This window comes from Aeromicrobium sp. Leaf272 (assembly GCF_001422865.1).
Classification (GTDB): domain Bacteria; phylum Actinomycetota; class Actinomycetes; order Propionibacteriales; family Nocardioidaceae; genus Aeromicrobium.
In genome coordinates, this window is sequence record NZ_LMMY01000014.1 from 84,941 (window position 1) to 173,783 (window position 88,843).

Genomic DNA, 88,843 nt, shown 5'->3' on the forward strand with positions numbered 1-88,843 from the left:
TCGCCCCCGCCCGACCCGAGCTGCTGTTCAACCAGCTCACCGGCGGCTCGAACACCACGATCTCGACCTACACGCCCATCCGGGTGGCCGCGGCGGTGGCCCGCAAGTCCCTGCTCGACGCCGCCGCGATCCTGCTCGGTGCCCAGGTCAGCAGCCTCACCACCAAGGGCGGCGCGATCTTCGACTCGCTCGGCTCGTCCGTCACGTACGGCCAGGCCGCGGCGAAGGCCGCCTCGCCGACCACCAAGGAGGTGGAGGTCGACCTCGACGACGCCCCCAAGCGGTCCGTCGTCGGCACGCCGCAGCGACGCATCGACGCCGTGGACGCCGTGACCGGTCGCAAGAAGTTCGCGATGGACCTCGACGTCCCCGACGCCCTGCCCGCCATGGTGTGCCGGGCACCCGACCTGAACGGCAAGCCGAAGAGCGTGCGCAACGCCGCGGAGGTGAAGGCCATGCCCGGCGTCACCCACGTGGGCGTGGTGCCGACCGGCGTGGCCGTCCGTGCCAGGACCTTCGGCCAGTGCATCGACGCCGTCCGCGCCCTCGACGTCGAGTGGAGCGAGGGCACGGTGCCGGGCAAGAAGGCCGACGACATCCTGGCCGAGCTCAAGGCCGCCGAGCTGCCGCTCGCCGTGCCGGCCCTCGGGGCGACGACGGTCGAGGGCAGCTTCACGTTCCACTTCCGCAGCGGGTCCGCGCTCGAGCCGAACTGCGCGATCGCCGACGTCCGCAAGGACTCCGCCGAGATCTGGAGCGGCCTCAAGTCGCCCATCGACGCGCAGTCCAAGATCGCCAAGATCCTCGGTCTGCCGCAGGGCAAGGTGAAGGTCAACGTCGTCACCGGCGGTGGCTCGTTCGGCCGCAAGCTGTTCAGCGACGGTGCCATCGAGGCCGCGGAGGTCTCCAAGGCCTTCGGCGTGCCGGTCAAGCTCATGTGGCACCGCGCCGACGAGCCGCGGCAGGGTCGGGTGCACCCGATGTCGACGTCGCGCGTGCGGGCGACGGTGCTGGGCGAGAGCATCGCGACCTTCGAGCAGCGCCACACGTCGGTCACCTGCGACTTCACCCACGGCCTCGGTGAACGCCTCACCGCGGAGGTCGCGGCCCTGCCGACCGGCCTGGCGAACCTGGGGTTCTCGGAGACGATCTTCCTGCTCACGCAGGAGATCCCGTACAACTTCGGCGTCACCACGCAGCTGCTGAACGAGACCAACTACGACTTCACCCGGTTCAACACCAGCTCCGTGCGCAACATCTACTCGCCCGACGTGCGGGTGGCGAACGAGCTGATCGTCGACCAGCTGGCGAACCGGCTGAAGAAGGACCCGGTCGCGTTCCGGCGTCAGTACACCAAGAGCGGCGTCGTCCGACGGGTGCTCGACCGTGCCGCCGAGCTGGGGGAGTGGGGCAAGTCGATGCCGGCCGGCACGGCCCAGGGTGTCGCGATCCACAAGGAGTACAAGGGCGCGACCGCCGTGGTGGTCGAGCTCGACTGCCGGCCCCAGACGGTGAACCGGAAGGTGCGCGACGCGGTCACCGGACCCCGGGTCACCAAGGCGACGATCGTCGTCGACTGCGGCCTGGCCATCAACCCGCTCGGCATCGAGGCCCAGATGATGGGTGGCTTCAGTGACGGCATGTCACAGGTCCTCACCTACGGCAACCACCTCGTCGACGGGCACTTCCTGGAGGCCAGCTGGGACAACTCGGCCTACACCCGTCAGTGGAACACCCCGCTCGAGTTCGTCTGCGAGGTCATGGAGTCCGACAGCACGGAGCCGGGTGGCATCGGGGAGGCCGGCGTCGCAGCGTCTGCGGCTGCGGTGGCGTGCGCCTACGCCCGGGCCACCGGGGAGATGCCCACCGAGTTCCCGATCAACTTCCGCGACCCGCTCCACTTCGAGCCCAAGTCCTTCGTCCCACCCGTCCCCGCGTCGCCGACCAACGGCCTCGACTTCGTCTCCTGAGGAGCCCTTCATGCCCAGCTACAGCTTTCAGCTCAACGGCGAGAAGGTCACCGTCGAGGTCGAGAAGGGCGTGCGCCTGCTCTGGGTGCTGCGCGACGTCCTCGGCGTCACGGGACCGAAGTACGGCTGCGGGATCAACGTCTGCAAGGCCTGCACCTCGCACCTCAACGGCAAGGCGTTCAACCCCTGCGCCGTGCCGGTCGACAAGCTCTCGGCCTCGGACGAGGTGACCACGATCGAGGGACTCGCCGACACGACGCCCGGTGACGACCTGCACCCGATGCAGCAGGCGTGGGTCGAGCGCGACGTCGCGCAGTGCGGCTACTGCCAGCCCGGTCAGATCATGGCGGCCGTCGCGCTGGTCGAGAAGGTGAAGCGCGAGGGCCGCGCCGTCACCGACGACGACCTCGACGCGATCCGCAACGTCTGCCGCTGCGGCACGTACACGCGCATCCGCGAGGCCGTGCGCGCCGGCGAGAAGCTGATGCGGTAGCCGTGGCCGTCGCGGACGACGTCCTCGCGAGCGCGGCTCGCTGGGCGCACGAGTCACCCGTGGCCCTCGCCACGGTGGTGGGCACGTCGGGGTCGGCTCCTCGACTCCCCGGTGCGGCCATGGTGGTCTCGGTCGACGGGGAGGTCGCCGGGTCGGTCTCCAGCGGGTGCGTGGAGGCCGCCGTGTTCGACCTCGCCGAGAACACCCTGGCCACGGGTGCGCCCAGCCTGCGCACCTTCGGCTTCGCCGCCGACGAGGTGTTCGACGTCGGGCTCACGTGCGGCGGACGGATCGAGGTGTTCGTGCAGCGGCTCGACGTGGCCGCCGACCTGGAGAAGCTCGCGAAGCGCGCCGCCGCCGGGACCGCCTCGGCCCTGGTGACCGTGCTGGAGCATCCGGACCCCGAAGCCGTGGGCACGCGGATCGTGGTGCTCCCCGACGTGGTCCCCGACGGCACCACGCTGGGTCCTGACCTCGAGCGGACGCTCGTGGACCGGGCGCGGGCGATGCTGTCGACGGGTGCCACCGGCCAGGTGCACTGCGGTGCGGACGGCTCGCTGCTCGAGACCGGTGTCCGAGCGTTCGTGCAGGTGTGGGCACCCGCCCCGCGTCTGCTGATCTTCGGAGCCGTGGACTTCGCCGGCGCCCTCGCCGGTGCCGGCCGCTTCCTGGGCTACGAGGTCACGGTCTGCGACGCGCGGCCCGTGTTCACCACGGCCGAGCGCTTCCCGCAGGCGCACCGGGTGGTCGTCGACTGGCCCCACCGCTACCTCGAGCAGGAGGCGGCGGCGGGTCGCGTCGATGCGCGGACGGCGGTCTGCGTGCTGACTCATGACGCGCGGTTCGACGTGCCCGTCCTGCGGCAGGCACTGCGCCTGCCCCGCGTCGGGTACGTGGGGGCGATGGGCTCGCGACGCACGCACCACGAGCGGATGGGGCGGCTGCGCGAAGAAGGCGTCACGGAGACGGAGCTGGCGCGACTGCGCTCGCCCCTCGGACTCGACCTCGGTGCCCAGACGCCTGAGGAGACGGCGCTCAGCATCGCAGCGGAGCTGGTGGCCGTGCGTCGGGGCGGCAGCGGTCGCCGGCTCGGCCAGATGGACGGGCCGATCCACGCCGATGCCAGCGTTCCAAGCCCGTCCGGACCGGTATCGGTAGGTCGGCCCTGAGCGTGCGCACGACGCGCTGAACCCTCGATTCGTCCGTACTGTCGAGACATGGTGACGACGAATGACACGAGGTCGGTGACGACTCACGGCGGGGAGCGCTGGCTGGCGTTCACGGTCCTGGCGGCGGCGATCCTCGAGGTGGTGGCACCCGTGGTCACGATCAACGGGCCGGGCAGCTCGCCCGGAGCCGGGTCGGGCCCGGAGCTGCTGATCACCCCGGTCGGCTGGGCGTTCTCGATCTGGGGCGTGATCTACACCCTCGCGATCGCACAGTCCGTCGCCGTGCTGGTGAGAGGTGCGCACGCGGTTCCACGACGTCTGCAGGTCGATCTCACGGTGCTGTACCTCGGTGGAGCGGTGTGGATCGTGCTGGCGGGACTCGACAGCAGCCTGGCGACCGCCGGTGCGCTGCTCGTGATGTTCGTGGCCGCGATCGATGCCGTGCTCACCACCGCGCGCTCGACGTTCGAGCCGGGGTGGTTCTCCGTGCTCACGCGTGCGTCCGTGGGTCTCTACGCCGGCTGGGTCACCGCCGCGTTCTTCCTCAACGTCTCGACGGCGATGGTCGACGCCGGGCTCGTCGAGGCGGACGAGCTGCCCTGGCAGCTGGCCGTGCTGGCCGTCGCCGCCGTGGTGCTGCTCGCCGTGCTCGTGCGGACCGGTGGCATCGTGGCGTACGCCGCGGCCGGTACCTGGGCCATGGTCGGGATCGCCGTCACCGGCAACGCCGACGGCACCACGGGAGTGCTCGTGGCCGCGTTGGTCGCGGCCGCAGTGATCGTCGTCGTGACGGCCGCCCTGGTCGCTCGACGGCCCGCTGACGCCTGAGTCCTGGAGGTCAGGCCGGGAGGAAGACCTCCGCGAGCCGGCGCCGCACGTCATGCTGGTCGATCGGGGCACCGGCGTCGCTCGTCAGCGCCGCGGAGAGCCGCCTCGGCCACGCCACCCGTACGTCGCGCGTGACGAAGTCGCCCCCGATCAGGGGCCAGTCGGCGTCGACGAAGCACAGGGCCGCGTGGACGGGAACCTGGTCGCCGACGACATCTCGGACGAGGCCGGCCTGCTTCAGCACGCTGTCGACCAGACGGGTGCAGTTGCGGCTCCCCACGTAGAGCTTCTCCACGCGAGGACGGATCACGCCCCCTTCCACGCTGAGCCGGGGTCGCCCGGTGTAGCGCTTCGCGTCGATCACCCAGACCCCCGCTGCGGTGACGGCGAGGTGGTCGATGTTCGCGCGGGACTCGGGGACCTGGCGATCGTGGAGCGCGAGCACGCCGCGGTCGACGAGGTCGTCGAGCATCCTGCCCACCCGCTCCTCGCCCACGGCGCCCCTGGACCAGGCCGCGGTGCTCTGGGGCTCGCTCGACAGTGCGACCGCCAGGCCACCGAGCCGGCCCCACCGCTCGCGCAGTCGCTTCTCGTGGTTGGACCGGCGGCGTTCGTGCTCACGACGTGCGGACGCACCGGCCGATCCGGATGCGACGTCGGACGGTTCGACGTCCTGAGCAGCTGGTGGGGCCGCAGCCTCCGCCGCGGCCGGCGGCTGCGCCGGTCCGGACGCCCAGCAGTCGATGCAGCGCACGGTCCTGCTGGACCGTTCGTAGATCGCTGGTTCGCGCGCCGGCAGGTGTGCGTCGCACAGTCTGCAGGTCCCTGCGTAGCGCAGGCGCATGCGCTTGTCGGTGTCGCTGGTCGACGCACGGTGCCTGCCCGCGACGATGTCACCTGATGCCATGAGCCACTCCCATCGCTCGGCATGGACGAGCACGGTACGACGGGTCGCGGTCGGGCCGCAGGCGTTCGCGCGATGCGACCGGGAATAGTGGGGGAGGGTCGGACCTTGAAGTAGATGAACGTTGAACTACATTGGCCTCGAATCGGAAGGCGGCCGCCATGACGACCCACTCCCACGGCGCGAGCACGGCGTCGAGCACCTCTTCGAGCACCGGGGCGACCCATGACGTCGTCTTCGGGCTCGACACCTTCGGCGACATCCCCCAGGGCGCGGACGGTGAGCTGCTCTCGCACGCCGACGCGATCCGTCAGGTGGTCGACGAGGCGGTGCTGGCCGACCAGGTGGGCGTCGACGTGATCGCCCTCGGTGAGCACCACCGGTCCGACTTCGCGATCTCCAGCCCGGAGACCGTGCTGGCCGGCATCGCCACGCGAACGGAGCGCATCAAGCTCGCCTCGGGCGTCACCGTGCTGTCGTCGGACGACCCGGTTCGGGTGTTCCAGCGCTTCGCCACCCTCGACGCACTGTCGAACGGTCGGGCACAGGTCATCCTCGGTCGAGGCTCGTTCACCGAGTCGTTCCCGCTGTTCGGCTACGACCTGGCCGACTACGACACGCTCTTCGAGGAGAAGATCGAGCTCTTCGCCGAGCTGCTGAAGGAAGAGCCCGTCACCTGGAGCGGCAGCACGCGCGCCGCCCTCGCGGACGCCGACGTCTACCCCAAGACCGACTCCGGACGTCTCGACACCTGGGTCGGGGTCGGTGGGTCGCCGCAGTCCGTGGTCCGCACCGCGAAGTACGGCCTGCCGCTCATGATCGCGATCATCGGCGGACCGGCCGACCGCTTCGCCCCCTACCTGGACCTGTACCGCCGGGCTGCCGAGAAGTTCGGAACCACGGCGCACCCGGTCGGGATGCACTCGCCGGGCTTCGTGGCCGACACGGACGCGGCCGCCGCGAAGATCGCCTGGCCGCACTTCAAGGCGTCGCGCGACCGCATCGGCCGCGACCGCGGCTGGCCGCCGGTCACACCGCGCGACTACGAGCGCGAGATCGAGCACGGCTCCCTCTACCTGGGCTCCCCGGAGACGGTCGCGACCAAGATGGCGGCCGCGATCAGGACGCTGGGGGTCGGTCGCTTCGACATGATCTACACGACCGGCTCCACGCCGGCGGCCGACCGGCTGCGCTCGGTCGAGCTCTACGGCACCGAGGTCATCCCGCGTGTCCGCGAGCTGCTCGCTGCCGACGCCGTGGTTCCGGCGGGGGTGCAGGCGTGACCACCGTCGGCATCCTGGGCGCCGGCAAGGTCGGCACGGTGCTGGCAAGGCTCGCCGTCGCGGCCGGTCACGACGTCCTCGTCGCGGGGTCGGGTCCTGCCGAGGACATCGAGCTGACGGTCGACGTGCTCGCGCCCGGCGCCGTGGCCACGACCGCCGCCGACGCCGCGGCCAGGGCCGACCTCGTGGTCCTCGCCCTGCCGCTCGGCAAGTACCGGTCCATCCCGGTGGCCGCGCTCGTCGGCAAGGTCGTGGTCGACGCCATGAACTACTGGTGGGAGGTCGACGGCGTGCGCGACGACCTGACCGACCCCCGCACGTCCACGAGCGAGATCGTGCAGGCGTTCCTCGCCGGTGCCGACGTCGTCAAGGCGTTCAACCACATGGGCTACCACGACCTCGAGGACGGCGCCCTGCCCGCAGGTGCGCCCGGACGTCGAGCCATCGCGGTCGCCGGCGACTCCGCCGACGCCGTCTCCCGTGTGGCCGCACTGGTCGACGACCTGGGCTTCGACCCTGTCGTCATCGGCGGACTGGCCGACGGAGTCCGGCTGGAGCCGGGCACCGAGCCGTTCGGCGCGAACGTCGGGGCCGACGAGCTGCGGACGATGGTGGCGCGCTTCGCGGAATCCACCCGCGGCCGCGAGGTCGTGGCCGCCCGCACCTGACGTTCGGGTCGGTTCAGGCGGGGTCGTCGGGCAGCTCGGCGTACCGCTTCTTCACGTCGTTGTACCAGCCGAGCGACTTGCGGGGCCGGCGCCAGCGACCCTTCATGTCGTCACGGGCGGGCTGGTGGGCGGCGTCCCCCGCCTTCTCGCGCTCCTTCAGGTGCGCGTCCTGGGCGACGATCACCTCGTCGGCGGTCTCCCCGGAGTGCACGAGGTCGCACGGTCCGCCGAGGTCCTGGCACGTCATGCTCTTCATGGGTCCATCCTTTCGCAGCACCTCCCGCCGGGGAAGTGGGTCGTCGTGTCACACGCTCGGTCCGGCGTGCGTCATGGTGGTGACGATCCGGACGACGAAAGTGTGACGACGTGCCCTCCGACGACATCCTCACCGCCGCCTTCGAGGCCGAACGCCCGCGGCTGCTGCGGCTGGCTGCGCGCATCCTCTCCGACCACGACGCCGCGCAGGACGTGGTCCAGCACGCGTGGCTGCGTCTGCACGGCACGGAGCAGCCGATCGACAACCTGCCGGGATGGCTGACCACGGTCACGTCACGCCTCTGCCTCGACCGGCTCCGAGCGCGCACGCCGATCCCCGTGGAGGACGTTGATCCGGGCGGCACGGTGGCCGACCCGGTCGACGAGGTGGTGCTCGCCGACACCGTCGGGATCGCGCTGCAGGTGGTGCTCGACCGGCTCACCCCGGCCGAGCGGGTGTCGTTCGTGCTGCACGACAGCTTCGCCTTCGACTTCGCGACGATCGCCGCCATGCTCGACACGACCCCGGCCGCGGCGCGCAAGCTCGCCTCGCGGGCACGGGCGAAGGTGAGCGCGCCCGTGCCCGAGGACCGGCTCGCCGCCTGGGAGGTGGTCGACGCGTTCATGGCGGCGGCGAAGGAGGGAGACCTCGAGCGGCTGCTCGAGCTGCTCGCCCCGGGCGTGGTCGTGGAGGGCGACGCCGCGGCCGTGGCCCTGGGCACGCCGAGCCGGCTCGACGGTGCCGGCGACGTCGCGGGCTTCTTCCGGGGTGGGGCGCACGCCGCCTTCCCGGTCTTCGTCGGAGACCGTCCCGGCGCTGCATGGATCCACCGCGGCGAGGCGAAGGTCGCCTTCGACTTCACGATCGAGGACGGGCGAGTGCGCGGCATCGTGTTCCGGGCTGACGCCGGGGTCCTGGCGATGGTGCGACGACGTGCCGCAGGGGACCCGGTCTGAACGAAGGTCTTGGCAGGACGGCCGAGAACTGGTACACACGTACTGGTCTGTTACTGGTACGGACGCACCAGTTATCCGGAGGTCCCCATGGTCACTCGTTCCCGGTCACTGCTCGTCGCCGCCACCACCGCGCTCGTGCTGGGAGCGCTCGGCGCGCCGGCGAACGCCGCGGAGGCAGAGCCCGAGACCACGAAGGTGCGGGTGACCACGAGCACCGGCGCGTCGCTCGCGGCGGCGGTCAGCGGCGCTGCGCCCCTGCAGGCGCGACCGACGGTCGTCGAGTTCACGCCCTACGGCGAGCGCGGGGCCAGCTTCAGCGTGGGGGAGGAGTACAACTTCCTCACCGTCCAGATCCGCGGCACGGGTGACAGCGGCGGTGGGTTCGACGTCCTCGGGCCGAAGACGCAGCGCGACGTGCGCGACACCCTCGCGTGGGCATGCTCCCAGCCCTGGAGCGACGGCCGTCTCGCCGTGGTCGGGTTCTCGGCCAGCGCGATCACCTACTTCAACTCCCAGCACCAGGAGCTGCCGTGCGTGAAGGCCGCCGTCATGCGGTCGGGCACGTTCGAGCTGTACCGCGACCTGCTGGTCCCCGGCGGCGTCCCCAACTCGGTCCCCGGACTCGCCGTGCTCTCGGCCATCGGCGGCCTCGCGCTCGTCCAGGCCGACCAGCGTCTCTCCCGCGACCCGCTGTCCGGCACCGAGACCGTGCTCGGGCTGCTCGGCTCCGGACTCAGTGCGGGACTGCTCAACCCCACGCTGAACACCTACTGGAAGGAGCGCGGGTTCCGCGGCGACGCGAACGAGGTGCCCACGCTCCTCATCGACGGCGTCTTCGACGTCGAGCCGCGCGGCGACTACCAGGCGTTCCAGCAGCTGCAGGCGCAGGGCACGCCGGCGCAGCTGCTCGTGGTCGGTGCCCACGACGGCGCCCCACGCGGGACCGATCACGGTGCCGCGCAGATCGACAAGTGGCTCGACCGATGGGTGCTCGGCGTCCAGAACGGCGTGGAGGACGAGCCGGCGGTGCAGATGCTCGTGGCCGACGGCGGTCGTGAGCAGTTCCTGGACGGACAGTTCCTCCGCTACGACGGGTCGTCGTGGCCGCTGCCAGGAACGTCGTGGACGCCGCTCTCCCTGTCCGCGAAGCGAGCCGGGACGAGCGCCTCGCCCAAGGACGGCAGCCTGACGATCGAGCCCGACGCGACGACGAGTCGGCAGTCGTACGCCGCCTTCACGTCGCTCCCGACGCAGGTCGATCCGCACACCATCTCCACGCTGGGCGCACCGCTCAACCAGCTCACCACGTGGATCCCGTTCCTGACCGACATGAAGCTGACGAACCTGACCGGGCTCACCTTCACGTCGGCCCCGCTGAAGGAGTCGGTGACGGCCATCGGTCCGGGCACGCTCGACGTCCGACTCTCCACCAGCGGCGTCTCCACGCCGATCTGGGCCGTGGTCTCCGACGTCTGGCCCGACGGCACGACCCACCCCATGACCGTCGGACGGCTCAACTCGGCGTTCCCGGGCGTCGTCGAGGAGAAGTCGCTCTACTCCGACGGGAACCTGGTGCAGCCCTACGGCGACTACAGCAACCCGAGGCTCGCGCTCCCCGGCGCCGCCCGCGACTACCACGTGGAGCTGTGGCCGATCGCCAACCGCTTCAAGGCAGGGCACCGCATCCAGGTCTCCCTCGTGGGGCAGTCGGCGCTGTCGCTCCCATCGATCCCCGCCCTCAACACCGTCACGATCGGGAAGGGGTCGGGCTCTCGACTCATGCTGCCGACCGTGCCGGAGTCGGACCTGGCGGCCGCCCTGCGGTAGCGGGTCGCCCGCGCCACGACACAGGATTCTGCGTTCCCGCGCGAAGGCCGGTTCGATGCTGCGTCCGCGACGGGATCCCGTCACGAACGCAGCATCGTTCGGCGTCTCGCGCGCGAAGGTAGAATCGTGCGTCCGGTGGGTGGGACGGGGGCGCCACCCACCGAGCGGCGTCAGGGGGTGCGCAGCACCTTCTCCATCGGGCGACCCTTCGCCAGCTCGTCCACGAGCTTGTCGAGGTAGCGCACCCGCAGCATGAGCGGGTCCTCGATCTCGGCGATCTTCACGCCGCAGATCGAGCCCGTGATCAGCGAGGCGTTCGGGTGCAGCGAAGCCTGGTCGAAGAACTCCTTGAACGTCGTCCCCGACGCGAGGTGCTGGGCGATCGCGTCGTCGTCGAAGCCGGTGAGCCACGTGACCACCTCGTGGAGCTCGGCCACGGTGCGGCCCTTCTTCTCCACCTTCGTCACGTAGTGCGGGTACACCGAGCCGAACGGCATCGACGCGATCTTGTGTGCCATGCCCGCAGCGTAGACCGCGGTGGGGACGGGTGAGCCGACACGACGACGCCGCCGCCCACGTGGGGCGACGGCGTCGTGTCGAGGAACGGTCAGGCGGCCGCGGGCACGTCCACGCGCTCGGGCTCGGTCGCCTTCGGCTTGCGGTCCGGCAGGGCGAAGTGGCAGATCTTCTTCGCGACGCTGAACAGCTGCTTGTGCAGCGGCCCTGTGTTGTACTCGATGCCGTAGCGCTCGCAGATCTCCTGGACCTCGACCGAGATGGCGCGGTAGCGGCGCGCCGGGATGTCGGGGAACAGGTGGTGCTCGATCTGGTGCGACAGGTTGCCCGACAGCATGTGGAGCAGGTCGCCGCCGCTGATGTTGGCCGAGCCGAGCAGCTGACGGTAGTACCAGTGCCCGCGCGACTCGTCCTCGCACTCCTCCTCGGTGAAGGTGGCGACGCCGGCCGGGAAGTGACCGCAGAAGATGATGTTGAAGGCCCACACGTTGCGGATGAGGTTGGCGGTGACGTTGCCGGCGAAGGTCAGCGGGAACAGCGGACCGGTGAGCGCGGGGAAGACCAGGTAGTCCTTCAGGGCCTGCTTCTTCACCTTCTTCATGATCGCGGAGTGCATGTGCGCGTTCTCCTCGATCTTGCGCTTGCCCTTGACGATGTTCTCGACCTCGAGGTCGTGCATCGCCACGCCCCACTCGAAGAACAGCATGAGCAGCACGGCGTAGACCGGGTTGCCGAGGTAGTACGGGTGCCACGGCTGGTCCTCGTCCATGCGCAGGATGCCGTAGCCGATGTCACGGTCCTTGCCGAGGATGTTGGTGAACGTGTGGTGGATGTAGTTGTGGCTGTACTTCCACTGCTCGCCGGGGCACACGTTGTCCCAGTCGTAGATGCGCGAGCTGAGGTTCGGGTCGCCCATCCAGTCGTACTGGCCGTGCATGACGTTGTGGCCGATCTCCATGTTCTCGAGGATCTTGGANNNTCAGCGCGGCGACGGCGAGCGGCCAGGCCGGGGGCACGTAGAAGAGGGCGCGACCGGCGACCTCCAGCTGCTGCTGGCGCTTGACGACGTTGCGGATGTAGGTCGCGTCCTCCTCGCCGAGGTCGGCGAGGATGCGCTGGCGCAGGGCGTCCATCTCGTTGCCGAAGTCCTCGAGCTGCTCGGGGGTGAGGTTCGGGACCTTGGGGGCGGAGGCGCGGGTGCTGGACTTCTTCAGGCGGGGGACGAACGGGATCGTGGTCATGGCGGTTCCTTTCGACGAGGTCGTGGAGGCGGGTCGTGAGGTCAGAGGTCGACGGCGCAGCTGCCGACGGGCGCGGACACGCAGATGCGGACGTCCTCGTCGGGCAGCGACGACGTCTCGCCGGTGAGGATGTTGCGGACGGTGCCCTCGGTCTTGCGCGAGACGCACGAGAAGCAGATGCCCATGCGGCAGCCGAACTCCGGCGTCAGGCCGGCGGCCTCCGCCTGCTCGAGCAGGCTCGAGCCGTCGTTCGCGGCGGTGGAGCCGGCGACGTTGAACGCCACGGTGCCCTCGGCGTCCTCCTCGCGGGCGAACGCCGGCGGCTTGAAGAACTCCAGCCGCAGGCGCGGCGAGTCGCCGTAGGCTTCCTGGACGAGCTCGACGAGCCCGGCCGGGCCACACACCCACGTGTCGAGGTCGGTGAAGTCGCCGACCATGAGCCGCAGCTCCTCGGGGTCGAACAGGTGGGGCCCGTAGCGCAGGTGCACCGTGACGCCGTTGTCGTTGGCGGCGATCTCGGCGAGCTCCTCGGCGAAGATCTGGTCCTCGGGGGAGCGGGCGTAGTGCACGAACGTGACCTTGCGCTGCGCGTGGTGGTCGTACCCGTCGCGCAGGAGCGTCCGCACGTGCGACATGACCGGGGTGATGCCGGAGCCGCCCGAGATCATCACGAGGTGGTTGTTGGTCGGCGTCGCGGCGCTCTCGTGCATCGTGAAGTCGCCCTCGGCCTGGCTGAGGTGGAGGATCAGGCCGGGCTGGGCCTCGCGCACGAGGTGCTTGGAGACGACGCCCTCCTCGTGGGCGCGCACGGTGATCGTGAACTGCTCGCCGGGGAGCGACGCGGCCGAGGAGATGGAGAAGCAGCGGGTCGTGCGACGGCCGTCGATCTCGAGTCCGACCTGCACGTACTGGCCGGAGCGGTGACCGCGCCACGTGCTCGTCGGCTCGAGCGTGAGCGTGGCGACCGGGTGCTCGCCGTCCGTCTCGCGCTTCACGTCCACGACCTGGGCACGCACGTCGGTCGCGGCCCACATGGGGTTGACCTGGCGCAGGTAGTGGTCGACGCCGTGCGGAGACGTCAGGGACGCGAGCAGGCGCGAGCCGAGCACGCGCTGGGCGAGCGGAGGGAGGCCGGGCGTGGCGGTCGCCGTCATGGTCGGTCCTTCGCAGTTCGGGGTCGGGGCGAGGTGCGTTAGTGGACACCTGTCCACCAACTGTCGGTATGTGACACTCCGAATGTCAACGTGTTGCCCCTGTGACGGCAGGCACGTCGCGTGTTTGCGCAGGTCAGGCGGGGGCAACGGTGGTCACGTGTCCACCGACACAGGTACGCTCGGCCGCATGGAGGACCAGCCCGACGCCCTGCCCACGCGCACCGAGCGCAAGGAGCGCACCCGTCGCGCCATCCTCGACGCGGCCCTCGTGCTCACCGAGCAGAGCTCTCTCTCGGCCCTGTCGTTGCGGCACGTGGCCCGCGAGGTGGGCATCGCCCCCACGGCGTTCTACCGGCACTTCGTCTCGGCCGAGGACCTCGGCCTGGCCCTCGTCGACGAGTCGTTCTCGTCGTTGCGGCGCATGATCCGCGACGTGCGCAGCGCGGCGCCGTCGGTCGGGGGCGTGATCGGCCAGTCCGTCGACGTTCTCGTCGAGCGTGTCCGGTCCGACCCGGCGCACTTCGGCTTCATCAGCCGTGAACGAGTGGGGGGCGTGCCCGGGGTGCGCGCCGCCATCCGGCACGAGCTCGACCTGTTCGAGGCCGAGATCGCCACCGACTTCGCCAGGTTGCCCGGCGCCGTGCACTGGTCGAACGACGACCTGCGCACCTCGGCGGACCTCATCGTCACGGCGATGGTCGCGGCGGCCGAACGGCTCCTGCAGGGTCCACGGACCGCCGCCTTCGACCGCGAGGTCGCCCGGATGACGACCACGCAGCTGCGGATGCTGTCGATCGGCGCCATCCACTGGCGTTCCCGCCCCGAGGACCGGGGCGGAAGCGCTCAGATCCGGGCGACGGGCGGGTCGGAGAACTCGCCGGTGTAGTAGTCGTCGGGCTGGGTGAACGGCAGCGCCTTGCACTTGGGGGCCGGGCTGACCGTCTGCCGCGTGCCCGTGACGTCGGTGATCTCGAACGACGACCCCGTGAGGTCCTTCTGGGACTCGACGTGGCTCCACGAGGCCTTGAACAGGTCGATGCCCACGAAGTCCACCCCGACGGAGCCGGTCTCCTCGGTCTCGGCCACGTCGTACTCCAGGTCTCGCACGTTCGCCTTCTCGTCGAGCACGTCCTGCACGGGGTCGCCGCCGTCGGTCTGCTCGACCTCGTCGTCGAACTCGACGTCGACGTCGCCCTTCTTGAGGTTCCCGTCCTTGTCGCGGGGGAACATCTCGTCGATCCGGGGGCCCAGCTCGTCACGCAGCTCCGGGTGCTGGTCGAAGTCGAGGATCATCTCGGTGACGGTGGCCTTGCCCTCCTTGCTCTTCGTCTCGTAGGCGCCGCTGAGCCCGAACCCGTAGGGCAGGGCGACGGACAGGTCGATGCCGGCGCGGTTGATGCTGTCGAGGGCCTGGTCGTCGAGGGTGACGATGAGCTTGCCGAGCTTGCCGTCCGGCCCCCAGGTGACCGACGTCGAGGAGCTGCCCGCCCACTCGGCCCCGAGGGCGTCGCCGCCCTTCGCCCCGCCGCGGTCCTCCTGCTCGCCGTCCTTGCCGCCCTTCTTGTCCTTCGTCGCCTTGCCGCCCGCCTTCACGCCGATGAGGAAGCCGCCGAGGTCGGTGGACTTGTACGACGCCGTGAAGCTGCCGTCGGCCCAGTCGCGCTGCTCGACCTGGACCTCGCCGGTGTAGTCACCGGAGATGCCGGGCGTGATGCCTCCCGAGCCCTTGCCCTTGGACGTGGAGATGGGGAAGCTGACGCCGCCGGAGACCTTCACCTTGGATGACCGCACCGACGACGTCGCGAGGTCGTGGTGCTCCGGCTCGGTCTCCTGCAGCTCCTTCTTGCGCTCCATGAGCTTCTGCGCCTGCTGCACGTGGTACGGGTTCGGTGGGCACTGCCCGGGTCGGGGACAGATGGTGCTGGTCTGCATCAGGCCCTGGACGTTCGCGTCGATGGTCCGGTACTGCTGGTACCAGTCGAGCCACTCCTGGGCCTTCTCCATGTCGTGGAACTCGTAGGTCTGTCCCTTCTCGTACCCGGTGACACCGCCGACGCTGAAGTCGATGCCCTTGCCGCTGCCGGAGACCTCGCCGCCGACCTCGGTGCCCTCCAGCAGGTGCACCCGGACCCTTCCGTCGCCGAGGTCCTCGACGAGCATGCCGTCCGAGCTGCCGAACTTCACGAACAGGATGCGGACCTCGGAGCGGTCGACCTCGCTGTTGGAGGACGTCACGCACGGCGGCTCGATCCGGTCGTACGTGTCTCCCACGCAGGTGCCGAGTGCTCCGGCGGTCTTGGCGCGTGCCGCGCCCTCCGTCGCCGTGCGGTAGGCGTCCCACTCGGTCTGGCAGTCCTCGGGCACGTAGAGGTTGCGGCAGCCGACCTGCACGAGCGTGGGGTGCTCGCCGTCGATGGGTCCGCTCGACGGCTGCGCGTCCTTGCAGCGCGGGTCGGAGGGGTCCTCCGGGTTGAGGATCGGGGTGTCGGGATCGACCGGGTCGTCACCACCCGGCTGGTCGCCGCCCTCGCCCGGCTGCTCACCGTCCCCGCCCGGCTGCTCGCCGTCGGCGCAGGCCGCGCCGCCCCCGGCCGCCGCGAGGACCTTCGCGATGGCGCACCGGACCGTGGTGGTCACCTGGGGTGCCTTGGCGTGCACCGCGGTGACGCCCGCACCCACCAGCACCGCGGCGAGCACGACGACGCCGACGACCTCGAGGGTCCCCTGCCCGCGCGGTGCGCGCGGGGGAGGTGCGGTGGCCCGCTGGAGGAAGGCTGGCAGGACATGGCGGCGAGGGCCCGAGATCGACACACCTGGAACCTAGGTCCCGTCCCGGCCCGTCACGGAGGGCCCGCGGTCCCGCATCGGTCCTGGATCCACCCGGGCTCCGCGTCGTGTCGAGGGCCCAGGGGCCCGGCCGGCGGCGTCGCGCATCCCCCTCGGCGAGCACGGGATCCGTGACGATCCGGTGACATCGCCACGAGATCCTGGTCAGGCGCCCCCCGAGAGGGAGATGATCAGCAGGTGACCCATCCGCTTGATCCCCTCACGTCCGACGAGTTCCGCGCGACCACGGCCCTGCTCTCCGCCGAGCACGGCGTGGGGGAGGGATGGCGCTACTGCTCGATCGAAGGACTCCAGCCGGCCAAGGCCGACCTCGACATCTACGCCGCCGACGGCACCGTCCCCGCCCGGGTCGTGGAGGTGCTCTGCCTCGAGCAGGCCACCAACCGGACCTTCCGCGGCCGGGTCGACCTCTCCGCCGACGCCGTGCTGAGCTTCGAGCACGTGCCGGGTGTGCAGGCCAACTTCACCGTGGACGAGTGGGAGGAGGCCGACGCCGCCCTGCGCGCCCACCCCGACGTGATCGCGGCGCTGGCGAAGCGGGGCATCACCGACCTCTCGCTGGTCTTCATGGACACCTGGACCTACGGCGACGCCGTGATGCCCGAGCAGTGGAAGGACCGGCGCATCGGCTGGTCCGACACCTGGGTGAGGGCCGCCGAGGGCGCCAACCCCTACGCCGGTCCCGTGAACGGCCTGCACTGCGTGATCGACATCAACACGATGGAGCTCCTGGCGATCGAGGACACGCACACCGTGTCGCGGCCCGACGTGATGGGCGAGTACGTGCCTCGCCACGTGCCCGACCGGCTGAAGGGCCACCGGCCGCCGCGCAAGCCGCTCGAGATCACCCAGCCCGAGGGCATCGGCTTCGAGGTCGACGGGCACGAGCTGCGGTGGCAGAACTGGACCATGCGGGTCGGGTTCAACCACCGCGAGGGCATGACCATCAACGCCGTCACCTACGACGACGCCGGCCGCACGCGCCAGGTGGCCCACCAGCTGAGCTTCGCCGAGATGGTCGTCCCCTACCGCGACCCGAGCGTCGACCACTACCGGCGCACCGCCTTCGACATCGGCGAGTGGGGACTGGGCTTCATGACCCAGTCGCTCGAGCTCGGCTGCGACTGCCTGGGCGAGATCCGCTACCTCGACGCCGTCATGCACGACAGCGCGGGCGAGCCGTACACGATCACGAACGCGATCTGCCTGCACGAGGAGGACAGTGCGATCGGCTGGAAGCACGTCGACCACGACTCCGGCGCCGAGGTCCGCCGCCAGCGCCGGTTCGTGGTCTCGTTCCACGTGACCGTCGCCAACTACGAGTACATCGTCTACTGGCGGTTCTACGAGGACGGCAACATCGAGTGCGAGGTGCGCGCCACCGGCATCATGGTCGTCACGCACGTGGAGGAGGGTCAGGCCCACCCGCACGGCACCCTGGTCGACGAGCGGACGTACGCGCCGTACCACCAGCACTTCCTCGTCGCGCGGCTCGACCTCGAGCCCGACGGCCGCACCAACACGGTGCAGCGCAGCGAGACGGTGATCGACCCCATCGGACCCGAGAACCCGCTGGGTCTCGGCATCCGGCAGGTCAGCACGCCGATCGACGTCGAGGGTCACGACGACTTCAGGTGGGAGAGCCAGCGGGCCTGGAAGGTCGTCAACGAGCGGTCGCTCAACGGCCTGGGCACCCCGGTCGCCTACAAGCTGGTGCCCGGCGGCGCGATCCCGTCGTTCTTCCACCCGGAGTCGCCGGTGTTCCAACGGGCCCAGGTGATCGGCCACACGGTGTGGGTGACCCCGCACGACGCCGACGAGCGCTGGCCCGCGGGCGAGTTCGTCAACCAGAGCAAGGACGACCACGGGCTGCCCGAGTGGGTGCAGCAGGGCCGCTCGACCACCGACACCGACGTGGTGCTCTGGTACGTCTTCGGCATCCACCACATCACGCGCCCCGAGGACTGGCCCGTGATGCCGGCCGACATCGTCTCCTTCTGGCTCAAGCCCGTCGGCTTCTTCGACCGCAACCCCTCGCTCGACGTGGAGCCGGCCTCGTCGAGCTCCTGCCACACCGAGGGCGACGCGTCCTCACAGGGCTCGCACTGCCACTAGTCGGCGGCTCGTCGAGGCGGGATCAGGTGGCGGTCTCCTTGACCTCGTCGTCCATCTCGGTGGCGAAGACGCGGAACTCGTCGCGGCGGGTGTGCATCGACCAGAGGGTCTCGGCGAGGACCTCCGGGTCCTTCTGCGGGTGACCCTCCTCGATCGCTCCGGGGATCACCAGCTGGGCGACGTGGATGTCCTCGGGTGCGAGCGTGTCGTGCAGCATCTGCGCGTACGCCGACTGCGCGGCGAACGAGAGCGAGGTGCCGGCGAACTTCGGCGCGGGACGCACGGCGGTGCCGCCGTTGACGAACAGCACCGTGCCCTTCCCGACGAACCGCATGTTCTGCAGCACCGAGTGCACCGCGGCCAGCGGGCCGTAGACGGAGAACTCGATCGCGCCGCGCGCGTCGTCCACGGTGGTCTCCAGCAGCGGCCGCAGGAACGACTTCTGGGGGAGTGGGCTGTACTGCAGCACCTCGATGGGGCCCTGCGTCTCGTTGGCCTGCTCCAGGGCGCGGGCGAGGGAGTCGGGGTCGCGGACGTCGGTGACCCAGCCGCGGGCGTCGATGCCCTCGGCCCGGAGATCGGCGGCGAGCGCGTCGACGCGTTCGGCGTTGCGGGCCAGCAGCGCGACGGCGTGGCCCTCCCGGCCGAAGCGACGGGCGACCGCCGCTCCCAGTCCGCGTCCTGCTCCGACGATGGCGATGGTGGTCACGTGAGGCTCCTCGAGCGTGGGGATGGGTACCCCTCCACGCTAGGACGGGTCACGTGGCACGGCAGGTCGAGCGCCGCCGGACCGTCGGGCAGGATGGTGGCGGCGAAGCGGTGGACCATCGGGAGGGCGCATGACGATCATCGGACTCGACCACGTGCAGGTCGCGATCCCCACCGGGGGCGAGGACGCGGCCCGGGGGTTCTACGGCGTGCTCCTCGGCATGACGGAGGAGACGAAGCCGCCCGTGCTCGCCGCCCGGGGCGGGTGCTGGTTCACGTCGGGCTCGGCGGTCCTGCACCTGGGGGTGGAGGAACCGTTCGCGCCGGCCCGCAAGGCGCACCCGGCCTTCCTCGTCGACGACCTCGACGCGGTCGAGGCCGTGCTGGAGGCCGCAGGTCACGCGTGCGTGCGCTCGGACGGCGAGATCCCGGGTGTCGAGCGGTTCCACTCCTTCGACCCGTTCGGCAACCGCGTCGAGCTCCAGCAAGCCTGACGACTCAGGCGGTGTAGCCCTCTCGGAAGGTCGGGTACCGCGGGATCCAGCCCGTGGCACGCAACCGCGCGTTGGAGATGCGCTTGCCGTGACCCCTAGCCGGGTCGACCGCGGCGGGCGGGTCCACGCCGAGCAGACCGGCGAGGTGGGCGGCGACGTCGCCGCGCAGGGCGGGCTCGTCGTCGGTGCCGAGGTACACCGGCGCCGGGTCGTCGACGCGGGTGAGCAGGTGCACCACGGCAGTGGCGGCGTCGTGGCGGTGGATGCGGTTGGTCCACCGGTGGAGGTCGCCGACCTCCCCGGCGAGCACCTGGTCGGCCATGCGGGCGCGCCCGGGCCCGTAGAGCCCGGAGAGACGCAGCACCGTGCCGGTGGGCAGACGCTCGGCGAAGCGCCGCTCGGCCTCGAGGAGCATCCTGCTGGGTCCGTCGCCCGGATCGGGTGGGGTGTCCTCGGTGACGACCTCGTCGGCGTCGGCGTGCACCCCGGTGGAGGACACCAGCACGGCGCGACGCGGCAGCGCCCCCTGGGCCTCCACGGCGTCGAGCGCCCGCAGCATCCCATCGACGTAGGTGGCGCGGTACGCCTCCTCGGTGCGGGGTCGGGCGGTCAGGACGACCACGAGCTGCGCGAGGTCGAGCGGAGGGAGGTCCGGCGTCCCCTGCGCCAGGTCGGCGGCGACGCCGACGATCGGTGCCGGGACCAGGTCGGCGTTGCGACGGATGCCGGCCACCCGGTGGCCGAGGGCGGCGAGCCGCAGGCCGACGTCGGCGCCGAGCCGGCCGCAGCCCACGAGCAGCGTGTCAGGGCGAGGTTCCACGGGAGCCACCTCCTAGAAGGGGGGCCAGGGGACGGCGGGCATGGGACCCGACGGGGCGGGCAGGGTGCCCTCGGACAGCAGGAGGTCGCAGCGTGCGGCGAGCGCCTCGACCTCGGCCACCTTCAGCAGGTCGTACAGGACCGCGCCGAGGCCGTCGGTCTCGTCGTCGAGCGACGCGCGCACGCGCCGGACGCCGTCGAGCTCCTGCTCGCCGAGCGGCTCCCCGAGCCAGCCCCAGAGGACCGTCCGGAGCTTGTGGTCGGCGTGGAGGGTGAGCCCGTGGTCGATCCCGTGCCGGTGTCCGTCGGCCATCTCCAGCACGTGCCCGCCCTTGCGGTCGGCATTGTTGAGCACGACGTCGAGGACGGCCATGCGCCGCAGGGCGGGGGTGTCCTCGTGGACGAGCGAGACACGCCTGTCGCGTCCGTCGTACCCGTCGAACACGTGCAGCATGCCCGGGGGCAGCGTGCCGGCCGGGACGATCGTGACCGCCTCCTGCGCGGGGTCCACGGTCTGCCAGAGCTGCACCATGCCCGGGCCGTGCGGTCCGTCGCGCAGCCAGGTGAGCGGGACGACCTGCCATCCCGTGACCTCCGAGACCAGGTGGGCGGCGACCTCGCGCTCCGCGAGCGTGCCGTCGGGGAAGTCCCACAGCGGCTGCTCGCCGGAGACCGGCTTGTAGACGACGTCGACGTCTCCGATGGTGCCCACGAAGGTGGCGTTGGACGCCGGCATCACGCGGCCGGTGAGCACCAGCTCACCGGTGAGGAGGTCGGACTCCTCGGCCCAGGGCTCGTCCACGGAGGTGGCGTCGCTCACCGGAACTCGTCGGGCAGCTCGCAGACGTGGTCGGCGGACGGGTCCATCGGCGTCTGGCACAAGGGGCACAGCGGCCGCCCGGCCGACACGACCTCGCGGGTGCGCTTGGCGAACGCCCGCGCACTGCCGACGGGGATGCGCACGACGAGGGCCTCGGGCGGATCGATCTCGACCACGCCGTCCTCGTCGGCCTCGGCCTCGACGTCGAGCACCGGGAAGGCCTCGACCACGATCTGGGCCGTGGACGGGTCCCAGCCCAGCCCCATCGCACCGGCACGGAACTGCTCCGCCACCGGCTCGTCGAGCGGCTCGTGGTCGGCCAGCCCGTCGGGCGCCACGGTCGGGACGGAGAACGGGTTGCCGTCCTCGGCCATCAGCTCGTCGAGCACCTCGTCGATGCGGTCGGCGAGGGCAGCGGACTGCTCCTTCTCGACCGCCACGCTGACGAGGTCGGCCCCGGAGCGGGCCTGGAGGAAGAACGTGCGGGAGCCGGGGGTGCCGACGGTCCCGACGACGAAGCGGTCGGGCCAGTCGAATCCGTGGACGATGGTGGCCATGCCACCACTCTAGGGTCCGACCCCAGACGTCGCTGGGTGCGGCACGACGTCAGGACCGGCCGGGCCCGGCCAGCTCGGCGGGACCGTCGTCGAGGTCCTCGGGAGCGGCGGCCGCGCTCTGCCCGCTGCCGGGCCCGGCACCCCCGCCGGGCACCGCGTCGGTCGACGTCTCCTGCTTCTTCGGGACGAGCCATCCCAGGTCACCGGCGTGCGTGTTCTGCGCCAGCACGTAGGGCCGCGACGTGGTGTAGCGCACGATCGAGATCGAGGCGGGGTCCACCTGGATGCGCTGGAACAGGTCCAGGTGCATGCCGAGCGCGTCGGCCAGCAGTGCCTTGATGAGGTCTCCGTGGCTCACGGCGGCCCACACCGCGGACGCGCCGTGCTCGGCCTCCACCTCGGCGTCGATCCGCCGCACGGCCTCGACCGCACGCGCCTGCATGGCCGGGAGGGACTCACCGCCGGGAAAGACGGCGGCGGACGGGTGGGACTGGACCGTGGACCACAACGGCTCCTTGGCCAGCTCCTTCAGCGGTCGCCCCTGCCAGTCGCCGTAGTCGCACTCGCTGATGGCGTCCTCGACGGGCGCGGCGGGGAAGCCGGACTGCCGCTCGAGGATCGCCGCACTCGTCTGACGGCACCGCTCCATGGGGCTGGAGACGACGGACGCGAGCGGGACGACGGCGAGCCTCTCGCCGGTGCGCGCCACCTGCTCGCGGCCCGTGTCGTCGAGGAGCACGCCGGGCGTGCGGCCGGCGAGCACCCCCGAGGCGTTGGCGGTGGTGCGACCGTGCCGGACGAGGACGAGGGTGGCCATGCCTCGAGCCTAGGCGCGGGGGCGCGACCCGGCCCGACGGACCGGTCGTCGGACGGTGTCGTCGGTAGGGGGCGTTAATCGCTTGGCGGCTGTGCACGCCGACCTCTACCGTGGTCCTGCACGCTCACCCGGGCGTCGCACCGACCACCTCGCACCAGGACCCTCCATGACCACGTACCGCAGCAGCCACGGCTCGTTCGGCCCCTCGGCCGTCCGGGTGCTCGGTGCTGCCGTCGTGGTGAAGGGCATGCCGTCCATCCAGCGACCCGAGAACGACGAGCTGCTCCAGGAGCGACCCGTGACCTAGGTGCCACCCGCACCCGGCACAGGGCCGCTCCACGAGTCGCACGGACTCGCCGGGGCGGCCCTTCTGCATGTCCGGACCGCTCCGTCCCCACACCCCATCCCCCTTCCATCCCCATTCCCACAGTTGAACGACACCCGAGACCACCGAGGAGGTGGCAGCACATGACGACACAGAACCGCAGGACACGGGCCAGGACCGTGTCGCTGCGCACCGAGTCCGCAGCGACGTCGGTCCTGACCACGCACGGCGTGGTCGCGGCCTTCGCGCACCCGACGCCCCGCCACGGGGTCACGGGGTGGGCGTGCGAGGACGAGGACCCCGACCTCTTCTTCCCGACCGACGACGCCCGGCTCGCCGCGGCGCAGGCGGTCTGCGCGCCGTGTGCGCTCAGGGACACCTGCCTGGGCCTCGGGACCGCACGCGCCGAGAGCGGCGTGTGGGGCGGTGTCCTCCTCGCCGAGGGGACCCCCCTGGACGCGGTCCCCACCAGGGGCAGGCCCAGGAAGACGGCCGCGGCCTGACGACGTCTGCACCACGTCGTCGGGTCGCGGCCCGCCACCTCCCCGTACCTCAGCTGGAGAGAGGGCCCGGTCGCGAGCCGGGACGTCGGACGTTCGAGTCGTCCCGGGGAGACCAGCACCACCAGCAGGACACCAGCACCTCACCACCACCGCCGAAGGAGGCGAACCACCATGACCACCACGACGAGCACCCCCGGAGCCGACGCCTCCGGATTCCCGACGACGCTCCCCGGCGCCGTCGCCGACACCCTCATGTGGGCCGACCCGCAGGACGTCGAGCCCGCAGCGCTCGAGCAGCTCCGCACGATCTCGCGGCTGCCCTGGGTGCACGGTCTGCGCGTCATGCCCGACGTGCACCTCGGCAAGGGCGCCACGGTCGGCTCCGTCGTCGCGATGCGTGACGCGGTGTCGCCGGCGGCCGTCGGCGTCGACATCGGCTGCGGCATGACCGCCGTCCGCACCGACCTGACCACCGAGGACCTCCCCGAGGACCTCCGGTCGCTCCGCCACGCGGTGGAGCGCGCGGTCCCGGTCGGGTTCCACGCCCACGACGTCGCCCCCGACGTCGACCGCCTCGGCCTCGGCCGGGGACGCACGGACGGGCGCGGGACGGCCTGGGACTGGCGCGGCTTCTGGGCGGGGTTCCGCGGGCTCCACGACGCGGTGCAGGACCGCGAGGCCAAGGCCATGAAGCAGATGGGCACGCTCGGCGGTGGCAACCACTTCATCGAGGTGACGTCCGACGACACCGGGCGCGTCTGGCTCATGCTGCACTCCGGGTCGCGCAACATCGGCAAGGAGCTGGCGGAGCGCCACATCGCGGCCGCGAAGGGTCTGGACCACAACCTGGACCTGCCCGACCGCGACCTCGCGGTGTTCCTCGCCGGCACCCCGCAGATGGACGCGTACCTGCGCGACCTGTACTGGGCGCAGGACTACGCGGCCCGCAACCGCGCGGTCATGATGGCGCTCGTCCGCGAGGTCGTCTCGACCTGGTTCGGTCGCGCCGGCCGCGAGGTCGGGTACGACCGCGAGATCTCCTGCCACCACAACTACGTGGCGCAGGAGCGGTACGACGACGTGGACCTGGTCGTCACCCGCAAGGGAGCGATCCGGGCAGGCCGCGGCGACCTGGGGCTCATCCCCGGGTCGATGGGGACGGGGTCGTACGTCGTGCGGGGGCTCGGCGACGAGCGCAGCTACTGCTCGGCCTCGCACGGGGCGGGACGCACGATGTCGCGCACCCGGGCCCGCAAGACCTTCACCATCGACGACCTGGCCCGCCAGACGTCGGGGGTGGAGTGTCGCAAGGACGCGGGGGTGCTCGACGAGATCCCCGCGGCCTACAAGGACCTCGAGTCCGTCATCGCGGCGCAGACCGACCTCGTGTCGGTCGAGGCGCGGCTCACCACGCTGCTGTGCGTGAAGGGCTGAGCCACGCCGCCGGCGGACGCGAGCGCAGGGGGCCGGCCGGCATCGGACCGGTCGGCCCCGGGGTCTCGACCCGAGCTCGCCGCGACGACCGCCGTCACCAGGTGTCGACGGTGCGTCCGGACCCGACGAGCCGTCCGTCGCGCACAGCCGCGTCGACCAGCCGCACCAGCAACCCCCGCGTCTCGGCAGGGTCGATCACGTCGTCGAGCTCGGCGTGCCGTGCGACGTTCAGGGCTCCGGAGTGGGCCTGCGCCAGCGCGGTCAGCTCGCGCACGGTGCGCTCACGCTCCGCCTCGTCCTCGATGGCCTCGAGCTCCTTGCGCATCGACAGCCGCACGGCTCCCTCGAGCCCCATGGCGCCGAGGTGGGCTCCGGGCCAGGCCACGGTCATGAGCGGCTCGTGCAGTCCTCCGCCGAGCATGGCCTGCGCGCCGAGGCCGTAGGCCCGGCGCAGGACCACGCCGATCATCGGCACCTGCAGCGACGCCCCGGCCACCAGGAGCCGCGACGTGTGGCGCACCAGACCGGTGCGCTCGGCCTCGGGGCCGACCATCATCCCGGGGGTGTCGACGAACGAGACGACCGGGAACCCGTGCGCGTCGCACAGCTGGAGGAAGCGGGCCGCCTTGTCGCCGGCGTCGGCGGTGACGGCCCCGGCGACGTGCCGCGTGTCGTTGGCCAGGACGCCGACCGTGCGCCCCTCCAGGCGGGCCAGCGCCGTGCACAGCTCGGGGGCGAAGCCCGGCCGCAGCGGCAGGACGCTGTCGTCGTCGAAGATCGTCTCGAGGATCGGCGCCAGGTCGTAGGCACGTCGCTCGCCCTCGGGCACCGCGTCCCGCAGCGGGGTCTGGTCTGCGGCGGACCAGTCCTCGCGGGGACCCAGGAAGTAGCCCAGGAGGTCGCGAGCCACCTCGGCCGCCTCGTCGTCGTCGGCCACGACGTCGACCACCCCGTTCGCCGTCATCACGTCGAGGGGGCCGACGTCGGCCGCGGCCACCTCGCCGAGGCCACCGCCGGAGATCATCGCCGGACCGCCCATCCCCAGGGATGCGCGGGACGTGGCGACCACCAGGTCGGCGCAGCCCGCCACCACGGCGTTGCCGGCGAAGCAGTTGTCGTCGACCACGGCGACGCGGGGGACCCGGCCCGACAACCTGGCCCACGCGGCGAAGGTGGTCACGTCGAGCGCGGAGACCAGGGGGATGTCGGTGTCGCCCGGCCGGCCCCCGCCGCCCGAGGCGAAGAAGACCGTCGGCAGGCCGAGCCGGGCGACGACGTCGAGGAGCCGGTCCGTCTTGGCGTGGCCGCGCATCCCCTGGGTGCCGGCCATCACGAGGTAGTCGTAGGACAGCACGGCGCAGGCTCGGCCGTCGATCGTGGCGAGACCGCCGACGATCCCGTCGGCGACGGTGCGGTCGAGCAGGTCGTCGTCGCTGCGGCGGTCGCTCTGCGCCGCCGTGACGAAGCGGCCGTACTCCACGAAGCTGCCGGGGTCGACGAGGGCGGCCACGTTCTCGCGGGCCGTGCGCCCGCCGCGCGCGTGCAGCCGCTCCACCGCCTCGGGGCGTGCCGCGTCCTCGGTGAGGGCGCGTCGGGCCAGCAGCTCCAGCAGCTCGGGTCGGATGTCCACGGCCCGATCCTGCCCCACCACGGCTCAGCCAGCGTCGAGCCGCTCGCGTGCTGCGTCGTGCAGACGCACGATCTCGCGTCGCAGGTCCGCACGCTCGACCGCGCGCTCGGTCCAGGGGACCCTCACCGGAACGGGCACGCCGTCGACCACCGCGCTCCAGTCGCCTCCGTCGGCGTCGAGCCCGGTCATGGTCGCCGACGTCGCGCGCCGGACGGCGTGGCCCTGCACGATGGTGAGGCTGTCGTCGCGGTGGTCGGCGTTCATGTGCTCGAGCACCGCCGCCACGACCTCGGGTCCGAACGCGGTCATGGGAGTTCTCCTGTTCTCGTCCCGGCAGCAGCCGCGACCCTGTCGTGGACGACGCGCAGGGCGGAGGCGTCGGCCGTGTCCGTGCGGTCCTCGTGGGTCAGCCAGTCCATCAGGGGAGCGGAGCTGGGGGCGACGCCGGACCGGACGTCGGCCACGGCCGCCGCGACCAGCCGCCCGGTCGGTGCCGTCGGCGGTGCGACCACGGTCTCCCGGACCCAGGTCTCCGCCTGCTCCAGCAGGTCGTCGTCCACCGCGGCTCGTCGACGGGCCGCGAGCACGGTGAGCGCGTGGGGGAGGGCGCCGACCGCGAGCCCCGCCCCGCCGAGCTGGTCGACCATCGTCGCGAGGTGGCGCTCCATGAGCCAGGTCGGCATGCCGCGGTGGGTCAGCATGGTGCTGAGCCAGGTCACCTGGTGCGCTGCCGTCTCGCGCGGCGCATCGGCCAGGTGGGCGATCCAGGCGGAGTCCGAGACCGAGAACTGCGCGCCGCGGCGACCGTAGCGGTCCCGGTAGTAGGGAGCTGCTCCGTACGACAGCGTCGCGGCCCGGGTCGCGGTGCGGAGCACGTCCAGGTCGGTGGCGACGTGATGGCCGCCCGTGGCGGGATTGAGCATCGTCGCGTCCGCCTTCCAGTCGGGGCCGGGCCTGGAGAGTGCCAGGGCGATCGACTGTCGGAGCTGGACCAGGAGCGCACCGAGGTCGGAGTCCCGCGGCCCCGCCAGACCGTCCGTCACGGCGGCACGCAGCGTCTGCGTGTCGCGGGACCCGACGAGGTCCGCCACTCGCTCGACGCCCACGACGGCGGCCACGAGCGCGGGATCGGTGTGTCGTCCTGCCGACGTCCGTGCGCACTGATCGAGCAGCAGCGCGACGGCGTCCTGCGCCGGGCCGGGCGCGGCGTCCTCGGGGAGGCTGGGCTCTCCACCGGTCTGGGGCGTGGTCACGGATCGATCGTGCCAAACCGGTCAGGCGTCGGGGGCGAGCGGTGCGCGAAGGGGTCCTGCGGCCAGACGCCGCATCACGTCGCGTCCGACCTCGCTCGCGGTCCGTCCGTCCCCGGGTTGCTCGTCGGTCTTGAGGAGCACGTAGATCGCGAGCCAGGCCGTGGCGCCCACGGCGAGGTCGTCGGGTTCGACCCCGTGACGTGCGGCCAGCGCCTCGCACAGTCGCTCCTGGGACTCCGCGAGCCACTCCATGACACGACCGCGGACCCGTGCGTTGGTGGCGACGAGCTCCTGGAACCGGTCGGCGTGTCGGTTGGCGCGTCGAGTGTGCTCGAGGAAGGCCGTGAGGGCGTGGCCGAGCGAGAGCTCCGGGTCCTCGTCGTCCGGACGGGCGGCCAACGCGTCGGCCATGAGACCGGGGTCGCCGAGGAACGCCGTGGCGAGCTGCTCCTTCGAGGGGAAGTAGCGGTACACGGTCGAGATGCCGACCTCGGCCTCGTGCGCGACGTCCTCCATGGTCGTGGCGTCGTAGCCGCGGTCGACGAACAGGGCCATCGCGGTCTCGGCGAGCAGTTCTCGCGTCCGTGTGGCATTCATCTCACGCAGCCCCATGGCAGGAGAATAGCCCGAACCGGGTGTTCGTGCGAAGATGGAAGAAACTTTCAGTACGAGGTTTCGGGCCCCGCCCGAGAGAGGGGCGCTCATGGCCTGGCACCTGTACCGGCTCGGTCGGTTGAGCTTCCGGCGACGGTTCCGGGTGATCGGCGTGTGGGTCACGCTGCTCGCGCTCGGCGGCGTGGGGGCCCTCACCCTCTCGGGGCCGACGTCGAACTCCTTCGAGCTGCCCAACACCGAGTCCAGTCGTGCGTTCGACCTGATCAAGGACCGCAGCCCCGACGCCTCGACCGACGGCGCGATCGCGCGGATCGTGGCGCAGGCTCCCTCGGGCGGATCGATGACCGACGCGGACGCGAAGCAGGCGTTCGCCTCCGCGCTCGAGGTCGCCCAGACCGACCACGTGGCCGCGGTGGCCGAGCCCTACACGTCGGGAACGGTCTCCCAGGACGGTCGTACCGCGTACGCCACGGTGACCTACGACCGCCAGGCCGGTGAGCTCACCGACGCCGATCGCGGTGCGCTGCAGAAGGCCGCCGAGGCGCTGGAGGGCGACGGGTACTCCACCGTGGTGGGTGGCGACGCGACGGGCGTGACCACCAGCGGCGGGCACCTCGCCGAGGCGGTCGGCATCGTGATCGCGTTCGTCGTCCTGCTCATCACCTTCGGCTCGCTCGTGGCCGCCGGCATGCCGCTGCTCACCGCGGTCGTCGGCGTCGGGATCGGACTCCTGGGCGTGACGACGCTGTCCGGCTTCGTCGAGCTGTCCTCCGTCACCCCCGCGCTGGCCAGCATGCTCGGCCTGGCCGTGGGGATCGACTACGCGCTGTTCATCATGTCGCGGTTCAAGCACGAGGTGCAGGCCGGTCGCAGCCACGAGGAGGCGGCCGCGATCGCCACCGGGACCGCCGGCTCCGCGGTGGTCTTCGCCGGCCTCACCGTCGTGATCGCGCTGACCGGTCTGTCCATCACCGGCATCTCCTTCCTCACGCAGATGGGTCTGGCGGCTGCCGTCACGGTGGCCCTCGCGGTGCTCATCGCCCTGACCCTCCTCCCGGCCCTGCTCTCGTTCGCGGGACGTCGGGTCACCTCGGGGCGGATCCCCGGTCTGAAGCAGCGCGACACCGAGAGCGACGGCGTCCGCACCAACGGCCGCCGCTGGGTCGAGCTCGTGACCCGCTTCCGCTGGCCGGCCCTCGTGCTCGGCCTGGCCGCCGCCGTCGTGCTCTCGGTGCCGGTCGCCTCCATGCAGCTGGCCCTGCCCGACGACGGCACGAAGCCGCGCAGCACCGAGGCGCGCCAGGCCTACGACCGGATCTCCGAGAGCTTCGGTGCCGGGGCGAACGGGCCGCTCACGGTCGTCGTCGACACCCAGTGGGCGTCCGACCCGACCGCCGCGGTCGACACGGCGCTCGCGGCCGTCGGCTCGGTGGAGAAGGACGTCGCCGCCGTGGTGCCTCCGCTGACGGACCCGGACGACCCGGAGGCCGTGGCGCGGTACCAGGGCATGCTCAAGCAGCTCAAGTTCGCCGTGATCACCGTCGTCCCCGAGAGCGGGCCCTCGGACCAGGCCACCAAGGACCTGGTGACCGACCTGCGCGAGAGGCTCACCGACCTGGGCGACTCCGGTGCGAAGGCCTACGTGACGGGCCAGACCGCCGCGGGCGTCGACATCGCCGACACCCTCGCCGATGCGTTCCCCACCTACCTCCTGGTGGTGGTCGGTCTCGCGTTCCTGCTGCTGGTGCTCGTGTTCCGGTCCCTGCTCGTGCCGCTCAAGGCCACGGTGGGCTTCCTCGCATCGGTCGGCATCTCGCTCGGCGTGACCGTCGCGGTCTTCCAGTGGGGCTGGCTCCAGGGCCTCATCGGCCTGGACACCGAGGCGCCCGTCGTCTTCATCCTCCCGCTGCTGCTGACGGGCATCCTGTTCGGCCTGGCGATGGACTACGAGGTCTTCCTCGTCTCCCGGATGCGCGAGGAGTACGTGCACGGACGCGAGGCGCGCGAGGCGGTCGTGGTCGGCTTCCAGCACAGTGCTCGCGTGGTGACGGCAGCGGCCCTGATCATGATCGGCGTGTTCGCCGGCTTCGTCGGCGGGTCGGACCCGATCATCAAGACCATCGGCTTCGCGCTCGCGATCGGGGTGCTCGCGGACGCGTTCCTGGTGCGGATGCTGCTGGTGCCGGCCCTCATGTCGATCGTCGGTCGGCGGATGTGGTGGCTCCCTCGCTGGTTGGACCGCAGCCTGCCGAACCTCGACATCGAGGGGGAGGGCCTCACGGCTCGGCTGCGTGCCGAGCGGGAGTCGGCGCCCCAGCGCTAGGAACGACGCTGCAGGGCCTCGCCCATCGCCTCCACCAGGGCGGTGAGGCCCTGCAGGGGACGCACCATCACGGTGAACTCGACGAGTCGCCCCTCGCCGTCCCAACGCATCAGGTCGATGCCGTGCACCTGCTTGCCGCCGACCACGGTGGTGAACTCGAGCATCGCGGAGTCCTCGCCGACGAGCTCGCGGTGGTAGGTGAGGCCCGGGCCGAGGACGAGGAGTGCCGCGGTCAGGTAGGCGGTGGTGAGCGCCTTGCCCTCCTGGGGCGTGTGCACGGCGGGGGAGCGGAACACCACGTGGTCGGCGAGCAGGTCGTCGAGCCGGTCGAGGTCCTGGGTGCGCACGATGTCGTGCCAGGCCCGGACCGGGGCGGGACGGGGGTCGGTCATGGTTCCTCCTGTGGTCGAGGTGCCGCTGTGGTCTGCCTCACCTCGGCATGACGAGGCTCGGGAGCCACGCTAGGCTGTGGCCCAGACTATGCAATGAGTTGCATAGTACGCGAGACGATCACCCGATCGATGCTCGCTCCGGACGAAACGAGGAGACCCGCCGTGGCCCTGCCCGAGATCCTGCGCCGACCCCTGGCCCTTCCTGTCGTGGCCTCCCCGATGTTCATCGTGTCGGGCCCGGAGATGGTGGTCGCCCAGTGCACCTCCGGCGTGATCGGCTCGTTCCCCGCGCTCAACGCGCGCCCGGCGTCGCTGCTGACCGACTGGCTCAGCCAGATCAACGAGCAGAACGACGCGTTCGCGGCCGCGCACCCCGACCGGCCGGTCGCGCCGTTCGCCGTGAACCAGATCGTGCACCGGTCGAACGACCGGCTCGACCACGACCTGCAGCAGTGCGTGGACCACCAGGTGCCGATCGTCATCACCTCGCTCGGCGCTCGTGAGGACGTCAACGAGGCGATCCACTCCTACGGCGGCATCGTGCTGCACGACGTCATCAACGACCGCTTCGCGCACAAGGCGATCGAGAAGGGGGCGGACGGCCTCATCGCCGTGGCCGCGGGGGCCGGTGGCCACGCCGGGACGCAGTCGCCCTTCGCGCTCGTCCGCGAGATCCGGCAGTGGTTCGACGGACCCGTGCTGCTGTCCGGCGCGATCGCCCACGGACGCTCGATCCTGGCGGCCCAGGTCGCCGGCGCCGACCTCGCCTACGTGGGCAGTGCGTTCCTGTCCACCGACGAGGCGAACGCGGCCCAGGAGTACAAGGACATGATCGTGGGCTCCTCGGCGGCCGACATCGTCTACAGCAACCTCTTCACCGGAGTCCACGGCAACTACCTGCGCGGCAGCATCGTCGCGGCGGGGCTCGACCCCGACGCGCTCCCGGAGTCCGACCCGTCGGCGATGGACTTCGGGACCGGGGGCGACGACAGCCAGCCCAAGGCCAAGGCCTGGCGCGACATCTGGGGCTCGGGCCAGGGCATCGGCGCCATCGGTCGGCGCCAGGCGGTGTCCGCGCTCGTGGAGCAGCTGCGGGCCGAGTACGACGAGGCGCTGGCGGCCCCGGTGTGGGACGGCCGGCGCGAGCTCAGCCTCACGCCCGCCTGATACGGCTCCGGGTCCGACCCGGCACCCGAGACCACCCGTCAGCCGGCGGCGGGTGGTCGCCAGCACACCGCGAGCATCGCGGCGCTGCCGGCGATCCCCACGCCGAGGACGGCCAGCCCGATCGGCCAGCCGTCGGCCACGGTGCCGACGGCGTGGTCGACCGACCACCGGCCCGGCCCGAGCGTGGCGAGCGCCGTGAGCGCCACGGCGACGAGCAGCACGTACTCGTACCCCTCCTTGATGATGAAGAAGCCGTTCCGGCGGTGCACCGTGACGAACGCCGTCGTCATGATCCCGACGCCGGCGGCCGCCGCGAAGGGGGTGGCCAGGCCGGCGAGCAGGGCGAGCCCGACGGCGATCTCCAGGTAGCTCGACACGGCGGCCTGCACGCGCGGCGGACGCAGGCCGATGCTGTCGAACCAGCCGGCGGTGCCGTCCAGCCCGCCGGGTCCGAAGCCGTGGTTCCAGCCGTGCGCGACGAAGACGGCGCCGAGGGTGGCGCGGAGCAGGGCGGAGGCGACGTCGAGGTCCATGTCCCGATGATGCCGCCCGCGAGGCTCGCTCGGCGAGTAGGGAGGTCAGCCGGCGAGGCCGGCGGCGATGGGCGCGGCGCCGCGCCCGTCCAGGACCTCGGGCTGGGCGTGGTCGAGCCGTCGGGACCGGGGATCGACGAGCCGGACGATGCCGCGGCCACGGATGGCATCGGCCAGGTTGTCGGACTCGATCGCGACGACGTGGCCGTGCCCCGTCGTGCTGCCGAGCGCCCGCAGGCCCGGTCGGTCGAGTGCGCCGATCGCCTCGACGACGGCGCGCAGGGCGGCGGCGTCTCGGACGAGGTGGAAGGTGACGGTGGCGGTGAGGGCGTCCGCGCTCGACATGATCGTGTGCTCCTGGGGTCTGATCGGGAAGGGACTCCCAAAGTAGGACAGAACTTGTTCAGTCGCACGCCGAGATGAACAAGTTCAGGACCTGTGCGTGGTGCGGCGTCATCGACCCGATGGACCCCGGTGGGAGGCGGCCTTGGGAGACTGGGGGTGTGGACGAGGCCGAGCCGGACTGGGAGCCGCACGCACGGGTGGTGGTGCCGTGGCGCCAGCAGGTCGAGCGTGGGCCACGGGCGGACCGCCTCCTGCGCGAGATCGAGGTGCGTGAGCCCCCGCGGATCGCTGGGGCGGACTACGACGCGGACCGGCCGCTCGCCTCGTCGATGGCCAACGCCCTGGCGGGCCTGCGCCAGCTCGACGGCAGCCACGGGCGTCGCCTGAGGGCGCTCAACCGGCTGCTGCTGCGCACGGAGTCGGTCGCGTCCTCCAAGATCGAGAACATCGAGGCCAGCCTGGCCGACTACGGCAAGGCCGTGCTCGGCGCGCGCTCCAGCGCCTCCGCCGTGTCGATGGCGGCTGCCACCGACGCCCTCACCGGCATCATCACGCAGGCCGAGGTGAGCGGCGTGCTGGGACAGCGGTCCATGCAGGACGCCCACGCCGTCCTGTTCCGGCGCAGCATCGACCAGCAGCACAACGCCGGTCGCTTCCGCACGGTGCAGAACTGGATCGGCGGCAGCGACTACACGCCGCGCAACGCGCTCTACGTGCCTCCGCCCCCTGCACTCGTGCCGGAGCTTCTGGAGGACCTGTTCGCGTTCGCCAACCGCGACGACGTCCCCGTGCTCGTGCAGGCCGCCGTCGCGCACGCCCAGTTCGAGTCGATCCACCCTTTCGTGGACGGCAACGGCCGCATCGGTCGCACCCTGATCCACGCTGTGCTGCGCCGCCGACGCGTCACGACGCACCTCACCGTGCCGATCGCGTCGGCGCTCGTCGCCCATCGCGAGAAGTACTTCGACGCGCTCGGCGACTACCGCGAGGGGCAGGCGCGCCCGATCATCGCGATGCTCACCGGTGCCGTCATCGTGGCGACCCACGAGAGCCGGCGCACGGCGACCGCGCTCCACGAGATCCGCCAGGACTGGGACCAGCGGCTCGGTCCGGTGCGCCGCGGCTCGCCCGTGCACCGGGTCCTCGTCTCGCTGCCGGAGTTCCCCACCGTCACCGTGACCGAGCTGGCCGAGCGGCTCGACCTCGACCTCGAGGAGAGCGCCGCCGCCGTGGACGTGCTGCGCGCCGCCGACGTCCTGGTGCCTGCGAGCAGAGGGGTGACGGACCGCGTCTCGGGCCGCGGTGCGGACCGGGTGTGGTCGGCTCGGGACATCCTCGACGAGCTCACCGACCTCAACGACCGGATCGTGGCCGTCAGCCGTCTGCGCGACCGCTGAGCCTCCGGTCGCGTGCGGCGCGCTGAGCGGTCAGGATGGACGGACGGGTGCCGCCCGGCCTCGACGGCCGGGTCCGTGGCGCATCCGGACGCACGACCCGACGACGGAGGTACGCATGAGCGAGCACCAGCCAGGCCGTGAGGTCGACGCCGACGACCCCGGAGTGCCGAACGACCCGCCCGGTCCCGACGTCCCGGAGCCCTCGGAGGGGTCGCTGGCCCCCGACGTGCCCTCCCCGCCGGAGGTCGACCAGCCCGAGGGGGTCAAGGGTGTCGACGGTGCCGATCCCGATCGGGAGGGCGACGCGGACGAGTCGGCGGACAGCGGCGACGAGGACGGCGAGACCGAGACGCCCCCGGGCGCGGGTGCCACGCACGAGGCCGACGTCGAGAAGCCGGACTGACGGACGCCCCGCCGGGGCGGGACGCCTCAGCCGTCGCTCGGCCCGGGGCGACGGCGTGCGCGCTTGACGTCGCCCCGGCGCTTCTTCGCGTCGATGCGGCGTTGCTGCGAGCCGCGGGTCGGCCGCGTGGCGCGGCGGGGGCGTGGAGGGACGATCGCGGCGGCCACGACCTGCTCCAGCCGTACGCGAGCGGCTTCGCGGTTGCGGTGCTGCGAGCGGTACTGCGACGAGGCGATCGTCAGCGTGCCGTCGACGAGGCGCGTGCGCAGCCGCTCGAGCGCCTGGGCGCGTTGGGTGGCCGACAGCGCCGAGCTGGAGGCGAGGTCCCAGCTGACCTCGACACGGGTGTCGCTGGTGTTGACGTGCTGACCACCGGGTCCCGACGAACGGCTGAACCTCCAGCGCAGCTCGTCGTCGGGTACCCGGAACCGGTCGTGACGGCCCGGGGCGTGCTCAGGCATCGTCGTCGGCGAGGACGCGGTAGAGCGCCTTGCGGGCGTCGTCGACGACCGCGATCGTCCTCTGGTGCTGTGCGGCGTCGCCCGTGCGGACGACCTGCTGCCACGCGGCCATGAAGCTGCCGAGCGACTCGCGCAGCTCGCGCGCTGCCTGCGGGCGTCCTCCTCGGACCTCCCAGGGAGTGCCGAGCCGAGTGCGGTGCTCCTCGACGTGGGCCCGTCCGGTCTCGGTCAGGCTCGCGGTCTTGCGACCGTCGACCTTCTCGATCTCGATGAGACCCTCGTCCTCCAGCTGCTGGAGCACCGGGTAGACGGAGCCGGGGCTGGGTGTCCAGCTCCCGTCGCTCCTGGCGCCGATCTCGGTGATGAGGTCGTAGCCGTGGCGTGGCTGCTCGTCCAGGAGCAGCAGCACGGCGGCGCGGACGTCGCCGCCTCGCTGGCGTCGGCCCCGGCGTCCGGGCCCGTCCGTGGACGGGTCGGCGCCGAAGGGTGGCGGGCCGCCCAGGCTCCAGTCGGGTCCGGGGCCGCGGCGACCCCGACGCCGGTCCCGCGGATCTTCACGGCGGCGGTCGGGGCTGTGGTGGTGATCGTGGTTCCTCATGGGAGCCTCCTCGGTCGTTCGATCGACGCCGGATCACGGGCCGATCGGTTGGTGATAGGTCAACGATATATCGATAACGTATCGACGTCAACCCACACCTGTCCAGCCGGACGCCGGCCGGGCACGGTCCGTCAGGGCGGGGGCGTGACGACGGAGCCGGGCTCGGGGCTCGGCGGCCGCGTGACGGCAGGGGTCGGTCAGCCGCCCGCGACGTAGGAGCTCAGCTGGTCGCGCTCGAACTCCAACTGCTCCATCCGGTGCTTCACGGCGTCGCCGATGCTCAGGACGCCCGCCAGCCGGTCGTCGACCACCACCGGCACGTGGCGCACGCGGTGCTCGGTCATGGTGGCCATGAGGGAGCCGAACGAGTCCTCGGGCGAGCACACGAGCACCTCGGTGGTCATGATCGAGGCCACGGTCGCCGACCGCGCGTCGGGCACGTGGCGCAGCTTGCGCACCACGTCGCGCTCGGAGACGATCCCGACCATCGTGGAGCCGTCCTCGCTCACCACCAGGGCGCCGACGTCGTGCGTCGCGAACGCCTCGAGCAGGTCCGAGACCGTGGCCTCGGGCGCGATCGTGTGGACGGTGGCGCTGCCCTTGGAGGACAGGACGTCGCTGACTCGCATGGTGCCTCCTGGAGACTCCACGCCAGTGTAACGCGGGTCACACCGCAGGCCGCCACCCTCGACGGCGTGCGCCGGGACCGGGCCGCCGAAGGGCGCCGGACCTCCACCGGCCGCGGAGGTCAGGGTGCGTCGGGCGAGCCCCAGGGACGCGAGAAGTCCAGGCGGCGCACGGTGCCGGCAGTGCCGCCGCCGGCGTCCTCGGCGTCATCGTCCTCGACGCCGTCGAGGTCGGTGTCCTCGGCGTCGGGGAAGTGGCCGAGGTAGGCCATGGCGGCGTCGTGCAGGCGGCCGTTCGTCGAGATCGCGTTCGCGCCCCACGGGCCGTCGGAGCCGTCCAGCGACGTGAACCGTCCACCGGCCTCGCGCACGATGACGTCGAGGGCGGCCATGTCCCACAGCTTCAGCTCGGGCTCGGCCGCGATGTCGACGGCTCCCTCGGCGACCAGCATGTGCGACCAGAAGTCGCCGTATCCGCGGGTCCGCCAGCACCGGCGCGCGAGCGCCCAGAACGCCTCGCCCTTGCCGATGTCCTCCCACGAGGGGGCCGAGCTGAACGACAGCGACGCCGACGACAGGTCGGAGACCTGCGAGCAGCGGATCTCACGGGCGTGCATGAACGACTTGCCGGTGTAGGCGCCGGCCCCCTTCGAGGCCCACCAGCGTCGGCCGAGCGCCGGCGCCGAGACGAGGCCCACCACGATCTCGCCGTCCTCCTCCAGGGCGATGAGGGTGGCCCACACCGGGACCCCGCGCACGAAGTTGGACGTGCCGTCGATCGGGTCGATGATCCACCGGCGCTCCTGGGACCCGGTCGAGCCCAGCTGCTCGCCCTGCTCCTCGCCGAGCACCACGTCACGGGTGCGCGAGGACTTCAGCATGCGACGGATGGTCTCCTCGACCGCCTGGTCGGACTCGGTCACGTAGCTCATGTCCGGCTTCGTCGACACCTCGAGGTCGATCGCGCCGAACCGGTCCATCGACAGGTTGTCGGCGGAGTCGGCCAGCACGTGCGCCAGCCGCACGTCGTCGTTCCAGGAGTGCGTCATGGTCGCAGGGTAACGGCGTGGTTCGTCGGGGTGGGGGAGGCAGGGGGTGCTGCCGCACGTCGTGCCTGCGCGCGGCGAGGTGTCGAGCGGACGCGGGGCACGTACGGTGGCCCGATGGACCCCTCGACGTCCCGGGCCGCGTCGCCCGGTCGCGCCGGCCTCGCCGTCTCCGTCGTCCTGCTGCTCCTGTGGCCGTTCGGACCGTGGCTCGGCTTCTTCGGCTTCGTCACCGGCCTCAGCCTGTTCGGGGAGTCGCCGAGCTCTGAGGAGCAGAGCCAGGGAGCGTTGCTCATGCTCGCCGGTGCGGCGATCTCGTGGGGCTTCCCGGCCCTCGTCCTCGTGCTCTCCGGTGGGCGCCGCTGGTTGCGGCGCGTCGCCGTGCTGGAGCTCGTGGCCGCCACCGTCGGCGTGGTCCTCGCGCTCTGGCTCGGGAGCTTCTGAGCCCGTTCACCAGGCCGTGGTGTCCTTCGCCGCGACGATGCGGCGGAAGGACTCGACCCGGGCCGTCGGCAGCGTCTCGGCGGCCACCGCCAGGTCGAGCGCGCACTCGGGCTCCGTGGCCGCGTGCGTGCAGCCGCGAGGGCAGTCGCGGGTCGCGTCGTCGAGGTCGGGGAACGCGCGCAGGACGTCGTCGACCTGCACGTGCGCGAGACCGAACGAGCGGAAGCCGGGGGTGTCGATGATCCAGCCACCGTCGCCGCCGTCGGTGGGCTCCAGCTCGATGGCCAGCGCCGACGTCGACGTGTGACGGCCGCGGCCGGTGACCTCGTTGACGTGGCTGGTGATGCGGCCGGTCCCGGGGACGAGGGCGTTGACCAGGGTCGACTTGCCCACCCCGCTGTGACCGATGAACACGCTCACGCGGCCGGCCAGGGCCTCGCGCAGCTCGTCGAGGCTCTCCATGCCGTCGCCCCGCTCGTCGTCGCCCGGGCCCGTGCCGCTGCGCCGCGTGACGACCGTGCGGACGTCGAGGGGCTCCAGGAGCGCCAGCATCTCGTCGGGCGACCCGAGGTCGGACTTGGTGAGGCAGACGAGCGGCTCCATGCCGGCCTCGAACGCCGCCACCAGGCAGCGGTCGATGAGGCCGGGCCGTGGCGGAGGGTCCGCCAGGGCGGTGACCACCACGAGCTGGTCGGCGTTGGCGACCACCACCCGCTCGATCGGGTCGTCGTCGTCGGCGGTGCGGCGCAGCACCGTGCGCCGGGGCAGCACCTCGACGATGCGGGCCAGCGTCCCGTCGGCGCCGCTCACGTCGCCGACGACCTTGACCTCGTCGCCGACCACCACGCCCTGCCGTCCGATGGGGCGTGACTTCATGGCGGTGACGAGACCGGCGGTCGGCGGGAGGTCGGGATCGAGCAGACGCAACGTGAAGCGGCCACGATCGATCGTGACCACACGGGCCAGGGGCGCGTCGTCGTAGTTGGGTCGGTCCTTCGTGCGAGGGCGCGTGCGGCGACGCGGTCGTTCGAACGCGGCGTGCTCGTCGTCCTGCCTCACGCGACCAGGCGCTCCCACACCGGCGCGAAGTTGGGGTAGGTCTTCACGGTCGTCGAGACGTTCTCCACGAACAGCTCCGGGACCTTGAGGGCCAGGACCACGGCGGCGTGCGCCATGCGGTGGTCGTCGTACGTCTCGAAGATCTCGCCGTGGAGGGGGCGCGGACGGATCTCGAGCCCGTCGTCGGTCTCGGAGACGTCGCCACCGAGCCGGTTCAGCTCCGTGGCCAGCGCGGCGAGCCGGTCCGTCTCGTGGCCGCGCAGGTGCGCGACCCCCCGCAGTCGCGACGGGCCGTCGGCGAGAGCGGCGAGCGCAGCCACCACGGGGGTGAGCTCGCCGACGTCGTGCAGGTCGAGGTCGACCCCGCTGATCGAGGGACCGCCGCGGAAGACCATGTCGGCGCCGTCGCGCTCCGCGGTGCCGCCGAAGGCCACGACCAGCTCGCGCCACGCGTCGCCGGCCTGCTGGGTCTGCTCGGGCCAGCCGCGGACCCGCATGGAGCCGCCGGTGGCGACCGCCGCCGCCACGAAGACCCCTGCGTTCGAGAGGTCGGGCTCGATCTCGACGTCGAGCGCGCGCACCGGACCGGGGCTCACGACCCACCGGTCGGGGGAGGAGTCGTCGATCTCGACGCCGCGTCGGCGCAGCTCCGTGACGGTCATCTCCACGTGGGGGAGCGAGGGCAGGGCAGCGCCCCGGTGCCGCAGGTCGAGGCCCTGGGTGAAGGCGGGCGCGGCCAGCAGCAGCGCGGAGACGAACTGGCTCGAGGCCGACGCGTCGACCACGAGACGCCCACCGGCCACGGCGCCGGTGCCGTGGACGACGAAGGGCAGCGAGCCGCGGTCGCCGTCGTCCACCCGGACACCCAGGTCGCGCAGCGTGGCGATCGTCTGACCCATCGGTCGCCGTCGCGCGTGCGGATCACCGTCGAACGTGACGGCGGACGAGCCGAGGGCCGCGAGCGGTGGGACGAACCGCATGACCGTCCCGGCCAGACCGCAGTCGACGGCCGTCGAGCCGGTCCGGGTGCGGTCGACCGGCGTGACGCGCCACGTCATGCCGTCCTTCTCGACGCCGGCTCCGAGGGCGCCGAGGGCCGCCGCCATGAGCTGCGTGTCGCGGGAGCCGAGCGGACGGGTGATGACCGAGGGGCCGTCGGCCAGCGCGGCCAGCACGAGCGCACGGTTGGTCAGGGACTTGGAGCCGGGGACGAGCACCTGCGCGTCGACAGGACTCTCGCGGGTGGGGGCGAGCCAGGGCAGCGGGGCGTTCATCACGCCCCACTGTAGTGAACCGGCGCGCCGGACCTGACGTCTCGGGCCGGACGTCTCGGGCCAGACGTCTCGGGCTCAGGGACGCAGGTCGTCGATGCGCTCGACGACGACGCCCTTCGCGTCGACGACCCGGTTCTTGGCGCGTGTGCCGATGAACTTCTTGTGCGGGTCGGGGTCGAGCGTGCTCATGAGCAGTCCGCCGATGAGCGAGAGGTTCTTGAGGAAGTGCACCGTCTGGTTCTGGCGCGACGCCGGGTCGGTCTCGTTCCAGAAGGGGTGCCCGACGGCCGTCGTGGGTGCCAGGGTGGAGGCCAGCACGAACGCCGACAGCCGGGGGAAGCGACCCGTGGCCAGCGCGGTGCCCGCGACCACGTGGACGGCGCCGTTGACCCGCACCAGGTTCGTGGGCGACGTCGCGAGCTGCGGCGCGGCCTTGCCGAGCGCGTCGGCCACAGGCTCGGCCTTCGGGCCCATGGCGGGGGCGTTGCGCAGCGCGTTGACACCTCCGTACACGAACATCGACGCGAGCAGGGGACGGGCGATGGTGCGCAGGACGGTCATGGCTCCCATCATGCCAACGTCGGCGAGTTCCACAACGTCAGCGCGCGAGCGGGCCCGAGCGCGCTCGAGGCGACGGACCGGTTCGATCAGATCGGCAGGAGCCAGCCAGTGGACCGGAACGTGGTGGTGTCGTTGTCGGAGCGGGGATCGTCGGGCGCGGTGGCGGTGACGGTGGCGGCGGGGCGGGCGCCGATGACCTTGAAGGGGAACGAGCCGCCTTGTCCGGCGGGCAGCGTGGCGCTGCAGCGGAGCGTGCGGAGCCGCTGGTTACGGGTGGCGTCGCACGCCCACCCGTCGCCGGGGATCCCACGGAACTTCACGGTCCGGTCGAACGACACGGTCATGGTCACGGTGCGCGCCACGGGGTTGCTGCCGCCGTCGGCGGCGATCGGGACGACCACGCGGCGCTGCAGGAGGGGGGAGTCGTTCGTGACCGTGGCGGCGCCGAGGGAGAAGTCGGTGGGCGTGACCGGCGGCGGCGCGGGCGTGACGACCGGCTGCTCGGAGACGGGCTGGTCGGGAGAGGCGGAGGCGTCCGCGGTGGCCGGGGTAGGTGCGGGCGGCGTCGTCTCGACCGGCGTCTCCGGGGTGGGCTCCGCGGAGGGCTCCGGCGTCGGCTCGGTGGTGGGCTCCGGCGTCGGCTCGGTGGTGGGCGCCGCGGTCGACTCCGGCGCCAGGGGGCTGGACGGGCTCGGCGAGGCGACCACCGCGGGCGGCGCCGAGGTGAGCAGGTCCGTCCCGCCGACGACCATGCCGGTCGTCAAGGCCCCGGTGACCACGGTGGTCGCGACCACGGCGGGCGTCCCGGCGCTGACGGCCGTCGCGGCGGCGGCCTGGGCCGGCACGAGAGCCACCCGGGCGACCTGCGAGACGATCGCCGACGTCAGCATGGTCGCCCCGGCGTAGCCGCTCGCGGCGGCGAACCCGCCGCCGGCCGCGGTGGTGCCGACGGCGAGCGACCCCCCGGCCGCCGTGCCGGCCGTCGCCCAGACGCCTCCCGCCGCGATCCCCCCGGCCCCCAGGGCGGCGGCGGCCGTCCCGGTCGCCCCGAGGTAGCCCGCGGCGGCGGGTCCGAGCAGGGCGGGCGCGAGAAGACCGCGCAGGTTCTGGTTGACCTCCACGAGCTCGAGGTGGACGCCGGTGCAGCGTCGGCACCCGTCGAGGTGCCGGTCGACCTTCGCGGTGTCGCGGGCCGACAGCGTCTGGCGCACGAAACCGCCGAGCAACGGTGTCACGGCGCGGCAGGCCTCGTCGGTGGTGGCTGCCGCGTGGCTCTCGAGGTACGCGGCCCGCAGGCCCTCCCGTGCGCGGTAGGCCAGGGCGGAGACGCTGTTGGGGCTCATGCCGAGCAGCGGTGCGACGGCCGCGGGCTTCTGCCCCTCGACCTCGAGGTGCCACAGCACCAGCTGCCACCGCTCGGGCAGCGACGCGAAGGCGCGCGCGGCGGCGTCGTTCTCGAAGGCGGCGCTCACGGCGTCGTCGAAGGGCACACCCCGGTCGAGCACGTGCTCGTCGTCGGTGGGACGGGTGCGGGTCGTGGCCCTGATGCGATCCACGTGCAGACGCCGGACCGCGGTGAGCAGGTACGCGCGGAAGGCCTCGTCGGGGCCCTTGCCGTCCTGCAGGAGGCTCAGCACCTTCAGGAAGGCCTCCGACACGAGGTCGTCGGCCTCGCCGGTGCTCAGGAGCTGGCGGGAGAGGCGGGTCGCGGCGGCCGCGTGCCGCTGGAACAGCAGACCGTAGGCCGCGGTGTCGCCGGCACGCACGGCAGCGATCAGCTGCGCGTCGCTGCGCTGCTGCGTCGTCTCGATCAGGTCGTCCATCGCTTCGGCTCCCTCGTCTGCACTCCCACGGGGTCCAACGAGGAACGTTCCTGCACGTCACGCCCGCCCGGTCGGGGCCCCGGGACCCGCGTCGAGAAAGTTCCGCCGATCACCGTCACGATCACCGCCCCCGGCCGTCCCATGGTCACCGCACACGAGAGGAGGACCGTCATGGACGACACCCAGCACGCAGCGACGTCGCTGGTCGAGGCCGTTCGCGACGGTCGGGCCGACGTCGACGCCGTTGCACACGTGGTGGGAGCGAGTGCAGCGGCGGACGGGTCCCCGCTCCACGAGGTCATCGATCTCGTGGAGCGTGCCTTCGACGGAGCCCCCCGACACGCGTCGGTGCGGGCTGCGTGCCTCGCCTGGGCGGAGCGCGCACTCGGGCGCGTGCACGACGCAGGGTGCGAGGACCCGTTGACGTCGCTGTCGACGGTGCCCCACCTGCACAGCAGGTTGGGGGACGTGTACCGCGCCGCCGCTGTCGAGGAGCAGCGCGCCGGCGACGGTCACGTCCTCGTCGTGGTCGAGCCGTCCGACGACCGACGACGCTCGTCCCTGGAGGCCTCGTTGCGGGCCGTCGAGGTCGGGCAGGTCCTGCGATCGGTCTTCCCGGGCGACGAGACCGTGGCCCGGGTCGGGTCGAGCCGCTTCGTGGTGCTGACGGCGCGCGAGCGCGCCCACGCCACGACCCTCGCGCTGGTCGGTGTGCTTCTCGGGCGCACGCCGGACGGCGGGAGTGCGCCCCGGCTGTGGGTGGAGGAGCTTCCGCCCACGGCCGGGGACCTGCCGGGCCTCCTGCAGGCCCTGGCGCGCTGACACCCGTCCGGACCCGACGCACCAGGGCTGCGTCGGGCCCGGCGGGGGTGCCGGGCCGTCACTCCGTTTCGGACACCTCCGGGGCATGGATCGGGCTCCACGTGACCCGCAACTGTCCAGAACGCGTGTCACAACGCAGAACGGGGGCCGGGAGGCTCGATCGATCCCGGTCCCACCGCACCGTCGGTGCGGCGTGGAAGGCTGGCCCCATGTGCGGCAGGTATGCGACCACCCGGACCTCGAGCGACCTCGACGACGCCTTCGCGGCCCGTCTGGCCGACGGTGCGGAGCTGCCGCCGCCCGACTGGAACGTGGCACCCACCAAGCAGGCGCCGGTGGTGATCGGCCGGGCCCGGGACGACGCCGAGGAGTCGGCGCCACCGCGGCGTGAGCTCCTGGCGGCCACCTGGGGTCTCGTGCCGAGCTGGGCCAAGGACCGCTCCATCGGCAGCCGGATGATCAACGCCCGGTCCGAGACCGTGGCCGAGAAGCCGTCGTTCCGGCGTGCCTTCGCGCGGCGGCGTGCCATCGTCCCGGCCGACGGCTACTACGAGTGGTACGCGGGCCACGGCCCGAAGGCGCCCAAGCAGCCGTTCTACATCACCTCCGGCGAGCAGGACGGCCGCCGCGAGGTGCTGGGCCTGGCCGGGCTCTACGAGTTCTGGCGGTCCTCGGCGGAGGAGCCGTGGCTCGTGACGTTCACCATCCTCACCACGAGCGCCGAGGGCGGCGACGGCATGCTCCACGACCGCGCACCGCTCCTGGTGGCGCCGGAGGTCCGCGACACGTGGCTGAGCCCGGTGGAGCGGCCGGCGGCCGAGCTGCTCGACCTGCTGGTGCCGGCCACGCCGGGACGTCTCGACGCCTGGCCCGTCACGACCCAGGTCAACAACGTCCGCAACAACGGCCCCGAGCTCGTCGAGCCCCTTCCCGCCGAGTAGGCCCTGCGCGGCGCACGGTTCGGAATACAGCCCACGGCCACGTCGTTCCACCTCACGAAGGAGGTCGACATGCTCGCGTGCCCTGAACGCACCCTCGCCAGCCCCACCACCACGGGTCCGGTCGCTCGCGGCCCCCGCTCGGACGACGGACGTCGTACGTCGGGAGTAGGCTGGAGCACGATGACGAACACCCCCGAGACCACCCCCCCGCCCACGTCGGACGCGTCCGACGCCGGGTCCGTCGACGCCACCTCGACCGTCGAGGACGGCAGCCACGACGGAGCCGTCGCCATCGACTACAGCGACGTCGACGTCGCCACGGAGACGCCGGAGCAGCGACAGGCTCGCTTCGAGGCCGAGGCCCTGCCGTTCCTGAACCAGCTCTACTCCGCTGGTCTGCGCATGACGCGCAGCCCCCAGGACGCCGAGGACCTGGTGCAGGAGACGTACGCCAAGGCGTTCAGCGCCTTCCACCAGTACAAGCCCGGCACCAACCTGAAGGCCTGGCTCTACCGGATCCTCACCAACACCTACATCAACTCGTACCGCAAGAAGCAGCGTCAGCCGCAGCAGGTCACCGACGAGATCGAGGACTGGCAGATCGCCGCCGCCGAGGCGCACTCGTCCTCGGGCCTCAAGTCGGCCGAGATGGAGGCGCTGGAGCGGCTGCCCGACAGCGACGTCAAGGATGCGCTGCAGGCGCTGCCGGAGGACTTCCGCTACGCGGTCTACCTGGCCGACGTCGAGGGGTTCCCCTACAAGGAGATCGCCGAGATCATGGGCACGCCCATCGGCACCGTCATGTCCCGTCTGCATCGCGGACGCCGTCAGCTGCGTGAGCTGCTGGCCGACTACGCCCGCGACCGCGGCATGGCCGTGAGCGGGGTGAGCGACTCATGAGCGACGACCTCACCGCCGACGGCTGCGACGGCCCTGACTGCGAGACCGCACTCGAGAGCCTCTACCTGTTCCTCGACCGCGAGATCGACAGCGCCAGCTGCGCGGAGATCCAGGCCCACATCGACGACTGCAGCGAGTGCCTCACCGAGTACGACCTCGAGCGGCTCGTGAAGTCGCTGGTGTCGCGCTCGTGCAGCGAGGTCGCGCCCGAGCCGCTGCGCGACAAGGTGCTGTTCTCGATCCGCACCGTGCAGGTGCAGATCTCCGAGTACCGCCAGACCTGACCGGTCCACCGACCGCGGCGTCGGTCCCGGCGACGTCGAAGCCCCCGTCCGGTCACCGGACGGGGGCTTCGATCGTCTGTGCGCTCCGCGAGGAGCGTCAGGTCACGCGTTGGGGCGCTTGCCGTGGTTCGCGCCCTTCTTGCGACGCGCGCGGCGCTTGCGGCCGGTCTTGCCCATGATGGTCCTCCTCAGACGTTCAGCGTCCATCGTCCCACATCGTCCCGCTCGCCTGCGAACGTGGTCCGCGGCCCGGGACCGAGGGCGACGGGTCAGGGTCGCTCAGGGTCGGGGCACTCGTTCCAGGAAGCGCGCGCGGTCCACGACGACGCGACGGACCTCGCCGTGCGCCACGAGCGTCCCGTGCCCGTCGTGGGCGGCGACCCGGAAGCGCAGGAGTCGGCCGTCCTCGTGCACCAGGTCGGCCGTGGCGGTGATCGTCGCCCCCACGGGGCTGGCGGCGATGTGCTCGACCTCGACCCTCGTGCCCACGCTCGTGCGGCCGTCGTCGAGGTCCAGGGCCGCGCACGTCGCTGCCTCCAGCCAGGCCAGGACGCGCGGCGTCGCCAGCACCGGCAGGTCACCGCTGCCGAGGGCGGCGGCCGTGTCGGCGTCGCCGACGGTGTGGGTCACGGATGCACTGCGGGTCATCGGTCCTCCAGGTCACGGGCGGGGGACCACCCAGCCTGCCCGACGTCCCCGGTTCCTGCGTCCGACCACGCCGACCAGAGGGCCGCGTAGCGCCCGCCGGCCCGCACGAGGTCGTCGTGGGGCCCCTCCTCGACCACCGCGCCGTGCTCCATCACGATCACCCGGTCGGCCGTGCGGGCCTGGCTCAACCGGTGGGCGATGACGAGCGCGGCGCGTCCGCGGGTGACGGCCTCGCCGGCCTGCTCGAGCTCACGGGCCCCGGACGACCCTGCCTCCGCCGTGGCCTCGTCGAGCACGACCACCTGCGGGTCGAGAAGCAGCACCCGGGTGAGGGCGAGCTGCTGGGCCTGGGCCGGGGTGAGGGGGTGGCCGAGGTCGCCCACCACGGTGTCCAGGCCGTGGGGGAGCGTCCGTGCCCAGGCCGCTGCCTCGGTGGCGGTGAGCGCCGCCCAGAGCGTGTCGTCGTCTGCGTGCGGGTCGGCCAGGACGAGGTTGTCGCGCAGCGTGCCGGCGAAGACGTGGACCTCCTGCGAGACGAGCGCCACGTGCCGGCGCACGACGGTCTCGGCGGCGGTGGTGATGTCGAGGGCGCCGAGTCGGACGGTGCCGCCGCTCGGGGAGAGGGTCCCGGCGGCGATCCCCCCGAGAGTGGTCTTCCCGGCGCCGGTGGCCCCGACGACGGACACGCGCTCCCCGGGCCGCACCTCCAGGTCGATCGGTGCGAGCACCGGACGGCCCTCCTCGTAGGCGTGGTGCACACCCGTGAGCCGCAACGTCGGGTCGGGGCCGACGTCCACGAGGGCGTGGTCGCGCGGCGCGATGAGGACGACGCCGGCCAGCCGGGCCAGCGCCGCTCCGCTCGCCTGCACGGCGTCGAAGACGAACAGCACCGCCCCGATGGGGTTGAACAGGCGATGGAAGAACAGCGCAGCGGCGGTGGCGTCGCCGACGCTCGCGGCACCGCTCGACACGAGGAGGTACCCGGTGCCCAGCACCAGGACCAGGCCCACGCACTCCGACCCGTTCATCCGGGCGCCGAAGCGGGTGAAGAGCCTGAACACGTCGATGGTGATCTCGACGGCGGCGGCGGAGCGGCGCTCGATCCGCTCGAGCGCGATGCGCTCCACGCCGAACGCCCGCAGCGTCGCGGCGTCGCGCACCCCGGTGATGAGCGCCTCGGCCCGCGCACCCTCGGCGGTTCGCTCGGCGCGGTAGTAGGGGATCGAGCGGGGCAGGTACCAGCGGAGCGCGAGCACGTAGCAGGGCGCGGCGGCGAGACCGGCCAGGCCGAGGCGCCAGTCGAGCGTGAACAGTCCGCCGACCGTGAAGCCGATGGCGGACAGCGAGCCGAGCAGGAGGGGGATGGCCTCGTCGAGCGCCTCGGTGAGCTTGCGGACGTCGTCACCCACACGGCTCAGCACGTCGCCGATGCCTGCCTGCTCGATCCGCTGTGACTCCAGGTGCAGGGCACGGTCCAGCACGTCCTCGCGCAGCTCGGCCAAGGCCGGCGCCACGGCCTGCGCCAGCGCCGCGGACGACAGCGTCGAGAACAGTCCGGCGACGAGACCGGCGAGCACCATCACCGTGGCGGCGACGACGATCTCGCGCAGGGTCCCGTCCTCGCGCACGGCGTCGACGATCCGGCCGATCATCAGCACGGGCACGACCCCGGCGAAGCCGGTGAGTAGGAACGATGCGATCGTCAGCGCCAGGCTCGCCCGACGGGCGCGCACGAGTCGCCACGCGACGGCCGTCGTGCTTCGTGCGTCGGCGACCGGCAGCAGGTGGACGTTCGTCGCCTCGTCCGTGCTCATCGGTCCACCGCCGCTCGGTAGGTGGGATCGCGCACGAGGTCGGCGTGGGTGCCCTCGGCCACGACGCGTCCGTCGCGCACCACCACGACGCGGTCGGCGTGCTGGAGCAGCGCGGGACTGGAGGTGATGACGAGGGTGGTGCGTCCTCGACGCAGCCGGCGCACGCCGCGGGCGATGTTCTGCTCGGTCACGGCATCCACCGCGCTCGTCGGGTCCTGCAGCACGAGGACCGGACGGTCCGTCGCGAGGGCCCGGGCCAGGGTGAGGCGCTGCCGCTGACCGCCGGACAGGCTCGAGCCGGCGGCACGCACGGCGCGGTCGAGTCCGTCGGGGTGCAGGCGGACGACGTCGTCGGCCGCCGACGCAGCCAGGGCGGGCGCGAGGTCCGCGTCGGTGCGCTCGCCGCCGGGGTCGACCGTGCTGCGCAGCGTCCCCTCGAAGACGCCGGAGTGGTGCGAGGCGACGAGCAGGTGCAAGCGTCGACCCTCGACGGACAGCTCGTGCAGGTCGACGTCGCCGAGTCGCGCCCGGCCCGACGTGAGCGTGACCTCGCCCGTGAGCACGGCCATGAGCGTGTCGGAGACGGCGGGGTCGTCGATGCTCACGGCGACCAGCTCGTCGGCCGAGGTCCGCAGGTCCACCCCCCGCAGGGGTCCCACGACGGCCGACTCGAGCACGAGGCCGGGACGGTCCTCGGACGGTCCGCGACCGCCGGGGGCGAGCACACGGGGGGTGTTCAGGAACTCCACGATGCGTCCGGCCGAGGCGCGCGACGCCGCGAACTGCGCGCTCACGTCGCCCAGGCCGCGGATCGGCTCCGCGAGGAACTGGGTCAGGCCCACGAGCGCGATGAGCTGACCGAGACCGATGGTGCCGTCGAGGGCGCGCTCGCCGGCCACGACCGCGACGACGGCCAGCAGGATCCCGCTGAGTGCGGTGGTGAGTCCGGCCAGGTAGCCCCAGGAGCGCGCGACGGCGATGGTGTCGCTGCTCGCCTGCCGGCTGGCGGACCGGTACCGGCCGAGAGCGACGTCCTCACCGCCGATGCCCTTGAGCGGGCGCAGTCCCGTCAGCACGTCGGCGGCCACGCCCGAGGCGGACGCGGTGCTCTCCTGCTGGCGGCGGGTGCGCCTGGCCACGAGGGGGGCGAGCGCCTGGATGACCAGCAGGACGCCGGGCACGCCGAGCAGGATCACCAGACCGAGCACGACGTCGACGGACAGGACGTAGACGGCCGTCGCGACGACGGCGACGAGCGACGCGAGCGCGTAGCCGAGCTGGTGCAGCACGGAGGGGACGAGCTCGGCGTCCGACGTCGCGATCGAGAGCGTCTCGCCGGCGAGCCGGTCGGTGCGCGCTCCGCGCGGGTGCAGCACGTGGGCGGAGACCTCCCCGCGCAGCAGGTGCGCCTCGGTCTGGATGCCGCGCACGATGAACCGGGCGCCGTAGCGGTAGCCGTTGCTCAGGACGAGGACGAGGGCCACCAGGACGCCGAGCGTCCAGGCCAGGTCACCCAGGGTGCCGCCGTCCACGGCCTGGTCGACGACCAGGCCGATGACGACCGGCACGAGGGTCTCGCAGAGCTGCCAGACGACGAGCAGGGAGTAGCCGGGAACGAGCTGGCGGGCCTGGCGTCGCACGCTCCGACGCAGCAGTGCGCCGGCCCCGTCGGGCGGGGTGCGGTCGTCCGGACCCGTCCCAGGGGCCTCGACCTGCGTCCTCGTGCTCGCCACGAGGTGAGGCTACCCTCACCCGCGCGGGACGCGGCGGTCCGGTCGGGTCCCGCGCCGACCTCAGACGCCGTGGGTGGTGCGGGGGTACTGCGCCGACACGTCGGTCATGACGTTGACGAGGTAGGGCACGCCCGACGCGAACGCCCGGTCGATCGCCGGACCGATCTCGGCGGGGTCGGTGACCATCTCGCCGCCACCGCCGAGCGCCGTGACGACCTGGTCGTAGCGCGTGTTCGGAGCGAGGTCCGCGGCGACGTCGTAGCCGTAGAGCATCTGCATGGGGCTCTTCTCCAGCCCCCAGGCGGAGTTGTTGCCCACGACCATGACGACCGGCAGGTCGTGACGGACGAGGGTGTCGACGTCCATGAGCGACATGCCGGCAGCGCCGTCGCCGAACAGCACGACGACCTGGCTGGAGGGCCGCGTGATGCGGGCGGCCATGGCCGCACCCATGCCCGCGCCGAGGCACCCGTACGGCCCTGGGTCGAGCCAGCCACCGGGGCGCTGCGGCTCCACGAACTTCCCGGCGAAGGACACGAAGTCACCGCCGTCGCCGATGACCACGGCGTCGTCGGCCAGGCGGGGGAGCAGCTCGCCGTAGATGCGCGCGGGGTGGATGGGGTCGCTCTGCGAGCCGAGGAGGTCGACGTCGCGTGCGGCGGCAGCGGCCACGACGTCCTGCAGCTCGGTCAGCCACGGCGTCCAGTCCGGGCGCGCACCGGGGGCGGACTGCAGGGCCGAGAGGATGCCGTCGAGGACGACGGTGAGGTCGCCCGAGGCGGAGGCGGCGAGCGTGGCGTGCGTGGACAGCTGGGCGGGGGAGTCGGCGAGGTGGACCACGCGCGCCGGGGTGGCGCCGTCCTTGCCACCGAACACGCCGTAGCCGAGGCGGAAGTCGAGCGGGGTCCCGGCGACGACCACGAGGTCGGCGCCGCTGAAGGCCGCCGACCGGGCCTTCGTGACGAGCTGGCCGTGCCCGCCGGGCAGGATGCCGCGACCCATGCCGTTGGCGATGACGGGGATGCCGGTCTCGGCGGCGAAGCGCTGAGCGGCCTCCTCGGCACCGTCGGCCCAGACGTCGGTGCCGAGCACGAGGACCGGGCGACGCGCCTCCTGCAGGAGGCGACCGGCGCGGGCGAGGTCGTCGGGGTCCGGCTCGATCCGGGCCCGCTGGAGTCCTGGCTGTGCCGTGACGGGGCCGGAGTTGAAGAACTCGTCCATGGGCACGTCCACGAAGGTGGGGCCGCGGTGCGAGGACCCGGCGCGGGTGAAGGCCTCGTGGACGGTGGGGGCGATGTCGCCGACGGTCCGGGCGGTGGAGGCCCAGGTGGAGACCGTCTCGAAGATCGGCGGGTGGTCCAGCTCCTGGAGGGTGCCCATCCCCCAGCGGGCCTCCGGTGCACGACCGCCGATCACGACCAGGGGCGAGCCGGCGAAGTGGGCCTGGGCGACCGGGCTGACGCCGTTGGTGACCCCGGGTCCAGCCGTGAGGACGGCCAGGCCCGGGGTGCGGGTGAGCTTGCCGACGGCCTCGGCGGCGAACACGGCGGTGGGCTCGTGCCGGACGTCGATGATGGGCATCGGGTCGTCGGCGGTGACCGCGGCGTCGTACATCGGGAACACGTGGGCGCCGGAGAGGGTGAACATGGCCTGGACGCCGTGGGCGCGGGCGACCTCGAGCGCGTGCACGCCCCCGTGCGCGGAGCGCACCTCGTCGGCGCTCTGGTCGTTCCCGGTCTCGGTGGGGGTCCCTGCGGTGCCGTCGTTCTGTGACATGCGGCGCACGCTACTGCACGGGGGTGTCGCCCGCCGGGCCGTCGACGGGCCGGGCCCGGGTGGTGGGTCGGTAGAGCCAGGGGCTCTCGCCGCGGATCTGGTCGAGCACGGCCAGCAGGAGGTCGGCCCGATGGGCCGGCTGCTCGGCGAACAGCTCGGCGTCGCCGCGCAGGTCGGCGCGTCCCTGCACGCCGAGGGCCAGCTGGAGGTGGAGGGCGCGCAGGAACGACGACGCGTTCTTGGCCGTCGGGGAGGGCCACTCGTCGTCGAGGTGGCCGCGGGTCCGTGGTGCCTTGATGCCGGCGCCGAGCCGGGCGAGCCACGGCTCGACGATGCCGGGGTCGAGCGCGTTGCGGTGCAGGAGGGTCATGACGGCGTAGGCGAGCCGGTCGTCCTCGCCGTGGCGCCAGCCGTAGGCGGTGGGGGTCAGCACGCGGTCGGCGATGACGTCGAGCAGGACGGTCAGCTCGAGACGGCCGAAGTGGCGGGAACGGGCGAGGGCCGCCAGCAGGTCGGCGCCGTGGGCGACCGCGTGGGCCCACCCCTGCTCGGGGATCCAGCCGCGGTGGTCGAGCTCGCGCACGTACCAGCTGGTGGCGAGGTCGCCCCACCCGAGGACGGTCGTGGCGGGGAGCAGGTGCTCGTCGTTGTCCCGCCCGATGATCTCGGCGAGCATGAGGGCGCTGTAGGACCGGCGGATGACGGAGACGTCGCCGTCGTGGCCGAGGCCGTACCGCAGCCCGGGCGCGACCCCGTCGCCCAGGCCGGCGAGCAGGCCGTCGTACACGCCGTTGGCGATCCAGGTCGTGAGGAGCGGGTAGGCGAGGTCCTCACGCAGCCGCGGATTGGGGTGACCGAGCATCTCGACGAGCTCCACCGTGGACTCGTCCAGGGAGCGGTCGAGCGGCACCTGCATGCCGGTCTTCATGACGGACTGCCAGTAGGCCTCGGACATCTCGTTCATCGTGCCAGACGTCCTGGAGCGACCGGCGGAAGGGACGGTCGGCCCGCTGCCGTCGATAGGCTGGGCGCGTGCCGACCCTCGACGACATCATCCGGTCGCAGACGACCCTGGGTCCGGACGACGTCGCGTGGATCCAGGCTCTCGTGGCGGACTGGCAGATCCTGGCCGACCTCTCCTTCGGCGACCTCGTGCTGTGGGTGCCGGACGCGGAGTCCAAGGGTCTGTGGGCGGTGGCCCAGATCCGTCCCACGACGGTGGCGACGACGCTCCTGGAGGACGTCACGGGGACGTTCGTGCCGGGGGAGCGGTCGCCGGCCGCGGCGCGGGTGCTGGCCGGGGAGGGCGCGCAGGACGACGACGCCGCGGTGGCCGACGGTGTGCACGTGCGCGTGGTCCCGGTCCGGCGCGAGGAGCGCACGATCGCGGTCCTGGCGCTGCGCAGCGGCGGTGACGCGCGGGCCACGAGCCAGCTGGAGGTCACCTACCGGGCCGCGGCCGACACCGTCGTCTCGATGATCGGGCGGGGGGAGTTCCCGACGCCCGGGGCCCGGTCGGAGCTGGCCGACGCGTGGCGGGTGGGCGACGGGTTCATCCGCACGACGGCGGACGGCACGGTGCAGTACGCGAGCCCCAACGCGCACTCGGCGTACCGTCGGCTCGGTCTGACGGGGGCCCTCCAGGGTGCGGACCTGGCGGAGGTCACGGCAGCGTGCGTGGGGCGCACGCCCACGGACCTGAGCACCGCCGCGGCCCTGGGGGGATCGTCGCCGGCCGAGGCCGAGGTCTCGGGCGCGGAGGCCACGCTCCTCCTCCGCGTGATCCCGTTGACCGCGCCCGGGACCGGTCGTGACGGCGCCGTGGTCCTGCTGCGCGACGTCACCGAGCTGCGGCTGCGGGAGAAGCAGCTCGTCTCCAAGGAGGCGACGATCCGCGAGATCCACCACCGGGTGAAGAACAACCTCCAGACGGTCGCGGCGCTGCTGCGCCTGCAGGCCCGACGCATGGACGTGCCCGAGGCGCGGGCGGCGCTCGACGAGGCCGTCCGCCGGGTGGGGTCGATCGCGTTGGTGCACGAGACGCTGAGCCAGGGCTTCGAGGAGACGGTGGCCTTCGACGACATCGCCGACCGTCTGCTGCGCTCGGTGCTCGACGTCGGCGGGCCCCAGGTCCGGGCGGAGCGCATCGGGAGCTTCGGCCTGCTGCCGGCGGAGGTCGCGACCCCGTTGGCGATGGTGCTGACCGAGCTGGTGCAGAACGCGGCGGAGCACGCCTTCCCGGGCGGCGCGGGTCGGGTGACGGTGGCGGTCAACCGGATCCGGGAACGGGTGCGGATGCGGGTGAGTGACGACGGGACCGGTCTGCCGGCCGACTTCGACCCGACGCGCAGCCTCGGCCTGTCGATCGTGTCGACGCTGGTCGAGTCCGAGCTGGGCGGCACGCTGGGCTTCGAGTCACGGCCTGGCCGCGGCGCCACGGTGACCATCAGCATCTCGCTCTGACCGACGGCCACGGGCGACGGGCGGACAGGGATGGGCCGGACCGTCCCGCGTCGGCCCCGGGAACCAGGCCAGGGGCCCGGACGCCGAGAACCCCGTACCCGACGCGGGTACGGGGTTCGGACGCGTGCTGCGTGGAACGACTTCAGGCGGTGCGGATGCGTGCCCTCGCGTTGCGACGCTTGAGGGCACGACGCTCGTCCTCGCTCATGCCTCCCCAGACGCCGTGGTCCTGACCGGACTCCAGTGCCCACTGCAGGCACTGCTCACGGACGTCGCAGCGGCGACAGACGACCTTCGCCTCCTCGATCTGCAGGATCGCGGGGCCGGTGTTGCCGATGGGGAAGAAGAGCTCGGGGTCTTCATCGAGACATGCGCTGTGGTGGCGCCAGTCCATGACGACAGCTCCTTCCCTTGTGTGAGTGCGAACGCACGAAAAAAAGCCGGCGAGACCGGCGTGCGCGTTCACTTCATCGTTTCAACAAAATCCTCTGGGCACAAGGGATTGCGCGGCGGGTCCGTGTCGGGTCAGTCACACAGGTCATACCAGTTGCCTCGCGGGCTGGACCGGGGTGCCGGACCTACCCTGGTGCCGTGACCTCGAACCCCGATCCCTCACCTGCGGACGAGCCGTCGGCGTCCTCGCCCGGCCAGCCCTCCGTCGCGCCGCGCGGCAGGGCCAGGACGCTGCTGGCGGTGGCCGGTGCCGTCGTGTCCGCGCAGGCACTCGGCCTGCTGACGATCGCCGCGCTCGAGCTGCGGTCCGTCGAGGCCGACCGGGTCGGTCTGGGTGTGAGCACGGCCGGGTTCCTGGGGGCCTTCGGCGCGCTCCTCCTGGTCGCGGTGGTGCGGATCCTGGCCGGGCAGACCTGGCCGCGGGGCTTCCTGGTCTTCTCCCAGCTGCTGTGCCTCGTGCTCTCCTTCAACTTCCGGGGGGACGCGGCGTGGATCACCCCGACCATGGCCGTCGGCGCCCTGGTCGCGCTCGGCTGCCTCGTGTCCCCACCGGTCACCCAGGCTCTCGGAGGCCACGACCCCGTGTGAGAGACTCGTCGGCGGGCATCACCTGCCGTCTCCCCGCGTCCGCGGGCCCGCCGTGCACCTACCGGTCGCGGGCCGCGTCGACGCTCGTTCCGCGAGATCCTGCCCCCTTCGAAAGAGAAGACAACCGCCATGGTCGCCCCCGACACCAGCACGCCGTTCGAGGCGTTCGATCCCGACGACCCGGTCTTCGCGCTGCACCGCGGCGGCAAGATGCAGGTGGCGTCGACCGTGCCGCTGCGCGACGCCGACGACCTGTCGTTGTCCTACACGCCCGGCGTCGCCCGGGTGTGCGAGGCGATCGCGGCCGACCCCGACATGGCCCACGACTACACCTGGGTCTCGAACACGGTGGCCGTGGTCACCGACGGCACGGCGGTGCTCGGGCTCGGTGACATCGGGCCGGCGGCGTCCATGCCCGTCATGGAGGGCAAGGCCGTGCTCTTCAAGCAGTTCGGCGGCGTCGACGCGATCCCCGTGGCGCTGGCGACCACCGACGTCGACGAGATCGTCGAGACGGTCGTGCGCCTGGCCCCGACGTTCGGCGGCATCAACCTCGAGGACATCTCGAGCCCGCGATGCTTCGAGATCGAGCGTCGCCTGATCGAGCAGCTGGACATCCCGGTCTTCCACGACGACCAGCACGGCACCGCGGTCGTGACCCTGGCCGCGCTCATCAACGCGGTCCGCCTCACCGACCGGGACATGCAGGACGTGAAGGTCGTCATCTCCGGTGCGGGAGCCGCGGGTGTGGCCATCACGCAGATCCTGCGGTCGGCCGGGGTGCACCGGATCAGCGTCGTCGACCGCCAGGGTGTCATCCACCCGGGCCGCGACGACCTGAACAGCGTCAAGCAGATGCTGGCCGAGCAGACGGCCGACTGGGCCCGCCCCGGCACGGTGGGCGACGCGCTCGAGAAGGCCGACGTGTTCATCGGCGTCTCGGGCGGCACGGTCCCCGAGGAGGACGTCGCCCGGATGGCGCCGGACGCCATCGTGTTCGCGATGGCGAACCCCAACCCCGAGGTCCACCCCGACGTCGCCCACCGGCACGCCCGGGTCGTGGCGACGGGGCGGTCGGACTTCCCGAACCAGATCAACAACGTGCTCGTCTTCCCGGGCATCTTCCGGGGCGCCCTGGCCGTCCGTGCCACGGCGATCTCCGAGGGCATGAAGCTCGCGGCCGCCCACGCCATCGCCGACCTCGTCGGTGACGACCTGAGCGAGTCCTACGTGATCCCGTCGCCGTTCGACCCGCGCGTCGCCGACGTGGTGACCCGAGCGGTCACCGAGACGGCCCGTCGCGAGGGCCTCGCCCGCCGTCCCTACTGATCCGTCCACCCGAGGAGTCGCATGTTCGCCGTCTACGCAGGTCAGATCAACCCCGAGAACCCGCTCGACGGGCTCGTGGTGGGGGAGCGTCCCGACCCCGAGGTCCCCGAGGGCTGGACGACCGTCACGGTCAAGGCCGCGTCGATCAACCACCACGACGTGTGGAGCCTGCGGGGCGTCGGCCTGCGCGAGGAGTCGCTGCCGATGATCCTCGGCTGCGACGCCGCGGGACTCGACGAGGAGGGCAACGAGGTCCTCGTGCACGCCGTCATCAGCGACCCCTCCTGGCGGGGCGACGAGACGCTCGACCCCAAGCGGTCGTTGCTGTCCGAGCGCCACCAGGGCACCTTCGCCGCGAAGGTGGCCGTGCCCGCGCGCAACGTGGTGCCGAAGCCCGCGGGTCTGTCCTTCGCCGAGGCCGCGTGCCTGCCGACGGCGTGGCTGACGGCCTACCGGATGCTGTTCACGCAGTCCGGTCTCAAGCAGGGCGACACCGTGCTCGTCCAGGGTGCCGGCGGAGGCGTGGCCACCGCCGTGATCACGCTGGCCCGCGCGGCCGGGTTCCGGGTGTTCGCCACCAGCCGTGACGAGGACAAGCGCGCCAAGGCGCTCGAGATCGGTGCGCACGAGGTGTTCGAGTCCGGTGCCCGTCTGCCCGCCAAGGTCGACGCGGTCATGGAGACGGTCGGTGCCGCCACGTGGTCGCACTCGATCAAGTCGATGCGTCCGGGCGGCACGATCGTCATCTCCGGAGCCACGTCGGGCGACGCGCCGAAGGCGGCCGAGCTGACTCGCATCTTCTTCCAGCAGATGCGCGTGCACGGCTCGACCATGGGGACGCGCGACGAGCTGCACGCCCTGGCCCAGTTCATGGACGTGACCGGCACCCGGCCGCTCATCGACAGCGAGATCCCGATGGCGGACGCGGCCCAGGGGCTGCAGCGCGTGGTCGACGGCGACGTGTTCGGCAAGATCGTCCTGACGCTCTGACCGTGGCGCCGGGGTCGGCTCAGAGCACCCCGGCGGCGAGCAGCAGGCCCGTGGCTCCCAGGAGCAGCACGAGGAACAGCACGTTGACCACGGTGAACAGGCCGAGGAAGGCGCGCGTGCCGTCGGGCCGGAGCTGCTGGTAGCGGCGCAGCGTGATCAGGCTCGCCAGCGACGCCACGATCGTGCCGACGCCGCCGATGTTCACGCCCAGCAGCAGGGCGCGCCAGTCGTCGGTGAACGGTGCGAACAGCAGCGCCGTGGGGACGTTGGAGACGAGCTGGCTGCCGGCCACGCCCCAGAGCAGGACGTGCTCCTGGAGCAGGTCCTGCAGGAAGCCGCTGGCCTGGGGCACCCGTTCGAGGTTGCCGGCGAAGACGAAGAACAGCACGAACGTGGCCAGCAGTCCGTAGTCGACCGAGCGCAGAGCCCGTGCGTCGAGGACCGCGACGACCGCCACCACGACGACGCCCGCCCAGACGGGGAGTGCCCGGACGACGATCGCGACCGCCACGACGAAGAGGACGAGGTGCACGGTGGCGGGGCGCCAGCGGACCGACGTGCGGTCGGTGACCGGGGAGATCGGGGCGTTCGGCACCAGCAGGCAGGCGATCACCACGAGGACCAGGGACACCACGAACGGCCAGACCATCACGCCGACCAGCTCGCCGACGGACAGGTGGAAGTACTGGTAGAGGAAGAGGTTCTGCGGGCTGCCGAACGGCGTGATCATCCCACCGAGGTTCGCGGCGACCGTCTGCAGGACGAACACGTAGGCCAGGTGACGATCGTCGCCGGTGGCGCGCAGGGCCAGCTGGCTGAGCGGCAGGAGGGTCAGCAGTGCCATGTCGTTCGTGATCAGCATCGAGGCGACCATCGTGAGCAGCACCAGTCCGAGGACCAGCGCGCGTCGGGTACGCAGGACGGCGACCACGCCCTGGGCCGCGGCCGTGACCAGGTGGGTGCGGTCGAGGGCACCGATGACGGTGAGGAAGCACCACAGGCAGACCAGGGTGCGGTACTCCGGGTAGTCCAGGTACTCCCGGCTCGGCGGGACGAGCACGCACGTGAGCAGCGCGAGGGCGGCCGTCGCGGTGAGGAACGGGTTGGCGGTCAGCAGCCGCCGCGTGCGCGAGGTCGCCGGCGACTCACTCATCGTCGTCGTCGGCCAGGACGTGGCGCAGGTATCGCCCGGGCGCGGCGAGGTAGGCACGCCAGTGGTGCACCAGGTCGAGGTCGTCCCACGTGGTCTCGCGCAGTCCCCACGGACCGACCTCGAGCACCCGGGCGCCGGGTAGCGAGGCGACGATCGGCGAGTGGGTCGCGCACAGCACCTGGCCCCCGCCCTCGGCGATGTCGTGGAGGGTGCGCAGCAGCGTGAGGCTGGAGGAGAACGACAACGCGGCCTCGGGCTCGTCGAGGCAGTAGAAGCCGGGGGAGTCGAAGCGCCGGCGCAGCACCGCGAGGAACGACTCGCCGTGGCTCATCGCGTGCAGGTCGTGTCCGCCCACGCCCTCCTGGTACGTGTACCAGCCGTGCATGGTCTCGGCGCGCAGGAAGAACCCCCAGCTGCCGGTGCCGACGCCGCGCTGGAGCGTCAGCTCGTTGTGCAGCGCGGACTCGCTCGGTCGGGTGCGGTGCCAGCCCTGCGTGCTCCCGCCCTCGGGGGACAAGCCGTAGGCCATGGCGACGGCCTCGACGAGCGTGGACTTGCCGGCCCCGTTCTCGCCCACGAGGAACGTGACGCCGGGCGCGAGGTCGAGCCCGTCGCGCAGCACCTGCTGCACCGCGGGGACGTCGAGGAGCCAGGGCTCGAGGGGAGGACCGTCGCCGTGACGCTCCGGCTTCACGCGCACCACGGGTGGCTGGTCGAACCTCACTGGTTCAGTCTGGCAGCCTGCACCGACGCGTCGCGCTCAGTCCTCGTCGTCGTCGAGGCGGGCCAGCCAGGTCGCCAGCCGCTCGACCGGCACCTCGAAGTCGGGGTGCTGGTCGACGAACTCGACGAGCCGGTCGGCCAGCCACGCGAAGGACACGTCCTCCTCGCCGCGGCGGGCCGCCAGCTCCTCGATGCCTCGATCGGTGAAGTACACGGGTCAGGCGAACGCGGCGTCCATGAGCTCGCGCTGCTCGACGTCGTGCCGCGCCTTCGAGCCGACCGCCGTCGTGGACGACGCCGGACGCGAGACGACCGTGAGCGAGCCGGACGCGACGGCCTCGGGGTAGTGCAGCGCCGCGTCGGGCCACGGACCCTGGTTGGCCGGCTCGTCCTGCACCCAGCGCACGGCCTTGAGGCCGCTGAACCGGGCGAGCTCGGACTTGATCTGCTCCACCGGACGCGGGTACAGCTGCTCGAGCCGCACGATCGCCGTGGTCGGGTTGTCGCCCTCGCGCTTGGCGCGCTCCTCGAACAGGTCGTGCGAGATCCGGCCCGAGCACAGCAGCACGGTGTCGACGTTCTCGGCGTCGACCGCGTCGTCGCCGATGACCGGGCGCCACTGGCCCGACGTGAACTCGTCCGGCTGCGAGGCCGCGGACTTGCGGCGCAGCAGCTGCTTGGGCGTGAACACGATGAGCGGGCGGTGCTGACCCTCGAGCGTGTGACGGCGCAGCAGGTGGAAGTACGACGCCGACGTGGACGGCTGGGCGATCGTCATCTCGTCGTTCGCGGCGAGCTGCAGGAAGCGCTCGATGCGTGCCGACGAGTGGTCGGGGCCCTGGCCCTCGTAGCCGTGCGGCAGCAGCAGCACGACACCGGACTTCTGGCCCCACTTCGTCTCGCCCGAGGAGATGTACTCGTCGATGACGGACTGCGCGCCGTTGACGAAGTCGCCGAACTGCGCCTCCCACATGGTGAGCGCCTCGGGGCGGGCCACCGAGTAGCCGTACTCGAAGCCGAGCGCGGCGTACTCGCTGAGCAGCGAGTCGTAGATGTAGAACGTCGCCTGCTCGTCGCCGACGTGGGCCAGCGGGGTCCACTCGCTCGCGTCGTTGCGGTCGATGATCGTGGCGAAGCGTGACGAGAAGGTGCCGCGGCGCGAGTCCTGGCCGGCGAGGCGCACGGGGCGTCCGTCGAGCAGCAGCGAGCCCATGGCGAGGATCTCGCCGGTGCCCCAGTCGATCGGGCCGGTCTCGATGGACTGCGCGCGTCGCTGGAGCTGGGGCAGCACCTTCGGGTGCACCGTGAAGCCGTCGGGGACCGACGTGTAGGCCGACGAGATGGCCTTCATGGTCTCCGGCGTGATCGCGGTCTCGAGCGCACCCGCCTGCTCGGGCTTCTCGGGGTAGTCGGGGGTCCGCGTGTACTCCAGCTCGCCCGAGGAAGCCTCCTTGACGTCGGCGAAGTTGCGCTCCAGCTGCGACTGGTAGTCGGCCAGGGCCGCCTCGGCCTCCTCGATCGTGATGTCGCCACGACCGACCAGCGCCTCGGTGTAGAGCTTGCGCACCGACTTCTTGGCGTTGATCGTGTCGTACATCAGCGGCTGGGTGAACGAGGGGTCGTCGCCCTCGTTGTGACCGCGACGGCGGTAGCAGACGAGGTCGATCACGACGTCCTTGTTGAACGTCTTGCGGTACTCGTAGGCGAGGTCGGCGACGCGGATGCACGCCTCCGGGTCGTCGCCGTTGACGTGGAAGATCGGCGCCTGCACCATGCGGGCGACGTCGGTGCAGTACGTGGAGGACCGCGACGACGACGGGCTGGTGGTGAAGCCGACCTGGTTGTTGACGATCAGGTGGATCGTGCCGCCGGTGCGGTAGCCGCGCAGCTGCGAGAGGTTGAGCGTCTCGGCCACGACGCCCTGGCCGGCGAACGCGGCGTCGCCGTGCACGAGCACCGGCAGCACCGGGAACTCGGCGCCACGGTTCAGGCGGTCCTGCTTGGCGCGCGTGATGCCCTCCAGCACGGGGTCGACGACCTCGAGGTGCGACGGGTTGGCTGCGACGGAGACCTTGATCGTGTCGCCGTGCTCGGAGCGGAACTCACCCTCGACGCCCAGGTGGTACTTGACGTCGCCGGAGCCCTGCACGGTGCGCGGGTCGATGTTGCCCTCGAACTCGCGGAAGACGGTGCCGGGGCTCTTGCCCGCGATGTTCACGAGGACGTTGAGGCGACCGCGGTGGGCCATGCCGATGCAGACCTCCTCGAGGCCGTCGCCGGCTGCCTCCTCGCAGATCTCGTCGAGCAGCGGGATCGTGGTCTCGCCACCCTCGAGGCTGAAGCGCTTCTGCCCGACGAACTTCGTCTGCAGGAACGTCTCGAAGGCCTCGGCCTGGTTGAGCTTGAGCAGGATGCGCAGCTGCTCCTCGCGCGGAGGCTTGGTGTGCCCGACCTCGATGCGGTCCTGGAGCCACTGGCGCTCGCCCGGGTCCTGGATGTGCATGTACTCCAGGCCGATGGAGCGGCAGTAGGAGTCGCGCAGCACGCCGAGGATCTCGCGCAGCTTCATGAACCGCTTGCCGCTGCCGCTCGCGAAGGAGCCGGTGGCGAACTCGCGGTCGAGGTCCCACAACGTGAGGCCGTGCGACGCGGTGTCGAGGTCCGGGTGGCTGCGCTGGCGGTACTCCAGCGGGTTGGTGTCGGCCATGAGGTGGCCGCGCACGCGGAACGCGTGGATGAGCTCGAGCACGCGCGCCTGGCGGTGCACCTCGTCGTCGTGGCTGACGGCGATGTCCTGGGCCCAGCGGATGGGCTCGTACGGGATGCGCAGCGCGCGGAAGATCTCGTCGTAGAAGCCCTCCTCGCCCAGCAGCATCTGGTGGAGACGGCGCAGGAACTCACCGGACTGCGCGCCCTGGATGACGCGGTGGTCGTAGGTGGACGTGAGCGTCATCATCTTGCTGACGGCCAGGTTGGCGATCGTGTGCTCGGACGCGCCCTGGAACTCCGGCGGGTAGTCCATGGAGCCGACGCCGACGATGACGCCCTGGCCCTTCATGAGCCGGGGGACGGAGTGGTTGGTGCCGATGCCGCCGGGGTTGGTGAGGCTGACGGTGGTGCCGAGGAAGTCGGAGACCTCGAGCTTGCCGTCGCGCGCCTTCTTGACCATGGCCTCGTAGGCCTGCCAGAACTGCGCGAAGGTCATGGTCTCCGCGGCCTTGATCGACGGCACGAGCAGCTGACGCTCGCCCTTGGCGTTCTTGGTGTCGATCGCCAGGCCGAAGTTGACGTGCTCGGGCTTGAGCTGGACCGGCTTGCCCTTCTCGTCGACGTCGTAGCCGGTGTTCATCTCCGGCATGGACGCGATGGCCTTGACCACGGCGTAGCCGATGAGGTGGGTGAACGAGACCTTGCCGCCGCGGGCACGCGCCAGGTGGTTGTTGATCACGACGCGGTTGTCGAAGAGCAGCTTGACGGGGACGGCCCGCACGCTCGTGGCGGTAGGGACCTCGAGGCTCGCGTCCATGTTGGCCGCGGTGCGCGCGGGCGCACCCTTGAGCGGGACGCGCTGCACCTCGCCCGGACCGGACGGGGTGGGCGCCGCGGACGCCGCAGCCTTCGGCTCGGCCTTCCTGGCGGCGGGCTGTGCCTTCTTCGCCGGCTCGGCGCTCTTGGCGGGCTCAGGCTTCTCCGCGGCGGGCTCGGCCTTCTTGGCAGCGGGCCGCGCCTTGGGGGCCGGCTCGGGCTTCTCGGCGGCGGGCTGCGCCTTCGGGGCCGGCTCGGCCTTCGCGGCGGGAGACTTCGTGGCCGTGCTGCCGTTGGCCGACGGGGCGCTGCCGTTGCTCGCGGCCAGCGCTGCTCCGTCGCCCTCCTCGAAGAACGTCACCCAGGTCTGGTCGACGGAGGAGGGGTCGGCCCGGTACTGGTCGAACATCTCCTCGACGAGCCACTGGTTCGTCCCGAAATCGGGGGTTGACGGGTCATGTGAGGACTCGGCCACGGCCTCGATCGCCTCTTCCGGTTGGTTCCCTGCGCACTGGACACGGTGCGGCTCCAGGGTAGCGCGGAGGGTCCGACGCCGAACGCCCGGTTCGACCACCGCGGAGCCGTGCTCTCACCGTGCCACGGCGACGTCGACGGCGCAGCGTTTCGCGAGCCTCGAGACGGTGCTCGGCGCAGGCTCAGGACGCCGCGACGCGGGCCTCGGCGAGCCCGTGGAAGGTGGCGAGGGCCTGCGCCTCCTCGTCGAGGGCCGAGCGGTGTCGCGGCGACAGCGACGCGTCGGTCCGCACCGTGACCTCGAGCCGACCCGCGCTCACCGAGCGGTTCCAGCTCCCGGCGAGGCGACCGTCGAGGACCAGGATCCCGACCCCGCCCAGGACGTCGTCGTAGCGGGGACCCACCTCGGCCCGCAGGTCGCCGTCGCGCGCGTGGGAGATCAGCTCGTCGAAGTTCGCGAGCAGCAGCACCGGCGGGACGTCGACGCGCTCGGACTCGAGGGCGCCGGCATCGACGTCGGTCCACAGCGAGCGACCCGCGACCTGCACCTCGTGCAGGCCCGCGTCGACGAGGGCGCGCCGCGCCTGCGTGAGCGTGAGGCTGGACCACCAGGCGAGGTCGGCGGCACCGGCCGGCCCGTGTCCGCGCACGTAGGTGGCGGCCAGCCACGCCCGGGCTGCCTGGGCGTCGAGGGAGGACGGGGTGAGGACGACGGGGTGGTAGCGGTGCTGGGTGCCGGGGTCGCGCCGACCCGCGATCTCCCCCCGCAGCTCCGCCGCCATCACGACGTGGGCCAGGACGTCGCCCCGGGCGGGCAGACCCGCGGCGGCGAGGCGGTCGGCGATGACGTCGCGGGTGCACCCCGGCGTCTCCCGGACCGCGGCGGAGACCACCTCGCTCGAGGCCACGAGGGTCGCCTCGTCGACACCCTGACGACGGACGTGCGGGACGACCTGGGCCATCACGCGGTCGCCCGCGGCGGCCACGACGAGCGGGAGGTCGTCGAGGTGCACGTGGTGCCAGGTCGTGCGCAGGGCGTGGGTCCGCACGACCCGGCCGACGTCGAGGGCGTCCAGCACCTGGGTCAGCGTGGCGCCGCACCGACGCCCGATGCTCCACGGCGCCGTGGTGTGCTCCTGCGACTGCACGGCGCCGAGGTGGCGCACGACCGCGACGGGATCGGGCAGGCCGGGTCCCACGAGTCGTTGCGACCGCAGGCGGTAGGGAGCGAGGGACTGGCGCACGAGGCCATCGTGACACCGGGCGCGGACACCACTGTCCCTCGAAGACGCTCCGACGTCCCGCGTCAGTCGCCGAGCACGGCCTTCACGGCCTCGACGACCTTGGCCCCCGCCTTCACGTTCTTGCGGCCGTCGAGGAGGGCCTTGGGCTTGTCGTCGAGGCCGCCGGCGACGACCTCGAGGTTCGCGCCGCTGGCGGCCGGGGTCACGGTGGCCAGGTACTCGTGGCCCCAGGAGAAGGCGGTCTTGCCGCTCGTGAACGCAATGGTGCGCGACGCGTCGTCGCGCGTGGTGAGGGTGTAGGAGCCGGACTCGACCGTCTCGACGAGCGCGCCGAAGGTTCGGTCCGCATCGTGCGCGGTCGTGATGGCGGTGGTCTTCGGTGCGTGCATGGGTTCCTCCCGATGGCGTCGCGGCTGCTGCCGTGGTGGTCACGACGCTAGGGCATGGGGTCCGTGCCGGTGCGCCGCACGGACCGAACCGGGGCTCCGGCACCCGCTGCGAGGCATGGCAGCATCGGGGCATGCGGACCCCCATCGAGGAGTACATGGCGCAGCTGCTCGACTCGTGTGGCAAGGACGGTGGGGCGGTGGCCGACTACGTGCCCGAGCTCGCGAACGCCGACCCCGACCGGTTCGCCGTGGCCTTCGCGACGCCCGACGGGAAGGTCTACAGCCGTGGCGACACGGACGTCGCCTTCTCGATCCAGTCGATCTCCAAGCCCTTCACGTACGCCCTGGCGATCGCCGACCGCGGTCTCGACGAGGTCCTGCGGCACATCGACGTGGAGCCGTCGGGCGACGCGTTCAACGAGATCTCGCTCGACCCGGTCTCGGGGCATCCACGCAACCCGATGATCAACGCCGGTGCGATCGCTGCGCACTCCCTGGTCGAGGGGGCCGGTCACGAGGAGCGCACGGGTCGCATCCTCGACCTCTACTCGAGCCTCGCCGGGCGCCGGCTCGACGTCGACGAGGCGGTCTTCGAGTCCGAGCTCGCCACGGCCGACCGCAACATGGCGATCGCCTACATGCTGCGGACGGTCGGCACCCTGGAGGGTGAGCCGCAAGACGTGGTGCGTGGGTACACCCGGCAGTGCTCGGCCGCGGTCACGGTCGAGGACCTGGCCCGGATGGCCGCCGTGCTGGCATCGGGTGGGCGCTCGCCGGACGGCGAGCAGCTCATCGAGCAGGCGGTCAACCGACAGGTCCTGAGCGTCATGGCCACCTGTGGCATGTACGACGCGGCAGGCGACTGGCTCACCACCGTCGGCATCCCGGCCAAGAGCGGCGTCGCGGGCGGACTCATCGGGGTGCTCCCCGGTCAGCTGGGCATCGCGGTGTTCTCGCCGCGTCTCGACGCCCACGGGAACAGCACCCGCGGCGTGAAGGTGTTCGGACGGCTGAACCAGGACATGGGCCTGCACCTCATGGATGCGGCCGAGGGTGCGCGGTCGGTCGCGCGACGCTACGTGGAGGGCGGCGTCCCGGTGCAGGAGGTGGCCGGCGACCTTCGATTCGTGGAGGCAGAGCGGGTGCTGCGGTCGTTCGAGCAGGAGCCGGGAGGAACGAACGTCGTGGTCGTCGACCTGGACCGGGTCCACCACGTCAACGACATCGCCCGACGGATGGTGCTGGAGGGCATCCGGCGTCTCCACGAGGACGGGCACCCGGTGCGGATCGTCGATCCGTCGAGGGTGCTGGGCGAGCCCGAGACCGGCGACGGGGAGATCGTGCGAGGTGAGCAGCCCCGCGGTGGCTTCGTCCCCGAGTCGTTCGAGGACGTCGCCACCGCGGTGCGCTCCTAGCGCGGGCTGCCTGGCGGCTCAGGACTCCAGTGCGGCGTCGAGGGTGATCTCCTCGACCGACGCGAGCGCCTTGCTGAGCGGGCAACCGGTCTTGGCCTCCTCGGCCGCCTCGAGGAACCCGGCCTCGTCGACTCCCTCCACCTCACCGCGGACGGTGAGCGCGATCTTCGTGATCTTGAAGCCGCCGTCGGCGTCGTCCTTCCCGAGGGAGACGTCGGCCTTGGTCTCGATGGAGTGGACGGTGCCGCCCTTCTGGCCGAGCAGTGCGGTCAGCTGCATCGTGTAGCAGGCCGAGTGCGCGGCGCCGAGGAGCTCCTCGGGGTTGGTCGCGCCGCCCCCGTCCTCGGAAGAGCGCTTCGGGAAGGACATCTCGAACGTCCCGAGGCCGGAGCTGCTGAGCTCGACCTGGCCGGAACCGTCCTCGAATCCGCCGTTCCAGGCGGTGCGTGCGGAGCGTGTGGGCATGGGTGACTCCCTTGCATCGGGTGCTGGTGCTTGCGAGGTCGACGCTACGGTCGTCGTGGCGGGACGCAAGCCGATCCGCTCCCTCGGGCGTCACTCCAGCGTGAGGTCCTTGAACCACGAGTCGGTCACGTAGTCGGTCTCCCAGCCGAGCGACAGGTAGAGCTGGTCGGCCGACGTGGGGGAGTCGTCGTCGACCTCGAGGCCGACCCGGTTGCGTCCGCGACGGGCGGCGTCGCTGATGACGGCGGCGAGCAGCGACTTGGCGACGCCGCGTCCCCGGGCGTGCCGGTTGACGCCGATGTACTCGACGTACGAGCCCTCGGGTCCGCCGTCCTTGCCGGGCAGCACGGAGCAGACCACGGTGCCGGCCGGAACCTGCTCGCCGTCCTCGTCGGTGACGTAGGCCAGCCACCACTGGTCCCAGCGGTGCCCAGGCTCCTCCCGCATGCGCTGGACGAACTCCGGGAACGACTCGCGGTAGTTGTTGAAGTGGTCCTCGAACGACGTCTCGAGCATGTGGTGCACGGTCTGCAGGTCCGCGGCGACCGGGAACCCGTTCTCGTGCTTCTCGACGGTGCGCACGAGCACGCCCTCGCGCGGCTCGAGCTCGGCGTCCTCCGGCGTGACCGGGCGCTCCATGTGCAGCCAGGTGCGGCGCTTGGTGTATCCCGCGTCGCGCAGCCAGCCCGCCTGCCGGGTGTCGCCGCCGAACGGACTCTCGTCGAGCCGGGTCTCGGTGATGCCGCGGATCCGTGCCATGAGGGTCGCGACGTCCTCGGCCCAGGCGTAGAAGAGGCGGGCGATCTCGTCGACCTCGGCGACGTCGCGGTCGAAGTAGCCCCACACGAGCGCACGCCCGGCCGCTCGGTCGTGCACCGTGATCCAGGCCCGCGGGACGTCGTCGTCACCCACGGCGACGAGCTGGCGTCGGGTCCACGACGCCTGTCCGGCGACCTCGTTCTCGATGCCCGCCGGGTCGACGTGCGCCTCGCCCGTGCCCTGGAGCTCGTCGAGGTGGCGCAGGGCGACGAGGGCCTCCACGTCTCCGTAGGTCGGGACGCGGGCGACCCATGGCGCAGGCAGCTCGGGGACGTCGGGCTCGGTGGGCGGCACGTTCTCGTCGGCTGGGCTCATCGAGACACGAGTCTCCCACTTCCGCCGTCCGGCGCGCACGGGGCCGTGGTGACGCAGGATTCTGCGTTCGTGCGCACGGCGCGTTCGACGAAGTGGTCAGGAGGGACGCAGCGCCTGCTCGACGAGCTCGACGACCGAGATCTCGACCTGGTCGTCGGGGAGAGCGGCCCGCGACTCCAACCAGCTGAGCACCTCAGCCGGATCGACGTGAGCGCCGGTCCATCGGCTCGCGTCCACGAGCGCTCGTTCGTCGACGCCGGTGGGCACGCGGCTCCAGGCGACGCCGACAGTCTCCAGCCACATCACCCAGGTCGGCGCGGCTGCATCACTGACGCACGCGCACAGCCACAGGGCCACCGGGCTCGATGGACGCAGGTACGGCGAGATCAACGGTCGGCGTGTGGCGCGAACGTCGAGCGCCGCCTCGACGTCGGGGACGAGCGGGTCCTCGGCGGGCAGGTCGAGGTCCACGGCGGAAGCGTAGCGACGGGTGGACGTGCTTCTCAGGATCCGCAGGTCGCTCGTCGGCACCGATCTGCGACGGCCTCGGAAGGCTCGCTCAGCGCCAGCCGAGCTCGGGCGCGACGTGCTTCAGGATGCTCTCCACCACGTGGGCGTTGTACTCGACGCCCAGCTGGTTGGGCACGGTGAGCAGCAGGGTGTCGGCGGCCTCGACGGCGGAGTCCTCGCGCAGTTGCTCCACGAGCTGGTCCGGCTCGGCTGCGTAGGTCTTGCCGAATCGTGCGCGGCCACCGTCGATGTAGCCGACCTGGTCGTCCCCGCCCGAGCCGCCGAAGTACGCACGGTCACGGTCGTCGACGAGGGCGAAGATGCTGCGGCTCACCGACACGCGCGGCTCGCGGTCGTGCCCCGCCTCCTTCCACGCGTCGCGGAACCGCTGGATCTGCTCGGCCTGCAGCTCGTGGAACGGCACCCCGGTGTCCTCGGTGAGGAGCGTGGAGCTCATGAGGTTCATGCCCTGCTGCGCGGTCCACTCGGCGGTCGCTCGGCTGCCGGCGCCCCACCAGATGCGGTCGCGCAGGCCGGGGGAGTGCGGCTCGGGGCGCAGGAGGCCGGGAGGGTTGGGGAACATCGGACGCGGATTCGGCTCGGCGAAGCCCTCGCCCTCCAGCACGTGGAGGAGCACCTGCGTGTGCTGGCGTGCCAGGTCGGCGTCGCTCTGGCCCTCGCTCGGCACGTAGCCGAAGTAGCGGTAGCCGTCGATCACCTGCTCCGGTGATCCGCGGCTGATGCCGAGCTGGAGCCGACCGTCGCTGATGAGGTCGGCCGCCCCCGCGGTCTCCGCCATGTACAGGGGGTTCTCGTACCGCATGTCGATGACGCCGGTGCCGATCTCGATCCGACTCGTCCGCGCGCCGACGGCGGCCAGCAGAGGGAAGGGCGACGCGAGCTGCTGGGCGAAGTGGTGCACCCGGTAGTAGGCCCCGTCGCCACCCAGGTCTTCCACTGCCTCGGCCAGCTCGATCGACTGGTGGAGCACGTCGGAGGCGCTGCGCGTGGCCGAGTGCGGCGAGTCCGACCAGTGCCCGAAGGAGAGGAAGCCGATGTTCTTCATGCCCACGTCAAGCATCGGGACCGGCCCGACATTCCCTCGTGATCGATGGTCATGGTCCGATGTCCTCGTGACCGCAGCCGACGACACCGCTCCCACCGGCCTCCTGCACCTGGTTCCCGCCTCCGACTGGACGGCCGAGCCCGACCGCCCCTACGCGCCGGCGTCGCTGGAGACCGAGGGCTTCGTGCACTGCTCGCCCGACGTGGCCACCACGCTGGCGGTCGCCACGGCGTTCTACTCCGATGCGCCGCGTCCGCTGCTGGTGCTCCACCTGGACGAGTCCCGACTGCGGGCTCCCGTCGTGCGCGAGGCGGCCGTCCCGGTGCCGCCGCCGGGCGTGGGGGACGACGTGCTCTTCCCCCACGTGCGCGGGCCGCTCGACCGCGACGCCGTGGTGCGGGTGCAGCAGGTCGTGTGGAGCGGTTCGTCCGCGGTTGACCTCGTGGAGTCCGCACCTGCGATGATGGGCGTCACGGTTCGGGGCACGGATGGGCGTGGTGTGTGAGCGAGACACGATCGGATGCACGGACGGCGGCGACGTCCATGGTCGAGCTGGTGCGCCGCGAGCTGGGTCTCAACGTCGCCTTCATCAGCGAGATCGAGGGTGACCGGCGCACGTTCCGGGCGCTCGTCTCCGACGTCGACCTGCCCATCGAGATCGGCTTCAACGAGCCGTACGAGGGCACGTACTGCGAGATGATCACGAGCGGGAAGCTCGAGGAGGTCGTCCCCGACACGTCGCGTGACCCGCTCACCGTCGATGCGTTCCACACCTCCTACCTGGGCATCGGCGCCTACGTGGGCGTGCCGATGATGCGCCGCAGCGGGGAGCTGTTCGGGACGCTCTGCGCGTTCTCGCGGAAGCCACGCCCCGACCTGTCGCCCGCCCAGGCGGAGGTCCTGCGGGCCACGGCCGTGCTCATCATGCGGCTGATCGAGGTGGAGGAGGAGGTCGACGGCAGGCTGCGCGACCTCGCCGCCACGGTCGACGAGGCGCTCGAGGCCGGGACGACGATCGACCTGCTGCCCGTCGTCGAGGTCGCCACCGGGGCGGTCGTCGGCCACGAGGCGGTCGCCCGGTTCGGCGACGGAGTGCCGTTCCGCCGTCGGCTCGCCGAGGCCCGCGAGCTGGGTCGAGGGGTCGAGCTGGAGCTGTCGGTCCTGACCCAGACCCTTGCGGCGGTGGAGGACTCCACCGTCCCCGTGGTCAGCACCTCGCTGTCGGCCGAGGCGCTCCGCGATCCGGCGTTCCAGGCCCTGATCTCGGCCATGCCGCCCTCGCGGCTCATGCTCCGCTTCGACGTCGACGAGAAGATCGACGACTACGAGGAGCTCACCCACCTGCTGCAGCCGCTCCGTCTGCTCGGGGCCCGGGTCGCGGTCGACCGCGTCGGCGACGGGTCGGCCGACCTGCGCCACATCCTGCTGCTCTCGCCCGACGTCATCCGCATCGATGCCTCCCTCGTCCAGGGCCTCTCCGAGGACTCGAGCCGACGGGTGCTGGTGGAGTCGATCGCGACGCTGGCCGCGAAGATCGAGGCCGACGCCGTCGCGCTCGGGGTGTCGTCGGACCAGGACCTCGCCTGGATGGAGGAGCTCGGCATCACCCACGTGGTGCGCGAGCTGTAGCGCTGGGCTCCTGCCGTCGCCGACGAGCGGAGAAGTTGGACGTCCGTATCCTCGAAGCGGGCTCGCACCCACGTGAGCCCGTGGGCGCCCCTGCTCTCCTTGTACGAGAGCAGGGGCGCTGCCACCGGCCGCTACCAGGGGATGAAGCGTTCGGCGCGGGGCTGACACTAGGGCCTCGGGACCCCTCTGAGTGCTTCTGTCGCGAGAATGTCACCGAGAGTTACATTTCTCACGTGGAAGACCCGCCGCAGCTCGAGAAGGCGCGCCGACGGAGCGCACGCGTCCACGAGTGGTGATACTCGCGGTATCCGACGCTGACGGCACGACAGGAGACGGCATGTCGATCCAGCACCAGATCAGGTCGCAGGCGGGGGCCCGTGCGGCCAGCACCCTGCGGTGGGGCCTCGGGCACGCCCTGCCCAGGGCTGCCATCCGTGGCTCGTCCAAGCGGGGCGACCTGCACGGTCGTCTGATCGAGGCGTCCGACGAGGCCGAGACCTTCGCGCTGTTCGACCAGATCCGCGCCGGGGGACCGCTGCACCGCGCGAGGTTCGCCTACGTCACGGCCACGCAGCCGGTGGTCAAGGAGGTGCTGACGAGTCCCGACATGCGGACCGGCATCGACTTCGGGCCGGGCGGACCGCTGGCCAAGGTCAGTGGCTGGGCCTTCCGGTCGGCGCCGCTCGGCCCGCTGACCCCGCCGTCGCTCCTGGTCACCGAGCCGCCGGACCACACCCGGTACCGCAAGCTCGTCACCCGCGTCTTCTCGGTGAAGGCCGTGCAGGGTCTGCGGGAGCGCACCCAGCAGATCGCCGACGAGCTGCTCGACGGCCTCGACCCGACCCGGCCCGTGGACCTGGTCGAGGCCTACTGCTCGCAGCTGCCGGTCACGGTGATCGCCGAGATCCTCGGTGTGCCGAGGGAGGACCAGCACCGGGTCCTGCGCTTCGGCACCGGCGCGGCGCCCTCGCTCGACCTCGGGCTGTCGTGGTCGGTCTTCCGTCGGGTCGAGTCGTCGTTGACCGAGTTCGACCGCTGGCTCGAGCAGCACATCGAGAAGGTGCGCCGAGAGCCCGGGGACGACCTGCTGAGCCAGCTGGTGACCGCGCACGACGACGGGGAGGCGCTGAGCGACGCCGAGCTCAAGTCCACCGCGGGGCTGGTGCTGGCGGCCGGCTTCGAGACGACGGTGAACCTGCTGGGGAACGGGATCCGGCTGCTGCACGACCACCCCGACCAGCTCGCCGTGCTGCGCGAGGACCCCACCGTGTGGCCGAACGCCGTCGACGAGGCCCTGCGCCACGACCCGCCGGTGCTCCTCACCGGACGCATGGCGGCGCGTGACACCGAGATCGCCGGCGAGCGAGTGCCGCGCGGCTCGATGATCACCACCCTGCTGGCCGGTGCCAACCGCGATCCCGAGGTCTTCGCCGACCCGGCGCGCTTCGACGTGACCCGTGCCAACGCGGGCGACCACGTGTCGTTCTCCTCGGGACGGCACTACTGCCTCGGAGCGGCGCTGGCCCGCATGGAGGGCGAGGTCGGCCTGCGCACGATCTTCGAGCGGTTCCCGGACCTGCGGCTCGAGCCGGGCGCCACTCGCCGACCCACCCGCATCCTGCGGGGCCACGCGACGCTCCCGGCCACGCTCGCACCGTGAGTGCGCCGAGGCTGCGGCCACGACGCACGAGTGCCCCCGGGAGGATTCGAACCTCCGCTTCCGCCTCCGGAGGGCGGCGCTCTATCCCCTGAGCTACGGGGGCCTGATGGGTGCCGCGCGAGGGCGGAACCCGATCTGGCCGAGTGCGGTGTGAGCCTACCGCACGGCCGATACCGTGGGACCCGTGCCCACCGTCCTGGTTGCCGACGACACGCAGTCGATCCGGTTCCTCATCCGGACGAACCTGGAGCTCGCCGGGTTCGACGTCGAGGAGGCGGTCGACGGTCTGGACTGCCTGGAGAAGCTGCGCGAGTCGGCCGACCGAGGGAGCCTCCCCGACGTGATCACGGTCGACGTGATGATGCCGCGGCAGGACGGTGTCAGCACGGTGCACGCCATCCGGTCGGACCCCCGGCTGCGGCACCTCGGCGTGGTGATGGTGACCACCCAGAACCACCCGGCCGACGTCCAGCGGGGTGTCAAGGCCGGCGTCGACGCCTACGTGACGAAGCCCTTCGACCCCGACTTCCTCGTGGCCACGGTCCGCGACGTCATCCGCCAGCGCGCGCAGGGCTGACCGGGCAGCACCTACGGGTCGTTCCCGCGGCGCGGCGGGGCGTCGCTGCTCGATAGGCTGGCCGGGTGACTCCCGAGCAGCTCAGCGACGTGATCGTGTCCGCCCTCTCCCGGCTCGCCGACGAGGGTCGTCTGAGCCTGCCCGACGGCGTGCCGACGCAGGTGCGCGTCGAGCGTCCGAAGGTCAAGGAGCACGGCGACTACGCCACCAACATCGCGCTGCAGCTGGGCAAGAAGGCCGGGCTGAACCCGCGCGACCTGGCCACCGACCTGGCCGCCGTCCTTGCCGAGCACGACGGCGTCAGCGCGGCCGAGGTCGCCGGGCCCGGGTTCCTCAACCTGCGGGTCGCCGCCTCCGCCCAGGGACAGGTCGCCGAGAAGGTGCTGCAGGGCGGAGCCGACTATGGCCGCAGCGACCTCTACGCCGGCCAGAAGGTGAACCTCGAGTTCGTCAGCGCCAACCCCACCGGGCCGATCCACATCGGCGGCGTGCGCTGGGCCGCCGTGGGCGACTCGCTCGGCCGACTCCTCTCCTTCGCCGGCGCCGACGTCACCCGCGAGTACTACTTCAACGACCACGGGGCACAGATCGACCGGTTCGCCCGGTCCCTCCTGGCGTCCGCCCGCGGACAGGACGCACCGGAGGACGGCTACGGCGGCCAGTACATCCACGACATCGCCGCCGACGTCGTCGCCAAGCACCCCGACGCCGCCTCGCTCCCCGACGCCGAGGCCGTCGAGCTGTTCCGCGCCGAGGGCGTCGACCAGATGTTCGCGGAGATCAAGGCGTCGCTGCACGACTTCGGCGTCGACTTCGACGTCTACTTCCACGAGAACGACCTGCACGAGTCCGGTGCCGTGGATCGCGCCATCGCTCGCCTCGACGAGCTGGGCAAGATGTACGAGCGCGACGGCGCCCGCTGGCTGCGCACGTCCGACTACGGCGACGACAAGGACCGTGTGGTCGTCAAGTCCGACGGGCAGGCCGCGTACATCTCCGGCGACCTCGCCTACTACCTCGACAAGCGCGAGCGCGGTTTCGACCGGTGCCTGATCATGCTCGGCGCCGACCACCACGGGTACGTCTCCCGGATGCTGGCCATGTGCGCGGCCTTCGGTGACGAGCCGGGCGTCAACCTCGAGCTGCTCATCGGGCAGATGGTCAACCTGCTGCGCGACGGCCAGCCGCTGCGGATGAGCAAGCGGGCCGGCACGGTGATCTCGCTCGAGGACCTGGTCGAGGCCATCGGTGTCGACGCCGCCCGGTACGCGCTGGCGCGGTACTCCACCGACTCCCAGATCGACCTCGACCTGGACCTGTGGGCGAGCACCACGAACGACAACCCCGTCTACTACGTCCAGTACGCGCACGCCCGCCTGTCGAGCATCCTGCGCAACGCCATCGACCTCGGCATCGAGCACGGGCTCGACCGGTTCGACCCGGGACTGCTCGAGCACGAGAAGGAGGGTGACCTCCTGCGGGCGCTCGCCAGCTTCCCGGAGGTCGCGGCACGCGCCGCCGAGCTGCGGGAGCCGCACCGGGTGGCTCGCTACCTCGAGCGGACCGCGGCGGCGTTCCACGCCTTCTACGCCGTCTGTCGGGTGCTGCCCCAGGGCGACGAGGACGTGAGCGACGTCCACCGCGCGCGCCTCGTCCTCGTCGACGCCACGCGCCAGGTGGTCGCCAACGGTCTGGCGCTGCTGGGCGTCTCGGCCCCGGAGCGCATGTGATGAGGTCCCACGAGGCAGGCGCCCTGCACGGACAGGCCGGCGACCGCGGACCCGCCTGGCTGCGCAAGCCCGACGACGCCGACGCGCTGGTCCCGCACCTGTGGGCCCAGAACGTGTCGAAGGTCGACGGCGTGGTCACCGTCGCGGGGGAGCCCGTCACCGACCTCGCCGAGGAGTTCGGGACCCCGCTCTACGTCATCGACGAGGACGACTTCCGGGCCCGGGCTCGGGCGTTCCGCGATGCGTTCCCCGACGCCGACGTCTACTACGCCGGCAAGGCGTTCCTCTGCGTCGCGACCGCCCGATGGGTGAACGAGGAGGGCCTCAACCTCGACGTCTGCACCGGGGGTGAGCTCGCGGTCGCGCTGCGCGCCGGCTTCCCTCCGGCCCGCATCGGCCTGCACGGCAACAACAAGTCGGTCGCCGAGCTGCGCCGTGCGCTCGAGGTGGGGGTCGGGCGGATCATCGTCGACTCGCTCGAGGAGATCGACCGTCTCCAGGCGCTGACCGCCGAGACCGGGCGCGAGGCCGCCGTCATGGTCCGCGTCACCGCCGGCGTGGAGGCCCACACCCACGAGTACATCTCCACGTCGCACGAGGACCAGAAGTTCGGCTTCTCGATCGCCGACGGTGCCGCGCTCGCCGCGGTCCGTCGTGTGCTCTCGGCGCAGCGTCCTGAGGGTGGGGGCCTGCGGCTGCTCGGCCTGCACTCGCACATCGGGTCGCAGATCTTCGTCACCGACGGCTTCGAGGTGGCCACGCGGCGGGTGCTGCGGCTGCACGCCCAGATCGCCACCGAGCTCGGCGTCACGCCGCCCGAGCTCGACCTCGGCGGGGGGTTCGGCATCGCCTACACCACCCAGGACGACCCGCGCTCGCCCGAGGACCTCGCCGGCGGCCTGCTCAAGATCGTCGATGACGAGTGCGCGGCGATGGGTCTGGAGGTCCCGCGCATCTCGATCGAGCCCGGCCGGGCCATCGCCGGCCCGTCCACGTTCACGCTCTACGAGGTCGGCACCACCAAGGAGGTCGGTCTCGACGGCGGCGCCTCGCGTCGCTACGTGGCCGTCGACGGCGGGATGAGCGACAACATCCGTCCCGCGCTGTACAGCGCCGACTACTCCTGCACCCTCGCGTCGCGTCGGTCCGCGTCGCATCCGGTGCTGAGCCGCGTCGTCGGCAAGCACTGCGAGAGCGGCGACATCGTGGTCAAGGACGAGTACCTCCCGGCCGACGTCGCTGCCGGCGACCTGCTGGCGGTGCCCGGGACCGGCGCCTACTGCCGATCGCTGGCCAGCAACTACAACCACGTGCCGCGGGCGGCCGTCGTCGCCGTCCGCGACGGCGAGGCTCGCCTCGTGCTGCGCCGCGAGACCGAGGACGACCTCTTCACGCTCGACGTCGGCTGAGCGGCTACGGCAGTCCCGCGAGCCTGAGCAGGGCGGTGAGGACCACGGCGATGCCGATGGTCGTGATCACCGACGCGCCGCGCCAGGCCGCCACGCCGGCCGTCGCGACCCCGACGGTGTCGGCGCCGGCGTGCCACCGGTCGCCGTCGGCGAGCACGCTGGTGACCACCAGGGCGGTGAGCAGGGCGGGTGCCATGAGCGCGATGACCCCCGTGAACCGCTCCGGCAGGTCCCTCCCGCCCAGCAGCACGGGTCCGACGCCCTTCACCGCGGCCGTGGCCAGGGCGAGACCGAGGATCGTCCACCACACCGTGCTCATGCCGGGTCCTGCAGGTCCGGGCCAGGGGGGCCCTGCTCCCGAGGGCCTTGATCCCGAGGGCCTTGATCCCGAGGGCCCTGATCCCGACGGCCCTGATCCCGACGGCCCTGATCCCGATGGCGCAGCCCCCACAGGGCCGCGAGCCCGGCCGCCAGCACGGGCACCCCGGGCGGGGCGAAGGGCACGAGGGCGAGGGCAAGCAGCCCGCCGACGACGGCCACGCCGAGCCGGTTCCGGTCACGCAGCTCCGGCAGCAGGATGCTGAGGAAGAACGCGGGGTAGATCGCGTCGAGCCCGAACCGCTCGAGGTCGCCGATGAGGTCGCCGCCGAACGCGCCGACCACCGTGCCGAGCTGCCAGGCCACCAGCTGGGGTGCCGTCGTCCCGAACAGCCGCCAGCGGTCGAACGTCCCGTCCCCGCGGGCGGCGACCGCCCACGACGAGTCGACGACGGCCTGGCCCTGCAGCCCGCGCCACCAGGCGCGGCCAGGCAGTGACGGTGCGAGCGCCACCCCCATGGGCAGGAACCGCGAGTTCATGAGCGTGCCTGCGGCGACCGCCGCGCCGGCCCCGCCACCGGTCGCGATCACGGCGACGGCCGCGAACTGGGCGGACCCGGCGAACACCACCAGCGACATCACGACGGCCGCAGCCAGGCTGAAGCCGGCCTCTCGGGCCACCACGCCGAACGACATCGACAGCAGGAACGAGGCGAGTCCGAACGGCACGCCGAGTCTCAGGCCCTCTCGGAAGGAGGACCGTTCGGCCGGGGTCACCGCGTCAGTCTGTCATCGGGTCGCGGCGAGCCGTCAGTCGGCGCAGATGGTCTGGGCGTAGAGCCCGGACTCCTCGTTCGACGACGCCTTGCGGCCGTCGACGTCGATGCGGCAGCGGATCGTGGCGTCGGCCGAGGTCTGGGCGCTCGCGAACACGTACGGTCCCGTTCCCTCGTAGACGCGGGTGAACACGACGTCCTCGCCGGCGGAGGTGAACGTCCGCTCCTTCTTCGCGGCGTCCACGACCGTGGCGGTGAACGGTCCGTCCGACGAGAACGTCACCCGGACGGCGACCTGGACCGCGGTGGTGGCCTCCCGGGTCCCCGTCGTGTCCTGCGCCGGGGCGGCCACGGTGGCCGGGCGGTCGGCCAGCAGCGACCGCACGTCGAGCACCGCCCAGACCAGGATCACGGCGACCACCACGATGGTCACGAGACCCACCAGGGGAATCGCCCCGAGCCCACGAAGTCGACGCTTCAGGCGGCTGGATCGAGAGGACACGCGCACAGAGTAGGCGACCGCGGGACGGCGTCGGGCCCGATCGTGCGGAGCCATCGGTGGATCCGCACCATCAGGGCCCGCATCGGTGGATCCTCAACCGCAGACAGCGGTCTGCGGTTGAGGATCCACCGATGGGGGCGGGGTGGGGGTGGGGGTGGGGTCGAGGTGGGGTGGAGCACCGGATCGGCGACAAGGGGTGCGACCGGCGGGCCGCGTCGGTCACACGAGACCGCGGTGCGGTCCGGACCCCAGGCCGGCGAGCTCGTCGTCGTGGTTGTAGACGGCGCAGCTGCGCAGGGACAGGCAGCCGCAGCCGATGCAGCCGTCGAGGTCGTCGCGCAGGCGCTGGAGGCGCTCGATCCGTCGGTCGAGGTCCTCGCGCCACCGGGCGGTGAGGCGCGCCCAGTCCCGCTTGGTGGGCGTGCGGTCGGCCGGGAGGGTCTCGAGCGCCGCACCCACCTCCGCGAGGGGGATGCCCAGCCGCTGGGAGAACTGGACGAAGGCGAGGCGGCGCAGGACCTCGCGCCGGTAGCGCCGTTGGTTGCCGCTCGTCCGCGTGGCGCTGATGAGTCCACGTGACTCGTAGAAGTGCAGAGCCGACACGGCCACGCCGGAGCGCTGCGACACCTCCTGGGGCGTGAGCTGGTCGGTCGGGCGCACAGGGTCTCCTCGATCGGCTTGACCTCAACCATACTCGAGGTTGTTGCATCAGGGCATGGCGATCGGAGCAGGGGTGGGGAGAGCGCCGACGGGGAAGCCCGTCGCGCTGTGGACGGGGCCCTTGGGCCGGACGACGGTCGGGCTCTTCGCCCTGGCGTTCCTGGTGGCCTTCGAGTCGCTGGCGGTCATCACGGTGATGCCCGAGGTGGCACGGGACCTGGACGGGCTCGGCGCGTACGCGGTCGCCTTCGCCGCGCCGATCGCCGTGAGCATCCTGTCGCGCACCGTCGCGGTGCCGTGGATCGACCGCTCCGGCCCCGGCCCGGCCCTCGCCGGGGGCGTGGCGGTCTTCGCCCTCGGGCTCCTCGCGTGCGGGACGGCGTCGACCATGACCTGGTTCCTCGTCGGACGCGCCGTCCAGGGCCTGGGAATGGGGGCGATCGGCGTCGGTCTGTACGTCGTGGTCGCGCGGGCCTACCCGGTCGACCTGCGGCCCCGGGCGCTCGCCGTCATGACGAGCGCATGGACGCTGCCGGCCGTGGTCGGACCAGCCATCGCGGGAGGGCTCGCCCACCTGCTCGGCTGGCGTGCCGTCTTCCTGATGGCCCCGGCCCTCGCGGTCGTGAGCCTCGCCGTCGCCTGGCGGCCCGTCCGGGACCTCGGTGGAGCCGTCGAGACCCCCGACCGGGCCGGTCCGGCCGCACGACGTGTCCCGGTGGCGGCCGCCGCGACGGCCGGCGGTGCGGTGCTCCTGCTCTCCGTCGCCGGCCAGCGCGCGGTCACGTGGTGGCCCTGCCTGCTCGTGGGCTCGGCGGTGCTGCTCGCGGGGGCGGTCCGGCAGCTCGTCCCGCCACGGACCTGGACCGGCGGACGGGGCCTGCCGTCGCTCATGGGTGCCAGGTCCCTGCTCGCCTCGGCCTACTTCGCCGCCGAGGTCTACGTGCCGCTCGCCCTCGTGGACCTGCACGACGTGCCGGTGGGCCTGGCAGGCGCCGTGCTGTCCGTGGCCGCCTTCACCTGGTTCGCCGGGGCGTGGGCGGTCTCGCGTCCTGAGCGTCTCGGGCCCTTCCTGGCGACCACGCAGCGTCGGGCCGCTCTCGGCGCCGGCGCCATCTGCCTGGGCATCCTGGCGGTGCCCCTCGTGCTGCTGCCGCAGGTCCCGGTCGTGCTCGTGGTCGCGGCCTGGGCCGTGGGCGGGTTCGGCATGGGTGCGGCGATGACGTCGTTCGTCACCGAGGTCCTGGCGCGGTCGGCGCCGGGGGAGCAGGCATCGAGCAGCGCGTCGCTGCAGACCAGCGACTCCGTCGCGGAGTCCACCGCGCTGGCGCTGGGGTCGGCGGTGTTCGCGTCCGTCGTGGTCCACGGCGTGGGCGCCGCCGTGCTCGCGGCCTTCGTGGTCCCGGTGGGCTGTGCGGTCGCCGCCCTCGTGGTCCTGCGTCGCGGCTTCACCTCCTGACGGGGGCCGTCCGTGCGGGGTCGGGTCTCACGGCGACCCACTGCGGCCCGGGGCGCGGTGCGGCGCCGATAGGCTGTCCGCGTGACTACCGCACCCGCCGCCGTCCGACCCCTCAAGGTCGCCCTGCTGGGCTGCGGCGTCGTCGGCTCCGAGGTCGCACGCCTGCTGACCCGCGACGGTGACGAGCTGGCCCGGCGGATCGGTGCGCCGATCGAGCTCGTCGGCATCGCCGTCCGGCGGCTCGGGCGCGACCGCGACCTCGACCTCCCGACCGACCTCTTCACGACCGACGCCCTCGCGCTCGTGTCCCGGGGCGACCTCGACGTCGTGATCGAGGTGATCGGGGGCATCGAGCCGGCCCGCGAGCTCATCCTCGCCGCACTCGAGCACGGAGCCTCCGTGGTCACGGCCAACAAGGCCCTGCTGGCCGAGGACGGGGCCCACCTGTTCGAGTCCGCCGAGAAGGCCGAGCGCGACATCGCCTTCGAGGCCGCCGTCGCCGGCGCCATCCCGATCGTCCGCCCCCTGCAGGAGTCCCTGGCCGGTGACGCCGTGGAGCGGGTGCTCGGGATCGTGAACGGCACGACCAACTTCATCCTCGACGCCATGACCACCACCGGGGCCGGCTTCTCCGAGGCGCTCGACGAGGCTCAGCGGCTCGGCTACGCCGAGGCCGACCCGACCGCCGACATCGAGGGCTTCGACGCCGCGGCGAAGGCCGCGATCATCGCCTCGCTGGCCTTCCACACCCGCGTCACCATCGGCGACGTGCACCGCGAGGGCATCACCGACGTGACCGCCGGCGACGTCCGCTCCGCCGACGAGATGGGCTGCGTGGTCAAGCTCCTGGCCATCTGCGAGAAGATCCAGACCCCCGACGGCCCGGCCGTCTCGGCGCGTGTCCACCCCGCGATGATCGCGAAGAGCCACCCGCTCGCCAGCGTGCGCGGCGCGTACAACGCCGTGTTCGTGGAGAGCGAGTCGGCCGGACGTCTGATGTTCTACGGCCCGGGGGCCGGGGGAGCGCCCACCGCGAGCGCGGTCCTGGGCGACGTCGTCTCGGTGGCGCGCAACCGCCGCCAGGGCGTGCACGGCCCGGGCGAGACCTCCCACGCCGACCTCGAGGTGCTCGACGTCGGCCGGGCGCGCACCCGCTACCACGTGTCGATCGACGTGGACGACCGCGCGGGCGTGCTCGCGTCCGTCGCCGACGCGTTCGCCGGCTTCGACGTCTCCATCAAGACGGTCCGCCAGGAGGGCCACGGGTCCGACGCACAGCTCGTCATCGTGACCCACGAGGCCGACGACGCCGCCCTGGCCGCCACGGTCGAGGCCGTGCGCGCGCTCGACATGGTGCGCGACGTCACCTCGGTCATGCGCGTGGAGGGTCTCGACCAGTGAAGGGAACACACTGATGGCACAGCCGTGGCGCGGAGTCGTCGAGGAGTACCGAGAGTGGCTCCCGGTCGACGAGCACACCCCTGTGATCACGCTGGGTGAGGGCGGGACACCGCTCGTGCACTCCACCTGGCTGTCGGCGCTCGTCAAGGGCGACGTCTGGCTCAAGGTCGAGGGGGACAACCCCACGGGGTCCTTCAAGGACCGTGGCATGACCGCCGCGATCTCGGTCGCGGTCGGTGAGGGCGCCAAGGCCGTGGTGTGCGCCTCGACCGGCAACACGTCGGCCTCCATGACGGCCTACGCCGCACGGGCGGGCCTGACCCCGATCGTGCTCGTCCCGCACGGCAAGATCGCCACCGGCAAGATGGCGCAGGCGGTGATGCACGGCGCCGAGGTCATCCAGGTCCGTGGGGGCTTCGACGAGTGCCTCCAGCTCTCGCGCGGGCTCGCCGAGGAGTACCCGGTCGCCCTCGTGAACTCGGTCAACCCGGTGCGTCTGCAGGGGCAGAAGACGGCGTCGTTCGAGATCGTCGACGTGCTCGGCGACGCCCCCGACCTGCACGTGCTCCCCGTCGGCAACGCCGGCAACATCTCCGCCTACTGGATGGGCTTCACCGAGTACGCCGACGCCGGCCTCGCCACGCGGCGCCCCCGCATGTGGGGCTTCCAGGCGGAGGGCGCCGCACCGATCGTGCGCGGTGCGGTGGTGCCCCGCCCCGAGACCGTCGCCACGGCCATCCGGATCGGCAACCCCGCGTCGTGGCACCTCGCGGAGGCGGCTCGGGACTCCTCCGGGGGTCGCATCGACGCCGTGAGCGACGAGCAGATCCTCGACGCGCAGCGCAGGCTCGGCTCGCAGGACGGCGTGTTCGTCGAGCCGGCGTCGGCCGCGGGCGTCGCCGGTCTCCTCGCCGCCGCCGAGGCGGGCGAGGTCGAGCCGGGTCTCACCATCACGGTCACGGTGACGGGCCACGGCCTGAAGGACGTCGAGACGGCGCTGTCCGGCGTCGGCTCGGTGGTCGACTCCGTGATCGACGCCGACGTGCACGACGCCGCCGCCGCTGCCGGCCTGGCCTGAGGGCGCGATGACCTCACCCTTCGTCGACCGCCCGGTGACCGTGCGCACCCCGGCGAGCAGCGCCAACCTGGGGCCGGGCTTCGACGCCCTGGGCCTGGCCCTCGACGTGCACGACGAGCTGACCGCCGAGGTGCTGCCCGGCGACGCCCTCGAGATCGTGGTCGAGGGTGAGGGTGCCGACGAGGTGAGCCGCGACGCGGGACACCTGGTCGTCCGGTCGTTCGACGCCGCGCTCGACCTCATGGGGCTGAGGCGTCCCGGCCTTCGACTCACCTGCCGGAACGTGGTCCCCCACGGACGCGGGATGGGCTCGTCGTCCGCCGCGATCGTGGGCGGCATCGTGTTGGCGAAGGCCCTCGTCGAGGGGGTCGAGGTGCTCGACGACCGGGCCACGCTGCAGCTCGCCCACGACCTCGAGGGTCACCCCGACAACGTGGCGGCCGCGCTGCTGGGCGGCCTGACGATCGCCTGGACGGAGGGGTTCGCCGCCGAGGCGCTCCGCCTCGACGTCGCGGTCCCCGTCACCCTCTTCGTGCCGGACAGCCCGGTGTCCACCGAGGCGGCTCGCGGCCTGCTGCCCGACGCCGTGCCCCACGCCGACGCCGCCGCGAACGCGGGGCGTGCGGCCCTGCTGGTGGCGGCGCTCACCCAGGCCCCGGAACGGCTCGCGGCGGCCACCGAGGACCTCCTGCACCAGCAGTACCGGGCGTCCGCGATGCCCGACTCCTACCAGCTCGTGCGGAGCCTGCGCGTCGACGGTGTGCCGGCGGTCATCTCGGGTGCCGGGCCCACCGTGCTCGCCTTCGCGCGTGGTGTCGCCCAGGCCTGCCCCGACGGCTGGCGCGTGCTCGAGGTCGAGGTCGCGGACCGAGGTGCGCACGTCGTCGACGCCCCCTGACCCGCACGGGAGCGCGTGATCGGGGCAGGACGCCGGGGACCGGCAGCGCTGCTAGAGTGACGATCGTCGGTGTGGAGTCCGCTCCCCGACACCGTTGTTCGATCACCCGCCGTCGGCGGGTGGCCGTGGTGCCCCGGTCTTCGCCGGGAGAGTGCCCGGCGCCCCTCCCACCCAGGAAGCTCTCACGTGACCGACTCCCCGAACGACCAGGCTGCGCCCGACACCTCCGGTGCCGCGGCTGAACCGACCACCAAGCCCGCCCGCCGTGCGGGCGGCGCGCTCGGCGGCAAGGTGCTCGCCGAGCTGCGCGAGATCGCGTCCGGTCTCGGCATCGCCGACGCCGCCAAGCTGCGCAAGGGCGAGCTGATCGACGCCATCAAGCAGGCCCGTGGCGAGACGGCCACCAGCGCGGTCCAGGCCGCACCGGTCGAGGCTCCCGCAGTCGAGGCGAAGGACGAGCGCGGACCGCGGACCCGGGCCGGTGCGCGCCGTGAGCCCGCGACGGAGCAGACGCCGACCGAGGAGCAGGACCGCCGTGGCCAGGACGACGCCCCTCAGGGCGGTGCCCCCCACGAACAGGGCGCTCCCCAGGACCAGGACGGCAGGAAGCGTGACGGCCAGCGGGCCCAGGGCGCCCCGAAGAAGCAGGACGCCCCGAAGAACCAGGACGGGCAGAAGACCGACGGCCAGAAGAACCAGGACGGCCCGAAGCAGGGCGGCCGCGGGCAGGGCCAGGACGACGCCCAGCGCTCCGGCGGACCGAAGAACCAGGGCGCGAAGAACCAGAACGACAAGAACCAGAACGACAAGAACCAGAACGACAAGAACCAGAACGACAAGAACCAGAGCGACAAGGGCCAGAACGACCGGGGCCAGAACGACAAGAACCAGAACGACCGGGGCCAGAACGACGTCGACGACGAGAACGGTGGTCGCCGCCGCAACCGACGCGGCCGCAACCGTGGCGGCCGAGGCGCCGACGGCGAGCCCACCTACGCCGACGACGACGTGCTGGTCCCCGCGGCCGGCATCCTCGACATCCTCGACAACTACGCCTTCGTGCGCACCACGGGCTACCTGCCCAGCGAGAACGACGTGTACGTGTCCCTGTCGATGGTGCGCAAGTGGGGTCTTCGCAAGGGCGACGCCGTCACCGGTCAGGTGCGCCAGCCCCGTGAGGGGGAGCGCAAGGAGAAGTTCAACCCCATGGTGCGGGTCGACACGGTCAACGGGATGCCCCTGGAGGACGCTCGTGGCCGGGTCGAGTTCGCCGGTCTGACCCCGGTGCACCCCGACGAACGTCTGCGCCTGGAGACCGACCCGACGCTGGTCACGACGCGGCTGGTCGACCTCTTCGCGCCGATCGGCAAGGGTCAGCGCAGCCTCGTCGTCGCGCCGCCGCGGGCCGGCCGCACCACCCTCGTGCGCGCGGCCGCCGAGGCCGTCACGACGAACAACCCCGAGTGCCACCTCATGGTGGTGCTCGTCGACGAGCGGCCCGAGGAGGTCACGCAGCTGCAGCGTGCGGTGAAGGGCGAGGTCATCGCCTCCACCTTCGACCGGCCGGCCACCGACCACACGATCGTCGCCGAGCTCGCCGTCGAGCGGGCCAAGCGTCTGGTCGAGCTCGGTCACGACGTCGTGGTGCTGCTGGACTCCATCACGCGGCTCGGTCGCGCCTACCACCAGGCGACGCCGGCTTCCGGACGGGTGACCGCGGGCGTCGACGCGTCGGCCCTGCACCCGGTCAAGGCGCTCTTCGGGGCCGCCCGCAACGCCGAGGACGGTGGATCGCTCACCATCGTCGCCACCGCCCTCGTCGGGACCGGCTCGGCCGTGGACGAGACGGTGCTCGAGGAGCTCGACGGTGCGGCCAACAGCACGCTGCGGCTCGTCGTCGACGACCGCGGGACGGTCTTCCCGGCCGTCGACGTCATCGCCTCGCGGACCCACCACGAGGAGCTGCTCCTCGACCCGCAGGAGCTCGAGATCGTCGCCGGGCTGCGTCGCGCCCTGGCCGGTCGCGAGCCGCGCGAGGCCCTCGACGCCGTGGCCGAGCGGCTCGGTGCGACCGGGAGCAACGGGGAGCTGCTGCTCCAGCTCTCGCGCACGCCGCTGGCCTGAGCACCGGTCGTCGGTCGGGCGGGCTCGCGGATGCGTCCGCGAGCCCGCTCAGGCCCGGCCGGCCAGGTGGGTCATGAGGTCCTCCAGGTGGAGGACGCCGAGGAACCCGCCCGCGGAGTCGGTGCACGCCAGCGGCCCGAACCGGGTGCTGCGCGGGCGTGCCATCGCCCGGGCGACAGCGTCGCCGAGCGGGGTGTCCACGTGCACGGCCAGCACGTCGCTGGACTGCCACCGCCCGTGGTCGTCCTTGATCAGGACCGCGTGCGGACGCCGGTGCTCGTCGACGGCGACGACGACCTCGAAGCCGACCGTCTCCGCCAGCACCGATCGGGCCGAGCCGACGTCGTCGGTCGTGTAGGCACGGCGGACCAGGTCGCGAAGGACGCCGTCCCCGGCCGGTGCCCGGTCCCGGGGCAGGGCTCGATGAGCCTGGGGCGCGGCGCTCTGCCACACCCGTCGGGCCGGGCCGACGAGCGGTCCCTGAGCCAGCGGGACGCCGAGCTCGGAGAGGGTGCGGAGCTCCGCGGCCGTGCTGACCCCCTCGGCGAGCAGCCAGGCGTCCAGCTGGGCGGCCATGGTGCCCGTCACCTCGATGGCGTCCCGCTTCTCCGCGCTGTGCTCGATCCCCTCGACCCAGGCGCGGCCGAGCCGGACGATCGAGGGACGCAAGCGGATGACGCTGCGCAGCGTGGGCTGGGCCGCCTGCTCGCCCCCGAGCGCCACGCTGGCGCCCGCCTCGCGCAGACCCTCGAGGCGGGCTGTCGGTGCGGCGCCCACGTCCTCGGGGACGGCGCGCAGGTCCAGCACCACGCCGGACAGGTCGCCGCGTGACGTCAGGACCGACATGAGCGCCGGGTCGTCGAGGTCGCCGGGGCCCCCGTCGCCCAGCCCCAGGGGGACGGTCAGGAACGTGTCGGGGGGCAACGTCGCCGCGGCCGCGAGAGCGGCGGTCATGATCGAGCACGGGTCGTCGACGACGTCCTGCGACCGGCGTGCGCCCACCGGGGAGGCCACCGTCTGGTAGCCGGCCACCACGCCGCGCGCGAGGTCGAGGATCGGACTGAAGGCGACGTCGGTATCGATCCGCTGGGGCGTCGAGACGACCCAGGGTGCGACGGACATCAGACGGGTGCGGGTGTGGTGCGGATCGAGGCCCGGACCGCCGCGACCAGCTCGGCCGGGACCTCCACCAGGCCGTGGACCGCCGCAGCGTGGTCGGCCACGCGCGCGAGGACGGCCTCGTCGGACGGCTCCTCCCACCGGGCGGTGCACCCGGGGACGACGTCCCCACAGGCGAACGACTTCATGACGACTCCCTCGTCCCGGCGTCCCTGCTGGATGGCTCCCCATCCACCGCCGTGCCGACATCGTAGGGCGGGGTGCGCCGCCTCGTCGGGCTTTCGCGGGATCAGGAGGTGTGTGCAGGATCGAGGACTCCTGCGGCGCTCGGGCCGTGAACCTAGGATGAGCGCGTGACCACTGCATACGACTTCACCGCGAACGCGATCGACGGAACCCCGCGCGAGCTCGCCGACTACCGGGGCAAGGTGCTGCTCGTCGTGAACACGGCGACCCAGTGCGGCTTCACACCACAGCTGGCCGGCCTGGAGGAGCTCTACGCGAGCTACGCCGACCGCGGCCTCGTGGTGCTGGGCTTCCCGTGCGACCAGTTCGGCGGGCAGAACCCCGACTCCGACGACGACACCGCCGCCTTCTGCGAGCGGAACTACGGGGTCAGCTTCCCGATGTTCTCGCAGGTCGAGGTCAACGGCGACGACGCGCACCCGCTCTACCAGTGGCTGCGCAGCGAGAAGAGCGGGTTCGCCGGGAACAAGATCAAGTGGAACTTCACCAAGTTCCTCATCGACACCGAGGGCAACGTGGTCAAGCGGTACGGCTCGACCACCAAGCCCGAGAAGATCGCCTCCGACATCGAGGCCCTGCTCGCCTCCTGAGCGGGTCCTCCACCCCACGCACCGGCGGGCGCGGCGCGCCGGTCACGGGCATCGGGGTGGGGAACAGACGGGGCACGATTTGGGTTGACCAGGGTGCCCCTGGCAGAATCCAGCCTTGGTCCTGGTTCACGGCCCGCGCCGCGGTCCGACCCAGTACCGACGAGAGGACATCATGAAGCGCGACATCCACCCCACGTACGTCGAGACCCAGGTCACCTGCACCTGCGGCAACTCGTTCACCACCCGCAGCACCGCCACCGAGGGATCCCTCCGTGCCGACGTGTGCTCGGCCTGCCACCCGTTCTACACGGGCAAGCAGAAGATCCTCGACACCGGCGGCCGCGTGGCCCGGTTCGAGAAGCGCTACGGCAAGAAGTAGCTCCTCCGACACGCCGACCCGATCCCTCGAGGGACGGGTCGGCGTCGTCGTCCCAGGGCCGCCGGCCCAGGGACCGGACGCGTCGTCGAGACGCCGAGGGCACGAGAGGATCGCCATGTTCGAGGCTGTCGAGGGCCTGGTCGCCGAGCACGCCGAGCTCGAGCGGCAGATGGCCGATCCCGCCCTGCACGCCGATGCCGGCCGTGCCAAGCGCGTCGGCCGGCGGTATGCCGAGCTCGGCGCCGTGGTGGGCACCTACCGCGAGTGGCAGCAGGCGGTCGAGGACCTGCAGGCCGCGCGTGAGCTCGAGCTCGACGACGAGGCGGCCGAGCTCGAGGCGACGCGTGCAGCCCTCGCCGAGCGGCTCCAGCGCCTGCTCGTCCCGCGGGATCCCGCCGACGGCAAGGACGTGATCCTGGAGGTCAAGGGCGGGGAGGGTGGCGAGGAGTCGGCACTCTTCGCCGCCGACCTGCTGCGCATGTACACCAGGTTCGCCGAGCGCAAGGGCTGGCGGGTCGAGATCATCGACGCCACGGAGTCCGCGCTCGGTGGCTACAAGTCGGTCACCGCGTCGGTCGCGGCGAAGGGCACGCCGGAGCCCGGTCAGGCACCGTACGCGCTGCTCAAGTTCGAGGGCGGGGTGCACCGCGTGCAGCGCGTCCCCGTCACCGAGTCGCAGGGACGGATCCACACGTCGGCGGCCGGGGTCCTGGTGCTGCCCGAGGCCGAGGACGTCGACGTCGAGATCCACGACGCCGACCTGCGCATCGACGTCTTCCGGTCCTCCGGCCCGGGGGG

General features: G+C 72.2%; 91 protein-coding genes and 2 tRNA genes. 43 read left to right on the forward strand and 50 right to left on the reverse strand.

Translation table 11 applies throughout. From position 1 onward, the window contains the following. The 4 genes from ASF38_RS13270 to ASF38_RS13285 form a co-directional block, all read left to right on the forward strand. Positions 1–1,970 (forward strand): molybdopterin cofactor-binding domain-containing protein (locus tag ASF38_RS13270; protein WP_235497715.1); only part of this gene is annotated, 1,970 nt, incomplete at its 5' end. 10 nt (positions 1,971–1,980) lie between these two features. Then, entirely contained in the window at positions 1,981–2,463 is a 483-nt protein-coding gene (locus ASF38_RS13275) for a (2Fe-2S)-binding protein (RefSeq protein ID WP_055966728.1), read from the forward strand. Positions 2,464–2,465: 2 nt separating this feature from the next. After that, entirely contained in the window at positions 2,466–3,632 is a 1,167-nt protein-coding gene (locus ASF38_RS13280) for an XdhC family protein (protein ID WP_235497717.1), read from the forward strand. A 48-nt stretch (positions 3,633–3,680) separates the two neighbouring features. After that, a complete protein-coding gene (locus ASF38_RS13285) occupies positions 3,681–4,460 on the forward strand; it encodes a hypothetical protein (protein WP_056576625.1) in 780 nt (259 codons plus the stop codon). A 10-nt stretch (positions 4,461–4,470) separates the two neighbouring features. Here the strand turns inward: ASF38_RS13285 and ASF38_RS13290 are convergent, their stop codons facing one another. Further along, positions 4,471–5,214, reverse strand: a complete 744-nt coding sequence (locus ASF38_RS13290; protein ID WP_235497719.1) for a nuclease-related domain-containing protein — start codon at positions 5,212–5,214, stop codon at positions 4,471–4,473. A 311-nt stretch (positions 5,215–5,525) separates the two neighbouring features. Between ASF38_RS13290 and ASF38_RS13295 the strand changes: the two genes are divergently transcribed. Further along, the gene (locus ASF38_RS13295; protein WP_082480759.1) at positions 5,526–6,647 is read left to right on the forward strand and encodes an LLM class flavin-dependent oxidoreductase; all 1,122 of its coding nucleotides are present in this window, start codon (positions 5,526–5,528) and stop codon (positions 6,645–6,647) included. Next, positions 6,644–7,315: an NADPH-dependent F420 reductase gene (locus tag ASF38_RS13300; protein WP_055966733.1), complete on the forward strand. Its 672-nt coding sequence runs from the start codon at positions 6,644–6,646 to the stop codon at positions 7,313–7,315. Before ASF38_RS13295 ends, ASF38_RS13300 begins: the two co-directional genes overlap by 4 nt. Positions 7,316–7,328: 13 nt before the next feature. On the opposite strand, the gene ASF38_RS13305 is transcribed toward ASF38_RS13300, so the two are convergent. Further along, the gene (locus ASF38_RS13305; protein WP_055966737.1) at positions 7,329–7,571 is read right to left on the reverse strand and encodes a hypothetical protein; all 243 of its coding nucleotides are present in this window, start codon (positions 7,569–7,571) and stop codon (positions 7,329–7,331) included. Positions 7,572–7,681: 110 nt separating this feature from the next. Between ASF38_RS13305 and ASF38_RS13310 the strand changes: the two genes are divergently transcribed. After that, entirely contained in the window at positions 7,682–8,527 is an 846-nt protein-coding gene (locus ASF38_RS13310) for a sigma factor (protein WP_235497722.1), read from the forward strand. Between the two features lie 87 nt (positions 8,528–8,614). Beyond that, positions 8,615–10,354 (forward strand): CocE/NonD family hydrolase, encoded by a 1,740-nt coding sequence (locus ASF38_RS13315; protein ID WP_055966741.1) that lies wholly within the window; start codon positions 8,615–8,617, stop codon positions 10,352–10,354. 170 nt (positions 10,355–10,524) lie between these two features. Here ASF38_RS13315 and ASF38_RS13320 read toward each other — a convergent pair whose 3' ends face one another. From ASF38_RS13320 to ASF38_RS13330, 3 genes are all read right to left on the reverse strand, one after another. Beyond that, positions 10,525–10,872: a DUF2200 domain-containing protein gene (locus ASF38_RS13320; protein ID WP_056553804.1), complete on the reverse strand. Its 348-nt coding sequence runs from the start codon at positions 10,870–10,872 to the stop codon at positions 10,525–10,527. Between the two features lie 89 nt (positions 10,873–10,961). Further along, on the reverse strand, positions 10,962–11,846 hold an 885-nt coding region (locus tag ASF38_RS13325; RefSeq protein WP_235497724.1), incomplete at its 5' end, for an acyl-CoA desaturase. Between the two features lie 306 nt (positions 11,847–12,152). Next, positions 12,153–13,265 carry a ferredoxin reductase gene (locus tag ASF38_RS13330; protein WP_056576628.1) on the reverse strand — a complete coding sequence of 371 codons (1,113 nt, stop codon included), beginning with the start codon at positions 13,263–13,265 and terminating at the stop codon, positions 12,153–12,155. 187 nt (positions 13,266–13,452) lie between these two features. Between ASF38_RS13330 and ASF38_RS13335 the strand changes: the two genes are divergently transcribed. After that, entirely contained in the window at positions 13,453–14,151 is a 699-nt protein-coding gene (locus tag ASF38_RS13335; RefSeq protein WP_082480760.1) for a TetR family transcriptional regulator, read from the forward strand. On the opposite strand, the gene ASF38_RS13340 is transcribed toward ASF38_RS13335, so the two are convergent. Further along, the gene (locus tag ASF38_RS13340; RefSeq protein WP_055966749.1) at positions 14,109–16,076 is read right to left on the reverse strand and encodes a hypothetical protein; all 1,968 of its coding nucleotides are present in this window, start codon (positions 16,074–16,076) and stop codon (positions 14,109–14,111) included. The genes ASF38_RS13335 and ASF38_RS13340 overlap by 43 nt on opposite strands. Before the next feature lie 213 nt (positions 16,077–16,289). Between ASF38_RS13340 and ASF38_RS13345 the strand changes: the two genes are divergently transcribed. Continuing rightward, positions 16,290–18,227: a primary-amine oxidase gene (locus ASF38_RS13345; protein ID WP_056576629.1), complete on the forward strand. Its 1,938-nt coding sequence runs from the start codon at positions 16,290–16,292 to the stop codon at positions 18,225–18,227. A gap of 22 nt (positions 18,228–18,249) precedes the next feature. Here ASF38_RS13345 and ASF38_RS13350 read toward each other — a convergent pair whose 3' ends face one another. After that, positions 18,250–18,936 carry an SDR family oxidoreductase gene (locus ASF38_RS13350; RefSeq protein ID WP_056553816.1) on the reverse strand — a complete coding sequence of 229 codons (687 nt, stop codon included), beginning with the start codon at positions 18,934–18,936 and terminating at the stop codon, positions 18,250–18,252. Between the two features lie 130 nt (positions 18,937–19,066). On the opposite strand from ASF38_RS13350, the gene ASF38_RS13355 reads away from it, so the two are divergent. Further along, a complete protein-coding gene (locus ASF38_RS13355; RefSeq protein WP_056553820.1) occupies positions 19,067–19,429 on the forward strand; it encodes a VOC family protein in 363 nt (120 codons plus the stop codon). Positions 19,430–19,433: 4 nt separating this feature from the next. On the opposite strand, the gene ASF38_RS13360 is transcribed toward ASF38_RS13355, so the two are convergent. From ASF38_RS13360 to ASF38_RS13375, 4 genes are read right to left on the reverse strand one after another with little or no spacing between them, the layout of a single operon-like run. Further along, positions 19,434–20,249, reverse strand: a complete 816-nt coding sequence (locus ASF38_RS13360; protein WP_156366926.1) for an SDR family NAD(P)-dependent oxidoreductase — start codon at positions 20,247–20,249, stop codon at positions 19,434–19,436. Between the two features lie 12 nt (positions 20,250–20,261). Next, positions 20,262–21,068 carry an SCO1664 family protein gene (locus tag ASF38_RS13365; RefSeq protein WP_255353832.1) on the reverse strand — a complete coding sequence of 269 codons (807 nt, stop codon included), beginning with the start codon at positions 21,066–21,068 and terminating at the stop codon, positions 20,262–20,264. Further along, on the reverse strand, positions 21,065–21,625 hold the full coding sequence (locus tag ASF38_RS13370) for a DUF3090 domain-containing protein (protein WP_055966760.1): 561 nt from the start codon (positions 21,623–21,625) through the stop codon (positions 21,065–21,067). The genes ASF38_RS13365 and ASF38_RS13370 overlap by 4 nt, the downstream gene beginning before the upstream one ends. Before the next feature lie 49 nt (positions 21,626–21,674). Next, positions 21,675–22,442 (reverse strand): histidine phosphatase family protein, encoded by a 768-nt coding sequence (locus ASF38_RS13375; protein ID WP_055966762.1) that lies wholly within the window; start codon positions 22,440–22,442, stop codon positions 21,675–21,677. Between the two features lie 166 nt (positions 22,443–22,608). Between ASF38_RS13375 and ASF38_RS17630 the strand changes: the two genes are divergently transcribed. The 4 genes from ASF38_RS17630 to ASF38_RS13390 all read left to right on the forward strand — a co-directional run bounded on the left by ASF38_RS17630 (position 22,609) and on the right by ASF38_RS13390 (position 24,704). After that, positions 22,609–22,749, forward strand: coding sequence for a hypothetical protein (locus ASF38_RS17630; protein WP_156364742.1), 141 nt, complete (start codon positions 22,609–22,611; stop codon positions 22,747–22,749). A 161-nt stretch (positions 22,750–22,910) separates the two neighbouring features. Further along, positions 22,911–23,270 (forward strand): WhiB family transcriptional regulator, encoded by a 360-nt coding sequence (locus ASF38_RS13380; RefSeq protein WP_055966767.1) that lies wholly within the window; start codon positions 22,911–22,913, stop codon positions 23,268–23,270. Positions 23,271–23,308: 38 nt separating this feature from the next. Then, a tRNA-Arg gene (locus ASF38_RS13385) sits at positions 23,309–23,385 on the forward strand. Positions 23,386–23,441: 56 nt separating this feature from the next. After that, positions 23,442–24,704, forward strand: a complete 1,263-nt coding sequence (locus ASF38_RS13390) for an RtcB family protein (RefSeq protein ID WP_082480761.1) — start codon at positions 23,442–23,444, stop codon at positions 24,702–24,704. 94 nt (positions 24,705–24,798) lie between these two features. Here the strand turns inward: ASF38_RS13390 and ASF38_RS13395 are convergent, their stop codons facing one another. The 4 genes from ASF38_RS13395 to ASF38_RS13410 are packed head-to-tail and all read right to left on the reverse strand — an operon-like array spanning position 24,799 to position 28,199. After that, positions 24,799–26,334, reverse strand: coding sequence for an acyl-CoA carboxylase subunit beta (locus ASF38_RS13395; RefSeq protein WP_200914531.1), 1,536 nt, complete (start codon positions 26,332–26,334; stop codon positions 24,799–24,801). Positions 26,335–26,358: 24 nt separating this feature from the next. Continuing rightward, positions 26,359–26,643 (reverse strand): DUF2470 domain-containing protein, encoded by a 285-nt coding sequence (locus ASF38_RS13400; protein ID WP_056553826.1) that lies wholly within the window; start codon positions 26,641–26,643, stop codon positions 26,359–26,361. After that, entirely contained in the window at positions 26,640–27,587 is a 948-nt protein-coding gene (locus ASF38_RS13405; protein WP_056576632.1) for a hypothetical protein, read from the reverse strand. Before ASF38_RS13405 ends, ASF38_RS13400 begins: the two co-directional genes overlap by 4 nt. Positions 27,588–27,608: 21 nt before the next feature. Next, positions 27,609–28,199, reverse strand: a complete 591-nt coding sequence (locus ASF38_RS13410; RefSeq protein WP_055966776.1) for a TetR/AcrR family transcriptional regulator — start codon at positions 28,197–28,199, stop codon at positions 27,609–27,611. Positions 28,200–28,290: 91 nt separating this feature from the next. Here ASF38_RS13410 and ASF38_RS13415 point away from each other — a divergent pair, with 91 nt between their 5' ends. Then, positions 28,291–30,525, forward strand: coding sequence for an MMPL family transporter (locus tag ASF38_RS13415; protein WP_056576635.1), 2,235 nt, complete (start codon positions 28,291–28,293; stop codon positions 30,523–30,525). On the opposite strand, the gene ASF38_RS13420 is transcribed toward ASF38_RS13415, so the two are convergent. Next, positions 30,522–30,917 (reverse strand): nuclear transport factor 2 family protein, encoded by a 396-nt coding sequence (locus ASF38_RS13420; RefSeq protein WP_056553838.1) that lies wholly within the window; start codon positions 30,915–30,917, stop codon positions 30,522–30,524. The genes ASF38_RS13415 and ASF38_RS13420 overlap by 4 nt on opposite strands. A gap of 162 nt (positions 30,918–31,079) precedes the next feature. Here ASF38_RS13420 and ASF38_RS13425 point away from each other — a divergent pair, with 162 nt between their 5' ends. Beyond that, positions 31,080–32,084 (forward strand): nitronate monooxygenase family protein, encoded by a 1,005-nt coding sequence (locus ASF38_RS13425; protein ID WP_056576638.1) that lies wholly within the window; start codon positions 31,080–31,082, stop codon positions 32,082–32,084. A gap of 38 nt (positions 32,085–32,122) precedes the next feature. On the opposite strand, the gene ASF38_RS13430 is transcribed toward ASF38_RS13425, so the two are convergent. Further along, on the reverse strand, positions 32,123–32,617 hold the full coding sequence (locus tag ASF38_RS13430) for a DoxX family protein (protein WP_056553841.1): 495 nt from the start codon (positions 32,615–32,617) through the stop codon (positions 32,123–32,125). A gap of 45 nt (positions 32,618–32,662) precedes the next feature. After that, positions 32,663–32,962: a hypothetical protein gene (locus tag ASF38_RS13435; protein ID WP_055966787.1), complete on the reverse strand. Its 300-nt coding sequence runs from the start codon at positions 32,960–32,962 to the stop codon at positions 32,663–32,665. A gap of 158 nt (positions 32,963–33,120) precedes the next feature. On the opposite strand from ASF38_RS13435, the gene ASF38_RS13440 reads away from it, so the two are divergent. Both ASF38_RS13440 and ASF38_RS13445 read left to right on the forward strand, forming a co-directional pair. Further along, positions 33,121–34,359 carry a Fic family protein gene (locus ASF38_RS13440; protein WP_235492929.1) on the forward strand — a complete coding sequence of 413 codons (1,239 nt, stop codon included), beginning with the start codon at positions 33,121–33,123 and terminating at the stop codon, positions 34,357–34,359. A gap of 115 nt (positions 34,360–34,474) precedes the next feature. After that, on the forward strand, positions 34,475–34,762 hold the full coding sequence (locus tag ASF38_RS13445; RefSeq protein ID WP_055966789.1) for a hypothetical protein: 288 nt from the start codon (positions 34,475–34,477) through the stop codon (positions 34,760–34,762). Positions 34,763–34,788: 26 nt separating this feature from the next. Here the strand turns inward: ASF38_RS13445 and arfB are convergent, their stop codons facing one another. The 4 genes from arfB to ASF38_RS13465 all read right to left on the reverse strand — a co-directional run bounded on the left by arfB (position 34,789) and on the right by ASF38_RS13465 (position 37,496). After that, entirely contained in the window at positions 34,789–35,223 is a 435-nt protein-coding gene (gene arfB, locus ASF38_RS13450) for an alternative ribosome rescue aminoacyl-tRNA hydrolase ArfB (protein WP_056553844.1), read from the reverse strand. Beyond that, positions 35,216–35,821, reverse strand: coding sequence for a PadR family transcriptional regulator (locus ASF38_RS13455; RefSeq protein WP_056576641.1), 606 nt, complete (start codon positions 35,819–35,821; stop codon positions 35,216–35,218). Before ASF38_RS13455 ends, arfB begins: the two co-directional genes overlap by 8 nt. 197 nt (positions 35,822–36,018) lie before the next feature. Further along, on the reverse strand, positions 36,019–36,450 hold the full coding sequence (locus ASF38_RS13460; RefSeq protein ID WP_056553851.1) for a CBS domain-containing protein: 432 nt from the start codon (positions 36,448–36,450) through the stop codon (positions 36,019–36,021). Positions 36,451–36,569: 119 nt separating this feature from the next. Next, the gene (locus ASF38_RS13465) at positions 36,570–37,496 is read right to left on the reverse strand and encodes an inositol monophosphatase family protein (protein WP_082480763.1); all 927 of its coding nucleotides are present in this window, start codon (positions 37,494–37,496) and stop codon (positions 36,570–36,572) included. Between the two features lie 114 nt (positions 37,497–37,610). Here ASF38_RS13465 and ASF38_RS13470 point away from each other — a divergent pair, with 114 nt between their 5' ends. Beyond that, complete coding sequence (locus ASF38_RS13470) at positions 37,611–37,937, forward strand: hypothetical protein (protein ID WP_056576643.1); 327 nt, start codon at positions 37,611–37,613, stop codon at positions 37,935–37,937. A 6-nt stretch (positions 37,938–37,943) separates the two neighbouring features. On the opposite strand, the gene rsgA is transcribed toward ASF38_RS13470, so the two are convergent. The 4 genes from rsgA to ASF38_RS13490 form a co-directional block, all read right to left on the reverse strand. Next, positions 37,944–38,996: a ribosome small subunit-dependent GTPase A gene (gene rsgA, locus ASF38_RS13475; protein WP_056577150.1), complete on the reverse strand. Its 1,053-nt coding sequence runs from the start codon at positions 38,994–38,996 to the stop codon at positions 37,944–37,946. Then, complete coding sequence (gene aroA, locus ASF38_RS17635) at positions 38,993–40,270, reverse strand: 3-phosphoshikimate 1-carboxyvinyltransferase (protein ID WP_056576646.1); 1,278 nt, start codon at positions 40,268–40,270, stop codon at positions 38,993–38,995. Before aroA ends, rsgA begins: the two co-directional genes overlap by 4 nt. Positions 40,271–40,345: 75 nt before the next feature. Next, the gene (locus ASF38_RS13485) at positions 40,346–40,831 is read right to left on the reverse strand and encodes a DoxX family protein (protein ID WP_055966807.1); all 486 of its coding nucleotides are present in this window, start codon (positions 40,829–40,831) and stop codon (positions 40,346–40,348) included. 86 nt (positions 40,832–40,917) lie between these two features. Then, positions 40,918–42,654, reverse strand: a complete 1,737-nt coding sequence (locus tag ASF38_RS13490) for a sigma-70 family RNA polymerase sigma factor (RefSeq protein WP_056576648.1) — start codon at positions 42,652–42,654, stop codon at positions 40,918–40,920. A 171-nt stretch (positions 42,655–42,825) separates the two neighbouring features. On the opposite strand from ASF38_RS13490, the gene ASF38_RS13495 reads away from it, so the two are divergent. The 4 genes from ASF38_RS13495 to rsrA all read left to right on the forward strand — a co-directional run bounded on the left by ASF38_RS13495 (position 42,826) and on the right by rsrA (position 45,601). After that, positions 42,826–43,476: a hypothetical protein gene (locus ASF38_RS13495; protein WP_056576651.1), complete on the forward strand. Its 651-nt coding sequence runs from the start codon at positions 42,826–42,828 to the stop codon at positions 43,474–43,476. A gap of 209 nt (positions 43,477–43,685) precedes the next feature. Continuing rightward, the gene (locus ASF38_RS13500) at positions 43,686–44,417 is read left to right on the forward strand and encodes an SOS response-associated peptidase (protein WP_055966815.1); all 732 of its coding nucleotides are present in this window, start codon (positions 43,686–43,688) and stop codon (positions 44,415–44,417) included. 180 nt (positions 44,418–44,597) lie between these two features. Beyond that, positions 44,598–45,317: a sigma-70 family RNA polymerase sigma factor gene (locus tag ASF38_RS13505; RefSeq protein ID WP_235497726.1), complete on the forward strand. Its 720-nt coding sequence runs from the start codon at positions 44,598–44,600 to the stop codon at positions 45,315–45,317. Further along, positions 45,314–45,601: a mycothiol system anti-sigma-R factor gene (rsrA, locus tag ASF38_RS13510; protein ID WP_055966818.1), complete on the forward strand. Its 288-nt coding sequence runs from the start codon at positions 45,314–45,316 to the stop codon at positions 45,599–45,601. Before ASF38_RS13505 ends, rsrA begins: the two co-directional genes overlap by 4 nt. Before the next feature lie 102 nt (positions 45,602–45,703). Here rsrA and ASF38_RS19800 read toward each other — a convergent pair whose 3' ends face one another. From ASF38_RS19800 to ASF38_RS13535, 6 genes are all read right to left on the reverse strand, one after another. Next, positions 45,704–45,778 (reverse strand): 50S ribosomal protein bL37, encoded by a 75-nt coding sequence (locus tag ASF38_RS19800; protein ID WP_369797015.1) that lies wholly within the window; start codon positions 45,776–45,778, stop codon positions 45,704–45,706. Between the two features lie 102 nt (positions 45,779–45,880). Beyond that, positions 45,881–46,249, reverse strand: coding sequence for a thioesterase family protein (locus ASF38_RS13515; protein WP_055966823.1), 369 nt, complete (start codon positions 46,247–46,249; stop codon positions 45,881–45,883). After that, positions 46,246–48,063: an ABC transporter ATP-binding protein gene (locus ASF38_RS13520; protein WP_056576653.1), complete on the reverse strand. Its 1,818-nt coding sequence runs from the start codon at positions 48,061–48,063 to the stop codon at positions 46,246–46,248. The genes ASF38_RS13515 and ASF38_RS13520 overlap by 4 nt, the downstream gene beginning before the upstream one ends. After that, positions 48,060–49,796 carry an ABC transporter ATP-binding protein gene (locus ASF38_RS13525; protein WP_056576657.1) on the reverse strand — a complete coding sequence of 579 codons (1,737 nt, stop codon included), beginning with the start codon at positions 49,794–49,796 and terminating at the stop codon, positions 48,060–48,062. Before ASF38_RS13525 ends, ASF38_RS13520 begins: the two co-directional genes overlap by 4 nt. Before the next feature lie 60 nt (positions 49,797–49,856). Then, positions 49,857–51,572 (reverse strand): acetolactate synthase, encoded by a 1,716-nt coding sequence (locus ASF38_RS13530; protein WP_082480799.1) that lies wholly within the window; start codon positions 51,570–51,572, stop codon positions 49,857–49,859. A 10-nt stretch (positions 51,573–51,582) separates the two neighbouring features. After that, positions 51,583–52,536, reverse strand: a complete 954-nt coding sequence (locus ASF38_RS13535; RefSeq protein WP_235492933.1) for a DUF2785 domain-containing protein — start codon at positions 52,534–52,536, stop codon at positions 51,583–51,585. 68 nt (positions 52,537–52,604) lie between these two features. On the opposite strand from ASF38_RS13535, the gene ASF38_RS13540 reads away from it, so the two are divergent. Continuing rightward, positions 52,605–54,035 (forward strand): sensor histidine kinase, encoded by a 1,431-nt coding sequence (locus ASF38_RS13540; protein ID WP_056576661.1) that lies wholly within the window; start codon positions 52,605–52,607, stop codon positions 54,033–54,035. A 142-nt stretch (positions 54,036–54,177) separates the two neighbouring features. On the opposite strand, the gene ASF38_RS13545 is transcribed toward ASF38_RS13540, so the two are convergent. Beyond that, positions 54,178–54,429, reverse strand: a complete 252-nt coding sequence (locus tag ASF38_RS13545) for a WhiB family transcriptional regulator (protein ID WP_055966837.1) — start codon at positions 54,427–54,429, stop codon at positions 54,178–54,180. A 197-nt stretch (positions 54,430–54,626) separates the two neighbouring features. On the opposite strand from ASF38_RS13545, the gene ASF38_RS13550 reads away from it, so the two are divergent. The 3 genes from ASF38_RS13550 to ASF38_RS13560 all read left to right on the forward strand — a co-directional run bounded on the left by ASF38_RS13550 (position 54,627) and on the right by ASF38_RS13560 (position 57,395). Next, complete coding sequence (locus tag ASF38_RS13550) at positions 54,627–55,076, forward strand: hypothetical protein (RefSeq protein ID WP_056553872.1); 450 nt, start codon at positions 54,627–54,629, stop codon at positions 55,074–55,076. Positions 55,077–55,205: 129 nt separating this feature from the next. Further along, entirely contained in the window at positions 55,206–56,405 is a 1,200-nt protein-coding gene (locus tag ASF38_RS13555; protein WP_055966842.1) for an NADP-dependent malic enzyme, read from the forward strand. Between the two features lie 21 nt (positions 56,406–56,426). Beyond that, positions 56,427–57,395, forward strand: coding sequence for a zinc-binding dehydrogenase (locus tag ASF38_RS13560; protein ID WP_055966847.1), 969 nt, complete (start codon positions 56,427–56,429; stop codon positions 57,393–57,395). Between the two features lie 19 nt (positions 57,396–57,414). On the opposite strand, the gene ASF38_RS13565 is transcribed toward ASF38_RS13560, so the two are convergent. The 6 genes from ASF38_RS13565 to ASF38_RS18125 form a co-directional block, all read right to left on the reverse strand. Further along, positions 57,415–58,548, reverse strand: coding sequence for an SLC13 family permease (locus ASF38_RS13565; RefSeq protein WP_056576664.1), 1,134 nt, complete (start codon positions 58,546–58,548; stop codon positions 57,415–57,417). After that, positions 58,541–59,272, reverse strand: a complete 732-nt coding sequence (locus tag ASF38_RS13570) for an AAA family ATPase (protein WP_055966853.1) — start codon at positions 59,270–59,272, stop codon at positions 58,541–58,543. Before ASF38_RS13570 ends, ASF38_RS13565 begins: the two co-directional genes overlap by 8 nt. A gap of 36 nt (positions 59,273–59,308) precedes the next feature. Further along, complete coding sequence (locus ASF38_RS18215) at positions 59,309–59,485, reverse strand: DUF6104 family protein (protein ID WP_156364744.1); 177 nt, start codon at positions 59,483–59,485, stop codon at positions 59,309–59,311. Between the two features lie 3 nt (positions 59,486–59,488). Next, positions 59,489–63,271 carry a multifunctional oxoglutarate decarboxylase/oxoglutarate dehydrogenase thiamine pyrophosphate-binding subunit/dihydrolipoyllysine-residue succinyltransferase subunit gene (locus ASF38_RS13575; RefSeq protein ID WP_056576667.1) on the reverse strand — a complete coding sequence of 1,261 codons (3,783 nt, stop codon included), beginning with the start codon at positions 63,269–63,271 and terminating at the stop codon, positions 59,489–59,491. A gap of 181 nt (positions 63,272–63,452) precedes the next feature. Continuing rightward, positions 63,453–64,514, reverse strand: a complete 1,062-nt coding sequence (locus tag ASF38_RS13580; RefSeq protein ID WP_056576670.1) for a winged helix DNA-binding domain-containing protein — start codon at positions 64,512–64,514, stop codon at positions 63,453–63,455. A 62-nt stretch (positions 64,515–64,576) separates the two neighbouring features. Next, on the reverse strand, positions 64,577–64,903 hold the full coding sequence (locus ASF38_RS18125; RefSeq protein ID WP_055966860.1) for a hypothetical protein: 327 nt from the start codon (positions 64,901–64,903) through the stop codon (positions 64,577–64,579). Positions 64,904–65,034: 131 nt separating this feature from the next. Here ASF38_RS18125 and ASF38_RS13590 point away from each other — a divergent pair, with 131 nt between their 5' ends. Further along, a complete protein-coding gene (locus ASF38_RS13590; protein WP_055966863.1) occupies positions 65,035–66,318 on the forward strand; it encodes a glutaminase in 1,284 nt (427 codons plus the stop codon). Between the two features lie 18 nt (positions 66,319–66,336). Here the strand turns inward: ASF38_RS13590 and ASF38_RS13595 are convergent, their stop codons facing one another. From ASF38_RS13595 to ASF38_RS13610, 4 genes are all read right to left on the reverse strand, one after another. Continuing rightward, a complete protein-coding gene (locus ASF38_RS13595; RefSeq protein ID WP_055966866.1) occupies positions 66,337–66,783 on the reverse strand; it encodes an OsmC family peroxiredoxin in 447 nt (148 codons plus the stop codon). Between the two features lie 90 nt (positions 66,784–66,873). Next, the gene (locus ASF38_RS13600; RefSeq protein ID WP_055966869.1) at positions 66,874–67,917 is read right to left on the reverse strand and encodes an N-acetyltransferase; all 1,044 of its coding nucleotides are present in this window, start codon (positions 67,915–67,917) and stop codon (positions 66,874–66,876) included. A gap of 96 nt (positions 67,918–68,013) precedes the next feature. Beyond that, positions 68,014–68,388 carry a hypothetical protein gene (locus tag ASF38_RS13605; protein ID WP_056576673.1) on the reverse strand — a complete coding sequence of 125 codons (375 nt, stop codon included), beginning with the start codon at positions 68,386–68,388 and terminating at the stop codon, positions 68,014–68,016. 88 nt (positions 68,389–68,476) lie between these two features. Next, positions 68,477–69,493 (reverse strand): LLM class flavin-dependent oxidoreductase, encoded by a 1,017-nt coding sequence (locus ASF38_RS13610; protein WP_055966875.1) that lies wholly within the window; start codon positions 69,491–69,493, stop codon positions 68,477–68,479. Positions 69,494–69,560: 67 nt separating this feature from the next. Between ASF38_RS13610 and ASF38_RS13615 the strand changes: the two genes are divergently transcribed. From ASF38_RS13615 to ASF38_RS13625, 3 genes are all read left to right on the forward strand, one after another. Beyond that, complete coding sequence (locus ASF38_RS13615; protein ID WP_056576677.1) at positions 69,561–69,998, forward strand: DUF952 domain-containing protein; 438 nt, start codon at positions 69,561–69,563, stop codon at positions 69,996–69,998. After that, positions 69,995–71,122 (forward strand): EAL domain-containing protein, encoded by a 1,128-nt coding sequence (locus ASF38_RS13620; RefSeq protein ID WP_255353833.1) that lies wholly within the window; start codon positions 69,995–69,997, stop codon positions 71,120–71,122. The genes ASF38_RS13615 and ASF38_RS13620 overlap by 4 nt, the downstream gene beginning before the upstream one ends. 337 nt (positions 71,123–71,459) lie before the next feature. After that, positions 71,460–72,782, forward strand: a complete 1,323-nt coding sequence (locus tag ASF38_RS13625; protein WP_056576683.1) for a cytochrome P450 — start codon at positions 71,460–71,462, stop codon at positions 72,780–72,782. A gap of 31 nt (positions 72,783–72,813) precedes the next feature. Here the strand turns inward: ASF38_RS13625 and ASF38_RS13630 are convergent. Next, positions 72,814–72,885: transfer RNA gene (locus ASF38_RS13630), tRNA-Arg, on the reverse strand. A gap of 81 nt (positions 72,886–72,966) precedes the next feature. On the opposite strand from ASF38_RS13630, the gene ASF38_RS13635 reads away from it, so the two are divergent. The 3 genes from ASF38_RS13635 to lysA all read left to right on the forward strand — a co-directional run bounded on the left by ASF38_RS13635 (position 72,967) and on the right by lysA (position 76,498). After that, the gene (locus tag ASF38_RS13635; protein ID WP_156366927.1) at positions 72,967–73,359 is read left to right on the forward strand and encodes a response regulator transcription factor; all 393 of its coding nucleotides are present in this window, start codon (positions 72,967–72,969) and stop codon (positions 73,357–73,359) included. A 65-nt stretch (positions 73,360–73,424) separates the two neighbouring features. Next, a complete protein-coding gene (argS, locus tag ASF38_RS13640) occupies positions 73,425–75,089 on the forward strand; it encodes an arginine--tRNA ligase (RefSeq protein ID WP_056576686.1) in 1,665 nt (554 codons plus the stop codon). Beyond that, on the forward strand, positions 75,086–76,498 hold the full coding sequence (gene lysA, locus ASF38_RS13645) for a diaminopimelate decarboxylase (protein ID WP_369815203.1): 1,413 nt from the start codon (positions 75,086–75,088) through the stop codon (positions 76,496–76,498). The genes argS and lysA overlap by 4 nt, the downstream gene beginning before the upstream one ends. A gap of 4 nt (positions 76,499–76,502) precedes the next feature. Here the strand turns inward: lysA and ASF38_RS13650 are convergent, their stop codons facing one another. The 4 genes from ASF38_RS13650 to soxR all read right to left on the reverse strand — a co-directional run bounded on the left by ASF38_RS13650 (position 76,503) and on the right by soxR (position 78,754). Next, on the reverse strand, positions 76,503–76,817 hold the full coding sequence (locus tag ASF38_RS13650; protein WP_056576690.1) for an AzlD domain-containing protein: 315 nt from the start codon (positions 76,815–76,817) through the stop codon (positions 76,503–76,505). Next, complete coding sequence (locus ASF38_RS13655; RefSeq protein ID WP_235497731.1) at positions 76,814–77,593, reverse strand: AzlC family ABC transporter permease; 780 nt, start codon at positions 77,591–77,593, stop codon at positions 76,814–76,816. Before ASF38_RS13655 ends, ASF38_RS13650 begins: the two co-directional genes overlap by 4 nt. A gap of 33 nt (positions 77,594–77,626) precedes the next feature. Further along, positions 77,627–78,094, reverse strand: coding sequence for a hypothetical protein (locus tag ASF38_RS13660; protein ID WP_156364747.1), 468 nt, complete (start codon positions 78,092–78,094; stop codon positions 77,627–77,629). 219 nt (positions 78,095–78,313) lie between these two features. Beyond that, positions 78,314–78,754, reverse strand: coding sequence for a redox-sensitive transcriptional activator SoxR (gene soxR, locus ASF38_RS13665; RefSeq protein ID WP_055966911.1), 441 nt, complete (start codon positions 78,752–78,754; stop codon positions 78,314–78,316). A gap of 55 nt (positions 78,755–78,809) precedes the next feature. Here soxR and ASF38_RS13670 point away from each other — a divergent pair, with 55 nt between their 5' ends. From ASF38_RS13670 to rho, 5 genes are all read left to right on the forward strand, one after another. After that, positions 78,810–80,210: an MFS transporter gene (locus ASF38_RS13670; RefSeq protein WP_082480766.1), complete on the forward strand. Its 1,401-nt coding sequence runs from the start codon at positions 78,810–78,812 to the stop codon at positions 80,208–80,210. Positions 80,211–80,291: 81 nt separating this feature from the next. Beyond that, positions 80,292–81,611 (forward strand): homoserine dehydrogenase, encoded by a 1,320-nt coding sequence (locus ASF38_RS13675; protein ID WP_055966917.1) that lies wholly within the window; start codon positions 80,292–80,294, stop codon positions 81,609–81,611. A gap of 13 nt (positions 81,612–81,624) precedes the next feature. Then, positions 81,625–82,689, forward strand: a complete 1,065-nt coding sequence (gene thrC, locus ASF38_RS13680; protein ID WP_055966919.1) for a threonine synthase — start codon at positions 81,625–81,627, stop codon at positions 82,687–82,689. A gap of 7 nt (positions 82,690–82,696) precedes the next feature. Then, positions 82,697–83,587 (forward strand): homoserine kinase, encoded by an 891-nt coding sequence (gene thrB / locus ASF38_RS13685; RefSeq protein ID WP_055966921.1) that lies wholly within the window; start codon positions 82,697–82,699, stop codon positions 83,585–83,587. Positions 83,588–83,773: 186 nt separating this feature from the next. Then, the gene (gene rho / locus ASF38_RS13690) at positions 83,774–85,711 is read left to right on the forward strand and encodes a transcription termination factor Rho (RefSeq protein ID WP_056576696.1); all 1,938 of its coding nucleotides are present in this window, start codon (positions 83,774–83,776) and stop codon (positions 85,709–85,711) included. 48 nt (positions 85,712–85,759) lie between these two features. Here the strand turns inward: rho and ASF38_RS13695 are convergent, their stop codons facing one another. Both ASF38_RS13695 and ASF38_RS13700 read right to left on the reverse strand, forming a co-directional pair. Next, positions 85,760–86,833 (reverse strand): EAL domain-containing protein, encoded by a 1,074-nt coding sequence (locus ASF38_RS13695; RefSeq protein WP_056576700.1) that lies wholly within the window; start codon positions 86,831–86,833, stop codon positions 85,760–85,762. Further along, entirely contained in the window at positions 86,833–87,018 is a 186-nt protein-coding gene (locus ASF38_RS13700) for a DUF1059 domain-containing protein (protein ID WP_055966930.1), read from the reverse strand. Before ASF38_RS13700 ends, ASF38_RS13695 begins: the two co-directional genes overlap by 1 nt. 165 nt (positions 87,019–87,183) lie before the next feature. Between ASF38_RS13700 and ASF38_RS13705 the strand changes: the two genes are divergently transcribed. The 3 genes from ASF38_RS13705 to ASF38_RS13715 form a co-directional block, all read left to right on the forward strand. Continuing rightward, the gene (locus tag ASF38_RS13705) at positions 87,184–87,666 is read left to right on the forward strand and encodes a glutathione peroxidase (RefSeq protein WP_055966935.1); all 483 of its coding nucleotides are present in this window, start codon (positions 87,184–87,186) and stop codon (positions 87,664–87,666) included. Between the two features lie 172 nt (positions 87,667–87,838). Further along, positions 87,839–88,045: a 50S ribosomal protein L31 gene (rpmE, locus tag ASF38_RS13710; RefSeq protein WP_055966938.1), complete on the forward strand. Its 207-nt coding sequence runs from the start codon at positions 87,839–87,841 to the stop codon at positions 88,043–88,045. Positions 88,046–88,160: 115 nt separating this feature from the next. After that, positions 88,161–88,843 (forward strand): PCRF domain-containing protein (locus ASF38_RS13715; RefSeq protein ID WP_235497760.1); only part of this gene is annotated, 683 nt, incomplete at its 3' end.

Bases quoted from the DNA above. Each gene is read 5' to 3' on its own strand.
- ASF38_RS13390 (WP_082480761.1), top strand. From the start codon at position 23,442: ATGACCACCACGACGAGCACCCCCGGAGCCGACGCCTCCGGATTCCCG.
- ASF38_RS13600 (WP_055966869.1), bottom strand. From the start codon at position 67,917: ATGAGCCCAGCCGACGAGAACGTGCCGCCCACCGAGCCCGACGTCCCC.
- ASF38_RS13335 (WP_082480760.1), top strand. From the start codon at position 13,453: ATGGAGGACCAGCCCGACGCCCTGCCCACGCGCACCGAGCGCAAGGAG.
- ASF38_RS13520 (WP_056576653.1), bottom strand. From the start codon at position 48,063: ATGAGCACGGACGAGGCGACGAACGTCCACCTGCTGCCGGTCGCCGAC.
- ASF38_RS13625 (WP_056576683.1), top strand. From the start codon at position 71,460: ATGTCGATCCAGCACCAGATCAGGTCGCAGGCGGGGGCCCGTGCGGCC.
- ASF38_RS13460 (WP_056553851.1), bottom strand. From the start codon at position 36,450: ATGCGAGTCAGCGACGTCCTGTCCTCCAAGGGCAGCGCCACCGTCCAC.
- ASF38_RS13505 (WP_235497726.1), top strand. From the start codon at position 44,598: ATGACGAACACCCCCGAGACCACCCCCCCGCCCACGTCGGACGCGTCC.
- ASF38_RS13700 (WP_055966930.1), bottom strand. From the start codon at position 87,018: ATGAAGTCGTTCGCCTGTGGGGACGTCGTCCCCGGGTGCACCGCCCGG.
- ASF38_RS13415 (WP_056576635.1), top strand. From the start codon at position 28,291: ATGGCCTGGCACCTGTACCGGCTCGGTCGGTTGAGCTTCCGGCGACGG.
- ASF38_RS13285 (WP_056576625.1), top strand. From the start codon at position 3,681: ATGGTGACGACGAATGACACGAGGTCGGTGACGACTCACGGCGGGGAG.
- ASF38_RS13355 (WP_056553820.1), top strand. From the start codon at position 19,067: ATGACGATCATCGGACTCGACCACGTGCAGGTCGCGATCCCCACCGGG.
- ASF38_RS13530 (WP_082480799.1), bottom strand. From the start codon at position 51,572: ATGTCACAGAACGACGGCACCGCAGGGACCCCCACCGAGACCGGGAAC.
- ASF38_RS13670 (WP_082480766.1), top strand. From the start codon at position 78,810: ATGGCGATCGGAGCAGGGGTGGGGAGAGCGCCGACGGGGAAGCCCGTC.
- ASF38_RS13490 (WP_056576648.1), bottom strand. From the start codon at position 42,654: ATGGACGACCTGATCGAGACGACGCAGCAGCGCAGCGACGCGCAGCTG.
- ASF38_RS13320 (WP_056553804.1), bottom strand. From the start codon at position 10,872: ATGGCACACAAGATCGCGTCGATGCCGTTCGGCTCGGTGTACCCGCAC.
- arfB (WP_056553844.1), bottom strand. From the start codon at position 35,223: ATGCCTGAGCACGCCCCGGGCCGTCACGACCGGTTCCGGGTACCCGAC.
- ASF38_RS13420 (WP_056553838.1), bottom strand. From the start codon at position 30,917: ATGACCGACCCCCGTCCCGCCCCGGTCCGGGCCTGGCACGACATCGTG.
- ASF38_RS13595 (WP_055966866.1), bottom strand. From the start codon at position 66,783: ATGCCCACACGCTCCGCACGCACCGCCTGGAACGGCGGATTCGAGGAC.
- ASF38_RS13435 (WP_055966787.1), bottom strand. From the start codon at position 32,962: ATGTCGAGCGCGGACGCCCTCACCGCCACCGTCACCTTCCACCTCGTC.
- ASF38_RS13375 (WP_055966762.1), bottom strand. From the start codon at position 22,442: ATGGCCACCCTCGTCCTCGTCCGGCACGGTCGCACCACCGCCAACGCC.
- ASF38_RS13370 (WP_055966760.1), bottom strand. From the start codon at position 21,625: ATGGCCACCATCGTCCACGGATTCGACTGGCCCGACCGCTTCGTCGTC.
- ASF38_RS13400 (WP_056553826.1), bottom strand. From the start codon at position 26,643: ATGACCGCGTTCGGACCCGAGGTCGTGGCGGCGGTGCTCGAGCACATG.
- ASF38_RS13650 (WP_056576690.1), bottom strand. From the start codon at position 76,817: ATGAGCACGGTGTGGTGGACGATCCTCGGTCTCGCCCTGGCCACGGCC.
- ASF38_RS13330 (WP_056576628.1), bottom strand. From the start codon at position 13,265: ATGACGGCGACCGCCACGCCCGGCCTCCCTCCGCTCGCCCAGCGCGTG.
- ASF38_RS13535 (WP_235492933.1), bottom strand. From the start codon at position 52,536: ATGAACGAGATGTCCGAGGCCTACTGGCAGTCCGTCATGAAGACCGGC.
- ASF38_RS13485 (WP_055966807.1), bottom strand. From the start codon at position 40,831: ATGACCGTCCTGCGCACCATCGCCCGTCCCCTGCTCGCGTCGATGTTC.
- ASF38_RS13695 (WP_056576700.1), bottom strand. From the start codon at position 86,833: ATGTCCGTCGCACCCTGGGTCGTCTCGACGCCCCAGCGGATCGATACC.
- ASF38_RS13315 (WP_055966741.1), top strand. From the start codon at position 8,615: ATGGTCACTCGTTCCCGGTCACTGCTCGTCGCCGCCACCACCGCGCTC.
- ASF38_RS13545 (WP_055966837.1), bottom strand. From the start codon at position 54,429: ATGGACTGGCGCCACCACAGCGCATGTCTCGATGAAGACCCCGAGCTC.
- ASF38_RS13500 (WP_055966815.1), top strand. From the start codon at position 43,686: ATGTGCGGCAGGTATGCGACCACCCGGACCTCGAGCGACCTCGACGAC.
- aroA (WP_056576646.1), bottom strand. From the start codon at position 40,270: ATGAACGCCCCGCTGCCCTGGCTCGCCCCCACCCGCGAGAGTCCTGTC.
- thrB (WP_055966921.1), top strand. From the start codon at position 82,697: ATGACCTCACCCTTCGTCGACCGCCCGGTGACCGTGCGCACCCCGGCG.
- ASF38_RS13560 (WP_055966847.1), top strand. From the start codon at position 56,427: ATGTTCGCCGTCTACGCAGGTCAGATCAACCCCGAGAACCCGCTCGAC.
- ASF38_RS13380 (WP_055966767.1), top strand. From the start codon at position 22,911: ATGACGACACAGAACCGCAGGACACGGGCCAGGACCGTGTCGCTGCGC.
- ASF38_RS13555 (WP_055966842.1), top strand. From the start codon at position 55,206: ATGGTCGCCCCCGACACCAGCACGCCGTTCGAGGCGTTCGATCCCGAC.
- ASF38_RS13495 (WP_056576651.1), top strand. From the start codon at position 42,826: ATGGACGACACCCAGCACGCAGCGACGTCGCTGGTCGAGGCCGTTCGC.
- ASF38_RS13465 (WP_082480763.1), bottom strand. From the start codon at position 37,496: ATGACGCACTCCTGGAACGACGACGTGCGGCTGGCGCACGTGCTGGCC.
- ASF38_RS13455 (WP_056576641.1), bottom strand. From the start codon at position 35,821: ATGAGGAACCACGATCACCACCACAGCCCCGACCGCCGCCGTGAAGAT.
- ASF38_RS13610 (WP_055966875.1), bottom strand. From the start codon at position 69,493: ATGAAGAACATCGGCTTCCTCTCCTTCGGGCACTGGTCGGACTCGCCG.
- ASF38_RS13470 (WP_056576643.1), top strand. From the start codon at position 37,611: ATGGACCCCTCGACGTCCCGGGCCGCGTCGCCCGGTCGCGCCGGCCTC.
- ASF38_RS13565 (WP_056576664.1), bottom strand. From the start codon at position 58,548: ATGAGTGAGTCGCCGGCGACCTCGCGCACGCGGCGGCTGCTGACCGCC.
- ASF38_RS13410 (WP_055966776.1), bottom strand. From the start codon at position 28,199: ATGGGGCTGCGTGAGATGAATGCCACACGGACGCGAGAACTGCTCGCC.
- ASF38_RS17630 (WP_156364742.1), top strand. From the start codon at position 22,609: ATGACCACGTACCGCAGCAGCCACGGCTCGTTCGGCCCCTCGGCCGTC.
- ASF38_RS13590 (WP_055966863.1), top strand. From the start codon at position 65,035: ATGCGGACCCCCATCGAGGAGTACATGGCGCAGCTGCTCGACTCGTGT.
- rsrA (WP_055966818.1), top strand. From the start codon at position 45,314: ATGAGCGACGACCTCACCGCCGACGGCTGCGACGGCCCTGACTGCGAG.
- rpmE (WP_055966938.1), top strand. From the start codon at position 87,839: ATGAAGCGCGACATCCACCCCACGTACGTCGAGACCCAGGTCACCTGC.
- ASF38_RS13275 (WP_055966728.1), top strand. From the start codon at position 1,981: ATGCCCAGCTACAGCTTTCAGCTCAACGGCGAGAAGGTCACCGTCGAG.
- ASF38_RS13445 (WP_055966789.1), top strand. From the start codon at position 34,475: ATGAGCGAGCACCAGCCAGGCCGTGAGGTCGACGCCGACGACCCCGGA.
- ASF38_RS13295 (WP_082480759.1), top strand. From the start codon at position 5,526: ATGACGACCCACTCCCACGGCGCGAGCACGGCGTCGAGCACCTCTTCG.
- ASF38_RS13515 (WP_055966823.1), bottom strand. From the start codon at position 46,249: ATGACCCGCAGTGCATCCGTGACCCACACCGTCGGCGACGCCGACACG.
- ASF38_RS18125 (WP_055966860.1), bottom strand. From the start codon at position 64,903: ATGCACGCACCGAAGACCACCGCCATCACGACCGCGCACGATGCGGAC.
- ASF38_RS13305 (WP_055966737.1), bottom strand. From the start codon at position 7,571: ATGAAGAGCATGACGTGCCAGGACCTCGGCGGACCGTGCGACCTCGTG.
- thrC (WP_055966919.1), top strand. From the start codon at position 81,625: ATGGCACAGCCGTGGCGCGGAGTCGTCGAGGAGTACCGAGAGTGGCTC.
- ASF38_RS13430 (WP_056553841.1), bottom strand. From the start codon at position 32,617: ATGGACCTCGACGTCGCCTCCGCCCTGCTCCGCGCCACCCTCGGCGCC.